Below are 115,343 nucleotides of genomic sequence, written 5' to 3' on the forward strand. Positions count from 1 at the left end.
AGCTTTATTTAGCGAACCAGGAGTAGATAATAAACTGCTGAACAGCCTCTCTAAAGACTTGAAATTAAATTTGCGTACTCTGGATTCTCTAGAAACTGGCGAAACAGATCCGCAGCATTATTTCAAGGCAATGAAAGCTAATTTGCAAACTCTGGAAACATCGTGTAAATAGATTTGTCATTTGTCAGTTGTCCTTTGTCATTTGCAAATGACTAATGACCAATACTTCTCTACAAGAGGTTGTACTTCTCTACGAGACGCTGCGCGAACGACTACGCTCTGTTACCACGCCAACTACTACGCTCAGAACAAGTGGCCAATGACTAATGACCAATACTTCGACTACGCTCAGTACAAGTGACCAATGACCAATGACTAATGACCAATAACTAATGACCAATGACTAATGACATTCCTATTTTGAAAGTAGAAGGATTAACTGTTTATCAAGGCAGCTATCTAGCTGTTCGAGATGTTTCCTTTGAATTATTGCCAGCAACAGATACAGCCATTGTTGGCCCCAATGGTGCTGGTAAAAGTACCCTGGTAAAAGCGGTTTTAGATTTGATACCTCGAAGTGCTGGGACGATTGAAATCTTGGGTCGTCCAATTTCCAGATTGGGGCATTTACGCCACACGTTAGGCTATATGCCGCAAAACTTTATTTTTGACCGCAGCTTTCCTATTTCTGTCAGCGAATTAGTCGGACTGGGATGGACTAAGGAAGGGAAAAGAAAGAATTCATTTTTCTCCAAGCTGTGGAGACAAGACCGAGAAAAATTGGTAGCAGTAACAGAAGCTTTACGGCGAACTGATGCTTATCATTTACAGCATCAAGCTATTGGTACTCTTAGTGGCGGTCAACTGAAGCGGGTTTTATTGGCTTATTGTTTGGTAATGCCTCGGAAACTCTTGGTACTAGATGAAGCTTTTGCTGGTGTTGATGTGCAAGGTGCAGCAGATTTTTACGCTTTGTTAAATGAATTAAAGCGAGAGGAAGGTTGGACAGTATTACAAGTTTCTCACGATATTGATATGGTAAATCGGCATTGCGATCGCGTGCTTTGCCTGAACCAAAGTATTGTTTGTACTGGTAAGCCAGAAATTGCCCTTTCACCGCAAAACCTGTTAGCAACCTACGGCCCAGGTTTCAGCCGCTACCAGCACCAACATTAAAAGAATTCGTAATTCGTAATTCGTAATTAAAGAATGAAAAATGCCAGTAATTATAGATTTCTTCAATGATTGTCAGATAACTTGGCTTGCGATCGCTAGTAGTAATGACTTGCTAGAGTTGTTACAACTTGCCTCGATACAGCGTGCGATCGTCGGTGCTGTCTTGATGGGAATACTTGGCGGGATGTTGGGTAGTTTTGTCACCTTGCGCCAGTTGTCATTTTTCAGCCACGCGGTTGGTCATGCAGCATTGGTAGGTGTGGCGTTAGGTGTGCTGCTACAAATAAATCCTACTTTGATGTTGTTACCTTTTACTTTAGTTTTTGGTGTTATTGTCCTCTACTTCATCGACAAAACCGACTTAGCTAGCGATAGCATACTTAGCATCGTGCTATCTGGGGCATTAGCGATCGGTTTAATTCTCACGAGCCTAATTAAAGGATATCGTGGCAATTTGATGGCTGTACTGTTCGGGGATATTCTAGCGATCGACACTACAGATTTAATTTTGACGCTACTAGTCCTTGTGGGAGGTAGTATATTTTTACTATCAACTCTGCGACAGCAAATTTTATTGACCCTTAACCCTGATGTAGCTCAAGTTCAAGGCGTTCCCGTTCAATTGTACCGCTACGCTTTTGTGGTCTTGCTTTCACTCGCCGTTGCTGTGGCGATTAAAGCTGTCGGTGTTTTACTAGTAAACGCCTTTTTGGTCATTCCCGCCTCCACCGCCAAACTGATGAGTCACCACTTTAGCCGCTTTCTAGTCATGTCGGTAATAGTTGGTTCCATTAGCAGCATTGCTGGCATCATGGTCTCAGGTATTTTCAACCTTGCTTCTGGGCCAAGTATTGTTCTTGTCCAGTTTCTCCTATTTGTAGCCGTTTTCGTCTGGTTTAAGTTGAGTTTGAAAGCTGCATAACTATTTTTCTCCAAAGACTTGCTATATTCTTTTATCTTTGCTACATTGATTAATCGTGGCTCACAAAAGCCCCAGCCGGGATAGCTCAGTTGGTAGAGCAGAGGACTGAAAATCCTCGTGTCACCGGTTCAAGTCCGGTTCCTGGCATAGTTTACAGAGAAAACAGAGGCTGACATATTGCATAAGCAAAAAAGTTGCCTGCAAGTTGTTTTTAGCTGGGGTGGAGAACGCTATTAGAATGCGTTCCTTCCCTACACCCTTGGCAAGTTGAATTTACCTATAATCAAAGAAACCGAAGCCACCGCGGTAATAGTCATGCTGTCAGAAAACCTTAAAGTCGTTCGGCTTCCAAGCACTGACGAACTAGCTTGCTCGGACGATATACCTGTGGATAATGAGGATCAAAATTTTCTGCCCAACATTCTACTGTTCCTGCTAACCTCAATTTGGGCAACCCGCAGCGATTGGTTTTTCGGCGTAGACATGGCAATCTACCACACGACAGGTGCTAATGCGAGAGTCCCCATAGTACCAGATGGGTTTCTGAGTTTGGGAGTCGATCGCAAAAAAGGTGGTAAATCGCGTAGAAGTTACGCTGTCTGGGAAGAAAATGAGGTAGTACCGATACTAACATTGGAGATGGTATCCCATTCCCCAGGAAGTGAATACGACGAAAAGTTAGAAATTTATCGGAAACTTGGCGTACTTTACTACATTATTTACAACCCCGAATATTGGCAACGCGATCGACACCAACCATTTGAAATTTACAAATTGATAGACAAAAATTATCAATTACAAATTGGCGAACCTCGTTGGATGCCAGAGGTTGGTTTAGGAATTGGACGACATCAAGGTGTTATTGGTGGAATTGGTCAGGAATTTCTATCTTGGTATGACGAACAAGGAAATCGGTATTTAACGGCAGAAGAAAAAGCAGAAAAGTTTGCACAGCATTTACGTTCTCTTGGTATCGACCCCGATAATTTACCCAGCAATCCGTAAATTAGGTTTGCTTCAAGCTAAAAAGCGGGAAGTTGTTAAGTAGTTGAAATCTTGTTAGCTTTTATGCTTAAAATTGCACAAGAGGTTTATTTAGCATCTACTCACAGCTAAAGTTAACCCTTTGCAGGACTCACCTAAGCAATGCTGACTGAAATTTTACCTTTCCGTTTTGAGTTAGACACGATCGCGATCGCTGGAGCGAGTTTGTGGTCATTGGCGCTATATCTAGGTTTTTCCAGAGTCAATGAATGGGTAATCGAGCAACTCAATCGCTGGTTTAACTTTGCCGAGCGATCGCTTTATACCAGCCAGTCAGAATTTGAAAAGACTCGTAAAGCCAGAGAATCCCAAAATGCTTTCTACGCCTCACTGTTTAGCATTGTGCCTTTTTTGGTCGTCGGCGCTTTATGTAACTGGGGTCTGGAAATTAGTTTAGGTGAGAGTTGGGGAATTAGTACAGGTATATTAGCCTGTATGGGTGCTGGCATTTTTGAACTTGGGCGCAGGGATGGAGAATCTTCAGATTAAGCCAGAGTGAAAATGAGGGGGATGTTGCTTTGATTACTCCCTCATCTTTCCCTACTTCCCAATTTCCTCGCCAACAATCTGTGCTATCTTCTGGGCTGCACCGCTTTCACCGCGAATATTACGGAGTTTGGCACGCATATCATCCAATTTTTCTGGATTCGTCAAAAAGTCTAAAACCATTTCCCCAACTTCTTGCGGTTGAATTTTACCCATAATTTCTGGGACTATCTCTTGCTGTGCCCAGATATTTGGCCATGCTAATAAACCTTTGTGTCTCACAAATCTCAGAAATGACCAATTAATCACCTTAGCAAAGGGTGTACCGACTACTGGCAGATTTGCTAACAATCCAGGTAAACCATCCCAAGAACGCATGGCATCAAGTTGCTGCGTTGGTAGTAAAACAATCATTGGCACTCCTAAAGCACCGAGTTCGGCAGTGTTTGCCCCCACGGTAGTCAAGCAGATACAGCACTGGGATAATAAGTGATATGCAGGGTTTTCTTGCCACAGTTCCACAGTTAAGCCCTTTGCTGTTTTGAGCAATGCTTTGCCTTTAGCATCCTCTGGGATAATTAAGGAAGCACCGCCAAAGCCAAAGCTTTCAGCAATAGAGTTCTTTTGGGGATCGGCAAAACTAGCTAAAGTTTGTAAATCCAAAGTTGGCGCTAGAGGAATTACAAATCTGGTTTGCGGTCTTTTTGCATGAACGTATTCGGCAATAGCTAAAGATAATGGTACTCCTTGGGCTAATTTTGCTGCTTTTGAACCAGGGAGTAAACCAATGATTGCGGAGTCGGGGGTATGGAGTAGGCTTGCCGTGAGCGTAGCCGAACGGGAGTAGGAAGTGCTGACTTGTTCTTGTGCTTCTAGCATCAAATCACCGACAACAGTGAATTTGTGAGCATATTTTGCTGGGACTTTGGCTGCCACTTCGGGCTTCATCACGCCAAAGCGATTAATCCAGTTATGCCATCTGGCTTCCCATTCGGCGTAAACAACTGTGCGATATCCAAGCTTTTTGCCTATAATCACTGGAAAAATTTGATCGCCGCCCAAAAAAACGATGACACCGCGACTTCTCCAATCCCAATTTTCAAATGTTTTACCCCAAAGCAAAAATTGCCAAAAATGTTCTGCTCCCTGAACTCTATCTACTTCGGGGAAAGAAAGAGCGATCGCAGCTTCTTTACCACTGGCATTTGAGCAAGGCGATAATATCACAGAAATCCTCACTAAAGAACGGTCATCCCCTAATTCTTGCCGCAACGCCTTTACTACTGGACGTACCCAGGTTGTTACTTCACCTGGGCCATTTGAAAGGATCAGAATATCTACTTGAGTCATTAGTCAAAAGGCAAATATTACAAAAAAAAGGCAGGAGGCAGGAGGTTAAGAGTATCAATTAAAACTAAAATTTCAGGGTTATTGCTCAGTTCATAAAAATAATTATACGGAGACACGCAGGGCGTTAGCGTAGCGGCACGAAGTGCGCTATTTTGCGAAGCCACTGTGCTGGGCGGGTTCCCCGACATAAAGCAAGTGGCGCTCCTTACTTCAATCCCACGTTTTTAAACGTAGGTTCCTCCTGCCTCCTGCCTTGTCTACGACACGCTGCGCGAATGACCTCCTGCCTCCTGAACTAATTCGTTCTTATGATATAGGTATATACTGTAGCTTGTTAATGAGATTTGATAACCTCTTTCACATTAATTTTGCATAGGTTGGCAGTTATTTAATCGCTACCACTGTCATCGAGATTACGACTACCGGCTTTCAGCTAAATTTAGTTGATATTACCAAATAATCCAGAATTTTTAATTTTAAATAGATAATAATTGACCATTTTAGGAAACTTCAGTGTCAGTAATATTATCTAATTTTTTAAGAAAAATATAGCGGTAAAGTTGATTATTATATTTTCTATAAAATGTATTTTTTGAACTTACTCGATGTAAGCCTATACGTACTTTGCAATACAGGTCTTTAAAGGATGGTTAGCAAAGTTTAGGGTATTGACGATCGCAGCTATGGGTAACAATCATAGCTGCGATTATTAATAATTTTTTGGGCAATCTAAATATAGCCCTTTTTTTTGTTTATCAAACCCATTGTTTAAGAGGGTAAATCCTGTGATCAAAGGCAACTCCAGCCCATCTGCTCCCAAAATATATTCCTCACGGAATTTACCGATTCGATTTATTCTTGGCGGCACTACTCTTATTGTGAGTATTTCTGCTTATTTTAGCTATCAAGCTGCTCGGAAAATAACGCTACAAGACTTGAGAGGAAAAGCTTTTTTAGAGGTACAGAGAGGGGTTGATGAAATTGAGGAGTGGTTACATGTTCGCAAAGTGGAGGTGCAAACCCTTGCTCAGACTTCAACTGTACGCTCCTTAGACTGGTCTTTAGCAGAACCTTATTTAAAGTCAGAAGTTGAGCGGATCGATGAATTTTTCTTTTTCCAAATAGTTACCCCGGATGGTTCGTATTTTAATACTAAGGTTGGTCGATCGAATAAGAATATTAAAGATCGAGGCTACTTTCAAAAAGCATTAGCGGGAAAAAGCAACATTTCCGATCCCTTTATCAGCCGTTCCACAGGTATTCCTTTAATTGCGATCGCCACTCCAATCTGGTCTGATTCTCCTACCAATCGTTCACCGATTGGGGTTTTCCACGGCAATGTTAAAGTCGATCGCATTGCTAAGGTGGTCAATTCGTTGCGCTACGGCAAGAACAGCTATGCATTCGCCCTGAATTCCCAGGGAGAAGCGATCGTCCATCCCAACTCAACCTTAATGTCAACGGTAGAAAAACCTGCACCTAGCCTGCTGAAAATTCCAGATCGCAATTTAAATGCGATCGCGCAGCAGATGGTAAAAAAACAACAGGGAATTCAGTTGATGGAAATTGACGGCACTAAAAAGTATGTTGCTTATGTGCCGTTGCGAGAAGCTAATTGGTCTGTGGCTTTGGTAATTCCGCGCCAAAATATTGAATCTCGGCTACAATTCCTCGATCTGATCGCCTTAGTTGTGGCCGGATTGACAGTGACAACGATCGCTGTCTTGTGGCAGGTACAAGCCTTTGAACAAGCTCAACTGAAAAAATCTAAAGCAGCGGCTGATACTGCAAACCGGGCTAAGAGCGAATTTTTAGCCAACATGAGCCATGAACTGCGAACGCCCTTGAATGGTATTTTAGGTTGCGCTCAAATTTTGCTGCGTTCTAAAGGTTTGCCAGAGTCAGAGCAATATCATCTAAACATCATTGAACAGTGTGGCTCTCATCTACTGACTTTAATTAATGACATTTTGGATCTTTCCAAAATTGAAGCGCGAAAACTAGAACTGAATCCTCAAGATGTGCATTTTCCGTCTTTTTTACAGGGTATTGTAGAAATTTGTCAGATTCGGGCAGAACAAAAAGGCATTTTGTTTGTCTATGAACCCGCAAGCAACTTACCCACAGGAGTTCATGTCGATGTCAAAAGGTTACGTCAGGTTCTCTTGAATCTGCTGGGAAATGCGATTAAATTTACCGATGAGGGTAAGGTTAGCTTCGAGGTTGAGATCATCGATCGACTTCCTGCTGATGGGCAGACAGAGAAATATCGGATTAACTTTAGTGTAAAAGATACAGGAATTGGCATAACTCCAACTCAATTGGGCAACATTTTTTTGCCATTTGAACAAGTAGGTGAGAAAAAGCATCAGATAGAAGGGACAGGGCTGGGTTTAGCTATTACTCGGCAGTTGGTGCAGATGATGGGTAGCGATATCCAGGTTAAAAGTGAGATTGGTCAGGGTAGTACTTTCTGGTTTGAAATTGCGATCGCCAAAGCCAGCGAATGGGTACAGTCTGCGATGGCTGTATCCAAGGGACAAATCATTGGCTTTGCAGGTAGTCCCCGCACCATCTTGATGGTGGACGATCGCTGGGAGAATCGCACAGTAATTACAAACTTATTGCAACCATTGGGTTTCAGTGTGGTTGAAGCCAGCAACGGTAAAGAGGGTTTAGAAAAAGCGATCGCCCTGAAACCAGACTTGGTGATTACAGATTTGTTAATGCCAGAAATGGATGGGTTTGAATTGATTAAACACCTGCGTCATACCCCAGATATCCACGATGTCAAGATTATCGTCTCTTCTGCTAGTGTCTTTGAAGCCGACCAACATCGCAGTCTGCAAGCAGGAGGTGACACCTTTTTGAGCAAACCCGTACAGGCAGATGAATTACTGCATCAATTAGAGTGCAATTTAGGTTTGACATGGATTTTCCAGCAGTCTGAGGAACAAAAAATTAGTTCTTCGCCTACAACACTTGATAGTTCACCAGATAAATTGATTCCCCCTTCCCCCGATGTCTTGCGGGAACTGATGAATTTAGCCAGTAAAGGTAACTTCAATGACATTTTAAAATGGGTAGATAAACTAGAGGAAACAGACGCAAAATTCACTCCCTTTGCTAACCAATTGCGGCAGCTAGCGAGGCAGTTTGACGAAGATTTAATCCTTAACTTTTTGAGCGAAAACTCAAAGGATTAATTTCCCTAAATTTATTTATGGGGATTGTAATGCGTTAATTTTGAATTGGGAGTATTTTCCTTTAACGTTTTGCAAAGAAGCAACGTGAATCAATATAGGATAGAAATATTATGACAGTAACTATAGGCGATCAAAAAAATTCCCTAAATAGCGATCCTAGCAGAGGAATTATTTTAGTCGTGGACGATAACCCTGCCAACTTACAAGTGTTATCGAGCTTTTTAGATCAGTCTAGCTTTGAAGTTTGGGCAGCTCGCAGTGGTGAAAAAGCCATTCAGAGATTAGACAATGATAATTTGCCTGATTTAATCTTGCTTGATATTATGATGCCGGGTATCGATGGGTTTGAAACTTGTAAATACCTCAAAAGTGAAAGCAATCCTCGTGTCCGCGATATTCCGATCATTTTTATGACTGCTCTTTCAGATACTGCTGATAAAGTTAAAGGATTGCGATTAGGAGCCGTAGATTACATTACTAAACCTTTTCAGTATGAAGAAGTCTTGGTGCGAATAGAGCATCAACTGAAGCTGAAAAAATTGACGAAAACCTTGATTGACAAAAACGCCGAATTACAACAGATTCAAACCCAACTTATTCAAGCAGAAAAGGTCGCAACCTTGGGTCAAATGACAGCAGGAATTGCCCATGAAGTAAATAATCCCATCAATTTTATCGCTGGCAACTTGAATTTTATTGAAGAGTATTTCCAAGAGGTTGTTAATTTACTCGAACTATATCAGAAGTATCTACCCGATCCCCCAGATGAAATTCAAAATGCTATTAAAACAAAAGATATCAATTATTTGTTAAATGATTTATCCAAAATTATTCAATCTATGCAACTGGGTACAGATCGCGTTACAGAAATTGTGTCATCGTTGAATAAGTTCTCTCGACATGGAGAAGCAGGTAAAAAACTGGCTAACCTGCATGAAGGTTTAGAAACTACGCTACTCATTCTTGGACATCGACTTAAAGCAAATGCTCATCGTCCAGCAATTAAATTAATCAAAGAATATGGAGAGTTACCACTTGTTGAGTGCTATCTAGGCGAACTAAATCAGGTTTTTATGAATTTGATTAGTAATGGGATTGATGCAATTGAAGAAATCCAAAAAAATCAATATTTTGATGAAAATTTTCGACATATTGGGGTGATTTGGATTAAAACTGAAGCAATTGGAGAGCGAGTTATTCTCAGAATTGCAGACAATGGTTCAGGAATCAGCGAAGCAAATCGGGCAAAGATATTCGATGCTTTCTACACTACAAAAGTTATCGGTAAAGGAACAGGACTAGGTTTATCTATTGCTCACCAAATTGTAGTTAACAATCATCACGGTAAGCTAAATTGCCATTCAACACAAGGCGAGGGTACCGAGTTTGTGATTGAATTACCTATTCGATAAATTAGAATCCCAAATTCTACCCACATCGGCATTGAGAAAATACTTGCAATGGCTGAATTATCGGTTACAAGCTCAATTACTACCAGAGAAAAAAGCAAACTCTCGTTTAATATTCCAGCGCTTCCCGTCGTGAAGCAGCAAGGTTAATTTGTCAGCAGTAAACTCAAAATGCAACTGACGATTTTCAAATTCTGGCCAAGCAGCTTTAAAATTCTGCTTTGTTAAATCCCGAAATGCAACCGTTAAATGGGGTGCAAAAGGGCGGGTTTTAGAAACCTTGTCAACAATTTGCAAGTTGCTTTCTGTATAAGCCATTAAATCAGCTTGCAAAGTTAAAAGCTCTTGACTTCTGACGACATTAATGTATATGACACGAGGTGCAAAGGCATCAAACCCTTTAAGTGTAATTGCTACTGGCTGTTGTTCACTGGCAAACTCCTTCAAGGATGCTTCTAACAGTGGCAAGTTAGCATCTGCCCATTCAAAGGGTGGTTGCAGGGTAATATGAGGCGGAGACTTTAGCGCCCCGCTACTAGCATAGCGTTCTACAAAGTACTGCTTAATCTCGTTGGCGTAGTCTTGAATATCTTGCGGTGGTAGGAGGGCGACAAAAAAACGGCTCATTCAATTTTAGATTTTGGATTTTAGATTTTGGATTATGAAATCATTGCTGTTGAGTATTGAACGGCAAACGCTCAAAGGATATTACAGATATAGCAGTGCGTTAGGCTAAAGCTATAACGCACTTCACTTAAGATTTATTGTATTTGATACTCTGAATCAGCACTGGGTACTTTACGTAGGCTGTCTGTTGTAACTGGAGTTAAGAAACCAATGCCGTGGTTTGTAAAAATTGAAGAAGGGAAAGTCGATAAACCTACCTTTGACCAATATGTACCTGCTCACAAAGCCTACATTCGGGAATTGATTACTAAAGGACACAAAGCGCGAACAGGCTATTGGGTGGAGCAAAGAGGCGGAATGTTACTGTTTGAGGCTGCCTCAAAGGAGGAAGCAGAAGCGATTGTAGCTGATGACCCCTTGGTAAAACACGGCTGCGTCAACTATCAGCTTTATGAATGGCGAATTGTTATGGAATGACACACACTTACTGAATTTTCATGTTATGTTTATATAAGACCTGGATCTATGCGATCGCAACACCCAAATCTTGTCAGAACCGGAAGGTAGCAGCAACACGGGAGGCTTGTGGTAGGCGTAGTCTCCGGGTCGCCCTATTTTTAGGAGCGGTCAGCAACCATGCCTGGTTTTGGAGATATTGTTCAAAAAGCTTTTTACCTCGGTGTTGGATTAGCTTCTTACGCGGGTGAGAAAGCAGGGGGAAAATTAGCCGAAGTGCGATCGCAAGTCCAAAAACTGGCAGATGAAATGGTGGCAAAGGGCGAAATGAACACAGAAGAAGCCCGCCGCTTCGTTGAGGACATGATGAAGCAAGCCCAACAAGCCCAACCATCTGTTGAAACCTCACCAGAAACGCCCCCTTCTCAACCTCGGCGCATCGAAATTTTAGAGGAAGATGAAGAGCCAACGGTCAAAGAGGCGTCAAATGATGAGAATGTAGATAAATTGCGCGATGAAGTGCTAAAACTGCAAGACGAGTTAAAACGATTGCAACGCGATCGATAAAAAACATTCTTTGATCGACATATAAGTAAAAAGTGGCATTTTGACATGACACTTCGGATAAAAACTTGATAAGATACATTGCCTAGTGTGTATCTTAGTGCTTCAAGCCAGATAACACAAAGCGTCCTGTTTATAGCCTGCAAAGGTGTCAAGTTTATGGAACAGTGGCAAAAAGATTTAGTAGAAATCGTCGAAACAGTGGCTGATGAAGTAGAGCGCTTCTTCCTGGGAATGAGTGAAGTGGTAGACGCATTTTTTGAGCTAACGGAAGAAGTCACCGAGCAAGTACATAATAATATTGTTACTGAAGTCGATCAGTATCTACAGGATTTGGCTGAACCGATGTTAGAAGCTTACTGGGAACTGGAAGACATGGTAGCAGATGTCGATCCGGGTTTTCCTTATTCAGTTGAACCCACATCTGAAAAAAATCCTGCCTGTATCGGTTGTAGTCATTACCACGGTCAAGTTTATGGTGGTAATTTATTAGTTTGTGCCATGCATCCCCACGGTTGTGAAGATGAGAATTGTCCAGACTGGGAGAAGGAAGAGTATTGAGGGCAGAGGGGCAGGGGAAGGAAATTACAAATTAAAATTACAACTAAAAACTAACAACTGACAAATGACAACCAATAAATTACCAGAAAGTGCATCCCAGGCAAACCAAGAAATTAAGTATGGCGAACGCGATATTGCCGAAGGCAAACTAATTACCTTTCCGAATCCGCGTGTGGGGAGGCGATATGACATTAACATTACTTTGCCGGAATTTACTTGTAAATGTCCGTTTTCCGGTTATCCTGACTTTGCGACAATTTATGTTAGCTATGTGCCTGATGAACGGGTAGTGGAATTGAAGGCACTCAAACTTTATATTAATAGTTACCGCGATCGCTACATTTCCCACGAAGAATCTGCCAATCAAATTTTAGATGATTTTGTGGCTGCTTGCGATCCGTTGGAAGTCACGGTAAAAGCAGATTTTACGCCTCGCGGCAATGTACACACTGTGATTGAAGTGCGTCATCATAAGTACCCATAATGGAAACTTCGGCTTTTAGAGAGGACTTTAGTCCTTTTTACAAGACGCTACGCGATACAAAATCAGGACTGAAATCCTGACTAGGAACATTTTTGAAGGAAGGTTGATTAACCGGACAGGATATATACAAGTAAGTGGGCGGGAAAATTTACAAGTATGTAACGTAAAGTTAACTAAAGCGATTAGAGTTAAATTTTACAGGTTTCGTACTGTAACCTCCTTTTTCTCCCTTAGCTTCAATTTAAATATTCGTTCTTATTAGTTTTCTTACACTATTTTGTTTACATTTTGTTGATCTGTGACAGTTGGGGTGCGCAATGTGGATTCAAAGCATCCGTTACACATTCTTCGCCACTTATTACTTTTATAACTGTTGGGTTTCATAAGAATTCTTTCCCCTACTTTTGGGATAATGAATCATCGACTACAGGACATAGCAGAGGGAATAGAAGAACTTTGTGCATATTGAGCCACAAGAATAACATCACCTTTACCATCAACAATCCATCCTTGAGCCTCCACAATCTGATTAGTAGATTTAGTAACAGATGTAGATAATTTATCCGTAACTCTCTGTGTTGCTTGTGGGGGCAAATCTACCCAATCAGTAATTACTGCTCGTCCCCGCAGAGGCTCGTTGGGGCTAAGGGGTAATCCACCGCGTCCTGTGGCAATAAAACGACTGGCGGTTTGTCTTGCTCTGGGAGTGCAGCCTTGAGCGATTTGTTGGGATGCATCGACGAGGTTAGAGGGTAGTTGAATTAAGCCACGACTAGGGTCAGTATCAGGTGTGTTGAGATTTATCTCACCATTTAAGGAAGGCTTGCTTTGGGAGATGGCAGTGATGTCACTTGTTGGTAACTGACTAGGATTTAGCTTGTTCGGGTCGGTTGTTTGCAACTGCTGCTCAAGCTCTTGCCGACTGCGCGGCTGTAGCCCAAAGATCCCAGCAGAATTTATAATAACTTTCCCGCCGCTACCCTCAAAGGCGTTGGCAGTGATATCGCTATTTTCGTTGGGGACGGCGACGATAAAGCCTCGGTAATTTGGGAGGTTATTGATAATGATGTTACCGCCATTGCCACCTAATTTGTCTGTACCTGCGTTGGTGGAGATTTGACTGTTGCGACGGAGTAACAGTAAGTCACTGTTGAGGTTGATGTTACCACCGTTACCGGATGCAGATTCGGCGTTGAGTTTACCTTGGTTGTCTAAAGTAATTTTAGGTGAGTTGATTTCGATGTCGCCTGTGGTTCCTGAACCAGTAGAACTGACAAATAAGCCACTGCTAGCGCCGATATTTTCTACCTTATCAGTAAAGTTATTAACTAGGTCATTATAACTAAAGTCACTACCACTAATTATTACTTTATCAGTAGCATTGACAGTTATTTTACCTGCATCTCCTTGCCCAGAAGTACTAGCTGTCAGTGCAGCACCATTGATGATTTCTAAGGAGTTGGTGTACAAATTAATATCGCCGCCTTTTCCTGTTGAGTCTTTGCTGGTAGCAGTCGTCAACAGGCTCCGACCCACAACATCGTTGCGGTTGGAGCCTTCAAGTGAAGTTCCACTCAGTTTTATAGAAGTGGCATTAACAGTCAAGGAACCCGCATTCCCTTTCTTTATACTGGTTGTTGAAACTGATGCTTGTGCCCCATCTTGAATAAATAATTGTCCAGTCTTAATTGTCAAGTTTCCAGCATTTCCTTGACCTGTAGTCCCTGTAATTATACCGCTAGGAAACGGACGCTCCTTTACGACGTTAGAGACTAAGCCTCCAGTAATTCCAATCAGTTCCCTTAAGACATCGGCGGACACCCCTTGCTTTGAGGTGCCTATAAGTTCTACGGATTCGGAGGCGTTGATAGTCAAATCTCCCCCTTTTCCCAAGCTAGAAGTACCCGATGATATGATTCCCCCATTGCTGACAATTAACTTTTTAGTAGTAATAACCATGTCGCCCGATTTTCCAGACCCCTGTGTTCCGCTAGCTAAGACGCTAGAAACATTATTGACTCTGGCGGTGCCTCTTATTTCTACTAACTCCGAAGCATTGACAGTTAATTTTCCTCCTGGCTTCTCTCCAACAGTACCTGTTGTCACCCAGGCCCCATCACGGACAATCAATCTTTCAGTATCAATAGTCAAGTCGCCTCCTTGTCCCAAACCTCTAGTTTCATTACGCAATCCACTGGGAACTCTACCGCCTATGGTGAACAGTCCTAGTCCTGGGGGAGCATCATTAGCTGAGGTGCCACTTAGTTCTATAAAGTCTTTCGCGTTTACGAATAAATTTCCGCCTTGCCCCGTGGTAGTATTTCCTGCCGATACTACTGCCCCATTAGAGACAATTAATCGCCCAGTTTCAATGGTCATATTTCCGGCCTTTCCACTTGCAGTAGGTAGAAAAGAAATTAGTAAATCCCTTAAAAAAAGAGGAACGTTACGAAGATTCCGGGCAAGAAGAGGCTTTACATCAATGGAAGCAGAAAACAAGCCTATAGGAACAGTAAAATTGGGAGAATCACCGAAGAAATTAATCGGAAAAATGTCAATTGTACCATTTGATGAGGAACTGCCAGTTAGTTCTATTGAGTCAGAGGCCTTCACAACCAGATCCCCAGCGCTACCACTAGAAATAGTAGCAGTCGCTACTATTCCATCTTGAATAATCAATTTTCCTGCATCCACGCGTAGGGAACCACCATCTCCTAAACCAAAAACGGCATTGTAGATAGAGCTATCTTTGACTGTCACTGTTTCTTTGGCGCTGAGGGTGATATCTCCAGCTTTCGCGTTATCGGCCCCAGCTAATAGCTTGATGCCAGCACGTAAGCTACTTCCCTCCCAAATATCTATATTCCGGGCATTGACGGCAATACTGCCACCACCACCAGATGCAACATCCACTTCAGCGCCCTTGGTAAGCGATAATGAAGCTCGCAATAGGTCAGGCGGAAAATTTAAGCTTAGATTATTATCATTTATATTTAGCCCAACTATTCCTTCTCCCGCTAAACCTCCTAACTCTACTCGCCCACCAAAAGCCTTCAGGGAACCACCATTCATATTTATATCGCCACCAACTAGCAGCAAACTAAGATTATCTCTGACAGTTAGATTAGCTGAGTTATTTTGAATTGGCGCAGTAGCAATTTGATTGAATAGAAAAGCGGAAGGGTTGATTGTCAACAGTGGAGAAGTAATCGGATTCGTGGCGCTGAAAATCCCTCTATTGCCAAAAGCGATCGCATTTGCTGTAGTCGCAACAAAAGAACCTTTTACAGCCAGCCTCGCACGCGGGCCAAAAATAATCCCATTTGGATTTATCAAAAACAAATTAGCGGTAGTATTAGCATCAATTAACCCATTAATATTAGAAACTGACCCACCTGTAACTCGACTAATGATATTTTGAATATCATTAGTATTATTAAACAAAGCAGTGCCACCAATAGGTACAGAAAACTCCCCAAAACTGTGAAACAAATTACTTCCTGCTTTTGTTCCTCCAGTAATATTGAATATGTTTCCATCCCTTACAACGCTGGAGTTTGTAGGCAAGGTGGCATCCGGGGTAATTTGAGCAAAAACACGCTCTTGTAAGGAAGCAATGAACACACTCCCTAATGCCAACAACCAGTTCCAATCTTTCCAGTTAATAAACATTGAGTAAACTTAACTCCATAAAGCAACAATGCCTAGTGAACTACACAGGGTTAGCACTAAGGATCAATGAGGAACTAACGCTACTAAATGACTCTTGATATGTTACGAATAATCGTGATGCGATGGTTTGTGTCACTCCATACTGAAGGTTGTTATGCCATTAGGCACACGCTGCCCGGTCTTGTTGTGTTAAGCTGGCTTTGCTTCGGTATTGGAAGGAGCGAAGAGCATTCTAATACTCAAAAACTGTTACAGTCTGACAATCTTGTCGCCAAGTAAGTCGTACATTGCATTATAAAAAAACAGAAAACTGTCCAATAGCATTAATTGGAATGTTGAATCTTGTAATGTCAATCAAATCACCCGAAACCGGCATCAAAGAAGTAACCCCTTCCACAATACCAACTAAGTCTCCCGATGATGTAGAGATGTTTAAACTTCCGTTTATTACTTGAGAAGTGTAATTCTGTGGTGCTCCTTCTAGCACAATCATGTCACTGGCTCGCTTAAAGTTCTGGATTAAAGCATAATCTGTATTACCACCACCAACGTAAAATTGTTGAGGTGTGGAGGTTAATGAAGACAAATTGGAATAGCCAAGGACGAATACATCCGTCCCTTGGGTGCCAATTAGGGTATCAATCTGACCGACTCCAGCAACTGTTGCTCCATTTGATAAAACGTCGAAACCAACTCCAGCGATGAGTTTGTTACCTTCACCAAAACCAGTTATGGTGTCATTGGCGTTGGTTCCTAAAAAAAAGCCAAAGCGATTCTTCTCAAATTGTCCAAACTGATCGTAGTGTTGTAGTCCTGAGGTAAAAGAGCCAGCATTAACAGCCGCCGCTACCTCAGGGTATGCTAGCAAGTAAGCTTGCTCGCTGAACATAGCAATAGCCTCCAGATAATAATAGGAATATCAATGAAAAAAGTGCTATTTGAGCAGGGTCTGGCAGTGACTTCCATTAATTTAGAAGCTTATAAGTATTGGAAAAAGCGCTATCTGGTGTTAATTGAGCAAGCGCACAATTCCTAGCCAAAGCACTCTAAGGAGCAAAATGCAAACCACCGGACATTGCACCCTCCACCAATAACAGCACTAAACTTCAGTTAACTAGAAATGAAGTTATTAGCTGTTTACTATTTCATAATAAAACTGTAATGATTATTGGCTTGCTAAAAAGTTTTTTATTCTTTACAAAGTTTATAAAGAAACGCAATCGGGAGCAACGCGATTTTGTGAGGTCAGATCAAAAACAAGCGATCGCTAAAAATTATATTTAAGTATAAAGTAATTTTAATTGCAAATAAAATACTGTTTTATATGAGAATTCAACTTGATGAGATATCTCATTAAAATTGCTAATCAATCATTTGACGATTATTTTAAAAGGATATCTGCAACCAATATTTAATACCAAGTATTAAATGTAACGTATATTTCCAGGGGTCTGGAATTAAGAGTATAAAATTTATCAAGCAGTTAGAAGCTTGATGAACGAATTAAAGATAGAATCACAAAAATTATTTCAGTTTCCAGCTATCCATTGGCAGGAAAAATGTAGCATAATTTCAGCGTATTCGCTCAATAAATTGGGGTAGCAAAGAAAAATAAAAAGGTTTGCGAGGTACACGCAGCATCATAAAATATGACACAAAAGCAATCGTTTGACTCCTCAGTATTTGAGTTGCTGTAAACCATTAGACATCTTTGGCAATGAGATATTGACCCTGACAGCACAAGGCTTTGATATTCTTTTTCGGAGATGTCTATTAGCAGGTAAGAGTAGGTGATTCTTCTCTTAGCTTCTGCTAATTAGGGAGCTGTATTAAATCAGACTTCCTTTTTTCCTTTGAGTTCAACCATTTAGTCTATGTTGCATCCCAAGGAGAACTGCTATATTTATTCTGCAATCTGCTTAACAGCAGATTGCACTTGAAGCACAACTTTTTTTGATAAAGGAATATATCCAAGTTCCAAACTGGATTTTTGCCCGTCAATCACAGCCCAATTCACAAAGTTTTTCAGTGCTTGAGCTTTGACTCGGTTGGGATATTGGTGATAAGTTAAAAGCCAGCTGTAAGTGACAATGGGATAAGACTGGGCACCTGTAGGATCGGTGATAAAAGCAATCAAGTTATCACCTGGTAATTTCACTGCTTCTAAAGTTTGTGCTACGGATTCTGGTGTCGGCGTAATATAATTGCCAGATTTATTTTCTAAAGCAGCCACAGGAAGTTTATTTTGTTTGGCATAAATGTATTCTACATAGCCAATAGCTCCTGGTATCTGTTGAATCAGGGCGGTAACACCTTCGTTACCCTTTCCACCAACTCCTACTCGCCATGCTACAGATTTACCAGCCCCAATTTTGCTTTTCCATTCTGGACTGATGGCGCTTAGGTGTTGCGTGAACACGCTTGTAGTTCCACTACCATCAGTTCGGTGTACAACTTGAATTGGTAAATCGGGCAAATTTACACCTGAATTAGCTGCGGCTATTCTAGGATGATTCCAATTCTTAATTTTTCCGAGAAAGATATCTACGTAAACTTGGCGTGGTAGCCTGAGAGCAGTTGGTACATTCACTTGAGGCGATTGCCGTGCAACTGGTGTGAGGTTATAAGCTAGCACAATAGAACCAGCAGTTATTGGCAAAGCAATGACTCCCCGTTTTATCTTGGCTGCTTGTTCACTTGTAATTCCCACATCACTAGCTGCAAAATCTACAGTACCGTCGATGAGCTGTTGCACTCCAGCACTGCTTCCTATAGCTTGATAGTTAATTTCTATATTAGGATTTTGCTGGTTGTAATCTGAAAGCCAACGCTCGTACAAAGGTGCGGGAAAACTTGCCCCAGTACCAATAAGAGAAATACGCTTTATGTTTTTTTGCTCGGCAGCGCAAGAAGCAATACTCAACAAGATAGCGATTAAAGGTAGAAGGCAAACCCGTCCCTGAGATTGAAGTTGAGCAGACATAGAAATCTTTTGTTCCAATGTTTAATAAATACCTCTAGTAATTTTCCAATTTGTAGGCGTGTGGACGTAATTAATTGTAAATAACTTTGAAACGCAAAGGGACGCAGAGGTTAACGCAAAGGTACGCAAAGTAATCTTCTGCGTACCTCTGCGATTTCCTTTGCGCCCTTCTGTGTTTAAACTTCAATCGCCGCCTCTTTCTCCTCACCTTTTGGCTGTGAACTCAGCCGATCTAAAATCTCCAAAACTTCTTGTTCAAAAGCAACTTGGGCGCGATTAGTTTTGCCACCTACATACAAGCGATCGCCTTTTTGCAATGCCCATATTTGCGAGTGTGAGAAGTAACTCATCACTACGCCCAGCATGAGCAAGCCAAACCCTGTGTAAACAATTGGTATGCCTGGATCGGCTTTAATTTGTAAGCCTGTGCTACCAATGACATCTAGAATTTTCAGCTTCACGCCATTAACTTCGGTGAACATCCCCGCGCGCACTGTATCAACAAGTTTGCCAGTGGCATCATAAATCAATACCATCCCTTGCAAGTCTTTGGCTAACAGGGAGACACCCTCACTCAAATCCGGTTTAGTCGGAACCCAGGTTCCCCAAATGCGCCCGTTACCGTTGGTGTTCAATTGCGCCATTGGTAGCTGAAAAATCGGGCTGTTGTTAAATTGGACGCGAACACCTGCAATTCCCCAATCAGTTTGATAGAAAGTTATGCCATGATAGCGCAGAGGCTCGTTGACAAAAATCTTTTTGTGGTCAACTTCCTTGCCCTGATTATTCAAGACAGACATATCTGAATAAAATTGATTGATGCCACCAGATGGAGTGTAATCAATCCAAAAACGATTGACGCGCACAGACCAATCTTTCGAGATTTTTGCTGCTAACGGGCCAGCATCGACAATATTTGTCACTTGAAATGTATCGCCACTGGCAACCATTTCCTGAGCCAGAAACCCAGTCATTGCCCCCCAAATTCCCCCTAGCAAAATACCGACGATGCCAATATGAACGATAATTGGGCCGATGCGTCCAACTATTCCTTTGCGGGCGTAAAGGAGATTTTCTTTTTCTCGATTTGGAAAAATTTTATAGCGGTGTTTTTGTAATATTTCGCTGAGGGAATTTAGGGAACCAGTATCTAGTTCTGCACTTAAAGCTAATTTTTGAAATTGTCGTGGTTCGTCGTAATATTTCCAGCGCTGGGCAGCTTTTAAGGCTGGTAACTGACGAGTAAAAGAACAAGCAGTTAAGCTAGTGCCAAATAAAATGAGTAATGCTAGAAACCACCAGGTACGATATACGTGGTCTAATCCAACTACTTGAATTACCTTCCAAGTTAAGAAACCAAATAAAGCTGGATGTTCTGGGTAGTTGGCTTGGTAAAATGCGGGTGACTGACCTTGCTCGATTACAGTACCAGTGGAGCTAAAGATGGCAATCAATAGCAGTAGTGCGATCGCTAATCGTAAGTTGGTCAGTACGGGCAAAAGCTCTTGACGTAAGAACTGCCCAGGTATCGCCCACCATTTTAATTCTTTGGACGCTGAATCTTCTAAAGTCATTAGGTGTAAAAGCTAACAATGTATTGATATTAAAAACTGCCAAGGGGAATCCGAGAAATTAAGGAAAATACACCGAATCCTACCAACAGCGCCCCACTAACTGGGTTAATCCAGCCAGACCAGCGACGCAATTCCAGTAATTTTTTAATTGAAGCTGTAAAAGTACCTGCCAAAATCAACGGTGCTACATAACCGGCTGTATAAGAAAGTAGCAAAACAGCACCTAAAATTAAGTCTTGTGTATTGGCAATCCAACCCAGCAAACTCGCTAAAACAGGCGTGCTACAAGGGGATGCGACCAAGCCGAAAGTCAGTCCCAGCAAATAAGAACGCAATCCTGCTGGCAAATCTGGCGAAATCCAATTCGTTTCATTCAAAGATGGAAATTGCAGAGGCAGTGCTTCTAATAAGTTCAGTCCCATGAGAATGGCGATAATGCTGACGATAATCGGCAAACCAATTCCCACTTGACCATAGACTTTTCCGACAAAACCTGCTATGATGCCCATCCCTGCTAGTGTAGTTGCTAAACCTAAAGCAAACCAAGTTGATTGAGCAGCTGCTTGCAAGCGGCTTTTGGCTTCATAACCGCCGATGTAACCAATGGTAATTGGCAGCATAGAAAGCATACAGGGCGTGAGACTAGTGAGCAAGCCAGCGGCAAAGATGATAGCAATACTCACCACGCTAAGGTGTGTCAGCTGATTAGAGACGAGGCTGTTGGCAAATTGTTCTAGTTGGTAAATTTGGGTTTGCAGGTTATCAAACATGGGGAGTTTTTGAGCGGGAAATGCTTACTCTGCTTGAATTTTAGCTTACTTTTGGTTTTTGAGTCAGCATAACTAAATTATCCGAACCTGATATCATCTAAATTTCATCTGCCCAAGGTAATGTATGTGAACTACCCACACTGATACCATTTGCAGCTATTTTCAAGTAAATAGATCGCGCGGTAGGAGCGTAAGGCTTTGCGCCCCTACGACAGCTGTGGTTCCAATACCAATACGCTTGGCTTTGTGAAAAATTGTAGGTTGGGTTAAGCAAAGCGCAACCCAACAAAGCCCAGGAAATGTTGGGTTTCCTTCCTCAACCCAACCTACACAGTTTAAGATTTTTGGCGCTAACCCAAGCGTATTAGTTCCAATACATGAAAACTGCTGTAATTACGAATTATTCCGTTAACGATATAGCCAAACACGCAACAGAGACAGCAATTGCTCAGTATCTACGGGTTTGGTGATGTAGTCTGATGCACCAGCTTCAATACACTTCTCGCGATCGCCTTGCATAGCTTTAGCAGTCAGCGCAATAATTGGCAAAGATTTAAATCGCTCGTTTTGGCGGATCGTGCGTGTTGTTTCGTAGCCATCCATTTCTGGCATCATGACATCCATCAACACCACATCAATATCTGGTGTATTTTCTAACAGGGTAATCCCCTCTCTACCATTTTCAGCATATAAAACCTCTATTTGATAACGCTCCAGCATACTGGTAAGGGCGAAGATATTCCGCATATCGTCGTCTACAATTAGCGCTTTTTTGCCAGTAAGTAAGTAGTCTATGGAATGCAGCTGTTCGAGTATTTGTCGCTTCGGTTCAGGTAAATTTGCTTGGACTCGGTGTAAAAATAATGCTGTTTCATCAAGGAGACGTTCGGGCGATCGCACATCTTTAATAATGATTGTTTCGGCAATCCGTCTGAGTTCTGTTTCTTGAGCTTTGCTAATTTCTCTACCTGTATAGACAATAATTGGTAAAGTTTTACCGTTAGGTAAAAGCTTGATCTGCTCAATTAGCTCAAACCCGGTCATGTCGGGTAGCCCTAAATCGAGGACAAGGCAATCAAAATGCTGGGTGCGAATAGCTTCTAGAGCAGTTGCACCGTCAGCCACAGCAGTGGTCGAAACATCGCTATTACCAATTAACTCAACAATACTTAGCCGTTGAGTGTCGTCGTCTTCTACTACTAATAAATTTTTGACTTGGCGCTCAACAAAACCTTTAATTTTGGTTAACGCCTCGGATATTGTCTCGCTGGTTAAGGGCTTTTGCAGATATGCGATCGCACCTAGTTGTAAACCGCGCTGTTTTCCTTCCTCAACGGTCATAATATGTACGGGGATGTGACGGGTATTTGGGTCATGTTTCAGACGATCCAATACCGTCCAACCATCCATTTCTGGCAACCGGATATCTAACAAAATGGCTGAAGGTAGGAATTGCTGCGCTAACATCAAACCCGTACTACCCGTTTGGGCAGCTATCACCTTGAATCCTTGTTGTTGCGCCATATCTAAAAGGATACGCGCAAAATTAACGTCATCTTCGACAATTAGTAACACGCGATCGCCTCTTTCAATAGTAGTGCGATCGTCATTTATGAGTGGGGAGTGCTGAGTGGGGAGTGAGGAGTAGGGAGTGGGTTGTGGCGATATCAACTCAGGATTCAACGCTCGTGACGGGCTAAACGCCCCGCTATCGCTAACAGCACTTAATTGTGGTAGATAGAATGTAAAGGTGCTACCTTCACCGGGTTGACTCATTAGTTTAATTTCGCCGCCGAAGAGACGGGCGATTTCGCGGCTAATTGATAAGCCCAATCCTGTGCCGCCATATCTCCGACTGGTAGAGCCATCGGCTTGCTGGAATGCTTCAAAAATCACTTTCTGTTTTTCGAGGGCAATGCCAATGCCTGTATCGCTGACTGAGAAAGCAATCACAAGCTGGGCACGATTTAAGGTTTCGTTGTCGTTGCTCCACCCTAGCTTGGCTACCGCAATTCGTAAGCGTACCTCCCCATGCTCTGTAAATTTAAAAGCGTTGGAGAGGAGATTTTTCAATACCTGTTGTATACGTTTGACATCTGTATAAATGCTGTTTGGTAATTCGGGAGTAAATTCAATTGCGAAACCAAGTCCTTTGCTCTGAGCGATTTGCCGGAAGGTGCGCTCAATCTGTTCGCCCAAGTCTGTCAATGGCATTTGAGTCATGTCAATGGACATGGTTCCAGATTCAATTTTAGCGAGATCCAGAATGTCATTGATTAACGCTAACAAGTCAGTACCGGCTGAGTAAATAGTTTGGCTGTATTCGACTTGCTTGGCGGTGAGGTTGCGATCGATATTATCTGTTAACAATTTCGCCAAAATTAACAAGCTATTTAGCGGTGTCCGCAGTTCATGGGACATATTGGCGAGAAATTCTGATTTGTATTTTGAGGAAAGGGCGAGTTGTTCGGCTTTATCTTCTAAAGACAGTCTTGCTTGTTCAATTTCCCGATTTTTGCGCTCGACTTCTTTCTTCTGCATCGCCAACAACTCTGCTTTTTCTTCTAATTCGGCGTTGGTTTGTTGCAGTTCCTCTTGCTGTCCTTTGAGTAAATCTTCAGAGGTTTTGAGTGATTGGGCTTGTTGTTCTAGGCGTTTGTTGGTTTCGCGGAGTTCGCTTTGCTGGGTTTGGAGTTCTTCAGCTAAAGATTGCGATTGCTTGAGTAATTCTTCAGTTCGCATCGATGCTGCGATCGTGTTGAGGACGATCGCGATACTTTCGGTAAGCTGGTCGAAGAATGTTAGATGAATTTCGCTAAAGCGGCGGAAGGATGCTAATTCAATCACTGCTGTCACTTGTCCTTCAAAGAGTACAGGTAACACCACGGCATTCAGGGGCGTGGCTTCTCCTAAACCAGAGGAAATTTTGACATAATCGTTGGGTACTTCCGTCAGCAGAATTCGCTCTTTTTCTAAAGCGCATTGTCCCACCAAACCTTCACCCAAGTGGAAGCGGTTAGCTAGATGTCTGCGTTCGCGGTAAGCGTAGCTACTGATTAGTTTCAAATATGGTGTATGTTCAACAGACTCCATCAAAAAGAATACGCCGTGTTGCGCTCCTACCAAGGGTGCGAGTTCTGAGAGAATTAGTTTAGATACGGTTTCCAAGTCTCGCTGACCTTGCAGCATTCGGGTAAACTTGGCTAGGTTAGTTTTCAACCAATCTTGTTCGGTGTTTTTCTGCGTTGTCTCGCGCAGATTAGCAATCATCTGGTTGATGTTGTCTTTGAGGATGGCAACTTCGCCTAGTGCTTCGACGGCAATTGAACGAGTTAAATCACCTTTAGTTACAGCTGTAGCAACTTCAGCGATCGCTCGCAACTGAGTTGTCAGTGTAGCAGCAAGTTCGTTCACATTATCCGTCAAATCTTTCCAAGTTCCAGCCGCACCAGGTACTCTAGCTTGTCCGCCTAACTTCCCTTCAATTCCCACTTCCCGCGCTACTGTAGTTACCTGATTGGCAAATGTCGCTAGAGTATCAATCATCTCGTTGATTGTCTCTGCCAAGGTTTCAATTTCTCCCTTAGCATCTAACATCAGTTTCCGTTTCAAGTCACCGTTAGCAACCGCCGTTACAACTCTGGCAATACCGCGCACTTGTGCCGTTAAGTTACCCGCCATCGAGTTAACGTTGTCTGTTAAATCTTTCCAAGTCCCTGCAACACCTTGGACTTGCGCTTGTCCACCCAACTTACCTTCAGTTCCCACTTCTCGCGCCACCCGTGTTACTTCACTTGCAAAGGAACTGAGTTGATCCACCATTGTGTTGGTGGTGTTCTTCAAGTCTAAAATTTCGCCTTTGGCATCGACGGTAATTTTTTTAGATAAGTCGCCATTCGCTACCGCTTTGGTAACTTCCGCGATGTTGCGAACTTGTCCAGTGAGGTTCCCCGCCATCGAGTTCACGTTGTCTGTTAAATCTTTCCAAGTACCTGCAACTCCTCTGACGTAAGCTTGCACGCCCAATTTACCTTCCGTTCCCACCTCACGGGCAACCCTGGTAACTTCTGATGCAAAAGAATTTAGTTGATCCACCATTGTATTAATGGTGTTTTTGAGTTCCTGAATTTCACCTTTCACATCGACAGTGATTTTCTTGGATAAGTCGCCGTTAGCTACCGCCGTGGTAACTTCGGCAATGTTCCGCACCTGTGCCGTCAAGCTTCCCGCCATGAAGTTTACACTTTCGGTGAGATCCTTCCAAGTCCCGGCTACTCCCTTAACTTCTGCTTGTACGCCCAATTTACCTTCAGTTCCCACCTCCCGCGCCACCCGCGTTACTTCACTTGCAAAGGAGTTGAGTTGATCCACCATCGTATTGATAGTGTTCTTGAGTTCCAATATTTCGCCTTTGACATCAACGGAAATTTTCTTAGATAAGTCACCATTTGCCACCGCCGTTGTGACTGTAGCAATGTTTCGCACCTGTGCCGTTAAGCTTCCCGCCATGAAGTTCACACTGTCGGTTAAATCTTTCCAAGTTCCAGCTACGCCGCGCACATCTGCTTGTACGCCTAGCTTACCCTCGCTTCCCACCTCACGGGCAACTCGCGTCACTTCACTTGCAAAGGAGTTGAGTTGATCCACCATTATATTGATGGTATTTTTCAACTCCAGAATTTCGCCTTTGACGGCAACAGTAATTTTCTTAGATAAATCACCATTGGCGATCGCAGTTGTCACTTCGGCAATGTTCCGCACCTGTGCCGTCAAGCTTCCCGCCATGAAGTTCACGCTGTCAGTTAAATCTTTCCAAGTACCAGCAACGTCTTTCACTTCCGCTTGTACACCCAATTTACCTTCAGTTCCCACCTCACGCGCAACTCGCGTCACTTCCGATGCAAAGGAACTGAGTTGATCCACCATTGTATTAATGGTATTTTTCAACTCCAGAATTTCACCTTTAACATCGACGGTGATTTTCTTGGATAAGTCGCCTGTTGCAACCGCCGTAGTTACTTCGGCAATATTCCGCACCTGCGCTGTCAAGCTTCCCGCCATGAAATTCACGCTGTCGGTTAAATCTTTCCAAGTACCAGCCACGCCACGCACTTCTGCTTGCACGCCCAGTTTACCTTCACTTCCTACCTCACGAGCAACCCTTGTTACTTCTGATGCAAAGGAATTAAGTTGATCCACCATTGTATTAATGGTGTTTTTGAGTTCCAGAATTTCACCTTTTACATCAACGGTGATTTTCTTGGATAAGTCGCCTGTTGCAACCGCCGTAGTTACTTCGGCAATATTCCGCACCTGTGCCGTTAAACTTCCTGCCATGAAGTTTACGCTGTCAGTTAAATCTTTCCAAGTGCCAGCCACGCCGCGCACATCGGCTTGCACACCCAGTTTACCTTCACTGCCAACTTCACGAGCAACCCTTGTTACTTCACTTGCAAAGGAACTGAGTTGATCCACCATTATATTGATGGTATTCTTGAGTTCAAAAATTTCACCTCTGACATCGACGGTGATTTTTTTAGATAGATCGCCATTTGCGATCGCAGTGGCAACTTCGGCAATATTTCGCACCTGTCCGGTGAGATTACCCGCCATTAAGTTAACGTTATCAGTTAAATCTTTCCAAGTCCCCGCCACTCCCCGCACTTCTGCTTGCACGCCTAACTTCCCTTCAGTTCCCACTTCACGGGCAACTCTTGTCACTTCTGATGCAAAGGAATTAAGCTGATCCACCATTGTATTGATGGTATTTTTCAACTCCAGAATTTCGCCTTTCACATCGACGGTGATTTTCTTAGATAAGTCGCCATTGGCTACCGCAGTTGTAACTTCGGCAATGTTCCGCACCTGTGCCGTCAAGCTTCCCGCCATAAAATTCACGCTGTCGGTAAGGTCTTTCCACGTACCCGCTACCCCGCGCACTTCTGCTTGACCGCCTAATTTTCCTTCTGCACCCACTTCACGCGCAACTCTTGTTACTTCTGATGCAAAGGAATTAAGTTGATCCACCATGATGTTGACGGTGTTTTTCAACTCTAAAATTTCGCCTTTGACATCAACAGTGATTTTCTTGGATAAGTCGCCATTCGCTACCGCCGTTGTTACTTCTGCAATGTTACGCACTTGGGCAGTCAAATTTCCAGCCATCAAGTTAACGTTATCAGTCAAATCCTTCCAAGTACCTGCAACTCCTTTAACTTCTGCTTGTACGCCCAACTTCCCTTCAGTTCCCACCTCACGCGCAACCCGCGTTACTTCACTTGCAAAGGAATTAAGTTGATCCACCATCGTGTTAACGGTGTTTTTTAGTTCTAGAATTTCGCCTTTGACATTGACAGTGATTTTTTTGGATAAGTCACCATTTGCGATCGCAGTTGCAACTTCGGCAATGTTGCGAACTTGTCCGGTGAGATTACCCGCCATCAAGTTAACGTTATCAGTCAAATCTTTCCAAGTGCCAGCCACACCTTGCACTTCGGCTTGAACGCCCAACTTCCCTTCGGTTCCCACCTCACGCGCCACCCGCGTTACTTCCGATGCAAAGGAACCAAGCCGATCTACCATCGTGTTAACGATATTAGCAGTTTGGAGAAACTCGCCTTGCAGAGGTCTGCCATCAATTTCTGTAGCGATCGTTTGCGATAAGTCACCATTGGCGACTGACCGAATTACCCGAGTAGTTTCAGCTGTTGGCTGAACTAAATCTGTAATTAGAGTATTGACAGAAGTAACACAATCTGACCAAGAACCTCGAACATCTCCGAGAGAGGCGCGATCGGCAATTTTGCCTTCTTTGCCGACAACATTACCAATGCGTTGTAGTTCGGCCGCCATCCGCTCATTTTTATCAATAATATCATTGAGCGTATCAGCTATTTTCCCCGCCACACCAGTATGGTCTATGGGCATCCGAGCAGAGAAATCACCTTGTTTAACAGCATTCAGCGTTCTTAGTAGCTGATTTAAATCTAGATTATCACTGTCTCTAGTTAACTGTTCGGTTGCCATAGCCGTATCCTTAATCTTAATCCTTAAAGAAATTTTTGTATTTTTTGCACCCCGTACTTACTTAAAGTACTTTTAGCCAATGCGTATCACAATAGAAAGTAGGGAATAGAAAGTGGATCAAACTAATTTTTATGGGTGCGAGTGTAAGCAGTTGATAAAGACTGCTAACTAAATGGTATTGCCGTCAATGTATCTGGCATACCACTTAGCTAATGATAGCTAGTTGGGCTTTGTTATGCAGCATCAATTATCGGCGATGCCTAACTTGGGCGAGTAAGCGATCGCACAGAAGAACATAAGATGACAATTAACATTACGTTTTATGATTTTTGGAATTTGAGGAAAGCAGCAAATCAATAAATTCTAACTGATAACTGAGGTTTGCTAAAGTCAGAAATATTCGGCAACTCCAAGGATTGGCAAATGGTTAGAGAGTACTCACCCCAAAGACATCTGCCTCCGCTTGAAAGTGGCGATCGCCTAACTCTCAATAAGGTTCGCATAAGGTTTTTTGATCGTATGCCCTAGATCGCAAAGACGCGATAAATCGCCGTCTTTACAAAAATCAGTCCTTTGTAGAGACGGCGATTTATCGCGTCTCTTGTCTTAACCGAAACGTATTGAGACGCAAACAGACAAACCCGTTTGAGTAGTGACGGTTACATTGAAGGATCTCCCGAATTGATTGTTGAAATTGCCGCGAGTAGCGTTGCGATTGATACAGGCAGCAGAAAGTATGTTAATAGTACGTTTTTATACAAAAGATTTTCTGCTCGTCATGGGAAAATATAACAAATCGTTTTTGTTCGCGCAGCGTCCCGAACGGAAGGACAAGAGAAGGCTTTATGCTTCATATACAACACTAGGGTGGGGAAATCTCTAAATCTTTGCAAATCTTGATAGCTAGAATCTCAACAATCTCAGTATGTCTTGGAACTGCCGAGGTTCTGTTGTTTGATGGATTGTAATAAATCGTATGCCTTCCACCCTCTCGAAGAAACAAACAGCCGTTCTTTTCCAAATGGCGAATCAATTCACGTCTTTTCACTATAATTTGACATTAATCTGTTCGCGGACGACATCTTTACCGGAAAGTTGCTGCTCTGCAAGTTCCCGATTTGAGATTAGAATTAACTCTATCGCTTCCCGTAGGCTTTCTCTAGCTTCTTCCAGAGTTCTCTCTTGGACATTAGCGCCGGGTAACTCTTGAACGTAGCCGATATACCAATCATCTAACTTTTCATATACAGCAGTAAAAGAATTTTCCATTGTTGGATGCTTCATAACCAAAGTTTATATTTTACCTTAATTAAGATATTAAGCTATAAATTGTTTTTTATTTAGTGGCTGAAGTGTCGATTGATGCTTGCTTATCAAAATATGTTGCTTTTATTTTTCGTAGTTGATTCGCGCGATCGCATCTAAAAACTCTTCCTCTATAGTATGGATAGAAACTATATTCTCTTTGGGTAAAAAGACATAACCATCTCCATATTCTGCACAAATATATAAAACTACACCCTCAACGGAAATTTTTATGATATCCCATGCTTCCCTTGAGTAAATCTCCAAGCACCCCCTTTGCTCTAACTTGAACAATATTGCCGGTAGTTGTTTCAATTCTATATGTAACAATTTATTTTCTATACCATTATGAAATGTCATACCTAATTGTTTAAGGTACTCGGTTGTATCTTCTAAATCATCCTGGTTAATAGTGAAAAACTTTCCAATAATTGTCTGACTCATTGCAATCTCCTTTTTCAGTCTTCCCTTAACCCATCTTCATCTGAAAAGATAGTAATCAGAAACTTCATAATTTATTCCTATTTACTAAACCGTCACACCCTCCAACTCTTCATCTGTTAACTCATACAATTGCCGCAATTTATCTAACTTATCACCATCAGCTTCCCAGAAACCCCGCCCATGCGCCTCCAACATTCTGCCTAAAATATTGCGAAAAGCTTCAGGATTTGCCTTGCGTAATTTATCCGCCATCTCTGCATCTAACGCATAAGTATCAGCCGCTTGATCGTAAACCCAATCATCGGTAAAATCGGCAGTACCACCCCAACCAATCAACGCTGTCATCCGTTGGGAAATTTCAAAAGCACCACCAGAACCTTGATTCGCCATCGCTTGCGCCCATTTAGGATTTACCAACTTAGTGCGATACTCCATTCGCAGCAAATCATCTAAATTGCGGGGTGTAGTATCCTTCGAGAAACTTTCCACAAAACTGGTTGTAACCTTCTTACCGCCTTGTTTTTCTGCTGCCTTTTTCAAACCGCCAGTATTGGCGTAATATTCTTGAATATCAGTTAAACCATATTCTACCGAATCGATTTCTTGGACAATGCGATCGCTAGTTTTTAACAACGTATTCAAAACTTCCGGTCTAGCTTGACCTTTATCTTCTCTCCCGTAGCTGAATACATTGCGACTTTGCCAAGTATTGCCCAACTCCTCACCAGATTCCCAGTTACCATCAACCACGCGATCGTTCACCAAAGAACCAAAATCACCCGCCGGATTAGAAAACAATCTTGCCGATGCATTTTCCACACCTTGCGCTTTTAAAGCTAAAGCGTGTCTTCTAATAAAATTGCGATCGTCCGGTTCATCAGCATCAGCCGCCCGTTGAAACAAATCATCTAATAATTCGATGATATTTACAAAACTATCCCGAAAAATCCCAGATAAATTACCCAACACATCAATGCGGGGATGTCCAACCTCAGCCAACGGCTTTAATTCATAACGAACAATTCTACCAGTTCCTTCCTTAACAGGTTCAGCCCCTACCAATTCCAAAAGAATCCCCAGAGATTCACCCTTAGTTTTAATTGCATCCAATCCCCATAACATCACCGCCACCGTTTCTGGATATTTTCCATGTTCATTCAAATGCTGGGCGATAATTTTTTGAGCAATTTCTCGCCCCCGTTCATAAGCAGCAGGTGAAGGCATCCGATAAGGATCTAAAGCATGAATATTTCTTCCCGTAGGTAAAACACCAGCCCCATCCCGCAACAAATCCCCACCAGGCGCAGGCGGAATATACTCTCCATTCAACCCCCTTAACAAATTCGTCAACTCATCCGTAGATTGCATCAACAAATCTGTAATTTGCTTTTCTTCGTCTTGGCGTTCTTGGCGTCTTCTCTCCGAGACGCTGCGCGAAGGCGGTTCGTCTCCAAAATAAGCCTCCAAATACGACCCCAACTCCTCCTCATTCGGCTTTTCCCCCAAAGTATGCAGCCCAGAAGAAAACAACCGATTTTCTAAAACCTGCAAATATTCATACAACTCCATCAAATAATCATCAAAAGCATGACCGCTAAACATCCGCACATTCTCCGGAGTAAACGCAATGCCCAACCGTTTAGCATCCTCAAACGGACAATCTGCATCCAACCCAGAATCAACAATTTTTTTACAAATCCCTTCCTTCAGCACATAATTCTTTTGCGGATCTTCCCGATACTCCGAAATCAAATCTCGCAACGCCACCAATTCCTTATACAAACCTGCACGACCATAAGGCGGTACATTATGAGAAATCAACACACCATAACCGCGACGTTTTGCCAACATCGACTCAGAAGGATTATTCGCCGCATATATATATAGATTAGGCAAATTTCCTAACAGAATATCCGACCAAGAATAACCCGTATTACCCAACGGAGAACCAGGCAACCATTCCACCGTCCCATGCATCCCAAAGTGAACTACAGCATCAGCTTCAAACTCATTTTGCAACCATTTATAATAAGCAGCATATTGGGGATGTGGCGTTAAATCTCGTTCAAACATTAAACGCATCGGGTCGCCTTGTATGCCCAAAGGTGGCTGTACACCTATCCATACATTTCCTAATTGCACACCGCCAATCTGGAATTCGTCGCCATAAGTTTTAATTCCAGTTCCCGTGAGAGATTTCCATTGTTTTTCGATGCGGGAGGTTTGCAGATATCCCAACCATTTTTCTAAGGTACGGGCGCTAACGGACGCGGGGATATTTTTTGTATCATCAATTTCATCCGCTTCTTTCACCCAGCGAATCAATTCTTCCCCATCTTCTGGTAAATCTCCCACGGTATAACCTTGTTCTTTAAGTGCGTGGAGAAACTTCAGCAAACTACGCGGCACATTTAATAATGCAGCTGTACCCACAGCACCATAACCAGGAGGAAAGCCATATAAAATGATGGCAATCTTGCGTTCCGATGCAGGTTTTTGCCGCAAAGACACCCAAGTTTTTACCCTACCAATTAATCGCTCTACCCGTTCGGGAACCAGATAAATATTTTCACCCACCAAACCACCAAGGGGAATGGTATCAATAGCCCCATCCAATTCTGGTAACGCGTACAACACTACACTTTGCAATCCGCCGACACCTTGGCGCGTCCACGAGGAAATATCTTGAATTAATAGTGGTGCAGCAACAATATAAGGTACATTTTTGGCAGTGAGGATGCGCTTTGCTACTTCCACTTGACGCCCTGCTTCCATTGAACCAGCCGGGCCACCCACTAGAGGAAAGCCAATTGTAGAGACGATCGCATCCACTTTTACTGCTTCACTTGATAGTGAGGGAGTCTCTATATTACCTAGTTGTCGTTGCTGAATTTCATGGTCGGTTGTCATTAAATCTCGTACCGCCACATGTCCTTCTACGCCGTTGATGAAGATGGGTAAAGGAGTTAACCCGGCTGATTCAAAACTGCGAATCAGTTGGGGAATGTAGGGTTGTTTGGTGATGACGTGTTTTCGGTAGAGGAGAATTCCTACAACTGGGGAGACGTGATTTGGGGAGACGTGATTTGGGAAGACGCGATGAATCGCGTCTCTACAATGGGTTTTATACCATTCTAAATAGTCGCGGGGTGATTCAAAAAACCCTTGATAATCGGGGTGGAGTAATCCGATGTTGGGGGTTTCGACTAGCGGGGGAATGTCGCCGACTTTTAAATCTAAGTATTTTTCTGCCAGTGTCCAGAATAATGAAGCGACGTTTTCTGAACCGCCAGCATTCCAGTAACCATAAATAATTAACCAGTTGCGTAAGTCTTGGACTTTTTGCACTGGGACGTATTTCAGTAATTTGGGGCCAACCTTTAAAAAGCTGATGTAACCAGCGAGTTTGTCTTCTTCTCGTCCGTTGCTAAATTTGTCGAGGATGAATTTAACTGGTTTGGGCATTCCTTTGGGTTTATCGCCAATGGCAAAGTCACCCAGCTTGGTTAAACTCATCAATTCCAAGGCTGACTCGAAAACTAGGCGGATGGGAATTTGGGCAATGCGATCGCGCAACCACACAACCTGGTCATAATCAAATAGTAGGCTACCGAAAAACACATCAGCGCCATCAAGTGCTGTTTCTACCTCAGTGCGTTTGTTGGTAAGATCGCGATCGCTAAATACCCGAATATCCAACTCAGGACAGCGAGAGTTAGCCAAAAAGGCTGCTTTTCTGTACAAGTCAGCGTTGAATGATTCAAACCCAGCAATCAAGACGATGCGTTTCATGCCTGTAAGCGACGAAATATTTCTTTACTTAAATTTTAAACGTGCTTTCAGGCTGATTGTTAAATATCTACCCACAGATTCCGGTCAGTAGTTCCTTGAAGGGGTGAGAACTTCACTATCACCACTGCCTTTAGGATATTTTGATTTCAAAAAAGTTGTGATGTGTTGAGTCAAATTAAGTGCATCATTAAACTCTTTCGATTCCTGTAGCGCTTCATATAGCGAACGGATTTCTTGTGGTGACAAGTTTGTGAATGTACGCAATTCGGTAATATCTAATCTCCGATTAAACTCATTAGCAGTATGCCGCCATTGATGTAGAAGCGAAAATAACTCTCTATCTTGACGTTCTGCAAAGACATCAGATGCGATCGCGGTTTCCGTCACTGATATAATTAATCGCGGAAAAACTATCGGTCGTCCTGGTCTATGTGAATTTGGATTAAATCGTTCATCAGATAAAATTACCTCATTTGATCTGCACTCATTCAGTAAGGCACGCAGAAATTCTATCCTCTTTTCGTTCGCTGATGCCCATCGTTCGCCAAAAATCCCGGTAATTGTGGCTAATAATCCCAGACCATGGCTCCGCCAACGCCAAGGGCGATCGCGTATTCATTAATACTGTAAAGCATTATGTGTTAAGCTGCTCAGGGTTAACAGGAAGCCAAGGGTAGAGTCTTTCAAGGGTTTACGGCCTTATAAACCCAGATTCACATCAGGGCGTGCGTTCGGTTTAGGGATTTGGGCATCTAACTAAGTACAATTGTCATGGCTTTACACTTTTAGAAAGCGTTATTATCTAAATAATGCAGGCAATTGCTAGATTTCAATTTATTGCAAAAATTTACTGGTTATTCTCGATATTGATAACTTATAATAGTTGTGTTTTTGGTTACAATATAGCTTTGAATTAGGGGATTTTACCAAATAAAAGTTGCTGTTTGGGTTCACAGAAAAACTTATTTGGTCTAATAGCGTAGGAATGCTGAAAATAATGCAGCCATTGCTAGCAAGTATTTTCACAAAGTTATTAACCAAACTTTGTCTATATAATTATCAGAGTTTTGAACTAGTGTAAAAACAAGTAAATCGAGGATTAAATAATGAAATTCGGAATTGATAGCGGGCACAATTGTCCACCAGATACAGGAGCTAGAGGGATTAAATTCGAGGATAATTTAACTTTAGATGTAGGTAATAGAGTTATAGCCAAGTTAAGAGCTTTAGGAAATGAAGTTGTAGTATGTAGACCAAGTAGTGCTAATACAGTCCGTGACTCACTCTCAAAAAGATGCTCTACAGCTAATGCCAGTAAAGTAGATATTTTCGTCTCGATTCATTTTAATGCTTTTAACAACCAAGCTAACGGCACAGAAGTATATGCGACTAGCGATACAGGTAGAAAAATTGCTAAACCTGTATTAGATGAAATCATCAAGTTGGGATTTTTTAATCGTGGCGTTAAGAGTGGTTCCCACTTGTTTGTTCTGAAAAATACAGATATGCCTGCTATCTTGATAGAATGTTGCTTCCTCGATTCGCAAAAAGATATGAATCTTTTTAATCCTGAAGCAATGGCTAATGCAATTGTTAAAGGCTTAACTGGTAAAGTGCCAAGTGCCCCTGTTAATCCTGTACCAGATGAAGAGGAGAATATAGATGCGACTATTCTCAGACTGCAAAAATCCTTAAATAGACTAAAAATAACTGATAGAAATGGTAAGGCCTTAGTGGAAGATGGCTTCACGGGGGCTAACACCAAATCTGCTGTAGAAAAATTTCAGACTATTGTTGGAGTTAACCCAACTGGAATTGCTGACGCAACTACATGGAATGCCATAAATCTAATTTTGGCAAAACGAATTATCAGACCAAACCATGCCGGTGGTGCAGTTGTCAGATACTTACAATACCGTTTAGGTGTTGAGAATGATGGCGTCTACGGGCCGCAAACAGAGGTTGTAGTTAAAAACTTTCAAAAGCAAAATGGTTTAGATGCCGATGGAATTATCGGGCCTGCTAGCTGGCAGAAATTAATTGGTTAGGCTGATGGGGACTAGAGACTAGAGACTGGGGTAGTAGTGCTGAGTAAAGAAGTTGGGAATCTAACATCTTTACTCAGAACTGGAAATGGGCTAAACGCACCACTACCGCTAACAGAACTGTTTTGCCTAATTAATAAGTGAAGGGATTAATTTTAGCAACTTATACCATTTCTTTATGAGGCAGCGCCAAACCCTTTTAACTTCTTTCTTTCTTGGCGCTCTTGGCGTACTTGGCGGTTCGTTTCTCTTTCTTATTTCGATTTAGCGCAACTTCATACAGAATTGGTATTACAAGCATATTTTGTTCGTAACATCTTTGGCAAGTGTACAAACTGCCAAAACATTTGAGATAGCATTAATATCGCTTCAAGCTATTGAGCTAAAATAATTAAAAGAAATAACCAGGGCGTAGGAAATCACCTATTCTGCTGACAAGAATCTGTTCAACTTAACCGGATTTGCATTTGATGAATATCAATCGCATTTGGTAACAAGTAATTTCCTATCGCTCTGGTGCTTTTTTGGCGGTGAAGTTTCGCCAAAGTATAAAAGTAAAGGGCTTTTCAAGTCTATAACAATCATTACTGGTTTTTTGTATAAATAAACACGTTTTTACTAAGCTTCAAATTTATTTATTGTGTCATCTCAAGCCTGATACAACATTTATTCTAAGATACGGTTCAAAAGCGTTGTTTTTATAATAACTGAGTTTAAATATGATATTTCAGTAAGACAGCGATCGCATAATCCACGAGCGATCGCTATCCTCTGGTTTCACTGACTGAATTATCCTAATGTGTAGATATAGGCTTGTCTTAACCGCCTTACCATCTCTCGACGTACCTCATTTTGGACGCGGTTTCCACGTCGCCAGTGTTCTAACTGAATATTATCAACATAGAAACGGACAGAAAATTGCATAGCAGAGCCTTGGATATCAGTTAGCTGAACTTGTGGTTCTTTCCAGGCAGTATTAGACTCTTTAAAACTATCATGTAACCATTCGACAAATTTTAAAGAATAGTCATCTAATCTTGTTTCATCTACTCCGGGACTTGCGATTTTTTGAAATAATTTATTTAGTTTAATCTTCAGAAGGTCAATTTTTTGCTCCCATTCATCTGGTAAAAGATGTTGGTCTTCAATTACTAAATCAGGATCTTTTAACCAAGTTTGATACCATTGGCGAATCAAACCAATTAGAGTTTGTTTCTCAGTCGGCTCTTGTTCTTCTAGGCGCGATCGCAGACGTTTACCCTTACGTTCTGTGATGACTACCAACCCCACAATGTTCAATATTTCTAAATAGTTTTTCTGGAGAATTTTCATTTCTTCTGAATTCAATCCACCCTTTTCTACCTTCTTAACTTCTCTAACAAAATCTTCAAATGCTTGCTCAATTTTTTGCAGTTGCGTGTTGACATCTTTTTCAACTAATAAACGCAGCCGCCCTGCTTCTTTTTTTGACAGTTTATTATCCTCGGCTTCTGTCAATGCAGCAAAACTATCTAAATATTGAAGTTTTTCATCAATATCACCTAATGTGTCTGGATGACCGAGGATAATTTGTTGCAAAATGTTTGTTGCTACCACTGCATCAGCATCAACCCTCACTGACACTTGAATCGTATAAGCGTAGTGAGTTGTAGGACGACTGAGATTGACTATGTTTTGACCTCCCAAAGTCGTATTTGGTGTATACACCTCGCAATGCTCGTTAATCAAATATAGTTTTGTCACCCGGATACCAATGTGTTTGATAATTGCAATCGAACCATCTGGCATGGAGATGACATCTCCAAATCTAAAGGGTGTATCAACTAGCAAAACTAACCCACTGAAAAAATCGCTTAAAATATCTTTTACTGCTAATCCCAACACTACTGTGATGCTACCTATTGCTAACCCAATTCCTGTTAAATCAACCCCAATGGTGCTGAAAAACAGAGATATGCCAATGAGGTAAGTGATGACTGGGATAAAATTTTGTAGGAGTGGAATTAATACGTCATCCCAGACAGCCTCCGTTTTTCGGGCGTAGTCTTTTAAGTAGTAGACTGCTGCTTCTGTAAATAATAAAGTTATGCCGTAAGTGAAACCAAGAATTAGGAAAGCCGTGAGTCCTCGATCGATTAAATTAATAATTCCCCCCGATCCGAGTTGAGTCAGAGAGAGTTTTAGACTAGCCAGGATAAAAATAGCGATCGCAGGGATTTGTAAAATTCCAAGGATAAACAGGGCTGTATCTTTTTCTGTGCGGCGCAGAAACGATCGCAGTAGATAGAAGAGTAATATATAGAGTACAAATACAACAATTATAGATGCACCGAATGTATAAAAGAAAGAGCTAATTTGTGCGCCCGTTGGAAAAGTCGGAGGTGGTACTACAACAGAAGATTTTGATGCAGATTCTGCGGCTTGGGCGATGAGGGTATAATTCATTAGTGCCTATTTCAATGTGTTGCAATTTTAAATAAGTTGCTCTGCCAATTTGGGGTTTTTGATGGAAGGAAAAATCCCAAATTCAATTACTCCTGAGTTATTTGTTGTGACAAGAAAGTGCCAAATTAACCTTCGGCACTTTCAGCGCGCACGGGAATTATAATTCCTTCCCGCAGCAGTGCATTCGTAAAAATCTTCCGAAGAACGCGCTGAATCTGAAGATGTTTTCCTGGCTTTACTTTCGTCAATGTTCGTAGCAACAAATTAGACTCTCCCAGACTTTCGACTCCATCTACCTGTGTAGCTTCGAGTACATCTGGATCGTCTGCTTTTAACTGCTGTCCCACCTCCTCAATGACTTTGTACACGTGCGCTAAGTTGGAATCATAAGGCACGCCAACTTCTACTACTGCAAAAATATACTGTTTGGAGTAATTAGTAATTGAGCCAATATTCCCATTTTGAATAATCTGCAATTGACCATTAGGATGTCTGACACGAGTGGTTCTGAGTTCAATCGCCTCGACAATACCTTCGACAACTTTATCTTCGGCTTTTCCGGCTTCAATATAGTCACCTACTAAGTAATAGTTTTCAAACAGAATAAAGAAGCCACAGACAATATCGTTAATTAGTGTTTGTGCCCCTAATCCCACAGCGATGCCGACAATACCAGCACCCGCAAGTATGGGAGTTGGATCGATACTCAGCGCATAGAGAATGAAAACTGTAGCACCAAAGTAAATTAAGTATTGTAAGAAACTACGAAACAGCGGAACGAGCGTCAGGCGTCTACTTCTTTGAATATCAGTTAGATTCTGGTCTTTAAACAGCACCTCTTCAACAAGTAAGTAAACGACCTCAAACAACACGCGACTAATGAAGATGATACCGATTATCTTGATAATTCGCGGGCCAAAAGTTGCGACATTGGCAATTAACTGCACCTGCTGAATCACCAATGTTGCCATGCAGACATAAATCACAAATTCCAAGCAGCGCTTTAAAAAGGGTATCAGGTGTCGGAGGCGATCGTAGAATCTCAGCAGGTTATCAGGATTGGAGTATCTGATGCTAAGAGCATCTAGGCTATCAACGATCGCAGCGACTGCTTTAAGTATAAGTAACCCGACGGCAATGATTAGATAGATTCGCAGGGCGATGTACAAATATTCCGAAACCGTTGCTGGCAATTTGAGAAACTGGGCACACAAGATGGTAGCCCAAAGCCAGATTCCACCGCTGATTCTGTCATAGAAGGCGTTAAAGAAAGCATCAATACTTTCATCATCAGCAGTATTTTTTTCTAAGTTCTTGGCGCGAGAGCTGGCTACCTTCAACCAATATTTGAGAAATTTCAGAGCGATCGCCGCTAAAATCAAAGTGCCAATACTCTGAGCTATGCCAATTCCTAGTGTCACCCAAAATCTTGATGGGATACGCTCAATCAACAAGAGTGTGTATTGCTGAAGGTTTTCGCCCCGATAAAGTAGATAACCATTAGCACCCACAATCAGAATGCACGACACCACACAAGCAAGTAACAATAACCCTGTGATATTCCGGCGCAGGGTTTTGATACTTCTATTGTCGCTTTTAGGTATAAAGGTTTTGGTAAATAGCTTGAATAATTTACTGAAAACCCAGTTCAGTAATAAAAAAACAAAGATTATCAGGCTAACTTCAGCCAAAATAATTAATACATTCATATATGAACAGAAAACTGAATTAATTTAACAGTTGTATATGAAAATTTATTGATAGCATCAAGGTATTTCTATACATAGATGATTATTATTTCATATAATCACAACTTGTCAAGCCATTAACATTTTATTCACACGTTCGTTTTTCGCTTTATCTTCACCGACTTTAAGTAAGTGAGAATAAATCGAAGTAAATTAAGTAATGTAAAAAATCTTGAGATTAGTTTGTAGTGAAAACTTTAGCCCTCACTTGATGGCTAAAGTTTCACTACAAACCTTTAATTATTTATGCCGCTCTACTTAACGCTCTTCCATCACTCTGGTCAAAGAAAAATCTCAGCCAATTTTTAAACAATAGACAGAAATTAGGTTTGGAGCTTTGTTTGCTAACAGTATGGCTAAAATTATCATTTTTGCCTGAATGACATTGGAACCTTTCTCTGGTGTTCACTGCAATAATTGCGCGTAGATAGTGGGTTAATGTGTCTTTTCCTCCCCGTATATCCGCGTCTTTACATCTTTCTAGCGATTTGAACTATGCAACTTACAAGGGCATCAGCTTATTTAATATCAGCATTCTCACAATCCATCTGCACGACACAATTTCTCCCTTGTGCTTTTGCCTGGTAGAGTCCTTGGTCAGCAGCAGCAATTAAGATTGCAGGAGATAATTGGCTATGAGGAGTGATGGTTGCCACACCAAGACTTAGGGTAATGAATTCACTGACCTGAGAATGGGGATGAGGCATTTGTAATGCACTAACATTGATCTGAATATCTTTTGCAATTGCAATAGCCCCTTCAATATCAGTATTCGGCAAAATAACTGCAAACTCTTCTCCACCATAACGAGCGACTAAATCAGCGGGATGTTTAACTGTCTGAGAGATTGCCTTAGCAACCTGTCTAAGTGCATCATCTCCTGCCAGATGTCCATGCGTATCGTTGTAAAGCTTAAAGTAATCGACATCACACAAAATCAAAGATAGCGAACCTTGCTCTCGTGCCAACCATTGCCACTGCGTGTTTAACGTGTCATCAAAGCAGCGTCGATTTGCTACTTGGGTTAGACCATCGGAACAGGCGAGGCGCTGTAATTCCTGGTTTGCTTGTTGTAATTGGTGGTAAAGTTCTGATTGCTGAATAGCGATCGCAGCTTGACCTGCTAACTGGTTAAACAAGTTAATCTCCGACTGCTGCCATTGTCTCGGATGACGGCATTGGTGAGCAATCAATAGCCCCCACAAACGCCCTTGCTGCAAAATTGGTACGACAAGGTTTGCCCGAATTTGCAGACTCCGAAGCAGGTCAACATGGCACGGTGATAGACCGGCAGTTTCAATGTCTTCGATCGCTCTGGTGTTACCTTGTTGATAATAAGCTGCACGCGTGGATTGAAAGCAGGTATCCATAACGTGAAATCCCAAAATCGACATACACCCTTCTGCTAAGGATTCTACAGCGACTAATCCACTCCAGTCTGGCTTAAACTGATACATCACCACTCGATCTACCTCAAATAGTTGTCGCACTTCGGCTACCGTGATTTGCAAAATCTCGTCTAACTCCAACGATTGGCGAATGCGCTGCGTTACAGCCGCAACAATTCGCTCAGACTCGCTTTGGTGTTGGACACGCTGCTCAACTTGCTGAGAGTGTGTTGATGGTACAGTTAACAAGATTTGCTCAAAGTAAGGGGTTGTAGTGACAGGCGCTGCACAGGGTTTACCAATCAAATAGCCTTGAGCAAGATTTGCACCTCGTTCTCGCAGCCAATTCAATTCCTCAATGCACTCAATTCCTTCAGCAACGGTTTGAATATTTAACTTTTGAGTAATCTCTAAAAGCTTCTCGGTAATCGAAGCTTTGTAAAGGTCTTGATGCACATCTCGAATTAACTCCATGTCCAGCTTGATAAAGTCTGGACGTAACTGATGCAGCAAGTTTAGGCTGGAATAGCCAGAACCAAGGTCATCAAGAGCGACTAAAAACCCAGCATCCCGATAGTATTTAAGCACTGTCTTCAGGTGGGTTAAATCTTGAGGATTGTCTGACTCTACAACTTCAAAAACAACGCGATCGTGGGTAATTCCGGCAGTATCAATGGCCTCTACCGTACTACGTAGGCAAAAAGCTGGGTCATAAAGTGACGTTGGTGCAAAATTGATGAAGATGTGCCCATTCACTTGATGGCGGCTGAATTGAGTGATTGTGCTGAGACGAGCAACTTGGTCGAGTTGTGGTAGAAGTCCGGCTTCAGTTGCTAACTCCAGGATAGATGTCGGTAGCACTAAATTGCCTTCTTTATCCAGCCCTCGCAAGAGCGATTCATATCCAAAAATTTGCGATGTATCGTTAATTGAAACAATTGGTTGAAAGTAACTGGTGAATCGTTCTGTTGCCAGCATATCAATCAACCAATCGGATTGGTTCAACTTAATGAAGCGTTGTAATGAGGCTATGTCACTAAAATCATGGAGTTGAGGTTGGAAAGTGCCTTGCATGAAAAGGACTTGCGTCTCTTTTAATTCTCTTGGTGCAAGTAGTTTGGCCAGGTTACGGGCAATTTCTAGAGACTGTCCGGGTCTACACTCCAAACTCAAACCTGGTCGCTCGTGCATCAGTTCATACTTAAAGGAAAACTGCTGTAGGTAGGAGGTGACTTTTATCAGGGTATGTGAAACGGGGAACCAGAGAAAGAGCCTACCTGCTTCCTTAGTCCGGCAGCGTGCAACATTGCGACAAGCACAGGTTTTGGAGATAGGACATATTTGGCTCATAGCTAAATAATTTGCTCAATCCGATTTATTCTATTATTCCCATTATTTTTACTGTAAAAGATAAACTACACTTCAAATATATGAAGATTTGATGAGTTAAGTAAGCTGCATAATTTAGCTGAGTAAGTGACTTGGCAACACATACTAAAATTTATACTAAAAGACCAAGTAATTGCCGATATATTTTGTACAATCAAGCAACAGAACGAGGAGTTATATTAACAATTTAAGTTATAAAATCAAGGCAAAATCAGCTAGATTAGGAACAGCTTTTAACTAGATTAATTCAGAGTAAATATATTTTTGTTAAGAATGAATCTATCTAAATAGACATCTTGCAAAAGTAATACCAATTGGAAAAAAGAATGTGACAAATAGACCATTTGTAGAGACGCGATGAATCGCGTCTTTACCAAGGATGTGTTGCAATCATTAATTGAATTGGTATAACAAATGCCAAGATGTTGGGGAAAGGTTAAAGGTAAAGGGGAAATTCCATCCCTTTTCCCTTTAACCCTTCCCCCCACTTCTGCAAGAAGTCTAATAAACAATAAAATATTTGAAACAAGTTAATAAATTAAGCCATGAATCAAAAGCCCTCACCCTAAATCCTTATCCCAATGTTGGGAAAGGGACTTTGAAATTGGCTCCAATATACTTAGATATGCCCACTTCTACCAATTAGAGTTGCAATTTCCTTGATTAATTCGTCTGGTTCGACGGGTTTGGAAAGATGCTTTTGAAACCCTGATTCAAGTGCTTGTTGTTGATTGATTTCTCCAGCATAAGCAGTTAAAGCGATCGCCGGAAGTTGTTTGGCTTGGTTTGCCTGCAATGCTTTAACTTGGCGCATTAGCATATAGCCATCCATTTCTGGCATCCCAATATCACTGAGCAGCATATCTGGTTCTGACTCTGCCAAAATTTGTAATGCTTCTTTTGCTGATGTCACTGCTGTCACCATTGCTCCAGCCTGTTCTAGTACAAATGTGTGGAAGTCACGGGTATCATCGTCATCATCTACAACTAAGATTTGGATGCCTGCCAGGATTTCAATCGGAGGAGAAGGATTTAATGCAGCAACATTTATATCTTGTTTTGGGGTTAAATCTTTTTTAATTAGTGGTAGCCGGACTCGGAAAATAGCTCCTTGCCCCTCACCTAAACTTTCTGCCTGAATCGTGCCGCCATGTAATTCGGTCAAATGACGCACAATTGCTAACCCTAACCCCAATCCACCAAATTTTCGGGTTGTCGTGCCATCAGCCTGACGAAAATATTCAAACACATAAGGTAGAAACTCAGGGCTGATTCCCTTACCTGTGTCGCTGACGGTAATCTCAGCTTCCGCATCAACGCACTCTAGTTGAATATCAATTTTTCCTCCTTCCGGAGTGAATTTAACGGCATTCGATAAGAGATTCCAAATAACTTGTTGTAAACGACCAGAATCACCCAAAACTTGCCCGAAAGAAGCATCCAGCATCGTCTGAATTTGAATATTTTTAGCTTCTGCTGCCAAACGCACTGTTTCCAATCCCGCCTCAATCACAAGTACTAGGTTGACAGGTAACATCTTCAGGTTGAGCTTGCCTTGTAAGATCCGAGAGACATCGAGCAAATCTTCAATTAGTTGAGCTTGTAATTGAGCATTCCGCTCGATAGTTGCGATCGCTTTCTTCAGAGCTGCGGCGTCAAACTCACGAGTCTGCAAGAGTTTCGCCCAACCAAGAATCGGATTCAGAGGCGATCGCAATTCATGGGAAAGTACCGCCAAAAACTCATCTTTAATCCGGTTGGCTCTTTCGGCTTCAGTTCTGGCAGCTTGCTCGAGTTCTAGGAGGCGATCGCGTTCGGCTTCTGCAACTTTGCGTTCGGTAATGTCAATGACTGAGCCAATGTAACCTTTAAACTCACCGTCCACTCCAAACCACGGATTCGCGGCATCAATGCAAGAACGATATTTGCCATCTTTGCGCCGCAAGCGGTACTCCAAACGGAAGGCCGAGTAACTGCTACTAGCTTCCAGAAAAGTATTCCTGGCGTCATTATAGTCTTCTGGATGCACAGCATTTAACCAACCAAATCCCAGACCCATTTCCTCGCTCTGACCTGTAAAATCGTACCAGCTTTGACTGAGATAGGTGCAGTGGCTATTGGTGTCTGTCACCCAAACCATAAAGGGGGCATTGTCAGCCATGTTGCGGAACTTTTCTTCGCTTTTTCGAAGGGCTTTTTCTGCTTGTTTGCGATCGCTAATGTCTGTAACAAAAATGCTGACTCCTTCTGCAAAGGGGTAGATGCGATTCTCAAACCAGCGCTGCCAAGGCGTATAAAAGTATTCAAACTGAACAACGGTGTTTTCTGCCTTCGCCCGATGAACCTGGGTATGAAACTCGCTTTTAACCATATCGGGAAAAACTTCCCAAACAATCTTACCTAGCAACTCTTCTTTGGGGATGCCAACAATTTCTGCTACCTGTTCATTGACAAAGCTATAACGCCACTCTCGATCCAATACAAAGAACTGGTCTTGGATGCCAGCTATCACAGTCTCTAGGTGTGCTTTGGCAACCTCAGCTTCAATTCGCAACCCTTGCTCGCGTTCCATAGCCTCTTGGCGGAGACGAGCCATTTTTAGGGCTGCCTCTACCCGCGCCAACAATTCACGAGCAGAGAAAGGTTTAATCAGATAATCATCGGCTCCCGCTTCTAATCCTTCCACCCGTGCCTCTTCCCCTGCCCGTGCCGACAACAGGATGATTGGAACTTTTTGCGTCAGCGGATCGGCTCGTAATGCTTGCAGCAGTCCAAAGCCATCTAATCCAGGCATCATCACATCTGTCAGTACCAAATCTGGGACACGTCCACGAGCCGAATCCAAAGCAGCTAAACCATCCGGCACTGATTCCACCTCATACTGCTGACTTAATAGCCGCTTAACATAATCGCGCATATCTGCGTTGTCATCAGCCAAGAGAATCCGAGCAGAGGGAGCAGAAGGGCAAAGAGGCAGAAGAGAAAATACTTCCTTCTCCCCTACTCCCCTGCTCCCCTGCTCCCCTGCTCCCCCGCCCCCCTGCTCCTCTGCTCCCCCGCCCCCCTGCTCCCCTGCCTCTTCCGGTAGCCACCGCAGGGCTTCTTCTAGATAAGGTGTTGCACCTAATGCGGTTGAAGCTAAAGTTCGCGGGGCACTAATCCGGTCTGGAGGCAAATGAGCATATCCTGTTGGAATTGACACAGTAAAGCAACTGCCTACTCCGAGAAGACTGGTAACATCAACTGTTCCACCATGCATTTGCACCAATTCTTGCACCAGTGATAATCCAATTCCTGACCCTTCAAAAGTTCGTCCTTGCGCCCCTTTAACGCGGTGGAATCGTTCAAAAAGGTGGGGGATTTCTTCTGCTGGGATACCGATTCCTGTGTCTTTGACTGCAAACTCAATACGGTCATTTAACCACTGCAAACTGACTGCAATTTCTCCAGCCATCGTGAACTTGAAGGCATTCGAGAGCAGGTTAAGAACAATCTTTTCCCACATCTCCCGATCGACATACACTGGTTCTGGCAGGGAAGGACAATTAACTGATAGCTGCATCCCTGCCCGTTCTACTGCGGAACGAAATACACTAGCTAGTTCTGCGGTGAAGGTGGCAAGGTTAGTGGGTTCATAAGATGCTTGAACCCTTCCGGCTTCAATGCGTGAAAAATCTAGCAAGCTGTTGACCAGTTTCAGCAGCCGAAGTCCGTTGCGTTGCACCATTTCTAGCTGCTCTCGTTCTTTGGCTGGAAGCAGTGTGGCACAAGTGGTTAAGGTGTCCTCTAATGGCCCCAACATCAGAGTCAATGGGGTACGGAACTCGTGGCTGACGTTGCTGAAAAAGACGGTTTTGGCGCGATCGATTTCTGCCAAGGCTTCAGCGCGTTTGCGTTCTTCCTCGTAAGCTTGGGCGTTAGCGATGCTCGCTGCAATTTGAGCCGCAACTAAATCAATGAATCCTTTATAATTGTCGTCGAATAGCCTGAAGGGGTTCAAACCAGCGATTAATATACCAGCTTTTCCGCTTTGACCGGATGCGGCAATGGGTACTGCGATCGCTTGATGGGGCGATCGCTGCCAAACACCGCAAGGTAGACTACTAAAAGACACTTCCAAATCGGAAATCAGTTTGGCTTGATGCGTTTTGCTCACTTCCGCAAAGGGCCAAACACAATCAGCATCGAGAGCCACTGTTTCTGGAACTGCTACGTGGTTTTCCCCAATGCGGCACGTTCCTGCCAAAAAAACTTCCTGCTTATCGGGATCGACCAGATAAATCATTGCGAAAGGGAGATCGTAAGGGTTGCTCTCCAGACAACTCGCACTTAGCGTACAGGCTTCATCGAATGTCCGCGCGTCTGCTGTCCTTGCCGCGAGTTCGCGCAAAAGTGCCAACTGACGCTCGCTGATAATTCGCTGCGTGTCCTCTGTGTTAGCGCAAATGATCCCACCTGTGTCGCCCTGGTCATTAGGAACCGGGCTATATGAAAAAGTATAATAAGTTTCTTCTGGGTAGCCATTGCGCTCCATAATTAGCAGTAGCGCTTCATCGTAAGTACCCTCATTCTTCAGCATCGCTGATTCAGCGCGAGGCCTAATCTGATCCCATATTTCCCGCCACACGTATGCAGCTGGCTGTCCAAATGCTTCTGGATGTTTGCCGCCAATAATAGTTTTGTAAGCGTCATTGTAAAGGTTAATTAGTTCCTCGCCCCACCAAACAAACATGGGTTGACGGCAAGTTAGCATAATTCGCACGGCAGTCTTCAAACTCTGCGGCCACTGCTGTGTTGGGCCAAGGGACGTTTTTGACCAATCCTGTTCTCGCATCCTAGCCCCCATTTCACCTCCACCGATAAGGAAATTTACGTTGGCGTTGCTTGCTAACGTTGATTCGTTCTTCATCAATTCCTCTCGATTGGTCATGTGGGGTTACAGGCTACATCGGTTTGTCTTTTAGAAAAAATCCTCTATAAATTAGACCTTTACGCTTCTAAACACTTATTTTAGAGGATATTCAAAGTCATATACAGGGTGATATACCAACTCTGCTGTGATTTTTCAAAGCTTTTAAATTGCCTTTTCGGGGCAAGTTTCTACTTTGGCTATTTTTATTTTCTCCTTTATATCATCGATATTTCAAGCTACCAAGGGCAATTCTCATTAGACAATCCATAATGTTGTAACGGCGATGGCTGCGCCAACGCCAAGGGCGATCGCTAGCCACAAGCATTTGGCACGCTGTAGGTTAAGTAAACGGGTTTTAATGGGTAGCGCTAAAATTCCCCTGCCGACGAAACTTTGAAGGAGGGGAATTAAAGCATTCTAAGTTAGGACTACCCCTTTTAAGGTGACTGATAAAATCTCTCTTTTTCTCTCTGTGCGCTCCGCGTCTGTGCGGTTAAAAAGTAATTTATGTAACTACTCTAGACGCAGAAAACACAGAGTAAAAAGATTAAAAAGGAATTTTTTGACCAAAATTTTTACCCACCTTGAAGGGCTAATCCTATAACTATTTAAATTGTTTCTGTAAACATACCGGTTCGGGCAAATTCTTCTTCTTCAGGGGTGAAGAGTGGAGGTTTATCCACAAGGCTAGGCTCAAAGTAGTATGTTTCTTGGAGAAACTGCCCGATAATCACAGCTTCCTCTAAATCCTTGATGTGGTTCTGTGCAACTACACACGCTTCCTTGAGGTTATTCGCATCGCCTTTCTCCAACAGCTTTGGCAATTCTGTTTTTACCCCTGTCAGCCGTGCCAATGGCTTGAGAATTCCGTAGATGTTGTAGATCCGAGCAGTTTCTATGCTGGTGTATTTGAGTGCATTCGCTCTTGCTAACTCAGAGTCAAGGCTGGGCCAAAAACGGGTGGTGTAGAACGCTTTCTCGTCCTTGTGATACCATTCTTCCGATCGCGCAATGGAAGAAGAAACGGTGTTATGCAGTTTCCAGAAGAATAACCGCAGGGAGGAACCATCTACCACGGTGGATAGCTTTGCCTCCATTGACACTTCAAAGTCATTCAGGTTCGGATCGCGCCCAAGTATAAGGTACTCTACAGGATACATATCCACTTCCTTATTTTGCACAACATACATATTCAGGTGGTGTCGGCAGTAAGGACAGGGGTACATTGTGGCAAACAGTTGGAAGAAATCTTTGAAGATTGCGACTGCGGCTTTTTGCTGTTCTGGTGTCTTGGTAGACACAATCTCAGCTGTGGTATGGAAGAAGCGCCACACTGCCGGGCCAATGTAGTAGGGGAAGCTGACTCGCATTTGGGAATCCTTCACCTCAGTCCGATCTAGATAGACATCAATGAATGCTACATACTGCGATAGCGCTCCTGATTCTCGCCCAAATTCTAGGCGTTCGCGGCGTTTCTGGACTCCATTCAGGTAGTGATGCGTTAACCGCCATGCTTGTTTGAGGATCAATTTCTGTTTGGGAGTGCAACGGGGAAAATTTTCGGCAACATCCGCCCCGTAGCGGCTAAATTCTCCTGAGTTTTTTGTACGCTGATACCATTCATCCAAAGCTGCCTCATCGGGTACGGTGTTACTTTGGATATCTGCTGTGCTAGAAACACTAAACGCTGCCAACAACTTCGGCATAAAGTCTTCATACCAATATACTACTGGCATGATTGCACCATCTATTTCCTCAGTTGCCTGTCCGAGAATGACGCGGTTCCACTTGTGCAAATAGTCTTTTGGATTTGCCTGAGATTTAGTTGGTGGTGGAGCCATTTCTTCGTTCAGTTCTATTCCCCTGAGACGATTGAGTTCGTTAATGGCCAGCACGCCTTCGACGATGTCACCCAAGCTAAGACTTTTCTTTTTGATCGTAATTGCAAACTCGACTCCGGCAGCAAACTTTTCTTTGACATTGGCAAATTTACTCCGTGCTTCTAAAATCGCTTGCTGTTCTGCCAACATTTCTGGTGTCTTTGCCACTGTTTGCCAGTTCTCAATCCGCTCCTGTAATCGAGCATATTCATCGGCAATCGATTTAACCACTGCATCCAGAACGGGGTAGCAATCCTCGGATACTATACCTAATGCTTTGTAAAGTGCGATCGCCTGCTTAACAAACTCCACAAAATCGGTAATTCTGTATGGCAAGTTTTTCACCCGCAAGTGAGTTTCGTGGTTGGCGGAGAAACTCTCACGGAAGCTGCGGTAGGCTGCTCCTTGAATCAAACGAAACAAACCAATCTGCATTTGCAAAGGGGACGTACCGCTTTTTTTCTGATTCGGTGAGTTTGGTTGTTGCGCTAACTGTTCTCTTAGCTGTGCCAACTCTGGAGTCGTTGCTTCTGGCGTCGGCTGGGTGCTAGCTGCTGCGGCCTCATTGGAAGTGGCAACTGTCTTGAGCGAACTGTTCAGGGAAATCGGTGAGTCTTGATAGCCAGTTTTGCTCTCTGACTCCTCCGGTACTAGCTGACAGAATTCCTCAAAGTCAATTGAGCCATCGCCATCATGATCTACTTCCTGCAACATCTCTTTCAATTCAGCGTCTGTCAGCCCAAACTGACTCATGACTGTCCGCAGTTCAACAGCAGTAATTTGACCGCTACCGTCTTCATCAAAGGCACTGAAGGCTAACTTCAGGCGGCTTTGGCGATCGCCTACTTTCGCTATCATCAGCGTTTTAAATTCTTCAAAGTCGATAGTGCCTGACAAGTCAACATCAATCTCCTTAATCAAGTCACGTAGCCCCGCTTCCGTGGGATTTTGCCCTAGCGATCGCATTACCTCCCCCAGTTCCTCGGTTGAGATCGCTCCGTTGCCGTCTACGTCTAATACTTTGAAAGCTTGCCACAATTTTTCTATTTCTTGTTCATCAATCATGGTTTTGTTCCAATTCTATATGTGTCACCAATAAGTTTCTTACCATGTTTTCTAACAGCTACTTCAATGCTGTCTTATTCTGTTAAGTAAATAACAAGTATTAGTCACAACGGAACTTAGTCTCAACGATACTTGCAGTTGCTTTGTAAATTGGTCAGTTGCTTATTATTCCAACAAATGCAATTTTACGGGTTTAATTGCAAATGTTTCTAGATAAACTAAGTAAGTCAGCGAGAATAAAGCAAACTATATTAAGTAATATAAAAAATCTGAAGATTATTTTATGGTAAGTCTTTCAGCCCTGATTTATTCGCGTAGCATCTCGCAGAGACGACTAAAATCATCACTACAAACCTTTAATTATTTACGCTGCTATACTTCTCAAAAGTTTTTTATATCCCCTTATAAAAACTCCTTTGCCTTATTTGCAGTGTTGGGAATAGGGCAAATTTCTATTTTGCTGAACACTCCATGCACGATCCCATTGGCAAAAATTAACAAAGCTCAAACGTTCGTCCAGAAAGCTCAAACATTCGTCCAGAAAGTTCAAACATTCGTCCAGAAAGCTCAAACATTCGTCCAGAAAGCTCAAACATTCGTCCAGAAAGCTCAAACATTCGTCCAGAAAGCTCAAACATTCGTCCAGAAAGTTCAAACATTCGTCCAGAAAGTTCAAACATTCGTCCAGAAAGTTCAAACGTTTATCCTAGAGGATAATTTACTAGATGCAAATCCTATACTCGATTCGGCATAACCACAGTCAACAACAAATATCTCTGTGTCTAATCCCCGATGCCCGATGCCCCATGCCCAATCCTTTGTATTTGCGATCGCAAACTAACTTAACCTAAATATATACCTTTAGCAGAGGTAAATTCAAAGGCTATGTTCGATATTTAAGTAAATAGTAGGTATCAAGAACAACTGAACTCAGTTTTAACCCTATTTGCGATCGCCTTGTAAATTTGTCATTTGCTTATTCTTACAACAAATCTGGCTTTACAGGATTGATTGCAAATGCCCCTAGATAAAGTATCAAAAGTTTTCTGTTTTTACTTATATAAGCTCCTTTGCCTCATTTCAACTCTTTTGAAATGAGGCATTTTCTATGTTGCTACACACTCACAGGTAATTTTGTCATCGGGAATAGAGGCAAAATATTAGTACTGTAATGTATTTTTCTTAACTTAGTATATTGACTTATGCTTCATCTTTGTTTTGCTAGCGATCGCTTTTAGGAAAAAGCTTTAATCTAGTAATCAATTCGATTAGTTAAAAATACTGAGGTCGATTAAGTAGCAAATTTGATTCAATTAATCAAACAAACGGTATTGTAATTGTTCCCGTTTGCTTATTAGGTGATGCTACTTACAGACTGGAACCAGATTTTAGACAACATTTTGCCTGATGAGAGTAGTGAGACGCTGATCAGTGAGATATTTGTAAGACCTCTAATAAACGCACTTGGATTTAATGATAAAGAACGTTTTCCACAATTTCCTACAGGACATGGGACAGTAGATTTTGCTGTTCGCAAAAATACTGGTGGTGATATTTTTTTATTCTCTAAGAGCAATCCCTATTTACTTGTTGAAGTCAAAGCACGAGCAACAGGAACAGGAGCTAAATTTAATTTATCAGAAGGCACTCCTCAATACATAAACACTATAGAGCAAATAAAACAATATCTACTTGATTCTAAGTGCAACACATCTCAATGGGGCCTTATTACTGATTCAGTTTATATCCAGTTATTCCGGCGACATGGAAAAATTATATTTCCTGCAACTTCAAATAGTTTAATTAAAAAAGAGAATATTCATACTATCGTTTCCGATGTCAAACATTTAATTGACAATCCGCCCAAAGCCTTAACTGTTTGTGTTTACAACAACAAAGGAGGTGTGGGGAAAACTACGACAACTGCCAATTTAGCAGCCACTCTTGCACAACAAGGGAAGCAAGTTTTAGTAATTGACTTTGATCCACAGCAAGGAGATTTAACTAAATCTCTTGGTCTAGAAGTAAAAAAAATTAGTTTATATGATTGTCTATCCGATAGAAACTTAAACGTTCACGATACAGTTCAAGCATTTAAAGTCAAATTTAAATCTGGTCAAGTGTTCCAATTCGATGTTATTTCCGCAGATCCAAAACTGCTAGATTTTACAGAGCAAGACTTAGCAACAAGAATTGAAAAGGGGGCTGCTAGGTTAAAAGATACTCTAAAACCTTTGGTATACGAATATGATTATATATTCATAGATTGTCCGACAAACTGGATGTTTTTTAGTCAAAGTAGCCTCTACGCTTGCGATGTCGTTTTGATCCCTACCAAGCACAATAATTTAGCATCCCTAAATAATGCAGCTAAAGTAATTAAAGAGTTAGTACCAAAAATTAAGGCAGCTAGACAAGATGGTGGCCCAATCGCCTTACCTATATTTTTTAATGGTGAAAATATCACTCCTCCTCAGCTGAGAATAGCAAATCAGGAAATTGAAGCTATTATTACCAGAGAAAGTAAAGCATCTAATTTCAATTTACGTCCTTATTTTTATCCTAATAACCATACAAAAATATTCAGTCTGCCAAGTTATGCAATTGTAGCAGGTGCAGCCTTTGCTCGAATCCCAGCAGCTTTTACGCATTGTATTGCTACAAATTATTATCTCGATCTAGCTAAGGAGTATTTTATTGTATGAGTGATTTTGATAATATTGGCAAACTAATGCATCTGAAGTTAACTGATCTTAAACCTGGAGATCAGTTTTCCGAATCGGAATTTATCATCAAAGCAGCAGCAGAGTCTATCTTAGAAGCTGATGGACGGAATTGGATTCCTGTTATTGTTAAAGAAATTGGTGACTATCAATATCAAGTTGTTAGTAATCATTTTGTATATGCAGTTGCTCAACAAGCTAAGTTAGAGCGAGTCTGGTGCATAGTCATTTCACCAGAACCTCAAAGTATTGAGCAGGCGAAAATTTTAACTAGAGAAGTTTTACCTAAAGTAAATTTGAATACAGCATCACGAGATAGTATTCTAGCCGCACTTAAATACTTAATCTCAGAACCAAGTAGTGCCTTAAAGGGTGTAGATCCTATTGTTGCCACAAACCGAATTGCAGAGTCTAATCGCAAAACTTGGTCTAATTTCAACCCTATCCTTACCTTGAAATGTGGAATTACTAAAGGCAAAAAGTTGGATGCTCTTGCAAAAGTATTTTTTCTGTCATCATTACCACCTTCACCGCCGTCACCACTCCCAGAAATTGTGAGTATTAAATCTGCATCAAGAGATGAAGTGTTTACTCGTTTGATTTATTTATCAAAATCTAAAATAGATGGTTTTGAAGCTATTGATATAGAAAAATCATCTGATATTATATTCAGTGCTAGTAAAGGCAAATGGAAAAGCTTAAATCCTATCTCTAAACTTGAATGTGGCATTGATTCTACAAAAATCAAGACTCTTAAAAAAGTGTTTAGTCTCTAATCTCATCCACTAATTACAGGAATCACGGATACTACTTTCTCAGCTTCATCTACCGTAATTTGCGCCAGCCCAAATTGTTCAATAACTGCTGCATTTGTCGTCAAATGCCTACTCACTTCAGCCACTCGATACTGACTTTCTTGTGAAGCTAAAGCAGCTGGCAATAATAACTGATCTGCTAAATGTTCATCCACTGGTGCGCCGGTGTGATGAAACTCAAGTAGTTGCTGACAAGCAATCTCTGCAACTGTTTCCGCCGACAACCGCAAACGCCCAAATCCACCAAAGCCAGTTAAGCTATTCTGATACTCAGCAGTGAGGAAAATACCTGCCCCAGGTGCCACACCTCTTTCTCGTAAAGTCTGTACAGTAACCTTTAAATGGGCTTCCCGTAACAAATTCTCCGCACGATTCGCCATTCGTTGCGGAATATGGGAAGGCAATTCCGTCACCACTGCTAGTCCTCGCACCTGTTGTAAATCGCCCCGTTCCAACAAGTCGATCCCACCGAGTTTACCACCGCCATCTACTTGTAACTCTACCTCGCCCCCACCTTGGGGATACCACCCCCAAGCGCCTAACTTGACTTGGGCTTCTACACCCATGCGTTGCAGTATGGGCAGATAAACTTGCTCAATGTACGTCGCTGTCGGGCTAAAGTTCACATGAGTTCCACCCTTTAGTGTCACCAGAGAATTGCCAGATGCTAATGCCAAAGGTAAGAGAATTGTCTGTAAAACTAGAGCGATCGCACCCGCAGAACCACCTTGTTGTGCTTTACTAACATCAAAGGTATAAATTCCAGCTTGCACAGCACTACCTGGGATGAATTCCAGCAGCATTGAACCCAAAGCATCACCTCGTAGTTGGGCATTACAAATTCTCGCCGCCGCCCGAACTGCTGTTAAGTGTTGTGCTGCTAATCCTGGCTTTTTGCGTCCAGCGCGAATGCCTGTAATTCGTATGGGTTCACCGGTGATGGCGGCTAGGCTTAAGGAAGTGCGAAGAACTTGTCCGCCTCCCTCTCCGTAGGAACCGTCAATTTCAATCATGGGCGATTATTGGAATGTTGGATTTTGGGTTATCCGAAAAGAATTCAGGAGTCAGTCGTCAGAATTCAGAATTGAATTGGAGTCCGACTGGGGAATGAATAAATGGTAAAACATCACCAGCCGATCTTTCCTGCGGAAGCGGCCGCTTTGACTTTCCGCGCTTATCTCCCACTTTCTTATTCTGATTGCTGAATTCTGAATTCTTCTTCAACCCCACGGCTTTTGAAATCAAACCACAAATTATAAACGCCTAACAGCTAGCTTTTTGAAGCGAAGTTACACAAATATACAGAAAAAATTCTGATACAGCAGATTTCAAGTTAGTGAGGTACACAACGATTCGTTTGCTACCCAGGTATAAAGGGTATTTTTCTCCTGAATTCTGAATTTTGCTGTATGTGTTTCTGTAGTTTGCTAATTTTGAATTTGGAATTGAAGAACCTTGCTTTTACCGGGGTTCATCAACCCATAAGGATCGACTATTTCTTTAAATTTTAACTGCTCAGGATCGATAACTTTTCTACCGCTGTCTTCAATAATATACGTATGAGGATTTGCAATACTCACACCCTGTTCTTCGTGATAGCGGATAATTTCATTGAGGCGTTCTTCTGTGGTGTAGCGCACAAGTTGCAAAGCGCCAGGAACTACGACACCATTCACCCGAAAAAATTCTAAATGCATCATTACCTCATCGCCGAAGTAATTATACATCTGCTCTACTACTTGCAAACTGCAATCTCTAGGAAAGAGACTTTGTAAGTATGTAATATCAGCATCTACACTCCGGGCAAGCAAGGTAGTGTGGTTCCAGCTAAATTCCGCTAAATGTGTACCTTTGTCTGCTTCCTCGGCTGTTTTTTTATAAGTAATCTGGCCGCCGTATTGCTGCACCAAAGCCGGTAAGAATTCCAAACTCGGTTCGGAAATTATCAAAAATACTGAGTGAGTTCCTTCAGGAATATACTCTTGTACTGCGTGAAAATATTGGGAAATTGGGGATGCAAAGACAGAAATCAACTTCTTAATCATGCCATCAGCATTGCCAATTGCCTGACCAAACTTTGCTGCTGTCATAAAGTCGTCAAAGGTGACAATGACTTCTGCCCAAGGATAAGCTGGCCCTAAAGGAATTTCGACTTCAGTGATAATCCCATTAATTCCCCAAGCATGATTTACCTTTTGGACATCATCGCCGCGTAATGCGATCGCACGGGGTTCATCTTCTACAGTTATCACCCGCAATGCTAAGATATTACCGCGATCGGCTAACATACCATATTGGATCGAGCCAATACCCCCACTTCCCCCAGCAATAAATCCGCCAATTGTCGCTGTGCGGTACGTAGAGGGAGCCATACGGATTTCCCAGCCCATTTCTCGTGTTTTTTTATCCAAAGCTGCCAACTTCACCCCAGCTTCCACCCGCGCCATTCCCGGTTTCACCCAAAGAATCTCTTGCAACCGCGTCATGTCTAAAATTACGCCACCATGCAACGGTACACATTGCCCATAATTCCCAGTTCCCGCACCTCGCACAGTTACAGGTATACGATGTTTTGCACACGCAGCTGCAACTTTTAAAACCTCTGCTTCATTAGCGGGACGCACGACGATATCCCCAACTTTTCCCTCTAGTTTCGACACTAACACAGGGCTAAAAGTGTGATAATCCTGGGATAATTTTGCGACTTGGGTAGAATCGGTAATAATTTCTATGCCTTCTAGAGAATTAATCAGAGCATCTAATTTTGTCGTCATATATATCCTTTTTTAACGCAGAAAAACACAAAGGTTTACGCAAAAGAACGCAAAGAATTCACTCCTCTGCGAACCTTTGCGCTTCCCTCAGCGCCCCTCTGCGTTTTAAAATCTTAACTCTCATCTTTCACAGAACTTTCATGCCACTTACTCAAAAAGTCAGATAGCGCACTCAAGCAGACAAAAATCAATACTTAGTTTCCTGTGTCTGTGCGTCGATAATTACACTCCAGTCATCGTTTGTCACAGCAGCTTCAAGTTGACGCTGACGTTCGGCTTCACTCGCATCTATTGTTTCTAACTCTTTAGAAAGGGTTGTATCAGCCATTGCTTTCCGCAGTTTTAGCTTTTTCTCCTCGTAGGCTTGAAGTTGAGCTTCTGACATTACCGCCTTAGTCGCTTCACCTACCGTACTAGCCCACATTTCGCTTTCAGTTGCATTACCAGGTGGCGTACTTTCGAGTTCTGCTATCCATGCATCTCGCAAATCTTCCATTTCTTGACGTTTGGGAAACTTGAATGCTTGCACGCGGACAAAAGCACACTTTTGCTCGCCATTTTGGCGAACATGGCCGTTTAGGGAAAGCAACACATTCCGAGAATAGCCAATGTACTGCGTGCGACGTTCTACATCTAATACTGCATAAACTCCGGCAATTTTAGCGTTCTGAGCAGCCACACTCCAAGCCTCAAAGTCAATGATTTCAGTACCATTGTTTGCCAGTTCAGGAGTTATACTCACCTCAATGGCGGCGTGTTCGTTGTCAGAACCATACAAAAAATCATGCAGCCCACGGTGGTTTATGGGGACATTTTGATGTTCAATTGGCGGATTGTGCTGAGTTTCCATTGCAGTCGATCTCCAAGTTATTAATTAGCGATGTCTACGATAAACTTCTCTACGAGAGGTTACACCAATACTTACGCAAGCAAATATATGCCCTTAAAATATTGAAGCTTAAATCTACTCACATCTCCAAATCCTTGTTCTGAAAAAGCAAAAACAACTATTAAACTTCTTATGAATCAATTGATACCTAAAAATTGGATGTTCATCAAACAGCGGCTTACCCCTTATTTATTTTTATTACCCGCCTTAGTTCTTTTAGGTTTAACTGTCTTTTGGCCTGCATTGCAAGCGTTTTACCTCAGTTTTACCAGCTATGAAGACATTGCCCAGCCGCCACAATGGATAGGTTTCGCCAACTTCCTCAAGCTTTGGAAGGATGCAGTTTTTTGGAAAACCTTGGAAAACACTTTTTTATATCTTGTAGGTGTAGTACCAATTTTAGTAATTGCTCCCTTAGTACTGGCAATTTTGGTAAATCAGAAACTGCGGGGAATGAATTGGTTTAGAGCAGCGTACTACACTCCAGTGGTAATTTCAATGGTGGTTGCGGGAATAGCTTGGAAATGGCTGTATGCAGAAAACGGATTACTGAATCAGTTATTTAAAGCTTTAGGTCTTTTTCCAGAAGGTATTCCTTGGCTAACTAGCCCAGCAAAAATTTTTGGCATTGTACCAATTTCTCTTGCCAGCGTCATGGCTGTCACCGTATGGAAAGGATTAGGTTACTATATGGTGATTTATTTAGCGGGGTTGCAATCAATTCCTGCTGATGTTTACGAAGCCGCAGCCATTGATGGCTCTGATGGTATCAGCAAACATTGGGATATTACCATACCTTTAATGAAGCCATATTTAGCCCTAGTAGCAGTAATTTCGGCTATTTCTGCGACCAAAGTCTTTGAAGAAGTCTACATTATGACTCAAGGAGGCCCACTCAGTAGCTCAAAAACGATAGTTTATTATTTATATGAGCAAGCCTTCAATAACTTGGAAATTAGCTATGCTTGCACGATTGGACTAGTGCTATTTTTAATAATTTTAGGATTGTCAATTTTGCGATTAGCTATTAATCAGCAAGGTGATGATATCACAATTTAATAAATTTAGAAAAATCATCTTCCCTCAGCCCCGATAATCTGAAAATATTCAAATATCGAGAGTGCATGAAAACAGACACGATTTTTTACACCTTATTCCAAACTCTTCCAGGTGTATTATTTGAACTTTTGGAACAATCGCAAGCTTTAGCATTACATTACCAATTTACCTCAGTAGAAATCAAAGAATTAGCACGTCGTATCGATGGCTTATTCTTACCAAAACCTGACTACCCAGAAGACACAATCTATTTTGTTGAAGTACAGTTTCAGCGCGATGATGATATTTACTGGCGAATAATTACAGAAGCTTTCCTCTATATAAATCAATATAAACCTCAACGTCGCTGGCAAGCAGTATTACTTTTTGCTCAACGTAATCTCGACCCAGGTATACCATTCATTTATCAAACATCATTAGCTCCACAGCAAATTCGTATAATTTATTTAGACGAATTAGATAATGTACCATCATCTTCGATTGGGCTAGGCGTAATTAAGTTAGTAGTTGCAGCCGAAGATCAAGCCGTACAGCAAGCGAAAAACTTGATAAAACAAGTGCAACAAATCGATGAAGCTAACCGTAGCAATCTTTTAGAATTAGTAGAGAGAATGCTTATCTACAAATTTGTAAACAAAAGTCAGCAGGAGCTAGAAGCAATGTTTGGATTAACCGATTGGAGACAAACTAAATTTTATCAGGAAGTCAAGGAAGAAACAAAGCAGGAAGTAAAAGAAGAGGTTCGCGAAGAAACAAAGCTAGAGACTATACCCCGTTTACTTAAGTTGGGTTTAAGTATAGAGCAAATTGCTGAAGCATTAGAATTGGATGTTAAACAAGTACAACAAGCTATTGAGAAGCAAGGAGAAGAGGGAACAGGAAGTAATTCGTAATTGAAGAGATTTATTTAAAATCGCTTTTGATATTCCACTACAGCACGACTGTCATCGGTTAAGTTAGTGGAAGCACGCACGCGAAATTCATTGTTTATTCGGTAATTAATACCCCATTGGAAGGGGTCGTTTGTTGTCAAAATTTTGATACTGGAAACGGATATTTTGGAAGAAATATCAACCCCAGCCTCTGCTGCTAATTCTAAAGTTGAATTGCTTCTTCCCGCTTCGGGATTCTCAGAAATAACGGTAGGAAATATCCGTAGTTCACTTAAGCCAAAGGTACTCCCAATCTGGTTAAAAGCTGACTGAAAATTGTTAAACACAGCCGAACCTGCGATGTTAATCAGACCTAAAGTACTGTCTGCACGTCCTTGGGTGTCTACAAATCCGCCTCCTAAAAGAGCAACAATTTCAGTTTGACTACGTGACGGACTACTTGTTAATTCTAGATTTTCATTTAGTTTGCTAGCTAAACCGTTGATAGTGGCTTCGACTCGAACACTCTCTAACGCTGATAAACCTGTAGAATTTACCCGGCTGAAGTCATTACTTTGAGTTACATCCAGTACTTTGGCAAATAGCCGAATATCTAAGTTGGGGTCACGGGGTTGAGAAGGACTAAAGGTTGCAGTGTGTTTATAACCACGAGCAAGATTAAATTGGGTAGTAAATAAATTTACCCCTCCTTTTTCTAACTGGATGGTGCCATCGGGTATAGGCTGATTGATTAAGCCGTTAACTATGAGATTACCGCTGGCGCGGAAGTTGAGAATAGGGTCGCGGGTAATTTGGACGTTTTTACCTAATTCCAAATCTAAATTATTAAATCTGGCGTTAGTATTTCCTGTCCCATTTCCAATTTCAGATTTGCTCTGCTTATTGTCTTTTGTGGGTGATACGCCAATACTACCATTTTCAGATGTCGTGGCGTTAGTAGATTCTGCCAGCAATACCTTACCATCAAATAAATTTACTCTACCGCCAATTATGGGATTAAGGGCAGAACCAGTAATCTGCAAATTACCACTAGCGCCTCCCTGATAAAGTCCCTTAAGATTCAACGCTAGCTGATCGAGATTAACAGTCAGGGGATTTTTGATAGTTACATTCTCATTGTTGAAGATGGGAATTTCTCCAGCAGCTTCTACCTTCCCACGACTAAATCTACCTTGAAGATTTTCTACTAAGATGCTGTCAAAATTAAACAGAATTCTACCTGTGACGCGTCTCAGCTTACCTGGCAAAGCCTGGGCTGAAAAAGTAGCATTATTGACAGTAGCAATTCCATTTACTTCGGGTTTTTGCAATGTCCCGCGCACCTTGAGGTCTACTTCTCCTTCACCTTTCTCAAATAACACTTGATTAGTCAATGCGTTTAACAGCCCCAATCCCTCGTTTTCTAACTTCATATCCAAACTGATTTGATCGCTGTCTGGTGCGACGGAAGCAAAAGGCAATTTATAAGGGATGCTGCCAGTAATATCAACAGGTTTTGGCCCAGCAACTGCTACAGTACTACCAAAGTTTAAGCGTCCATTGGCATAGCTGAAACTTGCTGTTGCTGACTGTATTTTGCTCTGATTTAGTATTCCTTCTGTGATTTGCAATTCCCCTCTAGCTTGGGGATTAGCAATGCTGCCTGCTAAAGCTGCTGTACCGTTAAGATTACCTGTGATTCCAATTGGTAGTTTGACAACATTATTCAATAGTTGTACTGGAAAATTATTCACCCGCAGCTGACCAGATTGTTCATCACCACCAACGTTACCTGTAAACGCAATCAGTCTGTTTTGAGACTCAATTCGTAATGGTCGCAAACTTAAAACACCGTTCTCAAAGTTGCCTTCGGCAATCACTTTGTCGGCAGTATAATAACGATTTCGTTCTTCCTTTTTACCCCAGGCAAAGTCTTGTCCATTCAAATTAAAATCCACTGATAATCCATTGGCTGTAGCTGTATTTACAGCCACTTCCCCATTGAAAGTCCCCTTTAAGTCTGCCAAATCTGGTATGGGAGTGGAATTAAGTCGCTGTTCTTCCTGTTCTGCCACCAAAGCTTCAATTTCAGAAAACCGTTGGATTTGAGTTAATAAGGGTTCATTTGGCGTTCCTTGGGGATTGGTAGTCAGATCCGCTGCGGTGCCGTAGATTTCTGCTGAACCACCTGGCAAATTTTGTAAATCAAATACCTTTGCTACAGCTAGAACATCTTGGATCTCACCCTGCTTGACGTTCAATTTACCTTGTAATTTAGGCCCTTTAGGGCTTTGAGCCACAGTACCAACAAGGGCGTAGCTACTTTTTCCTTTGACAAATTCGCTACTAGTGAGTGTAGCTTTACCGTCACCGTAGCGGAATTGAGCAGCTATTCGATCGCCTTTAACCCGGCCAATTTGGGGATTAGCGATCGCTAAATTTCCGGTTGTTGCCAATGTCTGCTGATTAAACAGCAAATCCCCAGTTAACAATCCAGCTATCTTACCAGCACCCAAGCGAGTAATTGGTGGCGGAGTCAAATTTAATATTTGTAAGGGGAAATTGGCAAGTTTCAGTGCCCAATCATTTCCTTGAACATTACCTGTGGCTGATGCTTGCTGCCACTTGACTAAGAAAGATTTCGGGTGATTATTGGCATCTAAATTGAAGTTCAGGCGATCGCTATTACCTGCCAAGTTTAAACTCAAACCGCGTCCCAGTTTTGAATCGATGTTTCCAGTTAACAACGGTTCAAAAGCAATATCTTGAACAACCAAGTCTCGTAAGTTGATTTGCCCTACTACATTTGGTAAGGGCAGCTTACCAGTGATTTGACCATTAAAATCTACTCTCCCCGCCACAGCAACTTGATTGGGAAGATTGATTGGTAACTGTTTTAAGTTGTAATTCTGCGCTTGGACATTGAGATTGAGGGCAGTAATTTCCGGTATACCTGCTTGTTTTGCATTGGCTAATATGTTACCAGTCACACTTAAACCGGGAGCAGTTGCTCGCTCAATGGTCAGCCTTTCACCACTCCAAGCGATCGCAGCCGTCAAGGGTTGCTCTAAACCAGGGATACCTTGAGATAATTGCACCTGTCCAGCAGCACGCACATCAGCTAATCTAGACGATCCTAGCGTACCGGCTAATTGCAACTGACCGCCAAACTGTCCCCGCAATTGCTGATTTAACCGATTTAATTCCACACCAGCAGCATCAACTACAGCTTGATAGCGACCATTACCCACTTGGATATTAGAGGCTGTAATAGTTCCACCCGCAACATCCAGCCGTCCCTGACCGTTAGCTTGGATAGTTTGTGGTTGGAAGGATTCAACAGAACCCGCCACGTTTGCTTGACCAGTTAACGTCCCTCGAAACTGTGGTGGTACTGCTGCTAACTGTTGTAACGGTACATTAGTTGCCTGAACTTGTGCCTGGTATACACCATTACCCACTTGGATATTAGAAGCTGTAATAGTTCCACCCGCAACATTTATCCGCGCCTGACCCATTGCTTGAATAGTTTGCGGTTGGAAGGATTCAACTGAACCTGCCACGTTTACTTGACCAGTTAACTTCCCTCGAAACTGCGGTGGTACTGCTGCCAACTGGCGCACAGGTACATTATTAGCCTGAACTTGCGCCTGATAGACACCATTACCCACTTGGATATTAGAGGCTGTAATAGTTCCACCCCCAACATTTACCCGCGCCTGACCGTTGGCTTGAATAGTTTGCGGTTGGAAAGACTCAACAGAACCCGCTACGTTGAACTGACCATTTAATGCTCCTTGAAATTGCTTTGGTACTTTTGCCAACTTTTGCACAGGCACATTCTTAGCCTGAACTTGTGCCTGATATACACCATTCGCCACTTGGATATTAGAGGCTGTAACCGTACCCCTGCCAATATCAAGGCGACCCTCACCACTGCCACGGAAGGTTTTCAGGCTGAAATCATCTCTGCTACCTGCGATTTGAAATGTTCCCGCCAAAGGATTATCTAAAGCTGGGGGAGACTGTTTCAATATTTGTCCCAACCGCACACCATTAGCTACCAGTTGAGCCGAGAAGCTTTGGTCTTGCAGTTGGATATTAGAAACTGCAACTGTGCCACCACCAATTTGAACTCCTGCACCATCACTGCGAATTGTGGCAATTTCAAATGGTGCTGTGCTGCCTGAGAGGATGAGACGACCATTGAACTGTGCCCCAGCCAAAGAGACATTTTGCAGTTGACTTTTGTCTACAAAAGGTTCTAACTTCACCCCAGAGGCAACAGCCACAGCTTGCCAACGCTCATTGGCATAACTACCAGTTGCCCGAACTGTCCCACCACTCACATTCAGAGCCACATTGCGGAAAGATACGTTGCGATTTGGAGCGATCGCAACTTCACCAGTTCCGGGGTAAGTTCCATTGGGAGCTTGGAACTGTACCACAGTTTGGACATTAGTAGGAGCGCCAGTTAGTTGAGCTGTACCAGAGACATTGCCGATTTGAAACGTAGGTGTTGTTTCGTAGACTTTGGCGATCGCATCCCCTGGAACATTCTTGGCAGCGAAATTTAAATCCAGTCGCGGACTTTTACCAAGTCTAATTGTACCAGCGCCCGTAATCTCACCACCAACTTTGGCTTTACCTTGAATATCTTTTAAGGTAATTAAAGAAGAACTAGTAACAAGCTCAAACTTACTACTGATGCTATTAAAATCAACTTTATCAATCCGAGCAGTTTGAATCGTGGCAACTGAGCCGGAGAGAATTGGCTCTTTAGTCGATCCGGTAATTTGCAAAGAAGCTTGTACTTGTCCAGCGATCGGTACAGGTAATTTTACCTTAAGAGTCTCCTGGGCATTCGCCAAACTCACTGCATTTACACGCGCTGCCAACTTCAAGCCTGCTTTAGAGTCGATGATTCCCGTAGCCACTAAAGGAATTTTGCCGTAGTTGCTAGTAACATTATTTAACTGCAACTCCGTTCCTTGGAAGTGGAGGTTTCCTTGGCTATTGCTCAACAGTTGCGGGACTTTGGGTATTTGCAGCGTTACCCCTTGCACATTAGCGTTGCCAAACAATAAAGTTTGCTGTCCTGGTGTCAACCGAACTAACAAATCGCCATTGGCTCGACCCGCCTGTAAGTTCACTGGTAACTTAATCAACCGAGTAATATTCTCAGCCAAAAAATCTTGTGCTTGCACCTGGAAAGTCCCTGCTAGCACCTTAGAACGTGTCTCTCCCTGAATGGAAATATTGCCACCACTGTCTGCTTGACCCCCGACTTCAAACCGTATCAACTGGTTATTTGCCAAAAGTTGAGCAGATCCATTGAGTTGAGAAAATAGCACCGGCAATTGCCGAGTGTTGTTAGCAGTAGCAGAGCGTTGAGCCAGCGCTGAATTAGAAGTTGGGTATTCTCCCTTGCCCCCCTGCCCCTCTGCCCCCCTGCCCCTCTGCCCCCCTGCTCCTCTGCCCCCCTGCCCCTCTACCCCCTCATCTCCCTCTACTCTCTCATCCGGCATCAAGGCCAGCTTGGCATTCCGAAACCGTAGGTAGTCCAAATCGGTTTTAATTGCACTGCTTCCACCTGACGAAGTGATGGTAGTGGAAACCCAACGCCCTTGGTCATCCTGGTCAATGTAAATATCTGGGTTGACTAAGGTTACATCTAGCTTTAAATGGCGATTAAAAATTAGTTGTAACAGATCGAAACCCACCTCTACAGATTCGACTGTAGCCCGGTCTGCATCTGTGGGTGTGGCTGGGATAGCTGAAGCCCCAAACTGTACTCCCGTCAACGAAAATTGTGTAACTCTTCCCAGGTTTACCGGACGGTTGAGTGTAGTAGTGAGACTTTGTTGTGCTAACGGCGTTAACTCTGTTTGGACAAAAGTCCACAACCGCCAAATTCCAACGAGAACTCCTAACAGCAAAAGTCCACTCAAGGCAATGCTACCCCGGCTCAACACCAGCAACCACAAATGTTTGCGGATAGGGGAGGGGGAATGAATATCTTGATTGGTAGATTTAGTCATTTGCTTTCACTGTATTAATTGCCGGATGTCGTTGGCACACACAAGCATTAACTGGCACATTGGTTCAGTATGCCATTTCCAGGATACGCCAACTAAACCCAAGACCCCATTGGTTGAGTTACGGTATTTTGTCGATCCAATACTTATGCTTAATAATATTGGCGTTTTCAGGAAAATCTGAATAGAGTGAAAATTATTCCTGTGACTTTCCTTGAGGCACAATCTCGAACTTTAATATGAATAAACCTTAAAAAGGACAGATGATTACACCAATGCGTGTTTTTGTGTTAATTTTTAACGCTCGAACGGAAAATGAGGGGATTCACACGATTCGGGAAGGCGATCGCAATAAAATTCTGATGTTCGAGTCAGAAGATGATGCGACGCGCTTTGCCCTGATGTTAGAAGCTCAGGATTTCCCCGCACCCACGCCGGAGCCGATCGATGCTGAAGAAATCAAGGAATTTTGCGAAAGTGCTGGGTATGAATGGGAAATCATCCCAGAAAACAGCAATTTAGTTGTAACTCCCCCAGAACTTAACGTCGAAAAAACTGACTGGCAAGAAGATGCCCAGAAGGAGGATACTGTTGAAGACACTTTCCCTCTCAATCAACAGCCGCTAGAAGAACCAGATTTGTCTGATTCTGAATTAGAGAAAATTCGCCGCAAATTGGAAGGATTGTTGTAAGTAGTCATTAGTCATTAGTCATTAGTCATTAGTCATTGGTGATTAGCCATTGGTCGCTAACTGACTAATGACAACGGACATAGATAGATGCCCAAAGAAAGGGCGGCGTAGGCTAGAACAAAAGACAAATGACAAATGACAAAGGACAAATGACAAATGACAAATTTGCAAGAACGCGGGCATCTTTTAACTGAGCTGGTCAATCCTAATAGTCTGAACTTAGACCAGCTTAGTTCCCTAGAATTGGTGGAGTTGTTTAATGACGAAGACCAAAAGGCCGTCGCAGCTGTTGCAGCGGCAAAAATTCAGTTAGCAGAGGCAATTGAGCGCACCGCAGAGCGTTTGCGCCACGGAGGGCGCCTATTTTATATCGGTGCGGGTACAAGTGGCAGGTTAGGGGTGTTAGATGCTGCGGAGTGTCCACCTACCTTTTGTACACCCCCAGAGTTGGTACAGGGGATTATTGCTGGTGGTGCTGGCGCACTAGTACGCAGTTCTGAAGATTTAGAAGACAGCATTGAAGATGGTGAAGCAGCGATCGCAGGGCGGCACATTACCCAATTAGATGTCGTAGTTGGTATTACCGCTGGTGGCACAACACCTTATGTCCACGGTGCGCTTCATGCTGCTCGTCAGCGAGGAGCTACAACTATTTTTATCGCCTGCGTTCCTGCTGAACAAGTTAGCTTTGATGCCGATATTGACATTCGTTTATTAACAGGGCCAGAAATAATCGCCGGCTCAACTCGCCTGAAAGCTGGTACGGCGACTAAATTAGCTTTAAATATTCTTTCTAGCGGTGTGATGGTTAAGCTAGGCAAAGTTTATGGCAATCGCATGGTGGATGTAGCAGTAACAAATCAAAAATTACGCGATCGCGCTTTGCGAATTTTGCAAGACCTCACAGGTTTAAGTCGGGAAACTGCTGGTTTTTTACTAGAACGTAGTGGTAAATGGGTTAAGCTGGCGCTATTGATGCACTGGACTGGTTTGGAAAAAGATGAAGGCGATCGGCTGCTTTCAGAACACCAAAGTAATCTCAGGGCAGCTGTTGTCAGCTATCAAAACCACAAGCAACTTTGAATAAATTTTCTAAATAAATACTTTGTAATCTGGCTGCTACTTGTTTTTGTAGCACGCCTTTTTTTAAGAATAATATTACCTAAAAAAGTTGACATTAATTCTAATAATTAAGAATGGTAAACTTCAATAAATATTTTTAACCTCTATTGTCAATCTCAATAATTTAAAGCACAGCTTTCTACTTTTTTAAACAAAAATTCAGAATTTATACGGATATGATTCTATATGAAAATTATTAAAATGATATATCAATACACTATGATGTCAACTATGGCAACCTACTTTAGTCATAAATATTAGCAGAAAAGTAAACTCTGCCAATAAAGACTTTATGCTAGATAAATTGTTTACTAGTAATAGTTTTGCCATTTTTACATCTGCCTTGCTTTTATATAATCTTGATTTAGACTGCTATATACCAAATCCATTTGCACTGATTCACATATCTGCCAATCGCTATATAGCTAGAACACTCTGACAGAAGTGTTGCCTACCTTTAATAAGTGACTTCAGAAACTTGTCTGATTAATTGAGATGGTAGGTAGATTTACGCTGTGCTTTACTAGTATCGGTTTTTAATAGCTAGCTTTTTAATAAAAGGAACAAACTATGCCCCATCAAGAACTTATTTCGAATAACCTAGTAAATGAATTTAAAACTTGTACTCAGTTGCAATACAATGGCAAGTTAAATATTAAGAGTTCCAAGGGCAGCCAATGGACTTTTTACTATCGATTGGGACGGATAGTTTGGGCAACAGGCGGAACTCATCCCTTCCGACGTTGGCGCAGACATATAGCCCAGAATTGTCCCCAGATTGATATTGATAAGTTGCAGTTACGCGTGGAAGACCTATCAATTGATTACTGGGACTATAAACTGATAGAAGTATTTTATAAAAAACAGAAAATTCAGAGAGAACAGATTCAATCTATTGCAGAAAATACAATAGCAGAACTATTATTTGACCTAGCTTTACAAGGAAACTTTGCTTCTTTAACTTGCAATCGCAACCAAGAAGTTATCTTAGAAACCCCAATGAGCTTCACGAGTTCAGAAATGTCTGTAAAGCACATGCAAGACTCATGGAAAATTTGGTCAGAAGCAGGTTTAGCAAATTTTTCTCCTGACTTAGCACCAATTCTACGGCGACCAGAACAACTTGAGCAGATGGTAAGTCCATCTGTCTACAAAAACTTTGTGAATTTAATCAATGGCAAATTCACTCTGCGAGACTTAGCCATGAAAATGAAGCAAAGTGTATTGCCACTGACCCGTTCATTGCTTCCTTATATCCTTAAAGGAATCATCGAATTAGTAGAAGTACCAGACTTGCCTTTGGGAATTACTGAAGTTAACAATAACTCTACCACCACACAAGCAAAAAAGCGCATTGCTCCACTAGTAGCTTGCGTCGATGATAGCCCTCAAGTATGCAAAATGGTAGAGGATATTGTCACTTCCAATGGATTTAGGTTTGTCAAAATTCAAGATGCTGTACAAGCTCTACCAACTCTGATTCAGGATAAACCAGACCTGATTTTTTTGGATTTGATTATGCCAGTTGCTAGTGGTTACGAAATTTGTACTCTGGTCTATATACCAATCAAGATTATGTAGAAGCTGTAGTTATTGACGATATCAATCAGATTCAACTTACCCCTTATCAAAAGCAACTGCTAGATAAATTTCAAATTAAAGCTAGTTTGAGTTTACCGATTGTAGTAGAAGGTAAAGTTTGGGGCTTATTAGCAGTTAATAATTGCTACTCAAAACGGCAGTGGCAAGAAGTAGAAATTAGCCTACTATCTCAACTGACAACAGAACTAATTTACAAATTACAAAGCTTTGAATTTCAAAAAGAACAGCAACAGCGGCTACTAGCAAAAAAATCGGTAGCTAAAGTCATCGACAAAATTTTGCGGATATCAAATGTCGATAAGCTTTTTCAAACAACCACTCAAGAAGTACGCCAATTACTAAAATGCGATCGCGTCGGTGTCTATCGCTTCAAACCTGACTGGAGTGGTGAATTTGTGGCTGAGTCAGTGGGTAATGGCTGGATAAAAATGGTCGGCCCTGATTTTTACATGGTCTGGGAAGATAGCCACTTACAAGATACTCAAGGAGGACGTTATGCCAAGGGTGAAAGCTTTGTAGTTAATGACATTTATCAAATGGGCCATGCTCAATGTCACATTGACATTTTAGAGCAGTATGAAATGAAGGCTTACATCATTGCACCCATATTTGCTGGAGAAAAATTATGGGGTTTGTTGGCAGCTTATCAAAATTCTGGGCCTCGTGATTGGCAACCTTGGGAAGAAACCTTTGTAACTCAAATTGGGTTGCAATTTGGTGTAGCTATCTCACAAGGGGAATATCTCGAACAAGTGCAGACAAAATCTGACCAACTAGCTAAAATAGTTGAACAAGAGAAAGTTTTCACTAAGATAGTCAACCGCATCAGACAATCTTCAGATGTAGAAAGCGTCTTCAAAACAACCACTCAAGAAGTGCGTCAATCACTACAATGCGATCGCGTCGCTGTCTATCGTTTTAACCCTGACTGGGGTGGTGAATTTGTGGCTGAGTCTGTGAGTAATGGTTGGACAAAACTGGTAGGCCCTGATATCAAAACCGTTTTGGACGATACCTACTTGCAAGAAACTAAGGGAGGTCGGTATGTCAGAGGTGAAAACTTTATCGTTAATAATATCTATGAAGTAGGGTTAGCTCCCTGTCATATTGAGATTTTAGAGCAGTTTGAAGCCAAAGCTTACATGATTGTTCCGATATTCTTCGGGGATAAATTGTGGGGATTGCTGGCAGCTTATCAAAACTCTAGCTCCCGTGAATGGCAAAGCTGGGAAGTGAACTTTTTGATTCAAACTAGCTTGCAATTTAGTTTAGCTAAATCACAGATAGACTATTTGGAATTAGTGCGAGTCAAATCTGAGAAACTAGCTCAAATAGCAGAACAAGAGAAAGCTGTCACCAAGATCAGTAACCGCATCCGCCAATCTTTAGATGTAGAAGAAATCTTCAAAACAACTACTCAAGAAGTCAGGCAATTACTGCGATGCGATCGCGTTGCCGTGTATCGCTTCAATCCTAACTGGAGTGGTGAATTTGTCGCCGAGTCAGCAGGTCATCTTTGGGTAAAACTGGTAGGCCCCGATATCAAAACCGTCTGGGAAGATACCCACTTACAAGAAACTCAGGGAGGTCGATATGCCCAAGGGGAAAACTTTGTTGTAAATGATATCTATCAGGTAGGTCATTCTCCTTGCCACATTGAAGTTTTAGAGCAATTTGAAGCCAAAGCTTATGTAATTGTTCCTGTATTTGCTGGCGAACAATTGTGGGGATTGCTGGCAGCTTATCAGAATTCGGGAACTCGTTATTGGGAAGAATCGGAAGTTACTTTGTTAGCACGTATTGGCAGCCAGTTAGGACTGGCATTACAACACACCGAATATTTGCAACAAGTACAAGCGCAGTCAGCAAAATTAGCAGAAGCAGCAACACGGGAAAAGGCAGCCAAGGAGTTACTCCAACAACGATCGATTCAACTCCTAACAGCCCTTAGACCCGCTCTCAACGGCGACTTAACGGTACGCGCACCGATTACAGAAGACGAGCTAGGCACGATCGCTGATGCTTACAATAATACTTTGCAAGCACTGCGGCAAATTGTTGTTCAAGTACAAGGAGCAGCTCAACAAGTTGCCCAAACTTCTAGCAATAGCGAGTCTTCACTAGCGGGACTAACCAATCTGGCACAACAACAATCTGAGGAAATTACCGCAGCATTAGGCGAAATTCAACAGATGGTGGACTCTACTCAAGCTGTGGTAGCGAATGCTGAGTTAGTGCAACTAGCAGTGCAACAAGCCAATCAAACTGTAGAGTCTGGCGATACTGCGATGAACCTGACTGTCAAAGCAATCCAAGGAATTCGTGAAACCGTTGCTCAAACCAGCAAAAAGATTAAACGCCTTAGCGAATCCTCGCAAAAAATCTCCAAAGTGGTGAATTTGATTGGTAATTTTGCCACACAGACAAACGTACTCGCTTTGAATGCAGCCATTGAAGCTACTCGTGCTGGTGAATATGGCAAAGGCTTTGCAGTTGTAGCTGATGAAGTCCGTTCTTTATCTCGCCAATCAGCAGCAGCAACCATCGAAATAGAAAAATTAGTTCAAGAGATTCAAGCAGAAACCGGAGAAGTTGCAGTAGCGATGGAAACTGGTATTCAGCAGGTAGTAGAAGGCACAAATCTTGTTAGCGACACTCGCCAAAACTTAAATGCGATCGTTTCTGCGACTGCCGAAATTAGTCAGCTAATCGAGCGAATTACCGCAGCGACTCAAAAACAAATGGCGCAATCTGTAACAGTAACTAAATCAATGCAAGATGTCGCAGAAATTGCCGATAAAACTTTTGCTGAATCTCAAGAAATTGCTACCGTGTTCCAAGAGCTATCAGGAATGGCGCAAGAGTTATTAACAACTGCTAGTAAGTTTAAAGTGAAATGAAAAATAGTTAGGAGTTAGGAGTTAGAAGTTATTTGGTCAAAGCATTGATTATATAAATCACCATTTGATTTCCAAATATAAAAATGCTTTGACCTTAATTACTTATAACTTTTGAGTTAAAGATAGGAGAAGAGTAATTGGCAGAAAGTATTATTCAACAGAAAACTTTTCAATTGAGTTTAGAAATTATTCACCTATATATTAAACTGCAAGACAACGGGAATATGTGCTTTCTAAGCAATTACTATGAAGTGGGACAAGTATTGGCGCAAATGTTGAAGAGGCTAACGGTGGTCATAGTAAAAAGGATTTCTTGGCAAAAAAGTATATTGCATACAAAGAAGCTAAAGAAACTAAATACTGGCTACGTCTACTACAACAGTCCAAACTAGTAAATATTGATTTAACTAATGAACTAATCTATGCAGACGAAATCATTCGCATTTTGAGTTCAATAGTTAAGACAACTGAAAAATAAATTGGTCTCCCAACTTCAAACTCCTAACTCCTAACTCCCCACCCCACACTCCCCACTCCATAATTATGATTACAGATAACGAAATTCGCCAACAAGGGTACATCTACTTTCTAGCTGAAGCCCCAGAATTAGTCCAAATTATTGAACAAGAGCTATTTAGCTTGTCAGAAGATTATAGCATTGCTAAAATTCACAATTTAATGCGAGCCACTCATACACTTAAAGGTGGTGCAGCTAACGTTGGGCTAGAGTTAATTAAGACGATCGCCCATTTTTTAGAAGATGTATTTAAGGCTTTATACAATCCAAAAGTGGTAGTTGATGCAGAATTACAAACACTTTTATTACAAGCTTATGAGTGTTTGAGTATAGCATTAAATACTGAGCTAATAGGTAGTACTGTTAATGACGAAGAACTGCTTCACCGAGCGACTTCAGTGTTTGCAAATTTGCAAGAAAATCTGGGTGATGCATTTGGTGCTGAATCTCATATTCCCACTTCTGAAGAATTGGGATTTGATATTGTGCAATCTGTTTTTGAAGTAGGAGTAAAACAACGTCTAAACAGTATTGCTGACTTTATTAAAAATCCACCAAATAATGACGAATTTATCGAGTTTTTACACTCTCAAGCTGAAGTATTTCTGGGCTTGGCAGAATCTCTAAATTTACCTGGATTGGGAGAAATTTCCCAAACTATTCTCTCAGCATTGCAAGCAAATCCCAGTCAGGTACAGCAAATTGCAGAAATTGCCCTAGTAGATTTACAACAAGCAAAAAAATTAGTATTAGCAGGCGATCGCACATCTGGTGGAGAACCTTCTCTAGGTTTGCGAAAACTCACAATAGTGGACAATAATGAGTTATCTGAAGAATTTCCAAATAATTCATTTAATGATAGGTTTATTATTAACGAAGAACAATTTTATCATTTTCTCACTACATCTGATAATAAGAAGAGCGAATCGGTAAAACCAAAAACTGCCAAGTTTTATTTAAAAGTAATTCGCTACATTTATGGCTGGTTTAATCACCAGATGGAAATACCAGAGGCGGAACTCAGTTTGACTTTACTAGTTCCCAGGTTAGAAAGAAAAATTTTGCTTAATTATATCGAAAACTGGCTAAAAGACTTTCTTGATTTTGTTCAGGATGAAGAAGATAGTCAAAGTCTTTATATTTATCGACGTGGAATCATCTTAATCATCCTATTTGCAGTTGCAAAGTTTCAATATTCTCTGAAAGCATCTGATAGCTACCTTTCAGTAATTAAAGTATTACAAAACCAAATTCACAAATTAGCAAAAGAATATAAAAGTTATCCTCCTGTTACTAGCGAAGAGAAAAATTGGCTTGATAGTCCCAAGTTACAAAAACTATTAGCAATTAAAGAGATTGTATCTTCTCAATCAACTGATAACTTGCTAGAAGCAATATGGGGAGAAGAAGCTAGGCAAGACCTTGTTGTTGAAGTTGTGACGATCCAGACTGATGATTCTTCACCAAAGCTTGATTCATTAACTGTCAGCGATCGGGTAGTTGTAGACGTTCCTGAAACAGCTATTGAAGTCACGCCTGATATAGCGACGCAAATCAACAAAGAAATAGAAGATAAATCACAGTATGTTCAAACTAAAAACTTTCGCCAACCTTCATTTATTCGGGTAGATACAGAGAGACTGCAACACCTCAATTATCTGGCAGGAGAATTGCTGATTTACCAAAAACGGCGTAGTTTACAAGATGAACAAGTCAAAGAAATAATTGAGCAATTAGTACAGCAACTCACTAGACACCAAACAACTTTAAATGAGTTACGCGATCTACCTTTACAAATACAAAACATTACATCAGAACAAACGCAAAGTTTTGCAGTGGATTTTGACTCTCTAGAAATGGATGTATATACAGAGTTTCACATGACATTGCATGAAGCCATAGAAGAGACATTGCAACTACAAGAAACCACAGAATCTCTTGACCTGCTTCTGACACAAGCTACTCAAATTAGTGATAAAAAAGAGAATTTAACTCTTAATATTATAGATAGCGTAGTCGAAGCACGAATGTCGCCTTTGGGCAATATTCTGAATCGTTTCCCCCAGATGGTAAATAAGTTGGGGAATGTTCATGCAAAACTTGTAGAATTGAAACTTACTGGTAGTGAAGTACTAGTAGATAAAGCGATCGCAGAAAAGCTCTACGATCCCTTATTACACTTAGTACGTAATGCTTTTGACCACGGTATTGAAGCTCCCCAAGTTCGCCGAGAGCTTGGTAAACCAGAAGATGGTTTAATCGAAATCTGCGCTTATCATCAGGGTAGCCAAACTATTATCGAAGTTCGAGATGATGGTCAGGGATTGAATTTAGACAGAATTCGTAGAAAAGCTGCTGAACTTTATCCCATACAAACTGAAGAAAAAACTAGAAACTATGCTTCTAGTCTGGCTGAACCTGAACTTTTAGATTTGATATTTTCGCCTGGATTTTCTACTGCAAATAAAGTAAGTGAAATTTCTGGGCGCGGTATGGGTTTAGATATTGTGCGTACTCAGATGCACGCGCTCAACGGCTCGATTTCAGTTCAATCCTTACCCAACCAAGGAACAATATTCATCCTCAAAATTCCTTTTTCTATGACTACAGAAAAGTTAATGCTAGTTCGAGCCAAAGGTGTTGTTTATGGTCTGATGTTGGACAGTATCGAAAGAATATTGATTCCCTCTGAACAACAGATTAAAGAAATTGAAGGAAAAAAAGTCTTGTATTGGAATATAGATAATGATGAGACTATGGTTAGCCTTCGTCAACTTTCAAAGTTGATTAATTATAATAGTTCATTCATTAATAATGAGACTTCATACAACACTTCAAATCCTCAAAACCCAAGCATAGCGAATAATCCGGTGCTTTTACTACAGCGAAATCAGGGAAAGGTTGCTTTAGAAGTTGACCAAATAATCGGCGAACAAGAACTGGTAATCAGACCTTTAGGAAATGCGATCGCACCGCCAAAATACATTTATGGTTGTAGTAGTTTAGCTAATGGTAATCTCATCTTAGTAATTGATGCTTTGTTGCTGGTAAAATCTAGCGAAATCCAACAAACAACACTTGATATCAGGGCGCTACCAGTAGCTTCTCCGTCAAATAAAAAATCCTTGCCGATATCAGGACATACTTTTTCATCTACACCATTACTTGCGGCATCGACTTCCACAACAACTATAGAAACCCAACCCAGTTATTCTCAAGAGCCAGATTATAAATCACCAAAAGTTGTTTTAGTAGTAGATGATGCAATTAGTCTCCGGCAAACTCTCTCTCTGACTCTACAAAAATCTGGCTATCAAGTAATACAAGCTCAAAATGGTGTAGAAGCTTTAGAAAAATTACAGTTACATCCTGAAATTAAAGTTGTCGTCTCCGATTTAGAGATGCCACGAATGAATGGTTTTGAGTTGTTGAGCAATTTTCGCCAATACACCAATTTAGCAAAAATACCTGTAGTAATTCTCACTTCTCGCAGCGCTGAAAAACATCGCCAGCTTGCTAAAGAGTTGGGGGCAAAAGCTTACTTAACCAAACCTTTTTTAGAACATGAGTTTATCTCTAAAATTAAGGAGTTAATTAACAATAATACAGATGATTTAGATCATTTAATCATAGTGAAAAATAATTAACAATTTTTAATTACGAATTACGAATTATCAGGTAAATTATTTGGATCTACACCTAAAGAACGTAAATACTCGGCTAATTGTTCAGCCCTTTGCCGTTCTTGTTCAGCCCGCGATCGCTCTTGTTGTGCCTGTTCTGCATCTGTAAAATAGCGCTTTCCTTGCTCGTCATACCAACATAAAAACTCCTGTTGTATCCCGCCAATTACAGCTTGGTGTCGCCCTATACCTAAACCCACCTCTGGCATCAAATAAGGTTCACCTATTTGTAATTGGTAGTGTCCATCGAGCAACTTATACACTTCAAAGGGTTGATGTTGGTCGCGTCGCCAAAACTCAGGGTTATAAATTACGTAGTACAATACACCGAGTTTTCTGTATATATCTAGCTTCTCGTCGTATTCACCTCCTGGAGTATGGGATACCATTTCTAATGTAAATATTGGAACTATCCCATTTTCTTCCCAAACTGCGTAACTTTTGCGTGATTTACCACCCTTTTTCCGTTCTACTCCCAGACTTAAAAAAGCATCTGGGACTACAGGTACTCTGGGATTTACTCCTGTGGTGTGATACACTCCCATATCTACTCCGAAGTACCAATCCATGCGATTTGCCCAAATAGAGTTAAGTAAGAAGAGTAAAATATTGGGCAAAAAGTTTTGATCTTCGTTATCCACTGGCGTATCGTCTGAACAGGGAAGTTCGTCAGTAGTTGGTAACGCATTCTTGAGATCGGATGAGAGCATAACCGTTGTCTCGCTGGCGTTTGATGCCTTTATTATAAATGAGCGAACAAAAGTTTAGCGTTTGGGTGTAGCTTCCCCAAACTTGATTAAAAGTGCGATCGCAATACTAACAAGCAAAATTAACGTCATACTCAAAGCTGAACCAAATCCCCAATTTTGCGTAGCTCCAAGAAACTGATTATAAACTAACCGCGCTGCCGTCATACTAGAAGCACCACCGAGTAATTCTGGATCGACAAAATCCCCTAAGCCTGTGATGAATACAAGCATGGAAGCAGCTGCAATTCCTGGAAAAATTTGCGGTACGGTTACTTGAAAAAAAGTTTCCACCGGATTTGCACCTAAATCAGCCGCTGCTTCTAGCAACCGCTTGTCTAGCTTTTCGAGAGAAGCATATAAAATCAAAACCATATAGGGTAATAAGCTGTAACTCATACCAATCAATACAGCTTGACTATTGTTGAGTAATTCCCAAGTAGGCAAGCCTAAATTGCTGAGTAAACTGTTCAGTAAACCAGTAGGACGAAGAATTGTAATCCAAGCGTAAGAACGGAGTAACGAAGAAGTCCACAAAGGTAGAACAAAGGCTAATAGCAGCAAATTTCGCCAACGCTGCGGCGCTATCTGAGCAATCCAATAGGCGACGGGGAAGCCTAAAATTAAACAAATTATCGTAGTGCCAAACGCAAAAAATAGCGATCGCCAAATTACTTGCACGTAAAGGGAGTCAAATATTCGGATGTAGTTTTTGAATCCGTTGGGATTGACCAAATCTCCCGGTCGGATATCTGCAACTAAACTTAACTCGAAAATTATCAAAGTTGGCAGCACCAACAAAAGTAATAACCAAATCCCAGATGGTGCAAGCAATACCAAGGGTTGCAGCCAATTTCTAATGGGGTGCTGCAATTCTTCTATTTTAGAAATATCATTTTTTTCCAAATTAATCACTCCTAACTCCTAACTTTTTTAACTGCTAGTTAATTGAGTCCAATAACGATCGTAAACCTCTTCAAATTCTCCTACAGGTGTAACACGTTCACAATTTTTTAACAGTGACTCTGGCGGAAACAAATTAGTGTTGTTTTGGATTGTTTTTGGTAATTGCTCAAATCCGGCGTTATTAGGCGTAGAAATATTTAGGCGTTGAGTGATTTGGGCTGCGATTTCTGGTTGCAAAATCATGTTAATCCAAGCATAAGCTCCGGCTTGGTTAGGGGCTGTTTTAGGAATTACAATAGTGTCTGTCCATAATGAAGAACCACTGCGAGGAATCACATATTTGAGTTTAGGATTTTCTTGAGAGATTTTTACTGCATCTGCCGAATAACACATCGCCAGTAATAAATCTCCTGCCAGAATTTGATTTTGCCAAGCATCTGTGTCAAAACGGGCGATCGCAGGTTTTAGAACCTTCAATTTTTCATAAGCTTGTTTAATTTCTTGCTCATTTTTTGAGTTATAAGAATAACCGAGCATTCGTAAGGTTGCACCCATCACTTCTCGAACATCATTGAGCAAGGTCATTCGCTGATTAAGTTGCTCTTGATTTTGCCAAAGGTAATCCCAGTCTTGTGGTGCATCTTTTATTTTTTCGGAATTGTAAAGTAAACCTGTTGTTCCCCAGTTAAAAGGGATACTGTAGCGGTTATTGGGATCGTAACTAGGATTTTGAAACCGGGGAAATAAATTCTCTAGACCGATTAAGCGATCGTGATTTATTTCTGTTAACAAACCTTTGTCTACCATCTTCTGCACCATGTAATCAGATGGGTTGATGATGCTGTAAGTGCCGCCACCTCCAGCTTGCAATTTAGCCAGCATGACATCATTGGAATCATAGACATCTGCCAGCACTTTTATGCCAGTTTGAGCGTTAAAAGTTTTTAATAATTGGTTGTCAGTATATTGCGTCCAGGTAAAGATATAAAGTTGGTCGCGCTGACTATTGGTATTAGAATTAGCACGTACTTCAGCCAGCCTCCAGCCACAACCACCTAAAGATAAGCTAGAAAGTGCTGTCACCCCTTTTAAAAATTGGCGTCTGTTAGTCATTAAGTTAATAGTTAATCATTTTTTGTATTCTTGCCGATTAATTCTAAATATGCCTTTAATTGGAGTGTCCATAGGTAGTTTAAAGATTAACTTAAGTGTATCTACCTGTGCAACTGTTAATAAATTACTCCTGTTAGCTAGTGTTAGGCACGGTTTTTAATCAAGCTTGAGTTATAAAAATTAACAAAGCGAACGAGCGATTGTCAAATTATCAAGGGAACCCAGAGTGGCAAGCTGAACTGCACTTCTGTACTAGCAAAAATCCCAGGGTTTGTCCTTACCCTACCAGTTAAAAGTGTGACAGTAGTTTTGGATTCATAACAGTAAGGAGGAATCATCCAAATGTCTATTTGGCAAAACTTTCGCTCTCAATGGCAGCGAGTTCGATATTGTCTAATTTTTCTGGTCGCCCTCTGGTTGAGCTTAGGTATTCCAGGTTGCAGTTTCTCTCCACCCAACTCTCAAATCTCAGCACCCCAGCCCACCCAGATCGAGCAAACTGCACAACGCTTTGACGGTGTAACAATTAACGTTATCACTCAAGATGAAACCGTTCGTACAGGTACTAAATGATAATAATGGATTGGTTCTCCAGCGAAGCGATGTCTACGACGGGCTACGCCTACGCACTTTAGCCTTTTATAAAATTAATCAAGATAGACTTGTAGCCATTCAAGCAGCTAGCAAAGATATTCTGCGTATCCATACAGTACGCGAACGATTATATCAAGGATATATTTGGCTTAATTGATTTGTATCAACAGGAATATTCTCATCCCAGTGAAATCATTCAAGATGAAATCGAAGCAATTGACCTCGATTACATCCGCGAAGACTTACCGAAGTTAGTGGGTTCTATGCAAGAAGGTGTGAAGCGAATTCGGGATATTAGTACTTCTTTACGAACCTTCTCTCGTGCTGATAGCGATCGCCCTATTGCTTGTAACATTCATGATGGTATCGACAGCACTATTTTGATTCTCAAACATCGCCTCAAAGCTTCAAAAACTCATCCAGAAATTCAAGTTATTAAAGAATACGGTCAGTTACCATTAGTAGAATGCTTTGCTGGGCAGTTTAATCAGGTATTTATGAACATTTTAGCAAATGCTATTGATGCTTTGGAAGAGTCAAATCTTGGGTGTAGTTTTGAAAAAATAAAAACTAATCCAAATCGCATCACAATTATTACTAAAATTAGTGAAAATCAACAAAAATTAATTATCACAATTAAAGATAATGGTCGGGGAATGAATGAACAAATAAAATCAAAAATATTTGACCATTTATTTACTACAAAAGCGGTTGGTAAAGGTACAGGATTGGGAGTCGCGATCGCTCGACAAATTGTCGAAGAGACCGACAACGGAAAATTGCATTTTCACTCAGTTCTGGGTAAGGGGACAGAATTTATCATTGAAATTCCAGTATAATTTTTAGCTCTTGCTAAACAACTTCAAACATCTGGGAATACTAAATCTGGAGTCTTAAAGATTTAGCAGCATGGTTAGCACTTTTGTAAATATTCCTGGATATAAGGTTAGCGAAGAACTCTACAATGGTTCCAGAACCCTAGTTTATCGAGGGTATCGGGAAGCTGACTCCTTACCAGTAACGATCAAACTGCTGAAAAATGCCTATCCCAGTTTCAGCGAACTTTTGTCGTTTCGCAATCAGTATGCCATTGCGAAAAATCTTAACTCACCGCTAATCGTCCAAAGCTACAGCCTCCAAGCCTATCAGAATGGCTATGCGCTGGTAATGGAAGATTTTGGGGGAATTTCTCTTAAAGAATGGGAAGTCAGCCAAAGCCAACAATCTCTACAAGAATTTTTAGTTCTTGCGATCGCACTCTGTGACACCTTAAATTTACTTTACCACGAGCGCATCATTCATAAAGATATCAAACCCAGCAATATATTAATTAATCCCGAAACCAAACAAGTTAAATTAATCGATTTTAGTATTGCATCTTTATTACCAAAGGAAACCCAAACCCTCGTCAATCCCAATGTGTTAGAAGGGACACTTGCTTATATTTCCCCCGAACAAACAGGCAGAATGAATCGAGGGATTGACTATCGCACAGACTTCTATTCACTCGGCGTAACTTTCTACGAATTACTTACAGATGAATTACCATTCCATTCAAACGACCCGATGGAGTTGGTACATTCTCATATTGCAAAAATTCCAAAGAAATTGAGCAGCAGAACCGAAAAAGAAATTCCCCAAGTTCTTTGCGAGATCGTGATGAAATTAATGGCAAAAAACGCCGAAGACCGCTATCAAAGTGCGTTGGGACTGAAGTTTGATTTAGAAAATTGTTTAACTCAGTTACAAGTTTCGGGTAAGATTGAAAGCTTTGAAATTGGACAACGGGATGTGTGCGATCGCTTCATCATCCCCGATAAACTTTATGGCAGAGAAGCCGAAGTCTCAACCTTACTGCAAGCATTTGAGCGAGTCAGTCTTGGTGCAACAGAAATGATGCTGGTAGCTGGGTTTTCGGGGATTGGTAAAACTGCTATTGTCAACGAAGTGCATAAGCCGATTGTGAGACAACGCGGCTACTTTATTAAAGGCAAATTTGACCAGTTTAACCGCAATATCCCGTTGAGTGCCTTTGTGCAAGCCTTCCAAAATTTAATGGAACAACTGTTGAGTGAAAATGATACTCAGCTGGCGCAGTGGAAAGAGAAAATCCTCTGTGCTTTAGGTGAAAATGGGCAAGTCCTAATTGAAGTTATTCCCGAACTAGAGCAGATTATCGGCAAACAACCAGCAGCCCCAGAACTCAATGGTAGCGCCGCCCAGAACCGCTTCAACTTGGTATTTGTGAAATTCATTGCCGCGTTCGCTACACTAGAACATCCGTTAGTGATGTTCCTCGATGACTTGCAGTGGGCAGATTCAGCCTCACTGAAGCTGATGCAAGTGTTGATGAGTCAAAGGGAGGTAGATTCCCTGCTAACGATTGGGGCATACCGAGATAACGAAATCTTTCCCAGCCATCCCCTAATGCTGACACTGGAGGAGATGAAGAAAGCTGAGGCAACTATCAGTACCCTTACCCTCGCCCCGTTAAGTCAATCTCAGATCGATTGTTTGGTTGCCGACACCCTCAGTTGTTCCACAGTTCTAGCAGAACCCCTAGCAGAGTTAGTCTATCAAAAAACCAAAGGCAATCCCTTCTTTGCTACCCAATTTCTCAGAGCTTTGCATCAGGAGAACTACATTGCATATAACCTGCAAGTTGGACACTGGCAGTGCGATATGGTGTCGATAAAATTGCTCTCGCTTACTGATGATGTGGTTGAGTTCATGGCGCGGCAATTACAAAAGTTGCCACAAGCCACTCAAGAGATACTGAAGCTGGCTGCTTGTGTGGGGGCACAGTTCGAGCTGGAAACATTAGCGATCGTTTCCGAACGATCGCCAACCAATGCAGCCACAGCATTGTGGAAAGCTTTGCAATCAGGCTTGATTTTACCCACGAGTCAAATTTACAAGTTTTTTCAGGATGCCCAAAAGTCCCAGACAGGGGAGACAGTTAATCCGACCTATCGCTTCCTGCACGATCGCGTCCAGCAAGCTGCCTATTCTCTGATTCCTGACGACCAAAAGCAAGCCACCCATCTCAAAATTGGGCAATTGCTGTTGCGAAATACCGCACCTGAAGCCATAGAACTGAATGTTTTTGATATTGTTAATCAGTTGAACAATGGAATTACTCCGATCGATCGGATCGGCGATCGCTATGAGTTAGCACAGTTGAATCTGATTGCTGGCAAAAAAGCAAAAGTTTCCACAGCTTATAAGGCAGCCATTAAATACTGCACAATTGGGATGGAAATGCTTCCGGAAGATAGCTGGCAGACTGCTTACGACCTCACGTTTCAGCTTTATCGGGAATGTGCAGAGTGCGAATACATCACAGGGCGCTTTGACAAGGCAGAACAACTTTTCCATCGGGCATTACAGTACGTTGAGAATAAATTCGAGCTAGCAGACATTTATGGGCTGCAACTAGCCCTGAGATCCAATCAGGGAGAGAATTTACTCGCCGCTTATGAGGCTGCATTGAGTGGCTTGAGCGTTATGGGTATGAGCATTCCGGCAACCGATGCCGGTCAGCAAGCGCTGATTGAAAGCACACTCAAGCAGATCCACATCAAACTGGCAACTGTGCAACCCGCAGATTTATTCGATCTGCCTGCAATGACCGATCCAGCCAAGAAGGTATGTATGTCAATCCTCCCCGATTTATGGGGGGCTGCTTATGTCGGTGGCAATCAAGCGCTAACAATTCTCAGCATCCTGTTAATGGTTCATACTTCATTCACCTATGGCAATGCCGAAAGTTCGGGCTGCGCTTACTGTTTGTATGGGATGATGCTGACGATTCAGGGAGACTATCGAAGTGCTTATGAGTTCGCTACCTTGGGGCGAAAGCTCGATTGCCAATTCAATAGCGCCAAGTTCATTCCCAAAACCAATAACGTTTTTGGTCATACAATCAATCCCTACAACAGACCACTGGTTGAAAACCTAGCAGTTTACCAACAATCTCTTCAGACCAGCTATGAAACAGGTGACATTGGGTTTGGCATTTGGGCAGTAATATGTCTGATTTGGACAATGCTGTTGAAGGGCGATTGCTTATCAGAGGTGTATGCCGAAACCGAGAAATACTTGAGCTATGTGCAACAAGTAAATAACGCGAACATGACGCTGACATTTAACCTCCAGCAGCAATTTCTGTTGCACTTGCAAGGTTTGTTGGCAGAACCCGATCTGCTGGTCGATCGCCGCGATCGCCAGATTGTCTGTCTTGATGCTTGGCAGAAGAATAATTTTGAAGCTGGGATCAATTGGTATTGCTTCTTGAAACTCCAGCTATTGTACTTCTACGGTCGCTATGCTGATGCCCTGGAAGTTGCTGCGATTGCTGAAAAAACCTTGGCTTCTAATCTTGGTCTGTTTCCGATCATTTTATTCCACTTCTATTACCCGCTGAATTTAGCCGCGCTTTATCCCAAAGCAACACCAGAGAATCAACAGCACTACTGGGATGTGATGCAGCAGCACCGCAAGCTTCTAGAAACCTGGACTGAGACCTGTCCAGAGAACTTTTTGCATCAATCGCTGTTGCTTGGGGCTGAAATGGCAAGAGTTTCTGGTAATTACGCAGATGCGATCGCCTGTTACGATCGCGCCATTATCGCAGCCAAAGAAAATCACTTTACCCAAATTGAAGCACTCGCCAACGAACTATCAGCAAAGTTTTACCTGGAATGGGATAAGGAGCGGATTGCTCAGGAGTACATGATTCAAGCCTACTATGGCTATGTTCGTTGGGGAGCCAAAGCCAAAGTCGCTGATTTAGAAAAACGCTATCCTCAACTACTTGCTGCGATATTACAGCAAACCCGTTCTCCCCTTTCCATTAACGAAACCATTTTCGCTTTGGGGAGCGTTACATCCACCTGTTCGGCCACTTCTAGCAGCATCTCTGATTCCCTTGATTTAGCCGCTATTTTCAAAGCTTCCCAAACTCTCTCAGAGCAAATCGAACTTGAAAAACTGCTTTCATCATTGCTTAGAATCGTCATCGAAGATGCAGGGGCCGATAAATGCGTGTTTATGCTGTTGCGAGACGATCGCTTGTTGGTCAAAGGGTTGATTGTTGAGGGGTCACAACCAATCGTATTGCAGCGCATTCCCATTGAGGAAAGCCAGGATATTCCCCTGAAGCTGATTTACAAAGTCTTGCACAACAGGCAAACCGTTGTCCTGGTGGATGCGACAGCAGATCCGACCTTAGCCAACGATCCGTATATTGTTCGTCAACAGCCTAAGAGTATCTTGTGCAGTCCAATTTTACATCAAGGCAAGTTGATGGGCATTTTATATCTAGAAAATAATTTAGCAACGGGAGCATTCACCAGCGATCGCGTCGAACTGCTGAATTTAATCTGCGCTCAAGCCGCCATTTCTCTGGAAAATGCTCGACTCTACGAACGTTCTCAGGAATATGCCCAACAGTTAGAGCGATCGCTGGTCGAATTGAGTGCGAGTAACTCTCGCTTTGAGAAACTTGTAGACAACGTGCCTGGGGTTGTTTATCAGTACCAGATATCTGCTAATGGTGCAATGTCTCTCACCTATATGAGTAGAGAATGTTATGAACTATACGAAATTACAGCCGAACAAGCGATCGCTAATGTGCAGCTGCTCTTGGAGAGAATGCATCCAGATGATGTCGCAAGTTACCAGCAGTCTGTTATTGACTCAATGCAAACCTTAACTTCTTTTGACTGGTCAGGGCGAATTATTACACCATCTGGGATTATTAAATGGATTCACTCCCAAGCCCGAATAGAACAAAAAGCCGATGGAACTATAGTTTGGGATGGATTCTTGTTGGATATTAGCGAACGCCGAAAAATAGAACTTGCTTTAGAGGAAAAATCGCTCTTATTACAACAGGCGCTAACCGATTTGCAAAACGCCCAATTACAAACGATCCAAAGTGAGAAAATGTCTGCTTTGGGTAACTTAGTTGCTGGTGTTGCTCACGAAATGAATAATCCTTTGGGCTTTATTGCTGCTAGTCTGCAACAAACTAAACCCGTCATTACCGATCTTACCGAACATCTGAAACTGTATCAAAAAACTTTCCCAAATAGCAGTGAGGAAATTATTGACCATGCCGAGCAAATTGATTTGGAATACAGCTTAGAAGACGTATCTAAGGTAATTGAATCTATGACGATGGCGTGCAATAGGCTGAAAAAAATCAGCACTTCACTCCGCACTTTTTCTCGTGCCGATAAAGACTATAAAGTGCTATTTAATATTCACGAAGGTATTGATAGCACCATTCTCATTCTCAAGCATCGTCTCAAAGCTAACGAACAACGTCCAGCCATTGAAGTTGTAACTAACTACGGTATTTTATCTCTAATTGAATGTTTTCCTGGTCAATTAAATCAGGTGTTTATGAATATTCTCGCTAATGCTATTGATGCTTTAGAGGAGTCGAATCTTGGACGCAGTTTTCAGGAAATTCAAACAAATCCTAATTGCATTACAATTAATACTTCACTGGCAGATAGTGTTGTAAAAATTGCCATTGCTGATAATGGTAAAGGAATAAGTGAATCAGTTAAACAAAAGATTTTTGACCATTTATTTACTACAAAAGCTGTGGAGAAAGGAACGGGGTTGGGGTTGGCGATCGCAAAGCAAATCGTTGAATCAACCCACAGTGGCAAATTGAGTTGCAACTCGATTCTCGGTGAAGGTACAGAATTTATCATTGAAATTCCAGTATAATTTTTAGCTCTTGTTGTTAAACAGCTTCAGACATCTGGGAATACTAAATCTGGAAGTCTCAAGGATTTAGCAGCATGGTTAGCACTTTTGTAAATATTCCTGGATACAAGGTTAGCGAAGAACTTTACAATGGTTCCAGAACCCTAGTTTATCGAGGGTATCGAGAGACTGACTCATTACCTGTAACGATCAAACTGCTGAAAAATCCTTATCCCAGCTTCAGCGAACTTTTGTCTTTTCGCAATCAATACACCATTGCGAAAAATCTCAACTCACCGCTAATCGTCCAAAGCTACAGTCTCCAAGCCTATCAGAATGGCTATGCGCTGGTAATGGAAGACTTTGGGGGAATTTCTCTCAAAGATTATTTCACCTCTATAGAAAGGCAATATATCTCGTCTCTACAAGAGTTTTTAGAAATAGCGATCGCACTGTGCAATACCTTAGATATATTGTATCGGGAGCGGATTATTCATAAAGATATTAAACCTGCCAATATTTTAATTAACCCCGAAACCAAACAAGTTAAATTAATTGACTTTAGTATTGCATCTTTACTACCACGAGAAACGCAAACACTGGTAAATCCCAATGTCTTAGAAGGGACACTTAGTTATATATCCCCAGAACAAACCGGCAGAATGAATCGGGGGATTGACTACCGAACTGATTTTTATTCATTGGGTGTAACTTTTTACGAATTACTCAGTGGAGTTTTACCATTTGAATCAAACGATCCGATGGAGTTGGTACATTCTCATATTGCAAAACTTCCACCACTTTTAGGTAATAGAGAAGAGATTCCCCAAGTACTTTGTGATATTGTCAGTAAATTGATGGCAAAAAATGCCGAATCCAGATATCAAAGTGCATTGGGACTGAAGTTTGATTTAGAAAATTGTTTACATCAACTACACGTTTCTGGTATAATTAAAAGCTTTGAAATTGGGCTTAGGGATGTTTGCGATCGCTTCATTATCCCTGACAAACTCTATGGACGAGAAGCCGAAGTATCAGCTCTATTGCAAGCATTTGAAAGAGTTAGCCTTGGTGCAACAGAAATGATGCTGGTAGCTGGGTTTTCGGGTATTGGAAAAACTGCGGTTGTCAACGAAGTTCATAAACCAATTGTGCGACAACGGGGTTATTTTATCAAAGGGAAATACGACCAATTTCAACGGAATATTCCCTTCAGTGCATTTGTGCAAGCCTTTCGAGATTTAATGGGGCAATTGTTAACTGAAAGCGATGCACAGATTCAGCAATGGAGAAACCAAATATTAGAGGCTCTTGGAGAAAATGGACAAGTAATTATTGAAGTTATCCCCGAATTATCAAGAATTATTGGCGAACAACCACCCACTATAGAATTATCAGGAACGGCGGCGCAAAATCGATTTAATTTATTATTTAAAAAATTTACCCAACTCTTTACCAGTGCTGAACATCCCTTAGTGATGTTTTTAGATGATTTGCAATGGGCAGATTCGGCATCACTGAACTTAATTCAGCTATTAATGGCTGATACAAAGCATCTTTTATTAATTGGTGCGTACCGTGATAACGAAGTTAATCCAGCACACCCATTAATGTTAACTTTGAGTGAAATTCAAAAAGAACTCTTCACGATTAATACAATTACTTTAGCACCACTGAATCATATAAAATTAAATCAGCTAGTTGCTGATACACTGAAATGCCCAGAAACTTTGGCATTACCCCTTTCTCAATTAGTCTTTCAAAAAACTCAAGGAAATCCGTTTTTTGCCACCCAGTTTCTCAAAGCATTGCATCAAGATGGATTAATTCAATTTGATTTTGAATCAAGCTGTTGGCAATGTGATATAGCCCAAGTGAAGCAAGAAGCACTTACAGATGACGTTGTTGCTTTTATGGCATTTCAATTGCGAAAACTGCCACAATCAACTCAACAGGTCTTGCAGTTAGCTGCTTGTATTGGGAATCAGTTTGATTTAGCAACTTTGGCAATTGTTTCAGAACAATCAGAAATAGAAACGGCGGCGGATTTGTGGAAAGCATTACAAGAAGGGTTGATTTTACCGAAAGGTGATATTTATAAATTTTATATTGGGCAAGAAATTGCACATACACCGCAAAGTCAAGAGACTGTTACATACAAATTTTTGCACGATCGCGTTCAACAAGCAGCCTATTCCCTAATTCCCAACGACCAAAAACAGGCGACTCATTACCAAATCGGCCAACTGCTGCTGCAACAGATTTCCGCACAAGCTAGAGTTGACCGTATTTTTGAAATCGTCAATCAATTAAATCACGGAACTGTTTTAATTACCCAACCAACAGAACGAGAAGAATTAGCTGGGCTCAATTTAATTGCCTGTCGCAAAGCCAAAAGTTCAACCGCCTATCAAGCAGCGCGTGAATATGTCACAGTGGGATTGTCTTTGTTAGAAGAAAATACTTGGCAGCAGCAGTATGAAATGACCCTCGCCTTGTATGAATTAGCTGCGGAAGTGGCAATGCTAAATGGTAACTTTGAGGCGACAGAACAGTTTATTGATATTGTTATTCAACAGGCACGCTCCTTACCTGAAAAAGTCAATGTTTACTGCATTAGAATTCAATCTCATATTTCCCAAAGTAAACTGACATCAGCGATCGCGATCGCCCAACCAATCTTACAACAGCTTGGTGTCACCTTTCCTGAAACACCGACACCATCAGATATTCAACAGGAAATCCAACAGATTGAGGAACTCATTGGAGATCGGGAAATCGCTGATTTGGTTCACTTGCCTGAAATGACAGATGCAGAAAAACTCGCTACTCTTAAAATTGTCAATATCATTATCCCAGCCGCTTACCTCACTGGCTCTGCGCTGTACCCATTGCTGAATAGTTTGTCCGTTAAAATATCAATTCAGTACGGTAACACATCGACTTCTGCTTTAGGCTATGCAACCTATGGCAATATTCTCTGCAATTTCTTACAAATAGATACAGGATCGCAGTTTGGTTCCCTGGCACTCCAGATTATTTCAAAACTCGATGCCAAAGCAAGTAAAACAGATGTTTTGATGATCTTGGGGATATTTATTGTACCCCGCAAATCTCACATTAAAGAAACACTACCCCTCTTGCAAGAGGGTTACACCAGTGCCCTAGAATTTGGAAACCTAGTACTTGCTGGATATAATGGGCACACTTTTTGCCTCAATTCTTTTTGGTGCAGTCAACCCCTGGCTACCTTAGAACAGGATATTTGCGCCTACTGTTATAGTTTGATGCAATTAAATCAATTGACAACCGCAAATTATTGCCGGATTTATTGGCAACCTGTTTTAAATCTGCTAGGTCTTGCAGAACATACCACCCTTTTATCTGGGAAAGCCCTTGAAGAAACGGAATTTCTCCAGCAGCTACAGTCTGCTAATGATGGATATGGATTGTATATTTTCCATTTGTATAAACTGATGCTTTGTTTCTTGTTTGGAGAAATTGAGCCAGCGAAAAATCATGCTATTGAAGTCAGGCGCTATTTTATGGCTGGTGCAGGATTAGTCAGCGAACCAGTATTTTATCTTTATGATTCTCTGCTAACTTTGGCACAATTAAATCCACAGTTAGATGAAGCATCAGAAGCATTGCAGAGTGTAATAGAAAACCAAACCAAGTTACAGCAATGGGCGTATCATGCACCCATGAATTATCAACATAAGGTTGATTTGGTAGAGGCGGAAAAATGTCGAGTGTTAGGACAAAAAGCCGAAGCAATCGAGTTATACGACAAGGCGATAACTCTAGCCAAAGCTAACAAATATATGCAAGAAGAAGCACTTGCTAACGAACTGGCAGCAAAATTTTACCTAGATTGGGGCAAAGAGCGCATAGCTGGGGAATACATGACGAACGCTTACTATGCCTACGCTCGTTGGGGTGCAAAAGCCAAAGTCGCTGACTTGGAGCGATGCTATCGGCAACTTCTCGCCCCCATCCTCCAGCAAACTCGTTCTCCCCTCTCCACTTACGAAACTATCTTCTCATTGGGGAGTACCTCCACCAGTTCTCTCACTTCCAGCAGTAGCAGCATCTCTGCTACTTTAGATTTAGCTGCTATTCTCGAAGTTTCCCAAACTCTTTCTAGCGAAATCGAACTGTCCAAACTGCTTTCATCGTTGCTTTCAATCCTCATCGAAAATGCGGGGGCTAATAAATGCGTGTTAATGCTCGTGCGATCCGATTCGCTACGCGACACCAAAGGTGAACGCTTGCTGATTAAAGGGTCAATTACTCTGGGTTCAGAGCCAGTCGTGTTGCAGCGCCTTCCCATTGAGGACAGCCAGGACATTCCTCTAAAGCTGATTTACAAAGTCTTGCACGACAGGCAGACTCTTGTGCTGGTTGATGCGACGATCGATCCGACTTTAGCCAATGACCCGTATATCATTCGTCAGCAGCCTTATAGTATCTTGTGCAGCCCGATTTTGCATCAGAGCAAGTTAATGGGCATTTTATATCTAGAAAATAATTTAGCGACGGGGGCGTTCACGAGCGATCGCGTCGAACTGCTGAATTTACTCTGCGCTCAAGCGGCAATTTCTCTGGAAAATGCTCGACTTTATGAGCGATCGCTAGAATATGCCCAACAGCTAGAAGCAGCTTTACAAGAACTCCAGGGCGCTCAATTACAAATAGTGCAAAGTGAAAAGATGTCTGCATTGGGTAACTTAGTCGCAGGGGTGGCTCATGAAATGAATAATCCTTTGGGTTTTATTGCTGCTAGTCTCAAACAAGCCAAACCAACGTTTACCGATCTTATCGAACACTTGAAACTATACGAACAAAAGTTTCCTACTCCCGGAGATGAAATTACAGACCATGCTGAGGAAATTGACTTAGATTATAGTTTATCAGACTTGCCCAAGATGATTGATTCTATGTCTATGGCGTGCGATCGCCTCAAAAACATCAGCACCAGTTTACGTACTTTCTCTCGTGCCGATCGAGACTACAAAGTACCATTTAACATCCACCAAGGCATTGATAGCACCATTCTCATTCTTAAACATCGTCTGAAGGCAAATGAACAACGTCCTGCCATTGAAATTATCACAAATTACGGTGATTTACCTCAATTAGAATGTTTTCCTGGTCAATTAAATCAGGTATTTATGAACCTTATTGCCAACGCTATTGATGCATTAGATGAATCTAATCAGGGACGCTCTTTTGAAGAAAATCAAGCTCATCCTAACTGGATTACAATTACAACCTCAGTTGAAAATAATCTAGTTAAAATTGTCATTGCTGATAATGGTCAGGGGATGAATGAACAAGTCAAATCAAAAATATTTGACCATTTATTTACGACAAAAGCTGTCGGAAAAGGAACGGGGTTAGGACTCGCGATCGCTCGTCAAATTGTTGAATCAACCCACGGTGGAAAATTGAGTTGCAACTCTGTTCTCAGTGAAGGTACAGAATTTATCGTTGAAATTCCGGTATAATTTTTGCTTTAGTTGTTAAACAGCTTCAGATATCTGGGAATACTAAATCTGGAAATTTTAAAGATGAGCGCTGTATGGTTAGCACTTTAGTCAATATTCCCGGATATCGCATCAGTGAAGAACTATACAATGGTTCCAGAACCTTAGTTTATCGAGGGTATCGAGAGACTGATTCCTTACCTGTAGTAATTAAACTGCTGAAAAATCCCTATCCCAGTTTCAGCGAACTCTTGTCTTTTCGCAATCAATACACCATTGCGAAAAATCTCAACTCACCGCTAATCGTCCAAAGCTACAGTCTCCAAGCCTATCAGAATGGCTATGCGCTGGTAATGGAAGACTTTGGGGGGATTTCTCTCAAAGATTATTTCACCTCTATAGAAAGGCGATATATCTCGTCTCTACAAGAGTTTTTAGAAATTGCGATCGCTCTCTGCAATACCTTAGATGTACTCTACCGAGAGCGGATTATTCATAAAGATATCAAACCCGCCAATATTTTAATTAATCCCCAAACCAAACAAGTTAAATTAATTGACTTTAGTATTGCATCTTTGCTACCACAAGAAACGCAGACAATAATCAATCCTAATGTATTAGAAGGGACACTTACTTATATTTCCCCCGAACAAACAGGAAGAATGAATCGGGGGATTGACTACCGAACTGATTTTTATTCTCTAGGCGTCAGTTTTTATGAATTACTTACGGGAGAATTACCATTTGTTTCAAACGAGCCGATGGAATTGGTGCATTGTCATATTGCAAAACTTCCACCCCTAGTACATGACATTAACCCACAAATCCCATTTGTACTCTCGGAGATTGTCAGTAAATTGATGGCAAAAAATGCCGAATCCAGATATCAAAGTGCATTGGGGCTGAAGTTCGATTTAGAAAATTGTTTACATCAGTTAGAAGTTGATGGTAAGATTGAAAGTTTTGAAATTGGGCAACGGGATGTGTGCGATCGCTTCCTCATCCCGGATAGGCTCTATGGACGAGAAACCGAAGTAGAAAACCTACTCCAAGCATTTGAGCGAGTCAGTCTTGGTGCAACAGAAATGATGCTGGTAGCTGGGTTTTCGGGAATTGGTAAAACCGCCGTTGTCAACGAAGTTCATAAACCCATTGTCCGTCAGCGCGGTTATTTTATCAAAGGCAAATATGACCAATTTCAACGCAACATTCCTTTCAGCGCATTTGTGCAAGCCTTCCGCGACTTAATGGGTCAATTGCTCTCGGAATCGGGTACACAAGTGCAAACATGGAAGACTCAGATTTTAGCAGTAGTGGGAGACAATGGACAAGTCTTGATTGATGTGATTCCTGAGTTAGAACGCATCATTGGTAAACAGTTACCAGCAACAGAACTATCAGGAAGTGCCGCCCAAAATCGCTTTAATCTCTTATTTCAAAAGTTTGTGCAAGTCTTCACTAGCATTGAACATCCTTTAGTCATGTTTTTGGATGACTTACAGTGGGCAGATTCAGCATCACTAAAATTGCTGCAATTGTTGATCGAAGAAACAGGACATTTATTACTCTTGGGTGCGTATCGGGATAATGAAGTGTCACGAACTCACCCGTTCATCCTCACCGTGGATGAGATCGTCAAAACTGGGGCAGTTGTCAATACGATGACGCTGCAAGGGTTAAGTCTAGTGGATATGAATCAATTGGTAGCGGATACCCTAAATTGTCATCCGATCCTCGCTCAACCTTTGACACAATTGGTCTATCAAAAAACCAAAGGTAATCCCTTTTTTGCCACACAGTTTCTCAAGGCACTACATGACGAGCAGGTGATTACCTTTGATTGGAATATCGGACATTGGCAATGTGATGTTGCTCAAGTCAGAAGTTTAGCAATTACCGATGATGTCGTCGAGTTTATGGGGCTACAATTGCAGAAGTTACCCGAAGAAACTCAGGCAATACTGAAGTTAGCTGCTTGTATTGGAGCGGAGTTTGATTTGGATACATTGGCAACAGCTAGTGAGAATTCGGCAGAAGTTGCAGCCAGAGCATTATGGAAATCTTTGCAGTCAGGCTTGATTATTCCCACTACGGAAATCTATAAGTTTTTTACACAATCGGATACAATATCAGTTTCTCATGCAGCAGCTAATTCTACTTATCGGTTTTTGCACGATCGCGTTCAACAAGCTGCTTATTCCCTGATTCCCGATGACCAAAAACAAGCAACTCACCTCAAAATTGGAAAATTACTACTGCACAGTTCCTCAGAAGTATATCTGGAAGAAAAACTGTTTGATATTGTCAGGCATTTAAACCAAGGAATTGAGCTAATCGCCCAACCGCAAGAACGGGAAGCCTTAGCCCAACTTAATTTAAAAGCTGGAGTGAAGGCGAGAAATTCTACAGCTTATACTGCGGCAAGAGTTTATTTGCAAACAGGGATTGAAATACTGACAGCCAACTGCTGGCAACATCAGTATGAATTGACTCTGAATCTCTATGTTGCTGCTACCGAAGTTGCCTATTTGAATGCTGATTTTGATGGCATGGAAAAAATGGCAGCACTGGTGTTACAAGAAGCTGAAACGATTTTAGACAAAATAAAAATATACAAAATTCAAATCGTCGCCCAGACAGCCCAGGGCAAGATATTAGAAGCCATTGCAGTCGGAAGAGATGCACTATTTCAATTAGGGGTTGAACTCCCCACTGCACCTGACGAAGCCAAAATTGCTAAAGCCCTGCAAACCGTAGTTAGTCTTCAAGGTGATAGAGGAATTGAGGAATTAGTCGATCTACCTGTAATGAGCGATTGCCAAACTCAGGCAGCTATGCAACTCTTAGGATTATTATTTTCACCGATTCTACAGGCAATGCCCGGATTAATGCCCATACTGAGCGCAACAATGGTGAGTTTATCACTTCAGTTTGGGAATGCACCAGGATCGACGGTGGGGTATGCGATTCACAGTATGGTGTTGTGTGCCTTTTTGGGAGAAGTGAAAACAGGGTATAGCTTTGGGCGATTAGCAATGAACTTGCTTGACAGATTTAATGTCGGGGAATTCAAGTGTAAAGTTCTAGTTCTGTTTGCGGCTTGGGTTCAACATCATCAGGAATCTCTAATGGCAACGATGTTGACGATGAAAGATGGCTATGCAACTGGTATGGAAACAGGTGATTTTCTCAACGCTGGCTATAATTCCCTGAATTGCCTAATTACCAAATTTTTTGCTGGGGTAGAACTGGACATTTGGGAACCGGAAATAGCAACTTACAGGGCTGTCTTAGTGCAGGTAAAACAACATTCTGCCCAAATTTATTTGGATATGATGCAACAGACTGTGCAGAACTTGAGGGAAGCCCGTATTCTGCCGGATTGCTTAATTGGCACTGCCTACGATGAAACGGCGATGCTGACTAAGCACTATCAGGACAAGGATCTCTCGGCGATCGCTCTTGCTTACACTTACAAACTGATGCTGGCATACTTTTTTGGTAATTACACGACTGCCCTAGAACATAGCGCCCAAGCCAAACAGTATTTAATGGCAGTATCAGGGATGATTTTTATTCCCATTTTTCATTTCTATGCAGCCCTGACGTATTTGGCACTCTTACCCACACAGCCAGAGTCGCAGCAAGGCGAACTTTTGTCTTTGGCAAAAAACCATCAAACCACTTTGCAACAGTGGGCGCAAAATGCTCCGATGAATCATCTGCATAAATGGTATTTAGTTGAGGCAGAAAAACATCGGGTTTTGGGGAATAAAGCCGAAGCAATTGAACATTACGATCGCGCCATTATTGGAGCCAAAGAAAACGGTTATATTCAGGAAGAAGCCCTGGCCAATGAACTAGCCGGAAAATTTTACCTCGACTGGGGTAAACAGCGCATTGCCCAGGAATACACGATCAACGCTTACTATAGCTATGCTCGCTGGGGTGCGAAAGCTAAGGTTGCTGACTTGGAAAGACGCTATCCCCAATTACTTGCTTCCATATTACAGCAAACCCGTTCTCCTCTCTCAAAGAACGAAACTATCTTCGCATTGGGGAGTATCGCATCCACCAGTTCCGCCAGTTCGAGCAGTAGCAGTGTCTCTGTGGCTTTAGATTTAGCTGCCATTCTCAAGGCTTCCCAAACGATCTCAGGCGAAATCGAATTAGAAAAACTGCTTTCATCGTTGCTGAGAATCGTCATCGAAAATGCCGGAGCCGAGAAGTGTGTATTAATGCTTATGGAGTCAGATAAATTACTGATTCAGGCATTAGCAAAGCTGGGGCTAGAGAACAATGGAAATACCAAAGTTGACTTTTCGACAACGCTGACTAACCCCCAGCCCTTTGAAGACTCTATTGATGTACCAGTTAGCTTAATTAATACTGTCAAACGCAACCTCCAATCAGCAGTGATTATTGATGCCACAGTGCATCCGCAATTAATTTATGACCCGTATATTCAGCAACAGCAGCCCAAGAGCATTCTGTGCAGTCCGATTTTGCATCAGGGTAAGTTACTTGGGGTGTTGTATCTCGAAAATAATTTGGCAACTGGAGCATTTACCAGCGATCGCATCGAACTCCTTAACTTGCTGTGCGCTCAAGCGGCAATTTCTTTGGAAAATTCCCGACTTTATGAGCGATCGCTAGAAAATGCTCAACAGCTAGAGCGATCGCTTGATGAGTTGAGCGCCGCCCAGTCTAACTTCCAAGCTTCTCAGCAAAGACTCCAACTATTGGTTCAACAAACTCCATTGGCAGTGATAGAGTGGGATACCAATTATCACGTTACTGACTGGAACCCAGCAGCAGAAAGGATATTTGGCTATACCAAACAAGAGGCTTTGGGTTGCGGATTCAAATTTATCATTCCTAAAAAGATTCAAGCACAAATGGAAGAAATTAGCGTTGATATTGCATCGCAGCAGGGCGGTAATTACAGTCTCAATGAAAATATCACCAAGGATGGTAAAACTATTTTTTGTGCTTGGTATAACAATCCGCTTGTGAGTGCGGATGGCGAGCTAATTGGAATTGCTTCACTGGCAGATGATATTACAGATCGCAAACTTGCTGAACTTGCCTTACAACAAAAATCACTTGATTTACAACAAGCTCAATTACAAATAGTGCAAAGTGAAAAAATGTCTGCGTTGGGTAATTTAGTAGCTGGTATAGCTCATGAAATGAATAATCCTCTTGGTTTTATTGCTGCCAGTCTCAAACAAGCTAAACCTAGCATCGTTGATATTGTTGAGCACTTAAAATTATATGAAGAATGTCTACCATCACCGACTGATGAGATTATCCTTCATGCTGAAGAAATAGACTTGGAATATACCTTAGAAGACTTGCCCAAAATGCTTGATTCTATGTCTATGGCGTGCGAAAGACTAAAAAATATTAGCACTAGTCTCCGCACTTTTTCCCGCACAGATCGAGATTATAAAGTGCCATTTGACATTCACCAAGGTATTGATAGCACAATTTTAATTTTGAAACATCGTCTCAAGGCAAATGAACAACGTCCCGCCATTGAAATTGTTACCAACTACGGTAACTTGCCTCAAATTGAATGCTTTCCTGGTCAATTAAATCAGGTATTTATGAATCTTTTAGCGAATGCCATTGATGCATCAGAAGAATCTAATCAGGGACGCATTTTTGAAGAAATTAAAGCTAATCCTAACTATATTACAATTACAACCTCAGTCGAAAATAATCTAGCTAAAATTTTCATTGCAGATAATGGAAAGGGGATGAGTGAAGAAGTCAAATTTAAAATATTCGATCATTTGTTCACTACGAAAGCTGTTGGTAAAGGCACAGGATTAGGGTTGGCGATCGCTCGTCAAATCGTTGAAGAAACCCACAGTGGAAAATTAAGTTTTAATTCGGTTCTGGGTCAGGGTACAGAATTTACGATTGAAATTCCGGTATGAATCTCGGACACTCCTTGTTCGCACCGCGTCTCATAGAGAAGGGATGGGATTAGCGCCGATTTTCTTTGACTCTAAATCCTGAAAATTTCAAGTTGTGGAGCGACGGGTTCGCTTTATATCTGGGAACACTATATCTGGAGTCTTAAAGATTTAGCAGTATGGTTAGTACGAGAGTCAATATTCCCGGATATCAGGTTAGCGAAGAACTCTACAATGGTTCTAGAACCATCGTTTATCGAGGGTATAGAGAGACTGACTCATTACCCGTAACGATCAAACTGCTGAAAAATCCTTATCCGAGTTTCAGCGAACTTTTGTCGTTTCGTAATCAGTACACCATAGCGAAGAATCTCAACTCACCTCTGATCGTCCAAACCTATAGCCTAGAACCGTATCAAAATGGTTATGCGTTGGTAATGGAAGATTTTGGGGGGATTTCTCTCAAGGATTGGGGATTAGGGAGTGGGGAGTGGAAAATTGGGCGAAACCTAGAATCTTTGATGGACTTTTTAGAAATAGCGATCGCACTGTGCAACACCTTAGATATATTGTATCGCGATCGGATTATTCATAAAGATATCAAACCCGCCAATGTTTTAATTAATCCAGACACCAAACAAGTTAAATTAATTGACTTTAGTATTGCATCCCTACTACCACGGGAAACTCAAACACTGATGAATCCCAATGTCTTGGAAGGGACACTTGGTTATATTTCTCCCGAACAAACAGGAAGAATGAATCGGGGGATTGACTATCGGACTGATTTCTATTCTTTAGGTGTCACTTTTTATGAACTACTTACGGGTGAGTTACCGTTCCATTCAAACGATCCAATGGAGTTGGTACATTGTCATCTAGCAAAACTTCCACCATCCCTTCAGGAAGTTAAAAATGAAGAGATTCCGCAAGTGTTGTCAGATATTGTCATGAAATTGATGGCAAAAAATGCTGAAGACCGCTATCAAACTGCATTGGGATTGAAATTTGATTTAGAAACTTGTTTATCTCAACTCCAAGAAACTGGTGAAATTAAGCATTTCCCAATTGCTCAACGGGATCTGTGCGATCGCTTTATTATCCCTGATAAACTTTATGGACGAGAAACAGAAGTAGAAACTCTACTGCAAGCATTTGAGCGCGTTAGTACAGGCGCGACAGAAATGATGCTGGTGGCTGGTTTTTCGGGTATTGGTAAAACCGTTGTAGTTAACGAAGTTCATAAACCAATCGTTAAAAAACGCGGTTATTTTATCAAAGGGAAATATGACCAATTTCAACGAAATATTCCCTTTAGTGCTTTTGTGCAAGCCTTCCGCGATTTAATGGGGCAATTATTAACCGAAAGCGATGCTCAAATCCAGCAATTTAAAACCAATATTTTAGCAGCTGTAGGTGATAATGGACAGGTAATTATTGAAGTTATCCCCGAATTAGAAAGAATTATTGGTCAACAACCACCTGCTACAGAATTATCAGGAACTGCCGCCCAAAATCGGTTTAATTTATTATTTCAGAAATTTACCCAAGTCTTTACCAGTGAAAAACATCCATTAGTGATGTTTTTAGATGATTTGCAATGGGCAGATTCAGCATCTTTGATGTTAATACAGTTATTAATGGCTGATACAAAACATCTTTTCTTAATTGGTGCTTATCGTGATAACGAAGTCAATTCAGCACATCCATTAATGTTGACTTTGAATGATATCCAAAAAACAGCAGCCACAATTAATACGATTACCTTAGCACCTCTAAGTCAATCGCAAGTAAATCAATTAGTTACTGACACACTTAAATGTACAAAAGATTCGGCATTACCTGTTTCTCAATTGGTATTTCAGAAAACTCAAGGTAATCCGTTTTTTGCCATACAGTTTCTCAAGGCATTACACCAAGATGGATTAATTGAATTCACCCCCCCTGACCAAGGGGGGGCTACAGGGGGGTGGCAATGTGATATCACCCAAATAAATCAGCAAGCGGTGACAGATGATGTTGTTAAGTTCATGGTATTTCAATTACGAAGATTGCCTCTATCAACTCAAAATGTATTACAGTTAGCCGCTTGCATTGGCAATCAATTTGATTTAGCGACCTTGGCGATTGTTTGGGAGTCATCAGAAATTGAAACAGCTGCTAGTTTATGGAAAGCTTTACAAGAAGGGTTGATTTTACCAATTAGTGATGTTTATAAATTTTATCAGGGAGAAAATCACGATAGATTGGCGCTGTCAACTGGGAATACCAATAAACAATTAGCCAAATATAGATTTTTACATGACAGAGTACAACAAGCTGCCTATTCTCTAATTCCTGATAACCAGAAACAAGCAACTCATCTCAAAATTGGTCAATTACTTCTACAAAATTCCTCTCAAATAGAACAAGAAGAAAAACTGTTTGATATTGTCGGCCATTTGAATTTAGGGCAAGAGTTGATCGCCCAAACAAACGAGCGAGAAGCCTTGGCTCGGCTTAACTTAGCAGCAGGAGCTAAAGCCAAAAATTCCACCGCATACACTGCGGCCAGAGTCTATTTACAGACCGGGATTGAGCTGCTCACAGTGAATTGCTGGCAAGATCGATATGAATTAACCCTGAGTCTCTATGTTGCCGCTGCCGAAGCCGCCTACTTAAATGCTGACTTTGATGGCATGGAACAGATAGCAGTACAGGTGTTGCAATCAGCCCAGACGATTTTAGACAAAGTTAAAATTTACGAAATTCAAATTGCTGCCCAGACAGCCCAGAGCAGACTGTTAGAAGCGATCGCAGTTGGCAGAGATGCTTTAAAACAATTGGGGGTTGAGCTACCCATTGAGCCAAACAATGCTGAGATTGGTAAAGCTTTACAAGTGCTTGCTAGTCAACTCGCAGGCAAACGAATTGAGGAACTAGCTGACTTACCAGTGATGACCGATCCCCAAGCACAGGCAGCCATGCAACTGTTAGGAATGTTGTTTGCACCTGTTTTCCAAGGAATGCCGGGTTTATTGCCCTTAATTAGCTCCACAATGGTCAGCCTATCGCTTCAGTTTGGGAATACGCCTGCCTCCACGGTGGGGTATGCGCTGCACGGAATGGTGCTGTGTGCCTTTTTGGGAGAGGTTGAAGGGGGCTACGATTTTGGGCAATTGGCATTGAATTTGCTAGATCGGTTCAATGTGCGGGAATTCAAATCCACGATTTCCATGTTGTTTGGTGGCTTTATTCAACATCACCAAGAAGCTCTCTCGGCAACGATACCGTTGCTGAAAGCTGGTTTTACCTCTGGTATGGAAACTGGTGATTTTTTACACGCTGGCTATAACGTATGTTGTTATAGCTATGCGGTATTTTGGAGTGGCTCTGAACTTAGCAATTTGGAATTAGATATAGCAAGCTACAACGCCGCCTTAACTCAGGCGAAGCAACATTCTGCCCAGACTTATGTGAGTATTATGCGACAGGCGGCACAGAACTTTAGGGAAACCCAAATTCAGCCCGATTGTTTGAGCGGCAGTATCTACGATGAAACGGTGATGATTCCCAAACATCGTCAGGCTAATGAACTCACGGTGATGGCCGAGTTGTATATCTACAAATTGTTGCTTGCCTATTCTTTTGGTGATTACAAAGCTGCGATCGCTTACATTGAGGAAGGGAAAAAGTATTTACTTGCAGTATCAGGATTGATTTTTGTTCCGATTTCCCATTTCTACGCAGCCCTGACGCACCTAGCTCTATTTTCCACCCAGCCAGAAATTAAACTTTCCGTAATTCTTGCCCAGGTAGAAATCCATCAAACCACTCTGTACCGTTGTGCGCAAAATGCTCCCACAAATCATCTGCATAAATGGCATTTAGTTGAGGCTGAAAAACAAAGAGTTTTGGGCAATAAAGCAGAAGCACTTGAAAATTACGATCGCGCCATAACTCTAGCTAAAACCAACGGCTACATCCAAGAAGAAGCACTTAGCAATGAATTAGTAGCCAAATTTTATTTCGATTGGGGTAAAGAAAGAGTTGCCCAAGCATATATGCAAGAAGCATACTACTGTTACGCTCGTTGGGGTGCAAAAGCCAAAATAGAAGACCTAGAAAAACGCTATCCCCAACTACTCCAATCAATTCTGCAACAGCAACGAATCAACTTCAATACCTTAGAAACTATTAGCTTTCGTGGCACTTCCTCATCTACTCGCACTTCTACCACTGGCAGCACTAGTATTTCTCATACACTAGATTTTACCTCTGTCCTCAAAGCCGCTCAAGTTATCTCCAGTTCTCTGGAATTAGATCAACTCATTGCTAGCTTGACCCACATTATCCTAGAAAACTCTGGCGCCAAGAAAGCTGTACTAATTCTTCCCCAAGATGAGGACACTGCCGTGCGGGGGGAACCCTTGTCGAGGAAAGTGTCTAGCGATCGTTGGCAAGTTAGGGCAATTACCTTTATCAATCATGACCAAATACAAACTATTCTGGAGCCACAATCACTCGCTACTTGTCAAGAGATTCCCGCAAAAATCATCAATTACGTCAAAAATACTCAACAAACAGTTGTTATAGACAATTGTGAAACAGATATTATTGGGTTGATTGGGGAATATATGCACCGAACACAACCCCAGAGTGTATTATGTACCCCAATTATTAATCAAGGGCGTTTAGTAGGGATTCTTTACCTAGAAAATCAACTGACTCAAGGGGTATTTACTAGCGATCGCCTTTCTGTTATAAATTTCCTCTGCACTCAAGCCGCAATTTCTTTGGAAAATGCCCAGTTATATAATCATCTCCAGGAACGAGAAAAGTTCCTCAGTAGTATTTATGAAGGTGTTGGCTGTCTGATCTGTGTGATTGATGTCCGGGATAATGGTAAGTTTGAGTACACAGGATGGAGTAAATCGTGCGAATTAGCAGTTGGTATACCTGCTTCCCAAGTACTAGGTAAAACTCCCCAAGATTTACATGGTGATGAAAGTGCAGCAGTATCTCAAAATCATCTGCGTTGTTTCCAAAGCGGAATACCCATCACCTATGAAGAATGTCTAACATTTCATGACCAGAAAAGTTGGTGGTTAACCACACTCAGTCCATTAAAAGACCGGGCGGGCAAAGTTTATCGCATAGTTGCAACAACTATTAATATTAGCGATCGCAAACAAGCTGAATCAGCGGTGACAGAAAAATCTCAAGCACTCGAAACAGCCTTAGAAGAATTACAACAAGCCCAATTACAAATTGTTCAAAGTGAGAAAATGTCTGCACTGGGTAATTTAGTTGCTGGCGTAGCCCATGAAATGAATAATCCTTTGGGCTTTATTGCTGCAAGTCTCAAACAAACTAAACCCACTATTGCTGATGTTGTGCAACATTTGAAACTTTATCAAGAAAGTTTTACTAATCCGGGTGCTGAAATTATCGATCATGCAGAAGAAATTGACTTAGATTATAGTTTAGGAGATTTACCCAAGGTAATAGATTCAATGGTGATGGCGTGCGATCGCCTGAAAAATATCAGTACTAGTTTAAGAACTTTCTCCCGCGCTGATAAAGATTACAAAGTGCCATTTAAAATTCATGAAGGGATTGAAAGTACAATTTTAATTCTCAAACATCGCCTCAAAGCTAATGAGCTACGTCCAGCAATTGAAGTAATAACCGATTATGGCAATTTGCCTCAAGTTGAATGTTTTCCTGGACAATTAAACCAGGTATTTATGAATATCCTAGCTAATGCCATTGATGCCTTGGATGAGTCGAATGCTGGGCGGAATTTTGCAGAAATCCAAGAAAAGCCTAACAAGATTACAATTCAAACCTCATTGAAAGATAATCAAGTGAAAATAACGATTGCTGATAATGCTAATGGCATGAATGAAGCAGTCAAGCAAAAGATATTTGACCATTTGTTTACGACGAAATCTGTGGGAAAAGGGACGGGTTTAGGATTAGCGATCGCCCGTCAAATTGTTGTGGAAAAACACGGAGGTTCAATACACTGCAACTCCTCCCCAGGAAAAGGTACAGAGTTTGCGATCGTAATTCCAGTGCGGCAATAAACAGTGCTGAGTAGACCAACTTTAGCTAAGAAGATTCTGTCACCCCAGTTGCTCATGGGCACGTAGCATTCACGCAGGAAAGGCATCTTGGCGGTTCGATAAATTAAGCTTTTGAGCAATTTTTGCGTAAGTCCTGAGTCAGGCAGGACTGGCTCAACCCTAGCAAACAGTACTAAATAAAGTAAATCGGAGTTGAACATGTCTACTAACAACATCAATCAAGAGATATCGCTTTTACGTCAGCAAAATGCCCAATTGCTGCAACAGCTAGAAGCATTGCAAGACCTTTATTCAACTACGCTGTTAGTCGAACAACATCAAATTTGTGAATTAGTTACTGATGAAGTCCCACAGGATTTACAACTGATAAAATTACAGTCGAAATTGGTAGATAATTCTACCTTTGTAGAATCAGCAAAGAAAATTCGCGGACAGCATCACCAAACGGCGGCAACTGCTTTGGCTGAGAGTGAAGCTAAGTATCGCCAACTCGTGGAAAATATCAGCGATCTGATTTTTTCCATGTCAGTGCAAGGTCTTTTTACTTATGTCTCACCACAATATAAAAATGTTTTAGGATGGGAACCTTCAGACCTACTTTGTCAACCCTTTGCCCCCTTGCTTCATCCTGATGATTTCCCTCTAGCCCAGAGAAAAATCCAAGAAATGGTGGAAACCAAGGGGCAGCGGATCGCAATAGAATTTCGCCACCTAAAAAAGGATGGAGATTGGTGCTGGATGAGGTCAGTGGCTTCGCCAATTTTCGACTCAGATGGTGAAATTATTGGTCTTCATGGCGCTATTAGCGATATCAGCAGTCGCAAACAAGCCGAAGAATTAATCAAAGCCTCGCAAGCAGAATTACTCGCCTTGTTCAACGCTATGCAGGATGTAATTCTTGTCTTAGATGCCGAAGGAAGATACCTCAAAATCGCTCCTAGCGGTGCGCCTTTACTCTACCAACCTCCTGCGGAAATGCTGGGCAGAAAAATACATGAGGTTTTACCCTTTGCTTGTGCGGACTATTTTCTCAACTCTATTCAACAAGCACTCTTAACTCAAAAAACTGTGAAGGTAGAATATAGCTTGCCTATAGGCGACCGAGAGGTTTGGTTTGAGGCGAATATTGCCAGCATGGACGAAAACACCGTTGTTTGTGTCGCCAGGGATATCAGTGAACGCAAACAGATGGAAGACCAACTGCGACAACAAACAGAAAATTTAGCACAAACTCTTCAAGAACTCAGACAAACTCAAGCACAAATGATTCAAGCAGAAAAAATGTCTAGTTTGGGTCAACTGGTTGCTGGAGTTGCCCACGAAATCAACAACCCCGTTAATTTTATTCACGGTAATCTCACCTATCTTGAAGAATATACTCAAGACCTGTTACGAATAATTCACCATCAGCAGCAATCTGGTGATAAGTTGGAATTTCAGGCTTTGTGTGAAGAAATTGACCTAGAGTACATCCAAAAAGATGTACCAAGAATATTGAGTTCGATGAAAGTTGGTACTAAGCGCATCCGTCAGATTGTGCTGTCGTTAAGAACCTTCTCACGCATAGATGAAGCCGAGTTTAAAGCAGTAGATATTCACGAAAGCATCGACAGTACTCTAATGGTATTGCAACATCGCTTCCAAGAAACAACAAAGCTTCCAGCCATTCAAGTCATCAAAGACTACGGCACATTACCTTTAGTGGAATGCTATGGCGGAGAACTCAATCAGGTGTTTATGAATATATTGGCAAATGCCATTGATGCTTTAGAAGAATGGAGAATTGAAAATGCACAATTAAGAATAGACAATTTAACATCTGGGTTGTTAACTCCCACGATCGCTATTCGTACATCAGTGATAGATTCCAGTTGGGTAAAAATTGCGATCGCTGATAATGGAATAGGTATGTCAGAACAGATTCAACAACAAGTTTTTAATCCGTTTTTCACCAACAAGCCTGTAGGTAAGGGAACAGGTATGGGAATGTTTATCAGTTATCAAATCATTACAGAAACACATGGCGGCAAACTGGAATGTCATTCATCACCAGCAGCAGGAACAGAATTTGTAATTACAATTCCAATTCAGCATTGATCGAACAAGGCAAAAGAAAGAAAATAAAGAACGGCTGTCAACTTCTAAATTTATTTATCGGGATTATCTTTTTACTTTTTAACCATGAATTTGTACTGGTTTACCGATGTTTTTTATGACCATTGACTTTTGATTTTTGATTTTTGATTTCCTCATTCGCGCAGCGTCTCGCAGAAAAGGGGTTGACTATTGACTAATAGCTAAACAATCAGTTTCTGCCCACCAGGCGTAAATAAGTGTGTCGCGGTCTGGTAAAGTGCCCAAAGTATTAGGTTGCAACACATTAATGCTAATGCCATTTGTTAATTCCATAACATAGTTAACGTGTGTGCCCAAATACATAACGTTGACAAGCCGTCCTTCAAAGCAGTTAACTGGCAAATTAGGTGGATAAAGCGAAAGCTGTATTTTTTCTGGACGCACACTCACTACTACAGATTGTGATAATTCAGTTGGTGTATCTTCAGCGCGGTTAATAACAATTGATAGTCCCATTTTTGTGGAAATTTTAATATTGGACGAGTCTACCGCGACGATTTCACCACTGAATAAATTAGTATCACCAATAAAATCAGCAACAAAGGATGTACAGGGACGTTCGTAAATTTCGCTGGGAGTGCCAACTTGTTCAATTTTGCCTTGATTCATCACGGCAATGCGATCGCTCAAAGACAATGCTTCTTCTTGGTCGTGTGTCACCATCACAAAGGTTAACCCCAAGTCTTTGTGTAAATTTGATAACTCAACTTGCATTTCCTTACGTAGTTTTAAATCTAACGCCCCTAAAGGTTCATCCAGTAATACCACGGTGGGACGGTTGACTAAAGCCCTTGCTAAAGCTACTCGCTGCTGTTGACCGCCAGAAAGTTGATTGGGAAAGCGCGATCGCAAACTTTCCATTTTCACCAGTTTTAAAGCTTCTTCGACTCTAGCTTCAATTTTCGATTTGGGTATTTTTTTTAACCGCAGTCCGAAGGCGATGTTATTCCAGACATTCAGGTGGTTAAATAGAGCGTAACTTTGAAATACAGTATTGACGGGTCGGCGGTAAGGGGGCACATTAGTCATGGACTGACCCTGAATAAATACCTTACCAGCGTCAGCAATTTCAAACCCAGCAATTAAGCGCAGTGTTGTTGTTTTACCACAACCGGAGGGGCCTAAAATACTAAAAAATTCTCCTTGTCTGACATCCAAATCAATTCCATTTACTGCTGGTTCTTGGTTAAAAAACTTGAAGACGTTACGCAGTTCCACATCAAGTGGCTGAAAACTTGTTATCCCCCTCTGATTTTGCATGACAATTTGAGCCATAATCCTCAGTAGAATGCCGCGATCTTTACGTTATTTTGTCAATTGCTCTAGTCTTTTGGGCAGACTATATTTGACACTTTGGTTTATTGTATCCGCCAAAAACAATTGTTCAAGAATATACTCGCCCGATTCTTTCGTACCCAGTAACAAAAACAAAAATATGGTAAATTTATATACTAAACTTTTTACTTAGGGATTCTGCGATTAAGTTAACAAACCTTAAAATTGTATATTAGCAATTGCTAAAAGTCTGGCTGGAATTGCGTTTATTCATTTTGAATTTTGAATTGATACTTATGTCTTTATTCCCATCACTCGGCAACAAAAAAGATACACGTACAGTTGGACGTGGTTTCCAATCAATATTTTTAATCGTATTTACCCTATTAATGGCCAGTGGGATTGAGGCTCGTTTGGCTTACTTGCAAATAGTTGAAGGGCCAAAACTCCGAGAACGAGCTGAAGCAAACCGAATTCGGATGATTCCCAAACAACCAGAACGGGGCAATATTTTTGACCGGAATGGCAAACTTTTAGCTAGCACTCGCTATCCTAGCTCTGTATACTTGTGGCCGATGGCACATACTAAGCCTTCCTGGTCTGTAGTCGGCCCGCGTCTAGCGCAAATTCTCAACATTCCCCAAGATGAGATGGAAAAGAAATTAGAACAAGCTGGTGCTAATTCTTCTTCCCTCATCCGGGTTGCTCGCGATTTAAATGAAGCAGAAATTACGGCATTAAAGGAGTATAAAAATGAACTCCCAGAAGTGGAGATCAATACAGATTCTGTACGTTATTATCCCCACGGCAAGGAATTAGCGCACGTACTAGGTTATACACGGGAGTTAACCCCCGACCAGTTAAAGGGCAAGAAGGAGTTAGGCTATCGACTGGGAGATGTCATCGGTCAAATGGGTGTGGAAAAGGCTTATGAGAAAGCTCTACGGGGCGAATGGGGCGGTCAGCAAGTGGAAGTGGATGGTGCGGGTAGACCAATCCGGGTTATAGGGGAGAAACAGGCAAAAGCTGGTAATGATTTGCACTTAACCATAGATTTGGATGTGCAAAAGGCAGCAGAAAAAGCTTTAGGAAATCACCGAGGTGCGATCGCAGCACTCGATCCAAACAATGGTGCTGTTTTAGCGTTGGTATCTTACCCCACCTTTGACCCAAATATCTTTTCCAAACAAAAACTCTCTCAAAAAGATTGGGAAAGTGTCCAAGGGAAAGATCATCCCTTGGTGAATCGCGCCCTGAGTGCCTTTCCACCCGCCAGTACTTTTAAAGTTGTGACTACGACAGCTGGACTAGAATCAGGTGAATTTTCTCCTGACTCAATACTACAAACCTTTGGTTCTCTTACCGTGGGTGGGGTGACATTTGGTGAGTGGAACCACGCCGGATTCGGGCCATTGGGATTTCCCAGAGCGATCGCTATGAGTAGTGATACTTTCTTCTATCAAGTTGGCAGAAAAGTTGGCGGCCCAACTTTAATCAAATGGAGTCGCAAATACGGGTTTGGTCAAAGAACTGGTATTGAATTTCGTGATGAAGAATCAGTAGGCTTGGTTCCAGATGAAACATGGAAGCAGAAAGCTTGGAAGATACCTTGGACTGTTGGTGACACCATTAATATGTCAATTGGTCAAGGCGCTTTACAAGTGACACCTCTGCAATCGGCGATTATGTTTTCTGTCCCTGCTAATGGCGGCTATCGAGTTCAGCCACATTTGCTTAAAGACAACGAAGAAGCAAAAAGTTGGCGAGAATCCTTAAATATGAAGCCGACAACTATCAAAGTTCTCCGCGACGGACTGCGAAAGGTGGTGAGTGAAGGCACTGGTAAGCGCTTGGACGTGCCAACAATTGCCCCAGCCTCCGGGAAGAGTGGCACTGCTGAAGCCGGTGCTGGTCGCCCAAATCATACTTGGTTTGGTGCTTATGCTCCTAGTAATAAGCCGGAAATTGTGGTTGTGGCCTTTGGGGAAAACTCTGGCGATCATGGCGGTACTGTTTGCGGGCCGATGGTTTTACAAGTACTAGAAGCTTATTTTCAGCACAAATATCCAGGTAAGTATCAAAAACCTCAGCCTGACCCATCAGAAGCAAAAACTCATAATTCAGGACATGGCACTGGAGACTAGTGTGTAAAACTAAAACCTAAAACAGAATTGTTTAAAAATAATCTTAATTTTGAAATCCTCTTTGTCTTATGAGTTTATTGAATCCATCTCCACTTGGCGGACAAAAAAATACACGTACAGTTGGAAAGAGTTTCCAGCCGATATTTTTAATAATATTTACTCTACTGATGATGACTGGTATCAGTGTTCGTTTGGCATATTTGCAAATTACTGAAGGAGCAAGCCACCGAAAACGAGCCGAGTCAAATCGAATTCGGATGATCCCCAAACAACCAGAACGGGGCAATATCTTTGACCGCAATGGCAAACTTTTAGCCAGTACTCGCTATCCTCGCTCTGTATATTTGTGGCCGATGGCACATACCAAGCCAGCATGGCCAGTTGTAGGGGCACGTCTATCTCAAATTCTCGAAGTTACCCAAGAAGAGATGGAGAAGAAATTAGAAGAGGCCGGTGCTAACTCTTCTTCACTGATTCGGGTTGCTCGTGACTTGAACGAGGCGCAAATCACAGCATTAAAGGAGTATCAAGCCGAACTTCAAGACGTGGAAATCTCTACAGAGGCGGTTCGCTATTACCCCCACGGCAAGGAATTAGCTCATGTATTAGGTTATACGCGAGAACTGACCGCCGAGCAGTTAAAAGAAAAGAAGCAGGAAGGTTACAGATTGGGTGATGTGATTGGTCAAATGGGAGTTGAAAAAGCTTATGAAAAAAGTCTGCGGGGTGAATGGGGTGGTCAGCAAGTAGAAGTTGATGGTGCAGGTCGCCCGCTCCGAGTTTTAGGTGAAAAACAGGCGGAAGCTGGTAACGATTTGCACTTGACTGTAGATTTAAATATGCAAAAGACAGCAGAAAAAGCTTTAGGCGATCGCGACGGTGCGATCGTTGCCCTTGATCCCAAGACCGGTGCCGTTTTAGCAATGGTATCTCACCCCACCTTTGACCCAAATATTTTCTCGAAGCAGAAACTCACCCAAAAAGATTGGGAATTTGTCCAAGGTGCCGATCATCCCTTGGTGAATCGCGCCCTCAGCGCCTTTCCACCCGCTAGCACCTTCAAAATTGTTACCACCACAGCCGGTTTAGAATCAGGTAAATTTTCTCCTAGCACAGTCCTGCAAACCTACGGTTCCCTGAGTTTTGGCGGCACCCGATTTGGTGAATGGAATCACGCCGGGTTCGGGCCATTGGGTTTTGTCGGAGCATTACAGTGGAGTAGTGATACCTTCTTCTATCAAATTGGTCGCGGAGTCGGCGGCCCAACTTTAATTGAGTGGACTCGCAAGTATGGATTTGGTAAAAGAACGGGCTTTGAGTTTGGCAACGAAGAGGCAAAAGGTTTAGTACCAGATGAGGCATGGAAGCAGAAAACTTGGAAGATACCTTGGACTGTAGGCGACAGCATTAATATGTCAATTGGTCAAGGTGCTTTACAAACGACACCTTTACAAGTCGCCATCATGTTTGCTGTGCCTGCTAATGGTGGCTATCGAGTCCAGCCGCATTTGCTTAAAGACAATGAAGAAGCAAAAAGCTGGCGAGCATCTTTAAATATGAAGCCGACAACCATAAGTGTTCTCCGTCAGGGACTACGGAAAGTAGTAGCTGAAGGTACGGGTAAAGCTTTGAAGCAGCCAACAGTTCCCGCAGTGGCTGGTAAGAGTGGCACTGCTGAAGCGTGGAAAGGCCGTGTTAAGCAAAATCACGCTTGGTTTGGAGCTTATGCACCTGCTGAACAGCCAGAAGTTGTGATTGTGGCATTTGCTGAACATTCCGGTGGTGGTGGTGGTAGCATTGCTGCGCCGATGATCTTACAAATTATGGAGGAATACTTTCAGCGCAAGTATCCAGGTAAGTATCAGAAACCAGCGCCTGAGAACCCAGAAAATAGCAGATAAAATTAAGCGTAGGGCATTGGGCATGGGGCATTGGGAAGAGGCAGAGGGGCAGGGGGAAGGGTGCAGAGGAGAGGAATTTTCCCCCTGCTCCTCTGCTCCCTCATCTCGATATCGCCAAACAAAAATCAGGTCAATTATGATTGACGACTATATTCGAGCTGTAATGACTAAAAACCAGATTCCGGGGCTTTCTGTTGCAGTCGTGCAGGAAGGTGAACCTGTTTTAGTTAAGGGCTATGGACTGGCGAATGTTGAACACTCTGTTCCAGCTACTGAAAATACAGTTTATGAAATTGCGTCTGTAGGTAAAACTTTCACCGCTACAGCCATAATGATGCTGGTGGAGCAAGGGGTAATTTCGCTAGATGATGCGATCGCAGACTATCTCGATCGTCTACCCCTAACGTGGCAAAATGTCACAATCGGGCATATTCTATCTCATCAGTCTGGAATTCCTAGCTATACCGATGCTCCAAACTACTGGGAAATTACTCATCTTGATTTATCTAAATCTGAAATTTTGGCTCTAGTTACTCACTTACCCCTCAAGTTCCAACCAGGTGAGTTTAGCGCCTACGACAACACAGGCTACTATCTACTGGGTTTGCTCCTAGAAAAAGTAACTGGACAATCTTATGGAGATTTGTTGCAAGAGCGCATTTTTGCTCCTTTGGGAATGAATGCAACCGTGATGAATAATCCCAGTGACATAGTGCCGCACCGGGCTGCTGGTTATCGGTTGCTAAACAGCAAACTCGTTAACAAACCTTACTACAGTCCTTCTGTTACCTATTCTGCTGGAGGTCAACTTTCCAGTGTAGAAGATATGGTGAAGTGGGAACAGGCGCTTTGTGGTGCAACTCTACTAAAGCAATCAACCCTGGATTTGATGTGGACTCCTCGTTTTCCCAATCAGGGCGATGATTGGGAAAAATTAAGATATGTTGCAGGTTTAGGTTGGTGGGTATTTAATTATGGCGATCGCCGAGTAGTTGGTCATAATGGTTCGATACTAGGATTCGCAAGTAACATTAGCCGCTTTATTGATGACAAAATTACCGTGATTTTACTTTGCAATCTCGATAAAATTTCCCGCCCAGATGCGATCGCTAAGAAAATTGCTGAATACTACTGTCCAGCCCTTAAAGAAGTGGTGCTTCAGCCTCCACTAGGGGAAAGGGAGTAGGGAAAGAGGGGTTAAAACCAATTACTCCTGACTCCTGTTTGCTGTCTTTTATGGCGATATCTTAGCGGGTTTCAAGTTTCTGGCTTTGTAGAACATTTCTAAACTATTGCGATCGCCTACAAAACGCCAGTGCCACGGCTCATAACTTACACCTTGAGCATTATCTTTGGAAAAAGACATTTCAAAGCTAAAACGTGCTGCATTTGCTTGCAGCCACCGATAAGCCTTGGTATTGTCAAAGTTTGTTTGAAGATTAGTTGCTGGCACCGATCCGTCTCCAACATCCACAGCATAACCCGTATGATGTTCGCTATGGCCAGGAGGAGCACTGAGGGCGGCTCGTTCTGCTGGCGTTTGATTTCGCTGCGCACCGACAGCAAAAAACAACTGCTCTTGGTCTTTGACTGAGCGAAAGCCAGAAATTGGCACTAATATTACACCTGAACTCCGGGCTGCTGCTACCATCTCCTCAAACTTTTGGGCAGCAGCTTTTCGCATTCTAATGCCCCTATTTGCGGAGATGGTTACTAGTTCTGACTCAGGGGCTTCTGGGTATGGAAAATGCCCTAATACAGTATCGCTGGAATTATTTGCTGCGGTCGTTGCAGGAGCAGAAGTAGCTGGTAAAGGTTGAGAATCGGCGGTTTTTTTGGGTGCAGTCACGAAAAACCACAAACCGCTAATTAAAGCTAGCAAGACAAATCCCGCAAATCCCCCAATCAAAATAATTCGGGGTTGCAACCAAATTTTAGGTGCTGCAACAGGGGTATCGCGTACAGCCACTGGAATATCATCACCAAGGTCATTCGATGAGTTTTGCGGTTTTCCAGAAAACCCTGCCTTATTCAAGGGTAAACTCCTGTTTTTGTGGAATAGCCATAACAGATTTTGCACTGGACAAAAGTAGACGTAACAGGTAGCATTTTACATCTGTGGTTCTTAGGCGCAATCTTGACAAACCTTTTAGAACTATACGTCAAGCTGGGAGGATTAGTCCTGGTAGGTTTTATCCTGGGACGCAAACTACCTGTAACAGTTCCTACACGTTTAGGACTGTTTCTTTTTTGGGTGGGAGTACCCATAAGCATAGTATCGTTTTTGCGTCAATCCAGCTTGTCAGGGCAAATTTGGGTTGCGCCTGCTATCGCTTACCTAGCTATTTTACTAGGAGCATTTTTTGCTTGGTTAGCCATTAAAGGACAAGCCTATTTTAGAAAGACTGTTTCCCAACCATCAACTCAGGCTAGCTTGATATTAGCCGCAATGTTGGGTAATACTGGTTATCTTGGCTTTCCCATTACCTTGGCAATGGTAGGCAAGGAATACTTTGCTTGGGCGCTATTTTACGATTTGCTAGGTTCATTCCCAGGAGCTTATGGCTTGGGTGTGTTACTAGCAGCGCGTTTTGGCGGTGGCATCCATAATCATTGGCAGATTGCTAGGCCCATCTTAATTAATCCTGCGCTGTGGGGTTTCGGATTTGGCTTGCTGTTTCGGCAGGTGACAATTCCCACAGTCGTGGAATTTTGGTTAGAAAAATTTGCTTGGAGTAGTGTAGCTTTATCCCTGGTATTAATTGGAATGCGACTGGCGCTGCTCAAATCTTGGCGTAGCTTACCACAAGCAGGGATGAGCTTAGGAATCAAAATGCTGCTAGTTCCCTTAATATTGGGTAGCATCTTACCCCTATTTGGATTAACTGGGGCGATCGCAAAGATAATTGTGTTACAAGCGGCTATGCCTCCAGCTTTCGCCACGCTGGTAATTGCTGAGACATTCAATCTCGATCGCGATCTGGCAGTTACTGCCTTAGCTGCTGGGGCTATAGTATTGTTGGTTACTCTCCCAGTTTGGCTGTGGCTATTTTGATTTTGGATTTATTTATTGTATTGCTTCTTTGGATGATGATGACTATTATTAGTGAGTATTTTGATGAACTAGAGTTTTGGGATTCTTGTTATTTTGATAAACCTATAATTAAGAATACTCATGAATCCTCATCCACAACTAAGACTAATTTGGAGGGTTTTGTTAGTCCCTATCAAATATATGTTGGCAATCGTTGGGGCAATATCTTCTGTTATTGGTTCCGGAGAATTGTCTGGCTATATGGCTGAACTTGTACGAGGAAAACCCTCTGCTGATGTGGGAGTAGTCATTTACTCATACAGTGATAGAGCTTTAATTTTGTGGTTGCTGACCTTTCCAATATTGTCTTATAATTTTTTATTCATCATTAAGCAAACATTTAGTAAAAATAGCAACCTTCCTTATTGGATTGGCATTATTACAGGTGTTTTATGTCTGCCCTACTACCTTATTCCCTTATTGTGGTAAAAGAATCGTTATACAGGGCTAGAGTACTGGAAAAACATATATTAGTTAGTTAAACTTCTACTGGATGCTGCCCATAATATGGTAAAGCCTCTGACCAATTAGGACACTTGCCCTCTTGCCAATCGAGATTAGCTAGTTCCAGAATACTTGTCACCGTTGCCGCCAACCCAGATTGGGCTTGAATCAACTGATAATTAGTGTTCCAATTCGCTAAAGTTTCTTGCCATGCTTCTGGTGTCAACACTCTATCTGACAAACACACTTTTAGTTTAGAAGTATCTGGCTGAAACTGATAAATAGCAGCAAAAATTTGACCTCGTTGTGCTGGCATTTCCACAGCAAAAGTTGTTAAATTTTGGCTTTTGCTGGCTTCTGACCAAGCT

At 41.9% G+C, this 115,343-nt stretch carries 64 protein-coding genes, 1 tRNA gene, 1 other RNA gene and 1 pseudogene (2 of these 67 running past the window's edge); 38 read left to right on the forward strand and 29 right to left on the reverse strand.

Annotated elements, in window-relative coordinates; all coding sequences use genetic code 11:
- The 6 genes from AC1F2U_RS04850 to AC1F2U_RS04875 all read left to right on the forward strand — a co-directional run.
- Positions 1–172 carry the end of a metal ABC transporter substrate-binding protein gene (locus AC1F2U_RS04850; protein WP_480260181.1) on the forward strand. Its footprint begins 770 nt before the window's first position, so only the last 172 of its 942 coding nucleotides appear in the window; its start codon lies off the left edge, out of view; the stop codon is at positions 170–172.
- A gap of 227 nt (positions 173–399) precedes the next feature.
- On the forward strand, positions 400–1,176 hold the full coding sequence (locus AC1F2U_RS04855; RefSeq protein WP_480260074.1) for a metal ABC transporter ATP-binding protein: 777 nt from the start codon (positions 400–402) through the stop codon (positions 1,174–1,176).
- 40 nt (positions 1,177–1,216) lie between these two features.
- Complete coding sequence (locus tag AC1F2U_RS04860; protein ID WP_480260075.1) at positions 1,217–2,098, forward strand: metal ABC transporter permease; 882 nt, start codon at positions 1,217–1,219, stop codon at positions 2,096–2,098.
- 74 nt (positions 2,099–2,172) lie between these two features.
- A tRNA-Phe gene (locus AC1F2U_RS04865) sits at positions 2,173–2,245 on the forward strand.
- Positions 2,246–2,413: 168 nt separating this feature from the next.
- Positions 2,414–3,103 (forward strand): Uma2 family endonuclease, encoded by a 690-nt coding sequence (locus tag AC1F2U_RS04870; RefSeq protein WP_480260182.1) that lies wholly within the window; start codon positions 2,414–2,416, stop codon positions 3,101–3,103.
- Positions 3,104–3,244: 141 nt separating this feature from the next.
- Complete coding sequence (locus tag AC1F2U_RS04875; RefSeq protein WP_094351141.1) at positions 3,245–3,631, forward strand: hypothetical protein; 387 nt, start codon at positions 3,245–3,247, stop codon at positions 3,629–3,631.
- 51 nt (positions 3,632–3,682) lie between these two features.
- Here the strand turns inward: AC1F2U_RS04875 and AC1F2U_RS04880 are convergent, their stop codons facing one another.
- On the reverse strand, positions 3,683–4,978 hold the full coding sequence (locus tag AC1F2U_RS04880) for a glycosyltransferase family protein (protein ID WP_480260076.1): 1,296 nt from the start codon (positions 4,976–4,978) through the stop codon (positions 3,683–3,685).
- Between the two features lie 785 nt (positions 4,979–5,763).
- On the opposite strand from AC1F2U_RS04880, the gene AC1F2U_RS04885 reads away from it, so the two are divergent.
- Positions 5,764–8,184, forward strand: coding sequence for a hybrid sensor histidine kinase/response regulator (locus AC1F2U_RS04885; protein ID WP_480260077.1), 2,421 nt, complete (start codon positions 5,764–5,766; stop codon positions 8,182–8,184).
- Positions 8,185–8,294: 110 nt separating this feature from the next.
- Entirely contained in the window at positions 8,295–9,596 is a 1,302-nt protein-coding gene (locus tag AC1F2U_RS04890; protein ID WP_480260078.1) for a hybrid sensor histidine kinase/response regulator, read from the forward strand.
- A 72-nt stretch (positions 9,597–9,668) separates the two neighbouring features.
- Here AC1F2U_RS04890 and AC1F2U_RS04895 read toward each other — a convergent pair whose 3' ends face one another.
- Positions 9,669–10,220: a 2'-5' RNA ligase family protein gene (locus tag AC1F2U_RS04895; RefSeq protein WP_480260079.1), complete on the reverse strand. Its 552-nt coding sequence runs from the start codon at positions 10,218–10,220 to the stop codon at positions 9,669–9,671.
- Positions 10,221–10,430: 210 nt separating this feature from the next.
- Here AC1F2U_RS04895 and AC1F2U_RS04900 point away from each other — a divergent pair, with 210 nt between their 5' ends.
- From AC1F2U_RS04900 to queF, 5 genes are all read left to right on the forward strand, one after another.
- Positions 10,431–10,697: a YciI family protein gene (locus AC1F2U_RS04900; protein ID WP_289795594.1), complete on the forward strand. Its 267-nt coding sequence runs from the start codon at positions 10,431–10,433 to the stop codon at positions 10,695–10,697.
- Positions 10,698–10,734: 37 nt separating this feature from the next.
- Positions 10,735–10,831, forward strand: an RNA gene (gene ffs, locus AC1F2U_RS04905) — signal recognition particle sRNA small type.
- Positions 10,832–10,856: 25 nt separating this feature from the next.
- A complete protein-coding gene (locus tag AC1F2U_RS04910) occupies positions 10,857–11,243 on the forward strand; it encodes a phasin family protein (protein ID WP_289795595.1) in 387 nt (128 codons plus the stop codon).
- A 156-nt stretch (positions 11,244–11,399) separates the two neighbouring features.
- Positions 11,400–11,801, forward strand: coding sequence for a hypothetical protein (locus AC1F2U_RS04915; protein WP_334701037.1), 402 nt, complete (start codon positions 11,400–11,402; stop codon positions 11,799–11,801).
- Positions 11,802–11,865: 64 nt separating this feature from the next.
- A complete protein-coding gene (queF, locus tag AC1F2U_RS04920) occupies positions 11,866–12,285 on the forward strand; it encodes a preQ(1) synthase (RefSeq protein WP_480260080.1) in 420 nt (139 codons plus the stop codon).
- Positions 12,286–12,702: 417 nt separating this feature from the next.
- Here queF and AC1F2U_RS04925 read toward each other — a convergent pair whose 3' ends face one another.
- The 11 genes from AC1F2U_RS04925 to AC1F2U_RS04975 all read right to left on the reverse strand — a co-directional run bounded on the left by AC1F2U_RS04925 (position 12,703) and on the right by AC1F2U_RS04975 (position 34,238).
- A complete protein-coding gene (locus AC1F2U_RS04925) occupies positions 12,703–15,957 on the reverse strand; it encodes a two-partner secretion domain-containing protein (protein WP_480260081.1) in 3,255 nt (1,084 codons plus the stop codon).
- Positions 15,958–16,249: 292 nt separating this feature from the next.
- Positions 16,250–16,846, reverse strand: a complete 597-nt coding sequence (locus AC1F2U_RS04930) for a hypothetical protein (protein WP_480260082.1) — start codon at positions 16,844–16,846, stop codon at positions 16,250–16,252.
- A gap of 1,014 nt (positions 16,847–17,860) precedes the next feature.
- Entirely contained in the window at positions 17,861–18,940 is a 1,080-nt protein-coding gene (pstS, locus tag AC1F2U_RS04935; RefSeq protein ID WP_480260083.1) for a phosphate ABC transporter substrate-binding protein PstS, read from the reverse strand.
- 176 nt (positions 18,941–19,116) lie between these two features.
- Entirely contained in the window at positions 19,117–20,514 is a 1,398-nt protein-coding gene (locus AC1F2U_RS04940) for a cytochrome c biogenesis protein (RefSeq protein ID WP_480260084.1), read from the reverse strand.
- Positions 20,515–20,543: 29 nt separating this feature from the next.
- Positions 20,544–21,284 carry a cytochrome c biogenesis protein CcdA gene (locus tag AC1F2U_RS04945; RefSeq protein ID WP_480260085.1) on the reverse strand — a complete coding sequence of 247 codons (741 nt, stop codon included), beginning with the start codon at positions 21,282–21,284 and terminating at the stop codon, positions 20,544–20,546.
- Between the two features lie 408 nt (positions 21,285–21,692).
- Complete coding sequence (locus tag AC1F2U_RS04950; protein ID WP_480260086.1) at positions 21,693–28,310, reverse strand: HAMP domain-containing protein; 6,618 nt, start codon at positions 28,308–28,310, stop codon at positions 21,693–21,695.
- 862 nt (positions 28,311–29,172) lie between these two features.
- Complete coding sequence (locus AC1F2U_RS04955; RefSeq protein ID WP_194043187.1) at positions 29,173–29,358, reverse strand: type II toxin-antitoxin system HicA family toxin; 186 nt, start codon at positions 29,356–29,358, stop codon at positions 29,173–29,175.
- Positions 29,358–29,594 (reverse strand): type II toxin-antitoxin system HicB family antitoxin, encoded by a 237-nt coding sequence (locus AC1F2U_RS04960; RefSeq protein ID WP_480260087.1) that lies wholly within the window; start codon positions 29,592–29,594, stop codon positions 29,358–29,360. Before AC1F2U_RS04960 ends, AC1F2U_RS04955 begins: the two co-directional genes overlap by 1 nt.
- Positions 29,595–29,699: 105 nt before the next feature.
- Entirely contained in the window at positions 29,700–30,059 is a 360-nt protein-coding gene (locus AC1F2U_RS04965; protein WP_480260088.1) for a hypothetical protein, read from the reverse strand.
- An 84-nt stretch (positions 30,060–30,143) separates the two neighbouring features.
- Positions 30,144–33,851 (reverse strand): magnesium chelatase subunit H, encoded by a 3,708-nt coding sequence (gene bchH / locus AC1F2U_RS04970; protein ID WP_480260089.1) that lies wholly within the window; start codon positions 33,849–33,851, stop codon positions 30,144–30,146.
- Between the two features lie 84 nt (positions 33,852–33,935).
- The gene (locus AC1F2U_RS04975; RefSeq protein WP_480260090.1) at positions 33,936–34,238 is read right to left on the reverse strand and encodes a hypothetical protein; all 303 of its coding nucleotides are present in this window, start codon (positions 34,236–34,238) and stop codon (positions 33,936–33,938) included.
- 719 nt (positions 34,239–34,957) lie between these two features.
- On the opposite strand from AC1F2U_RS04975, the gene AC1F2U_RS04980 reads away from it, so the two are divergent.
- Complete coding sequence (locus tag AC1F2U_RS04980) at positions 34,958–35,899, forward strand: N-acetylmuramoyl-L-alanine amidase (RefSeq protein ID WP_480260091.1); 942 nt, start codon at positions 34,958–34,960, stop codon at positions 35,897–35,899.
- Positions 35,900–36,685: 786 nt separating this feature from the next.
- Here the strand turns inward: AC1F2U_RS04980 and AC1F2U_RS04985 are convergent.
- From AC1F2U_RS04985 to AC1F2U_RS05010, 6 genes are all read right to left on the reverse strand, one after another.
- Positions 36,686–38,341, reverse strand: coding sequence for a mechanosensitive ion channel family protein (locus tag AC1F2U_RS04985; protein WP_480260092.1), 1,656 nt, complete (start codon positions 38,339–38,341; stop codon positions 36,686–36,688).
- Between the two features lie 125 nt (positions 38,342–38,466).
- Positions 38,467–40,050, reverse strand: coding sequence for a mechanosensitive ion channel family protein (locus tag AC1F2U_RS04990; RefSeq protein ID WP_480260093.1), 1,584 nt, complete (start codon positions 40,048–40,050; stop codon positions 38,467–38,469).
- A 557-nt stretch (positions 40,051–40,607) separates the two neighbouring features.
- Positions 40,608–42,827, reverse strand: a complete 2,220-nt coding sequence (locus AC1F2U_RS04995; RefSeq protein WP_480260094.1) for an EAL domain-containing protein — start codon at positions 42,825–42,827, stop codon at positions 40,608–40,610.
- 658 nt (positions 42,828–43,485) lie between these two features.
- On the reverse strand, positions 43,486–47,775 hold the full coding sequence (locus AC1F2U_RS05000; protein ID WP_480260095.1) for an ATP-binding protein: 4,290 nt from the start codon (positions 47,773–47,775) through the stop codon (positions 43,486–43,488).
- 611 nt (positions 47,776–48,386) lie between these two features.
- Complete coding sequence (locus AC1F2U_RS05005; protein WP_480260096.1) at positions 48,387–50,723, reverse strand: EF-hand domain-containing protein; 2,337 nt, start codon at positions 50,721–50,723, stop codon at positions 48,387–48,389.
- A 494-nt stretch (positions 50,724–51,217) separates the two neighbouring features.
- A complete protein-coding gene (locus tag AC1F2U_RS05010; RefSeq protein WP_480260097.1) occupies positions 51,218–51,403 on the reverse strand; it encodes a hypothetical protein in 186 nt (61 codons plus the stop codon).
- 45 nt (positions 51,404–51,448) lie between these two features.
- On the opposite strand from AC1F2U_RS05010, the gene AC1F2U_RS05015 reads away from it, so the two are divergent.
- The 3 genes from AC1F2U_RS05015 to AC1F2U_RS05025 all read left to right on the forward strand — a co-directional run bounded on the left by AC1F2U_RS05015 (position 51,449) and on the right by AC1F2U_RS05025 (position 54,222).
- Positions 51,449–51,574, forward strand: coding sequence for a hypothetical protein (locus AC1F2U_RS05015; RefSeq protein WP_480260098.1), 126 nt, complete (start codon positions 51,449–51,451; stop codon positions 51,572–51,574).
- A gap of 510 nt (positions 51,575–52,084) precedes the next feature.
- Positions 52,085–53,428 (forward strand): AAA family ATPase, encoded by a 1,344-nt coding sequence (locus AC1F2U_RS05020; RefSeq protein WP_480260099.1) that lies wholly within the window; start codon positions 52,085–52,087, stop codon positions 53,426–53,428.
- Positions 53,425–54,222, forward strand: a complete 798-nt coding sequence (locus AC1F2U_RS05025; protein ID WP_480260100.1) for a ParB N-terminal domain-containing protein — start codon at positions 53,425–53,427, stop codon at positions 54,220–54,222. Before AC1F2U_RS05020 ends, AC1F2U_RS05025 begins: the two co-directional genes overlap by 4 nt.
- Before the next feature lie 2 nt (positions 54,223–54,224).
- Here the strand turns inward: AC1F2U_RS05025 and rtcA are convergent, their stop codons facing one another.
- The 3 genes from rtcA to AC1F2U_RS05040 form a co-directional block, all read right to left on the reverse strand.
- Positions 54,225–55,274 carry an RNA 3'-terminal phosphate cyclase gene (gene rtcA, locus AC1F2U_RS05030; RefSeq protein ID WP_480260101.1) on the reverse strand — a complete coding sequence of 350 codons (1,050 nt, stop codon included), beginning with the start codon at positions 55,272–55,274 and terminating at the stop codon, positions 54,225–54,227.
- A gap of 414 nt (positions 55,275–55,688) precedes the next feature.
- Entirely contained in the window at positions 55,689–57,035 is a 1,347-nt protein-coding gene (locus AC1F2U_RS05035) for an FAD-binding oxidoreductase (RefSeq protein WP_480260102.1), read from the reverse strand.
- A gap of 187 nt (positions 57,036–57,222) precedes the next feature.
- Positions 57,223–57,885 carry a GIY-YIG nuclease family protein gene (locus tag AC1F2U_RS05040; protein WP_480260103.1) on the reverse strand — a complete coding sequence of 221 codons (663 nt, stop codon included), beginning with the start codon at positions 57,883–57,885 and terminating at the stop codon, positions 57,223–57,225.
- Positions 57,886–58,056: 171 nt separating this feature from the next.
- On the opposite strand from AC1F2U_RS05040, the gene AC1F2U_RS05045 reads away from it, so the two are divergent.
- Positions 58,057–58,983: a carbohydrate ABC transporter permease gene (locus tag AC1F2U_RS05045; RefSeq protein WP_292818972.1), complete on the forward strand. Its 927-nt coding sequence runs from the start codon at positions 58,057–58,059 to the stop codon at positions 58,981–58,983.
- 65 nt (positions 58,984–59,048) lie between these two features.
- Complete coding sequence (locus tag AC1F2U_RS05050; protein WP_480260104.1) at positions 59,049–59,876, forward strand: Rpn family recombination-promoting nuclease/putative transposase; 828 nt, start codon at positions 59,049–59,051, stop codon at positions 59,874–59,876.
- A gap of 14 nt (positions 59,877–59,890) precedes the next feature.
- Here AC1F2U_RS05050 and AC1F2U_RS05055 read toward each other — a convergent pair whose 3' ends face one another.
- Complete coding sequence (locus tag AC1F2U_RS05055; RefSeq protein WP_480260105.1) at positions 59,891–65,896, reverse strand: translocation/assembly module TamB domain-containing protein; 6,006 nt, start codon at positions 65,894–65,896, stop codon at positions 59,891–59,893.
- 260 nt (positions 65,897–66,156) lie between these two features.
- On the opposite strand from AC1F2U_RS05055, the gene AC1F2U_RS05060 reads away from it, so the two are divergent.
- From AC1F2U_RS05060 to AC1F2U_RS05085, 6 genes and pseudogenes are all read left to right on the forward strand, one after another.
- Complete coding sequence (locus tag AC1F2U_RS05060) at positions 66,157–66,585, forward strand: DUF3110 domain-containing protein (RefSeq protein ID WP_480260106.1); 429 nt, start codon at positions 66,157–66,159, stop codon at positions 66,583–66,585.
- A 156-nt stretch (positions 66,586–66,741) separates the two neighbouring features.
- Complete coding sequence (murQ, locus tag AC1F2U_RS05065; protein WP_480260107.1) at positions 66,742–67,668, forward strand: N-acetylmuramic acid 6-phosphate etherase; 927 nt, start codon at positions 66,742–66,744, stop codon at positions 67,666–67,668.
- A 609-nt stretch (positions 67,669–68,277) separates the two neighbouring features.
- Positions 68,278–69,258: pseudogene (locus AC1F2U_RS05070) on the forward strand (response regulator); the annotation flags it as partial.
- Positions 69,252–72,209 (forward strand): GAF domain-containing protein, encoded by a 2,958-nt coding sequence (locus AC1F2U_RS05075; RefSeq protein ID WP_480260108.1) that lies wholly within the window; start codon positions 69,252–69,254, stop codon positions 72,207–72,209. The pseudogene AC1F2U_RS05070 and the gene AC1F2U_RS05075, both read left to right, overlap by 7 nt.
- A 262-nt stretch (positions 72,210–72,471) precedes the next feature.
- Entirely contained in the window at positions 72,472–72,687 is a 216-nt protein-coding gene (locus AC1F2U_RS05080) for a four helix bundle protein (RefSeq protein WP_480260183.1), read from the forward strand.
- Positions 72,688–72,752: 65 nt separating this feature from the next.
- A complete protein-coding gene (locus AC1F2U_RS05085) occupies positions 72,753–76,373 on the forward strand; it encodes a hybrid sensor histidine kinase/response regulator (RefSeq protein ID WP_480260109.1) in 3,621 nt (1,206 codons plus the stop codon).
- Positions 76,374–76,390: 17 nt separating this feature from the next.
- On the opposite strand, the gene AC1F2U_RS05090 is transcribed toward AC1F2U_RS05085, so the two are convergent.
- Genes AC1F2U_RS05090 through AC1F2U_RS05100 form a run of 3 tightly spaced genes read right to left on the reverse strand, consistent with a single transcriptional unit; the run spans position 76,391 to position 79,174 of the window.
- Complete coding sequence (locus AC1F2U_RS05090; RefSeq protein ID WP_480260110.1) at positions 76,391–77,119, reverse strand: Uma2 family endonuclease; 729 nt, start codon at positions 77,117–77,119, stop codon at positions 76,391–76,393.
- Positions 77,120–77,173: 54 nt separating this feature from the next.
- Positions 77,174–78,067, reverse strand: coding sequence for an ABC transporter permease (locus AC1F2U_RS05095; RefSeq protein ID WP_480260184.1), 894 nt, complete (start codon positions 78,065–78,067; stop codon positions 77,174–77,176).
- 21 nt (positions 78,068–78,088) lie between these two features.
- Positions 78,089–79,174 (reverse strand): ABC transporter substrate-binding protein, encoded by a 1,086-nt coding sequence (locus AC1F2U_RS05100; protein ID WP_480260111.1) that lies wholly within the window; start codon positions 79,172–79,174, stop codon positions 78,089–78,091.
- Positions 79,175–79,516: 342 nt separating this feature from the next.
- Between AC1F2U_RS05100 and AC1F2U_RS05105 the strand changes: the two genes are divergently transcribed.
- The 8 genes from AC1F2U_RS05105 to AC1F2U_RS05140 all read left to right on the forward strand — a co-directional run bounded on the left by AC1F2U_RS05105 (position 79,517) and on the right by AC1F2U_RS05140 (position 106,078).
- Entirely contained in the window at positions 79,517–79,747 is a 231-nt protein-coding gene (locus AC1F2U_RS05105; protein WP_480260112.1) for a hypothetical protein, read from the forward strand.
- On the forward strand, positions 79,719–79,925 hold the full coding sequence (locus AC1F2U_RS05110) for a hypothetical protein (protein WP_480260113.1): 207 nt from the start codon (positions 79,719–79,721) through the stop codon (positions 79,923–79,925). Before AC1F2U_RS05105 ends, AC1F2U_RS05110 begins: the two co-directional genes overlap by 29 nt.
- Position 79,926: 1 nt before the next feature.
- Positions 79,927–80,607 carry a sensor histidine kinase gene (locus tag AC1F2U_RS05115; protein WP_480260114.1) on the forward strand — a complete coding sequence of 227 codons (681 nt, stop codon included), beginning with the start codon at positions 79,927–79,929 and terminating at the stop codon, positions 80,605–80,607.
- Positions 80,608–80,677: 70 nt separating this feature from the next.
- On the forward strand, positions 80,678–86,515 hold the full coding sequence (locus tag AC1F2U_RS05120) for a trifunctional serine/threonine-protein kinase/ATP-binding protein/sensor histidine kinase (protein ID WP_480260115.1): 5,838 nt from the start codon (positions 80,678–80,680) through the stop codon (positions 86,513–86,515).
- 74 nt (positions 86,516–86,589) lie between these two features.
- The gene (locus AC1F2U_RS05125) at positions 86,590–92,004 is read left to right on the forward strand and encodes a trifunctional serine/threonine-protein kinase/ATP-binding protein/sensor histidine kinase (protein WP_480260116.1); all 5,415 of its coding nucleotides are present in this window, start codon (positions 86,590–86,592) and stop codon (positions 92,002–92,004) included.
- 74 nt (positions 92,005–92,078) lie between these two features.
- A complete protein-coding gene (locus tag AC1F2U_RS05130) occupies positions 92,079–97,931 on the forward strand; it encodes a trifunctional serine/threonine-protein kinase/ATP-binding protein/sensor histidine kinase (RefSeq protein WP_480260117.1) in 5,853 nt (1,950 codons plus the stop codon).
- Between the two features lie 158 nt (positions 97,932–98,089).
- A complete protein-coding gene (locus AC1F2U_RS05135; RefSeq protein ID WP_480260118.1) occupies positions 98,090–103,981 on the forward strand; it encodes an AAA family ATPase in 5,892 nt (1,963 codons plus the stop codon).
- Positions 103,982–104,179: 198 nt separating this feature from the next.
- Positions 104,180–106,078 carry a PAS domain-containing sensor histidine kinase gene (locus AC1F2U_RS05140; protein ID WP_480260119.1) on the forward strand — a complete coding sequence of 633 codons (1,899 nt, stop codon included), beginning with the start codon at positions 104,180–104,182 and terminating at the stop codon, positions 106,076–106,078.
- A gap of 186 nt (positions 106,079–106,264) precedes the next feature.
- On the opposite strand, the gene AC1F2U_RS05145 is transcribed toward AC1F2U_RS05140, so the two are convergent.
- Positions 106,265–107,392, reverse strand: a complete 1,128-nt coding sequence (locus tag AC1F2U_RS05145; RefSeq protein WP_480260120.1) for an ABC transporter ATP-binding protein — start codon at positions 107,390–107,392, stop codon at positions 106,265–106,267.
- A gap of 296 nt (positions 107,393–107,688) precedes the next feature.
- Between AC1F2U_RS05145 and mrdA (AC1F2U_RS05150) the strand changes: the two genes are divergently transcribed.
- The 3 genes from mrdA (AC1F2U_RS05150) to AC1F2U_RS05160 all read left to right on the forward strand — a co-directional run bounded on the left by mrdA (AC1F2U_RS05150) (position 107,689) and on the right by AC1F2U_RS05160 (position 112,623).
- Complete coding sequence (mrdA, locus tag AC1F2U_RS05150; RefSeq protein ID WP_480260121.1) at positions 107,689–109,536, forward strand: penicillin-binding protein 2; 1,848 nt, start codon at positions 107,689–107,691, stop codon at positions 109,534–109,536.
- Between the two features lie 68 nt (positions 109,537–109,604).
- Positions 109,605–111,437, forward strand: a complete 1,833-nt coding sequence (gene mrdA, locus AC1F2U_RS05155; RefSeq protein WP_480260122.1) for a penicillin-binding protein 2 — start codon at positions 109,605–109,607, stop codon at positions 111,435–111,437.
- A gap of 136 nt (positions 111,438–111,573) precedes the next feature.
- Positions 111,574–112,623 carry a serine hydrolase domain-containing protein gene (locus AC1F2U_RS05160; RefSeq protein WP_480260123.1) on the forward strand — a complete coding sequence of 350 codons (1,050 nt, stop codon included), beginning with the start codon at positions 111,574–111,576 and terminating at the stop codon, positions 112,621–112,623.
- Between the two features lie 48 nt (positions 112,624–112,671).
- Here AC1F2U_RS05160 and AC1F2U_RS05165 read toward each other — a convergent pair whose 3' ends face one another.
- Entirely contained in the window at positions 112,672–113,472 is an 801-nt protein-coding gene (locus tag AC1F2U_RS05165) for a M15 family metallopeptidase (RefSeq protein ID WP_480260124.1), read from the reverse strand.
- A 102-nt stretch (positions 113,473–113,574) separates the two neighbouring features.
- Here AC1F2U_RS05165 and AC1F2U_RS05170 point away from each other — a divergent pair, with 102 nt between their 5' ends.
- Both AC1F2U_RS05170 and AC1F2U_RS05175 read left to right on the forward strand, forming a co-directional pair.
- Positions 113,575–114,492: an AEC family transporter gene (locus AC1F2U_RS05170; protein ID WP_480260185.1), complete on the forward strand. Its 918-nt coding sequence runs from the start codon at positions 113,575–113,577 to the stop codon at positions 114,490–114,492.
- A gap of 180 nt (positions 114,493–114,672) precedes the next feature.
- The gene (locus tag AC1F2U_RS05175) at positions 114,673–114,960 is read left to right on the forward strand and encodes a hypothetical protein (RefSeq protein WP_480260125.1); all 288 of its coding nucleotides are present in this window, start codon (positions 114,673–114,675) and stop codon (positions 114,958–114,960) included.
- 49 nt (positions 114,961–115,009) lie between these two features.
- Here AC1F2U_RS05175 and tsaB read toward each other — a convergent pair whose 3' ends face one another.
- Positions 115,010–115,343 carry the 3' portion of a tRNA (adenosine(37)-N6)-threonylcarbamoyltransferase complex dimerization subunit type 1 TsaB gene (gene tsaB, locus AC1F2U_RS05180; protein ID WP_480260126.1) on the reverse strand. It continues 323 nt past the right edge of the window, so the window shows 334 of its 657 coding nt (coding positions 324–657); the start codon falls outside the window, past its right edge — the gene reads right to left on this strand; the stop codon is at positions 115,010–115,012.

It is taken from the genome of Nostoc sp. LEGE 12454 (genome assembly GCF_056620565.1).

Bases quoted from the DNA above. Each gene is read 5' to 3' on its own strand.
- AC1F2U_RS04855 (WP_480260074.1), top strand. From the start codon at position 400: ATGACTAATGACATTCCTATTTTGAAAGTAGAAGGATTAACTGTTTAT.
- AC1F2U_RS04860 (WP_480260075.1), top strand. From the start codon at position 1,217: ATGCCAGTAATTATAGATTTCTTCAATGATTGTCAGATAACTTGGCTT.
- AC1F2U_RS04870 (WP_480260182.1), top strand. From the start codon at position 2,414: ATGCTGTCAGAAAACCTTAAAGTCGTTCGGCTTCCAAGCACTGACGAA.
- AC1F2U_RS04875 (WP_094351141.1), top strand. From the start codon at position 3,245: ATGCTGACTGAAATTTTACCTTTCCGTTTTGAGTTAGACACGATCGCG.
- AC1F2U_RS04880 (WP_480260076.1), bottom strand. From the start codon at position 4,978: ATGACTCAAGTAGATATTCTGATCCTTTCAAATGGCCCAGGTGAAGTA.
- AC1F2U_RS04890 (WP_480260078.1), top strand. From the start codon at position 8,295: ATGACAGTAACTATAGGCGATCAAAAAAATTCCCTAAATAGCGATCCT.
- AC1F2U_RS04895 (WP_480260079.1), bottom strand. From the start codon at position 10,220: ATGAGCCGTTTTTTTGTCGCCCTCCTACCACCGCAAGATATTCAAGAC.
- AC1F2U_RS04900 (WP_289795594.1), top strand. From the start codon at position 10,431: ATGCCGTGGTTTGTAAAAATTGAAGAAGGGAAAGTCGATAAACCTACC.
- AC1F2U_RS04910 (WP_289795595.1), top strand. From the start codon at position 10,857: ATGCCTGGTTTTGGAGATATTGTTCAAAAAGCTTTTTACCTCGGTGTT.
- AC1F2U_RS04915 (WP_334701037.1), top strand. From the start codon at position 11,400: ATGGAACAGTGGCAAAAAGATTTAGTAGAAATCGTCGAAACAGTGGCT.
- queF (WP_480260080.1), top strand. From the start codon at position 11,866: ATGACAACCAATAAATTACCAGAAAGTGCATCCCAGGCAAACCAAGAA.
- AC1F2U_RS04925 (WP_480260081.1), bottom strand. From the start codon at position 15,957: ATGTTTATTAACTGGAAAGATTGGAACTGGTTGTTGGCATTAGGGAGT.
- AC1F2U_RS04930 (WP_480260082.1), bottom strand. From the start codon at position 16,846: ATGTTCAGCGAGCAAGCTTACTTGCTAGCATACCCTGAGGTAGCGGCG.
- pstS (WP_480260083.1), bottom strand. From the start codon at position 18,940: ATGTCTGCTCAACTTCAATCTCAGGGACGGGTTTGCCTTCTACCTTTA.
- AC1F2U_RS04940 (WP_480260084.1), bottom strand. From the start codon at position 20,514: ATGACTTTAGAAGATTCAGCGTCCAAAGAATTAAAATGGTGGGCGATA.
- AC1F2U_RS04945 (WP_480260085.1), bottom strand. From the start codon at position 21,284: ATGTTTGATAACCTGCAAACCCAAATTTACCAACTAGAACAATTTGCC.
- AC1F2U_RS04950 (WP_480260086.1), bottom strand. From the start codon at position 28,310: ATGGCAACCGAACAGTTAACTAGAGACAGTGATAATCTAGATTTAAAT.
- AC1F2U_RS04960 (WP_480260087.1), bottom strand. From the start codon at position 29,594: ATGAAGCATCCAACAATGGAAAATTCTTTTACTGCTGTATATGAAAAG.
- AC1F2U_RS04965 (WP_480260088.1), bottom strand. From the start codon at position 30,059: ATGAGTCAGACAATTATTGGAAAGTTTTTCACTATTAACCAGGATGAT.
- bchH (WP_480260089.1), bottom strand. From the start codon at position 33,851: ATGAAACGCATCGTCTTGATTGCTGGGTTTGAATCATTCAACGCTGAC.
- AC1F2U_RS04980 (WP_480260091.1), top strand. From the start codon at position 34,958: ATGAAATTCGGAATTGATAGCGGGCACAATTGTCCACCAGATACAGGA.
- AC1F2U_RS04985 (WP_480260092.1), bottom strand. From the start codon at position 38,341: ATGAATTATACCCTCATCGCCCAAGCCGCAGAATCTGCATCAAAATCT.
- AC1F2U_RS04990 (WP_480260093.1), bottom strand. From the start codon at position 40,050: ATGAATGTATTAATTATTTTGGCTGAAGTTAGCCTGATAATCTTTGTT.
- AC1F2U_RS04995 (WP_480260094.1), bottom strand. From the start codon at position 42,827: ATGAGCCAAATATGTCCTATCTCCAAAACCTGTGCTTGTCGCAATGTT.
- AC1F2U_RS05000 (WP_480260095.1), bottom strand. From the start codon at position 47,775: ATGAAGAACGAATCAACGTTAGCAAGCAACGCCAACGTAAATTTCCTT.
- AC1F2U_RS05005 (WP_480260096.1), bottom strand. From the start codon at position 50,723: ATGATTGATGAACAAGAAATAGAAAAATTGTGGCAAGCTTTCAAAGTA.
- AC1F2U_RS05010 (WP_480260097.1), bottom strand. From the start codon at position 51,403: ATGTTTGAACTTTCTGGACGAATGTTTGAACTTTCTGGACGAATGTTT.
- AC1F2U_RS05015 (WP_480260098.1), top strand. From the start codon at position 51,449: ATGCAAATCCTATACTCGATTCGGCATAACCACAGTCAACAACAAATA.
- AC1F2U_RS05020 (WP_480260099.1), top strand. From the start codon at position 52,085: ATGCTACTTACAGACTGGAACCAGATTTTAGACAACATTTTGCCTGAT.
- AC1F2U_RS05025 (WP_480260100.1), top strand. From the start codon at position 53,425: ATGAGTGATTTTGATAATATTGGCAAACTAATGCATCTGAAGTTAACT.
- rtcA (WP_480260101.1), bottom strand. From the start codon at position 55,274: ATGATTGAAATTGACGGTTCCTACGGAGAGGGAGGCGGACAAGTTCTT.
- AC1F2U_RS05035 (WP_480260102.1), bottom strand. From the start codon at position 57,035: ATGACGACAAAATTAGATGCTCTGATTAATTCTCTAGAAGGCATAGAA.
- AC1F2U_RS05040 (WP_480260103.1), bottom strand. From the start codon at position 57,885: ATGGAAACTCAGCACAATCCGCCAATTGAACATCAAAATGTCCCCATA.
- AC1F2U_RS05045 (WP_292818972.1), top strand. From the start codon at position 58,057: ATGAATCAATTGATACCTAAAAATTGGATGTTCATCAAACAGCGGCTT.
- AC1F2U_RS05050 (WP_480260104.1), top strand. From the start codon at position 59,049: ATGAAAACAGACACGATTTTTTACACCTTATTCCAAACTCTTCCAGGT.
- AC1F2U_RS05055 (WP_480260105.1), bottom strand. From the start codon at position 65,896: ATGACTAAATCTACCAATCAAGATATTCATTCCCCCTCCCCTATCCGC.
- AC1F2U_RS05060 (WP_480260106.1), top strand. From the start codon at position 66,157: ATGATTACACCAATGCGTGTTTTTGTGTTAATTTTTAACGCTCGAACG.
- murQ (WP_480260107.1), top strand. From the start codon at position 66,742: ATGACAAATTTGCAAGAACGCGGGCATCTTTTAACTGAGCTGGTCAAT.
- AC1F2U_RS05085 (WP_480260109.1), top strand. From the start codon at position 72,753: ATGATTACAGATAACGAAATTCGCCAACAAGGGTACATCTACTTTCTA.
- AC1F2U_RS05090 (WP_480260110.1), bottom strand. From the start codon at position 77,119: ATGCTCTCATCCGATCTCAAGAATGCGTTACCAACTACTGACGAACTT.
- AC1F2U_RS05100 (WP_480260111.1), bottom strand. From the start codon at position 79,174: ATGACTAACAGACGCCAATTTTTAAAAGGGGTGACAGCACTTTCTAGC.
- AC1F2U_RS05105 (WP_480260112.1), top strand. From the start codon at position 79,517: ATGTCTATTTGGCAAAACTTTCGCTCTCAATGGCAGCGAGTTCGATAT.
- AC1F2U_RS05110 (WP_480260113.1), top strand. From the start codon at position 79,719: ATGAAACCGTTCGTACAGGTACTAAATGATAATAATGGATTGGTTCTC.
- AC1F2U_RS05120 (WP_480260115.1), top strand. From the start codon at position 80,678: ATGGTTAGCACTTTTGTAAATATTCCTGGATATAAGGTTAGCGAAGAA.
- AC1F2U_RS05125 (WP_480260116.1), top strand. From the start codon at position 86,590: ATGGTTAGCACTTTTGTAAATATTCCTGGATACAAGGTTAGCGAAGAA.
- AC1F2U_RS05130 (WP_480260117.1), top strand. From the start codon at position 92,079: ATGGTTAGCACTTTAGTCAATATTCCCGGATATCGCATCAGTGAAGAA.
- AC1F2U_RS05135 (WP_480260118.1), top strand. From the start codon at position 98,090: ATGGTTAGTACGAGAGTCAATATTCCCGGATATCAGGTTAGCGAAGAA.
- AC1F2U_RS05140 (WP_480260119.1), top strand. From the start codon at position 104,180: ATGTCTACTAACAACATCAATCAAGAGATATCGCTTTTACGTCAGCAA.
- AC1F2U_RS05145 (WP_480260120.1), bottom strand. From the start codon at position 107,392: ATGGCTCAAATTGTCATGCAAAATCAGAGGGGGATAACAAGTTTTCAG.
- mrdA (WP_480260121.1), top strand. From the start codon at position 107,689: ATGTCTTTATTCCCATCACTCGGCAACAAAAAAGATACACGTACAGTT.
- mrdA (WP_480260122.1), top strand. From the start codon at position 109,605: ATGAGTTTATTGAATCCATCTCCACTTGGCGGACAAAAAAATACACGT.
- AC1F2U_RS05160 (WP_480260123.1), top strand. From the start codon at position 111,574: ATGATTGACGACTATATTCGAGCTGTAATGACTAAAAACCAGATTCCG.
- AC1F2U_RS05175 (WP_480260125.1), top strand. From the start codon at position 114,673: ATGTTGGCAATCGTTGGGGCAATATCTTCTGTTATTGGTTCCGGAGAA.